The organism is Flavobacterium faecale (genome assembly GCF_003076455.1).
In the GTDB taxonomy this organism is placed as follows: domain Bacteria; phylum Bacteroidota; class Bacteroidia; order Flavobacteriales; family Flavobacteriaceae; genus Flavobacterium; species Flavobacterium faecale.
In genome coordinates, this window is record NZ_CP020918.1 from 2,813,015 (window position 1) to 2,928,357 (window position 115,343).

97 protein-coding genes and 1 other RNA gene (1 of these 98 cut by a window edge) are annotated in these 115,343 nt (G+C 34.4%); 59 read left to right on the top strand and 39 right to left on the bottom strand.

Features of this window, described 5'->3' with window-relative positions:
• Positions 1–93: 93 nt before the first annotated feature.
• From FFWV33_RS12020 to FFWV33_RS12155, 27 genes are all read left to right on the top strand, one after another.
• Positions 94–300 (top strand): helix-turn-helix domain-containing protein, encoded by a 207-nt coding sequence (locus tag FFWV33_RS12020; RefSeq protein ID WP_108741120.1) that lies wholly within the window; start codon positions 94–96, stop codon positions 298–300.
• A gap of 588 nt (positions 301–888) precedes the next feature.
• Complete coding sequence (locus FFWV33_RS12025; RefSeq protein WP_108741121.1) at positions 889–1,845, top strand: GDP-L-fucose synthase family protein; 957 nt, start codon at positions 889–891, stop codon at positions 1,843–1,845.
• Between the two features lie 470 nt (positions 1,846–2,315).
• On the top strand, positions 2,316–3,440 hold the full coding sequence (gene gmd / locus FFWV33_RS12030; RefSeq protein WP_108741122.1) for a GDP-mannose 4,6-dehydratase: 1,125 nt from the start codon (positions 2,316–2,318) through the stop codon (positions 3,438–3,440).
• A gap of 10 nt (positions 3,441–3,450) precedes the next feature.
• Positions 3,451–4,440, top strand: a complete 990-nt coding sequence (locus tag FFWV33_RS12035; protein ID WP_159086013.1) for an acyltransferase family protein — start codon at positions 3,451–3,453, stop codon at positions 4,438–4,440.
• Between the two features lie 26 nt (positions 4,441–4,466).
• A complete protein-coding gene (locus FFWV33_RS12040; protein ID WP_108741124.1) occupies positions 4,467–5,879 on the top strand; it encodes a UDP-glucose 6-dehydrogenase in 1,413 nt (470 codons plus the stop codon).
• Between the two features lie 48 nt (positions 5,880–5,927).
• Positions 5,928–7,220, top strand: a complete 1,293-nt coding sequence (locus FFWV33_RS12045; protein ID WP_108741125.1) for a lipopolysaccharide biosynthesis protein — start codon at positions 5,928–5,930, stop codon at positions 7,218–7,220.
• A gap of 135 nt (positions 7,221–7,355) precedes the next feature.
• Positions 7,356–8,150 (top strand): glycosyltransferase family 2 protein, encoded by a 795-nt coding sequence (locus tag FFWV33_RS12050; RefSeq protein ID WP_108741126.1) that lies wholly within the window; start codon positions 7,356–7,358, stop codon positions 8,148–8,150.
• A gap of 92 nt (positions 8,151–8,242) precedes the next feature.
• Complete coding sequence (locus tag FFWV33_RS12055; protein ID WP_108741127.1) at positions 8,243–9,292, top strand: acyltransferase family protein; 1,050 nt, start codon at positions 8,243–8,245, stop codon at positions 9,290–9,292.
• Positions 9,293–9,298: 6 nt separating this feature from the next.
• The gene (locus FFWV33_RS12060) at positions 9,299–10,222 is read left to right on the top strand and encodes a glycosyltransferase family protein (RefSeq protein ID WP_108741128.1); all 924 of its coding nucleotides are present in this window, start codon (positions 9,299–9,301) and stop codon (positions 10,220–10,222) included.
• A 9-nt stretch (positions 10,223–10,231) separates the two neighbouring features.
• Positions 10,232–11,230 (top strand): alpha-mannosyltransferase, encoded by a 999-nt coding sequence (locus tag FFWV33_RS12065; protein WP_108741129.1) that lies wholly within the window; start codon positions 10,232–10,234, stop codon positions 11,228–11,230.
• A gap of 15 nt (positions 11,231–11,245) precedes the next feature.
• Entirely contained in the window at positions 11,246–12,217 is a 972-nt protein-coding gene (locus tag FFWV33_RS12070) for a hypothetical protein (RefSeq protein ID WP_108741130.1), read from the top strand.
• Positions 12,218–12,238: 21 nt separating this feature from the next.
• Positions 12,239–13,321, top strand: coding sequence for a glycosyltransferase family protein (locus FFWV33_RS12075; RefSeq protein WP_108741131.1), 1,083 nt, complete (start codon positions 12,239–12,241; stop codon positions 13,319–13,321).
• A complete protein-coding gene (locus FFWV33_RS12080) occupies positions 13,318–14,574 on the top strand; it encodes a glycosyltransferase family 4 protein (RefSeq protein WP_108741132.1) in 1,257 nt (418 codons plus the stop codon). Before FFWV33_RS12075 ends, FFWV33_RS12080 begins: the two co-directional genes overlap by 4 nt.
• Positions 14,575–14,579: 5 nt before the next feature.
• A complete protein-coding gene (locus tag FFWV33_RS12085) occupies positions 14,580–15,887 on the top strand; it encodes a hypothetical protein (protein WP_159086014.1) in 1,308 nt (435 codons plus the stop codon).
• 56 nt (positions 15,888–15,943) lie between these two features.
• Positions 15,944–17,101 (top strand): glycosyltransferase, encoded by a 1,158-nt coding sequence (locus tag FFWV33_RS12090; RefSeq protein WP_108741134.1) that lies wholly within the window; start codon positions 15,944–15,946, stop codon positions 17,099–17,101.
• Positions 17,102–17,170: 69 nt separating this feature from the next.
• Positions 17,171–18,250, top strand: a complete 1,080-nt coding sequence (locus FFWV33_RS12095) for a glycosyltransferase (RefSeq protein WP_108741135.1) — start codon at positions 17,171–17,173, stop codon at positions 18,248–18,250.
• A gap of 57 nt (positions 18,251–18,307) precedes the next feature.
• A complete protein-coding gene (locus tag FFWV33_RS12100; RefSeq protein WP_108741136.1) occupies positions 18,308–19,369 on the top strand; it encodes an acyltransferase family protein in 1,062 nt (353 codons plus the stop codon).
• Between the two features lie 63 nt (positions 19,370–19,432).
• Positions 19,433–20,539, top strand: a complete 1,107-nt coding sequence (locus tag FFWV33_RS12105) for a glycosyltransferase family 4 protein (protein WP_108741137.1) — start codon at positions 19,433–19,435, stop codon at positions 20,537–20,539.
• Complete coding sequence (locus FFWV33_RS12110) at positions 20,529–21,089, top strand: DapH/DapD/GlmU-related protein (RefSeq protein ID WP_108741138.1); 561 nt, start codon at positions 20,529–20,531, stop codon at positions 21,087–21,089. Before FFWV33_RS12105 ends, FFWV33_RS12110 begins: the two co-directional genes overlap by 11 nt.
• Positions 21,082–21,903 (top strand): glycosyltransferase family 2 protein, encoded by an 822-nt coding sequence (locus FFWV33_RS12115; protein ID WP_108741139.1) that lies wholly within the window; start codon positions 21,082–21,084, stop codon positions 21,901–21,903. Before FFWV33_RS12110 ends, FFWV33_RS12115 begins: the two co-directional genes overlap by 8 nt.
• Before the next feature lie 11 nt (positions 21,904–21,914).
• Positions 21,915–22,859 (top strand): UDP-glucuronic acid decarboxylase family protein, encoded by a 945-nt coding sequence (locus FFWV33_RS12120; protein ID WP_108741140.1) that lies wholly within the window; start codon positions 21,915–21,917, stop codon positions 22,857–22,859.
• Between the two features lie 225 nt (positions 22,860–23,084).
• Positions 23,085–23,831: a glycosyltransferase family 2 protein gene (locus tag FFWV33_RS12130; RefSeq protein ID WP_108741142.1), complete on the top strand. Its 747-nt coding sequence runs from the start codon at positions 23,085–23,087 to the stop codon at positions 23,829–23,831.
• Positions 23,832–23,910: 79 nt separating this feature from the next.
• Entirely contained in the window at positions 23,911–24,681 is a 771-nt protein-coding gene (locus FFWV33_RS12135; protein ID WP_108741143.1) for a polysaccharide biosynthesis/export family protein, read from the top strand.
• Positions 24,682–24,683: 2 nt separating this feature from the next.
• On the top strand, positions 24,684–26,990 hold the full coding sequence (locus FFWV33_RS12140; RefSeq protein ID WP_108741144.1) for an exopolysaccharide transport family protein: 2,307 nt from the start codon (positions 24,684–24,686) through the stop codon (positions 26,988–26,990).
• 35 nt (positions 26,991–27,025) lie between these two features.
• Positions 27,026–27,445 carry a VanZ family protein gene (locus FFWV33_RS12145; protein WP_108741145.1) on the top strand — a complete coding sequence of 140 codons (420 nt, stop codon included), beginning with the start codon at positions 27,026–27,028 and terminating at the stop codon, positions 27,443–27,445.
• A gap of 19 nt (positions 27,446–27,464) precedes the next feature.
• On the top strand, positions 27,465–28,838 hold the full coding sequence (locus FFWV33_RS12150; RefSeq protein WP_159086015.1) for an exopolysaccharide biosynthesis polyprenyl glycosylphosphotransferase: 1,374 nt from the start codon (positions 27,465–27,467) through the stop codon (positions 28,836–28,838).
• A gap of 19 nt (positions 28,839–28,857) precedes the next feature.
• Positions 28,858–29,061, top strand: a complete 204-nt coding sequence (locus tag FFWV33_RS12155) for a hypothetical protein (protein ID WP_108741147.1) — start codon at positions 28,858–28,860, stop codon at positions 29,059–29,061.
• Between the two features lie 1,394 nt (positions 29,062–30,455).
• On the opposite strand, the gene FFWV33_RS12160 is transcribed toward FFWV33_RS12155, so the two are convergent.
• From FFWV33_RS12160 to FFWV33_RS12170, 3 genes are all read right to left on the bottom strand, one after another.
• Positions 30,456–32,030 (bottom strand): M56 family metallopeptidase, encoded by a 1,575-nt coding sequence (locus FFWV33_RS12160; protein ID WP_108741148.1) that lies wholly within the window; start codon positions 32,028–32,030, stop codon positions 30,456–30,458.
• Positions 32,031–32,033: 3 nt separating this feature from the next.
• Positions 32,034–32,393 (bottom strand): BlaI/MecI/CopY family transcriptional regulator, encoded by a 360-nt coding sequence (locus FFWV33_RS12165; RefSeq protein ID WP_108741149.1) that lies wholly within the window; start codon positions 32,391–32,393, stop codon positions 32,034–32,036.
• A 453-nt stretch (positions 32,394–32,846) separates the two neighbouring features.
• Complete coding sequence (locus FFWV33_RS12170) at positions 32,847–34,067, bottom strand: MDR family MFS transporter (protein ID WP_108741150.1); 1,221 nt, start codon at positions 34,065–34,067, stop codon at positions 32,847–32,849.
• A 97-nt stretch (positions 34,068–34,164) separates the two neighbouring features.
• On the opposite strand from FFWV33_RS12170, the gene FFWV33_RS12175 reads away from it, so the two are divergent.
• The 5 genes from FFWV33_RS12175 (at position 34,165) to FFWV33_RS12195 (ending at position 37,811) form a co-directional block, all read left to right on the top strand.
• A complete protein-coding gene (locus tag FFWV33_RS12175) occupies positions 34,165–34,767 on the top strand; it encodes a DUF1684 domain-containing protein (RefSeq protein WP_108741151.1) in 603 nt (200 codons plus the stop codon).
• On the top strand, positions 34,767–35,417 hold the full coding sequence (locus FFWV33_RS12180) for a TatD family hydrolase (RefSeq protein WP_108741152.1): 651 nt from the start codon (positions 34,767–34,769) through the stop codon (positions 35,415–35,417). The genes FFWV33_RS12175 and FFWV33_RS12180 overlap by 1 nt, the downstream gene beginning before the upstream one ends.
• Before the next feature lie 65 nt (positions 35,418–35,482).
• On the top strand, positions 35,483–36,193 hold the full coding sequence (locus FFWV33_RS12185; protein WP_108741153.1) for a tRNA threonylcarbamoyladenosine dehydratase: 711 nt from the start codon (positions 35,483–35,485) through the stop codon (positions 36,191–36,193).
• A gap of 60 nt (positions 36,194–36,253) precedes the next feature.
• A complete protein-coding gene (locus tag FFWV33_RS12190; RefSeq protein ID WP_108741154.1) occupies positions 36,254–36,910 on the top strand; it encodes an HAD family hydrolase in 657 nt (218 codons plus the stop codon).
• 58 nt (positions 36,911–36,968) lie between these two features.
• Positions 36,969–37,811 (top strand): DUF2911 domain-containing protein, encoded by an 843-nt coding sequence (locus FFWV33_RS12195; protein WP_108741155.1) that lies wholly within the window; start codon positions 36,969–36,971, stop codon positions 37,809–37,811.
• Positions 37,812–38,089: 278 nt separating this feature from the next.
• Here FFWV33_RS12195 and FFWV33_RS12200 read toward each other — a convergent pair whose 3' ends face one another.
• From FFWV33_RS12200 to FFWV33_RS12215, 4 genes are all read right to left on the bottom strand, one after another.
• Positions 38,090–39,814: a sodium:solute symporter family protein gene (locus FFWV33_RS12200; RefSeq protein ID WP_108741156.1), complete on the bottom strand. Its 1,725-nt coding sequence runs from the start codon at positions 39,812–39,814 to the stop codon at positions 38,090–38,092.
• A gap of 114 nt (positions 39,815–39,928) precedes the next feature.
• Entirely contained in the window at positions 39,929–42,466 is a 2,538-nt protein-coding gene (locus FFWV33_RS12205; protein ID WP_108741157.1) for a PIG-L family deacetylase, read from the bottom strand.
• 138 nt (positions 42,467–42,604) lie between these two features.
• Positions 42,605–43,057: a hypothetical protein gene (locus FFWV33_RS12210; protein ID WP_108741158.1), complete on the bottom strand. Its 453-nt coding sequence runs from the start codon at positions 43,055–43,057 to the stop codon at positions 42,605–42,607.
• Between the two features lie 280 nt (positions 43,058–43,337).
• Positions 43,338–43,763: a DNA polymerase III subunit gamma/tau gene (locus tag FFWV33_RS12215; RefSeq protein WP_245891501.1), complete on the bottom strand. Its 426-nt coding sequence runs from the start codon at positions 43,761–43,763 to the stop codon at positions 43,338–43,340.
• A gap of 7 nt (positions 43,764–43,770) precedes the next feature.
• Between FFWV33_RS12215 and FFWV33_RS19315 the strand changes: the two genes are divergently transcribed.
• A complete protein-coding gene (locus tag FFWV33_RS19315; RefSeq protein WP_159086016.1) occupies positions 43,771–43,929 on the top strand; it encodes a hypothetical protein in 159 nt (52 codons plus the stop codon).
• A gap of 43 nt (positions 43,930–43,972) precedes the next feature.
• Here FFWV33_RS19315 and dnaX read toward each other — a convergent pair whose 3' ends face one another.
• Positions 43,973–45,058: a DNA polymerase III subunit gamma/tau gene (gene dnaX / locus FFWV33_RS12220; protein WP_108741159.1), complete on the bottom strand. Its 1,086-nt coding sequence runs from the start codon at positions 45,056–45,058 to the stop codon at positions 43,973–43,975.
• A gap of 1,363 nt (positions 45,059–46,421) precedes the next feature.
• Between dnaX and FFWV33_RS12225 the strand changes: the two genes are divergently transcribed.
• The 4 genes from FFWV33_RS12225 to FFWV33_RS12240 all read left to right on the top strand — a co-directional run bounded on the left by FFWV33_RS12225 (position 46,422) and on the right by FFWV33_RS12240 (position 54,599).
• On the top strand, positions 46,422–49,514 hold the full coding sequence (locus FFWV33_RS12225; protein ID WP_108741160.1) for a SusC/RagA family TonB-linked outer membrane protein: 3,093 nt from the start codon (positions 46,422–46,424) through the stop codon (positions 49,512–49,514).
• 26 nt (positions 49,515–49,540) lie between these two features.
• On the top strand, positions 49,541–51,328 hold the full coding sequence (locus tag FFWV33_RS12230; protein WP_108741161.1) for a RagB/SusD family nutrient uptake outer membrane protein: 1,788 nt from the start codon (positions 49,541–49,543) through the stop codon (positions 51,326–51,328).
• A gap of 50 nt (positions 51,329–51,378) precedes the next feature.
• Positions 51,379–52,995, top strand: coding sequence for a hypothetical protein (locus FFWV33_RS12235; protein ID WP_108741162.1), 1,617 nt, complete (start codon positions 51,379–51,381; stop codon positions 52,993–52,995).
• 155 nt (positions 52,996–53,150) lie between these two features.
• Positions 53,151–54,599, top strand: coding sequence for an IS1182 family transposase (locus tag FFWV33_RS12240; protein ID WP_108741163.1), 1,449 nt, complete (start codon positions 53,151–53,153; stop codon positions 54,597–54,599).
• A gap of 483 nt (positions 54,600–55,082) precedes the next feature.
• On the opposite strand, the gene FFWV33_RS12245 is transcribed toward FFWV33_RS12240, so the two are convergent.
• Positions 55,083–57,461, bottom strand: a complete 2,379-nt coding sequence (locus FFWV33_RS12245) for an ATP-binding protein (RefSeq protein ID WP_211316257.1) — start codon at positions 57,459–57,461, stop codon at positions 55,083–55,085.
• 815 nt (positions 57,462–58,276) lie between these two features.
• Here FFWV33_RS12245 and FFWV33_RS12250 point away from each other — a divergent pair.
• Positions 58,277–60,808 (top strand): glycoside hydrolase family 2 protein, encoded by a 2,532-nt coding sequence (locus FFWV33_RS12250; RefSeq protein WP_108741165.1) that lies wholly within the window; start codon positions 58,277–58,279, stop codon positions 60,806–60,808.
• Between the two features lie 114 nt (positions 60,809–60,922).
• Positions 60,923–61,588, top strand: coding sequence for a M15 family metallopeptidase (locus FFWV33_RS12255; RefSeq protein WP_170111549.1), 666 nt, complete (start codon positions 60,923–60,925; stop codon positions 61,586–61,588).
• 156 nt (positions 61,589–61,744) lie between these two features.
• On the opposite strand, the gene FFWV33_RS12260 is transcribed toward FFWV33_RS12255, so the two are convergent.
• From FFWV33_RS12260 to FFWV33_RS12310, 11 genes are all read right to left on the bottom strand, one after another.
• On the bottom strand, positions 61,745–62,482 hold the full coding sequence (locus FFWV33_RS12260) for an endonuclease/exonuclease/phosphatase family protein (RefSeq protein ID WP_342748648.1): 738 nt from the start codon (positions 62,480–62,482) through the stop codon (positions 61,745–61,747).
• Between the two features lie 117 nt (positions 62,483–62,599).
• Positions 62,600–62,896 (bottom strand): DUF6804 family protein, encoded by a 297-nt coding sequence (locus FFWV33_RS12265; RefSeq protein ID WP_108741168.1) that lies wholly within the window; start codon positions 62,894–62,896, stop codon positions 62,600–62,602.
• Between the two features lie 3 nt (positions 62,897–62,899).
• A complete protein-coding gene (locus FFWV33_RS12270) occupies positions 62,900–63,403 on the bottom strand; it encodes a hypothetical protein (RefSeq protein WP_108741169.1) in 504 nt (167 codons plus the stop codon).
• A 1-nt stretch (position 63,404) separates the two neighbouring features.
• Entirely contained in the window at positions 63,405–65,102 is a 1,698-nt protein-coding gene (locus tag FFWV33_RS12275; protein ID WP_108741170.1) for a hypothetical protein, read from the bottom strand.
• 13 nt (positions 65,103–65,115) lie between these two features.
• Positions 65,116–66,657 (bottom strand): DUF4407 domain-containing protein, encoded by a 1,542-nt coding sequence (locus FFWV33_RS12280; RefSeq protein ID WP_108741171.1) that lies wholly within the window; start codon positions 66,655–66,657, stop codon positions 65,116–65,118.
• The gene (locus FFWV33_RS12285) at positions 66,641–67,885 is read right to left on the bottom strand and encodes a DUF4407 domain-containing protein (protein ID WP_108741172.1); all 1,245 of its coding nucleotides are present in this window, start codon (positions 67,883–67,885) and stop codon (positions 66,641–66,643) included. The genes FFWV33_RS12280 and FFWV33_RS12285 overlap by 17 nt, the downstream gene beginning before the upstream one ends.
• Positions 67,882–68,406 carry a hypothetical protein gene (locus tag FFWV33_RS12290; protein WP_159086017.1) on the bottom strand — a complete coding sequence of 175 codons (525 nt, stop codon included), beginning with the start codon at positions 68,404–68,406 and terminating at the stop codon, positions 67,882–67,884. Before FFWV33_RS12290 ends, FFWV33_RS12285 begins: the two co-directional genes overlap by 4 nt.
• Positions 68,407–68,555: 149 nt before the next feature.
• Positions 68,556–68,921 (bottom strand): DUF6567 family protein, encoded by a 366-nt coding sequence (locus FFWV33_RS12295; protein ID WP_211316258.1) that lies wholly within the window; start codon positions 68,919–68,921, stop codon positions 68,556–68,558.
• Positions 68,922–69,486: 565 nt separating this feature from the next.
• Positions 69,487–70,155, bottom strand: coding sequence for a DNA-binding transcriptional response regulator (locus FFWV33_RS12300; protein WP_108741175.1), 669 nt, complete (start codon positions 70,153–70,155; stop codon positions 69,487–69,489).
• Between the two features lie 9 nt (positions 70,156–70,164).
• Positions 70,165–71,880 carry a tetratricopeptide repeat-containing sensor histidine kinase gene (locus FFWV33_RS12305; protein ID WP_108741176.1) on the bottom strand — a complete coding sequence of 572 codons (1,716 nt, stop codon included), beginning with the start codon at positions 71,878–71,880 and terminating at the stop codon, positions 70,165–70,167.
• 58 nt (positions 71,881–71,938) lie between these two features.
• Entirely contained in the window at positions 71,939–72,136 is a 198-nt protein-coding gene (locus FFWV33_RS12310) for a hypothetical protein (RefSeq protein WP_108741177.1), read from the bottom strand.
• 321 nt (positions 72,137–72,457) lie between these two features.
• Between FFWV33_RS12310 and FFWV33_RS12315 the strand changes: the two genes are divergently transcribed.
• Positions 72,458–73,297 (top strand): hypothetical protein, encoded by an 840-nt coding sequence (locus tag FFWV33_RS12315; RefSeq protein ID WP_108741178.1) that lies wholly within the window; start codon positions 72,458–72,460, stop codon positions 73,295–73,297.
• Positions 73,298–73,378: 81 nt separating this feature from the next.
• On the opposite strand, the gene FFWV33_RS12320 is transcribed toward FFWV33_RS12315, so the two are convergent.
• Genes FFWV33_RS12320 through tsaD form a run of 6 tightly spaced genes read right to left on the bottom strand, consistent with a single transcriptional unit; the run spans position 73,379 to position 78,687 of the window.
• Positions 73,379–73,945: a hypothetical protein gene (locus tag FFWV33_RS12320; RefSeq protein WP_108741179.1), complete on the bottom strand. Its 567-nt coding sequence runs from the start codon at positions 73,943–73,945 to the stop codon at positions 73,379–73,381.
• Between the two features lie 9 nt (positions 73,946–73,954).
• Positions 73,955–75,136, bottom strand: a complete 1,182-nt coding sequence (locus FFWV33_RS12325; RefSeq protein WP_108741180.1) for a THUMP-like domain-containing protein — start codon at positions 75,134–75,136, stop codon at positions 73,955–73,957.
• Between the two features lie 3 nt (positions 75,137–75,139).
• The gene (locus FFWV33_RS12330; RefSeq protein ID WP_108741181.1) at positions 75,140–76,231 is read right to left on the bottom strand and encodes an AI-2E family transporter; all 1,092 of its coding nucleotides are present in this window, start codon (positions 76,229–76,231) and stop codon (positions 75,140–75,142) included.
• 45 nt (positions 76,232–76,276) lie between these two features.
• The gene (locus tag FFWV33_RS12335; RefSeq protein WP_108741182.1) at positions 76,277–76,915 is read right to left on the bottom strand and encodes a DUF4159 domain-containing protein; all 639 of its coding nucleotides are present in this window, start codon (positions 76,913–76,915) and stop codon (positions 76,277–76,279) included.
• A 38-nt stretch (positions 76,916–76,953) separates the two neighbouring features.
• Positions 76,954–77,661 (bottom strand): 16S rRNA (uracil(1498)-N(3))-methyltransferase, encoded by a 708-nt coding sequence (locus FFWV33_RS12340; RefSeq protein ID WP_108741183.1) that lies wholly within the window; start codon positions 77,659–77,661, stop codon positions 76,954–76,956.
• Positions 77,662–77,664: 3 nt separating this feature from the next.
• The gene (gene tsaD / locus FFWV33_RS12345) at positions 77,665–78,687 is read right to left on the bottom strand and encodes a tRNA (adenosine(37)-N6)-threonylcarbamoyltransferase complex transferase subunit TsaD (RefSeq protein ID WP_108741184.1); all 1,023 of its coding nucleotides are present in this window, start codon (positions 78,685–78,687) and stop codon (positions 77,665–77,667) included.
• Positions 78,688–78,897: 210 nt separating this feature from the next.
• Between tsaD and FFWV33_RS12350 the strand changes: the two genes are divergently transcribed.
• From FFWV33_RS12350 to FFWV33_RS12370, 5 genes are all read left to right on the top strand, one after another.
• The gene (locus tag FFWV33_RS12350) at positions 78,898–83,328 is read left to right on the top strand and encodes a translocation/assembly module TamB domain-containing protein (RefSeq protein ID WP_108741185.1); all 4,431 of its coding nucleotides are present in this window, start codon (positions 78,898–78,900) and stop codon (positions 83,326–83,328) included.
• A 253-nt stretch (positions 83,329–83,581) separates the two neighbouring features.
• A complete protein-coding gene (gene pfkA, locus FFWV33_RS12355; protein WP_108741186.1) occupies positions 83,582–84,568 on the top strand; it encodes a 6-phosphofructokinase in 987 nt (328 codons plus the stop codon).
• 85 nt (positions 84,569–84,653) lie between these two features.
• Entirely contained in the window at positions 84,654–85,658 is a 1,005-nt protein-coding gene (gap, locus tag FFWV33_RS12360; RefSeq protein WP_108741187.1) for a type I glyceraldehyde-3-phosphate dehydrogenase, read from the top strand.
• A 117-nt stretch (positions 85,659–85,775) separates the two neighbouring features.
• Positions 85,776–86,630 (top strand): N-acetylglucosamine kinase, encoded by an 855-nt coding sequence (locus FFWV33_RS12365; RefSeq protein ID WP_108741188.1) that lies wholly within the window; start codon positions 85,776–85,778, stop codon positions 86,628–86,630.
• A 12-nt stretch (positions 86,631–86,642) separates the two neighbouring features.
• Entirely contained in the window at positions 86,643–87,023 is a 381-nt protein-coding gene (locus FFWV33_RS12370) for a methylglyoxal synthase (RefSeq protein ID WP_108742542.1), read from the top strand.
• Here FFWV33_RS12370 and FFWV33_RS12375 read toward each other — a convergent pair.
• Both FFWV33_RS12375 and FFWV33_RS12380 read right to left on the bottom strand, forming a co-directional pair.
• Positions 87,004–87,384: a Rid family detoxifying hydrolase gene (locus FFWV33_RS12375; protein WP_108741189.1), complete on the bottom strand. Its 381-nt coding sequence runs from the start codon at positions 87,382–87,384 to the stop codon at positions 87,004–87,006. The genes FFWV33_RS12370 and FFWV33_RS12375 overlap by 20 nt on opposite strands.
• 159 nt (positions 87,385–87,543) lie before the next feature.
• Complete coding sequence (locus tag FFWV33_RS12380; protein WP_245891505.1) at positions 87,544–90,225, bottom strand: putative LPS assembly protein LptD; 2,682 nt, start codon at positions 90,223–90,225, stop codon at positions 87,544–87,546.
• Between the two features lie 136 nt (positions 90,226–90,361).
• Between FFWV33_RS12380 and FFWV33_RS12385 the strand changes: the two genes are divergently transcribed.
• The 6 genes from FFWV33_RS12385 (at position 90,362) to FFWV33_RS12410 (ending at position 97,066) form a co-directional block, all read left to right on the top strand.
• The gene (locus FFWV33_RS12385) at positions 90,362–91,504 is read left to right on the top strand and encodes an N-acetylmuramoyl-L-alanine amidase family protein (protein WP_108741191.1); all 1,143 of its coding nucleotides are present in this window, start codon (positions 90,362–90,364) and stop codon (positions 91,502–91,504) included.
• Between the two features lie 50 nt (positions 91,505–91,554).
• Positions 91,555–92,514, top strand: coding sequence for an MlaD family protein (locus tag FFWV33_RS12390; RefSeq protein WP_108741192.1), 960 nt, complete (start codon positions 91,555–91,557; stop codon positions 92,512–92,514).
• Positions 92,515–92,711: 197 nt separating this feature from the next.
• Positions 92,712–94,019 carry a 4Fe-4S dicluster domain-containing protein gene (locus FFWV33_RS12395; RefSeq protein ID WP_108741193.1) on the top strand — a complete coding sequence of 436 codons (1,308 nt, stop codon included), beginning with the start codon at positions 92,712–92,714 and terminating at the stop codon, positions 94,017–94,019.
• A 124-nt stretch (positions 94,020–94,143) separates the two neighbouring features.
• The gene (locus FFWV33_RS12400; RefSeq protein WP_108741194.1) at positions 94,144–94,935 is read left to right on the top strand and encodes a (Fe-S)-binding protein; all 792 of its coding nucleotides are present in this window, start codon (positions 94,144–94,146) and stop codon (positions 94,933–94,935) included.
• Between the two features lie 165 nt (positions 94,936–95,100).
• Positions 95,101–95,583 carry an ABC transporter ATPase gene (locus tag FFWV33_RS19535; protein WP_245891506.1) on the top strand — a complete coding sequence of 161 codons (483 nt, stop codon included), beginning with the start codon at positions 95,101–95,103 and terminating at the stop codon, positions 95,581–95,583.
• 310 nt (positions 95,584–95,893) lie between these two features.
• Complete coding sequence (locus FFWV33_RS12410) at positions 95,894–97,066, top strand: T9SS type A sorting domain-containing protein (protein WP_159086018.1); 1,173 nt, start codon at positions 95,894–95,896, stop codon at positions 97,064–97,066.
• Between the two features lie 207 nt (positions 97,067–97,273).
• Here FFWV33_RS12410 and FFWV33_RS12415 read toward each other — a convergent pair whose 3' ends face one another.
• A complete protein-coding gene (locus FFWV33_RS12415) occupies positions 97,274–97,786 on the bottom strand; it encodes a lactoylglutathione lyase family protein (RefSeq protein WP_108741196.1) in 513 nt (170 codons plus the stop codon).
• Between the two features lie 121 nt (positions 97,787–97,907).
• Between FFWV33_RS12415 and FFWV33_RS12420 the strand changes: the two genes are divergently transcribed.
• Both FFWV33_RS12420 and FFWV33_RS12425 read left to right on the top strand, forming a co-directional pair.
• A complete protein-coding gene (locus FFWV33_RS12420; protein ID WP_108741197.1) occupies positions 97,908–98,225 on the top strand; it encodes a winged helix-turn-helix transcriptional regulator in 318 nt (105 codons plus the stop codon).
• Between the two features lie 353 nt (positions 98,226–98,578).
• Positions 98,579–99,988 (top strand): glycosyltransferase family 2 protein, encoded by a 1,410-nt coding sequence (locus tag FFWV33_RS12425; protein ID WP_108741198.1) that lies wholly within the window; start codon positions 98,579–98,581, stop codon positions 99,986–99,988.
• A 123-nt stretch (positions 99,989–100,111) separates the two neighbouring features.
• Here the strand turns inward: FFWV33_RS12425 and FFWV33_RS12430 are convergent, their stop codons facing one another.
• Positions 100,112–100,879: a patatin-like phospholipase family protein gene (locus tag FFWV33_RS12430; protein ID WP_108741199.1), complete on the bottom strand. Its 768-nt coding sequence runs from the start codon at positions 100,877–100,879 to the stop codon at positions 100,112–100,114.
• 254 nt (positions 100,880–101,133) lie between these two features.
• On the opposite strand from FFWV33_RS12430, the gene bshA reads away from it, so the two are divergent.
• A complete protein-coding gene (gene bshA, locus FFWV33_RS12435) occupies positions 101,134–102,309 on the top strand; it encodes an N-acetyl-alpha-D-glucosaminyl L-malate synthase BshA (protein ID WP_108741200.1) in 1,176 nt (391 codons plus the stop codon).
• Positions 102,310–102,319: 10 nt separating this feature from the next.
• Positions 102,320–102,748 (top strand): protease complex subunit PrcB family protein, encoded by a 429-nt coding sequence (locus FFWV33_RS12440; RefSeq protein ID WP_108741201.1) that lies wholly within the window; start codon positions 102,320–102,322, stop codon positions 102,746–102,748.
• Between the two features lie 51 nt (positions 102,749–102,799).
• Here the strand turns inward: FFWV33_RS12440 and FFWV33_RS12445 are convergent, their stop codons facing one another.
• On the bottom strand, positions 102,800–103,270 hold the full coding sequence (locus FFWV33_RS12445) for a hypothetical protein (RefSeq protein WP_108741202.1): 471 nt from the start codon (positions 103,268–103,270) through the stop codon (positions 102,800–102,802).
• Positions 103,271–103,536: 266 nt separating this feature from the next.
• Positions 103,537–104,361 carry a UDP-2,3-diacylglucosamine diphosphatase gene (locus FFWV33_RS12450; RefSeq protein WP_108741203.1) on the bottom strand — a complete coding sequence of 275 codons (825 nt, stop codon included), beginning with the start codon at positions 104,359–104,361 and terminating at the stop codon, positions 103,537–103,539.
• Between the two features lie 234 nt (positions 104,362–104,595).
• Here FFWV33_RS12450 and aroC point away from each other — a divergent pair, with 234 nt between their 5' ends.
• A complete protein-coding gene (gene aroC / locus FFWV33_RS12455; protein WP_108741204.1) occupies positions 104,596–105,657 on the top strand; it encodes a chorismate synthase in 1,062 nt (353 codons plus the stop codon).
• 238 nt (positions 105,658–105,895) lie between these two features.
• Complete coding sequence (locus FFWV33_RS12460) at positions 105,896–108,091, top strand: response regulator (RefSeq protein ID WP_108741205.1); 2,196 nt, start codon at positions 105,896–105,898, stop codon at positions 108,089–108,091.
• A gap of 91 nt (positions 108,092–108,182) precedes the next feature.
• On the opposite strand, the gene FFWV33_RS12465 is transcribed toward FFWV33_RS12460, so the two are convergent.
• Both FFWV33_RS12465 and FFWV33_RS12470 read right to left on the bottom strand, forming a co-directional pair.
• On the bottom strand, positions 108,183–109,442 hold the full coding sequence (locus tag FFWV33_RS12465; protein ID WP_108741206.1) for a DEAD/DEAH box helicase: 1,260 nt from the start codon (positions 109,440–109,442) through the stop codon (positions 108,183–108,185).
• Positions 109,443–109,553: 111 nt separating this feature from the next.
• Complete coding sequence (locus tag FFWV33_RS12470) at positions 109,554–110,582, bottom strand: formimidoylglutamase (RefSeq protein WP_108741207.1); 1,029 nt, start codon at positions 110,580–110,582, stop codon at positions 109,554–109,556.
• Between the two features lie 115 nt (positions 110,583–110,697).
• Here FFWV33_RS12470 and FFWV33_RS12475 point away from each other — a divergent pair, with 115 nt between their 5' ends.
• Positions 110,698–111,600 carry a hypothetical protein gene (locus tag FFWV33_RS12475; RefSeq protein WP_108741208.1) on the top strand — a complete coding sequence of 301 codons (903 nt, stop codon included), beginning with the start codon at positions 110,698–110,700 and terminating at the stop codon, positions 111,598–111,600.
• A 315-nt stretch (positions 111,601–111,915) separates the two neighbouring features.
• On the opposite strand, the gene FFWV33_RS12480 is transcribed toward FFWV33_RS12475, so the two are convergent.
• From FFWV33_RS12480 to FFWV33_RS12485, 3 genes are all read right to left on the bottom strand, one after another.
• Entirely contained in the window at positions 111,916–112,782 is an 867-nt protein-coding gene (locus tag FFWV33_RS12480) for an IS3 family transposase (RefSeq protein ID WP_245891508.1), read from the bottom strand.
• Positions 112,782–113,216 carry a transposase gene (locus tag FFWV33_RS19420; RefSeq protein ID WP_211316260.1) on the bottom strand — a complete coding sequence of 145 codons (435 nt, stop codon included), beginning with the start codon at positions 113,214–113,216 and terminating at the stop codon, positions 112,782–112,784. The genes FFWV33_RS12480 and FFWV33_RS19420 overlap by 1 nt, the downstream gene beginning before the upstream one ends.
• Before the next feature lie 106 nt (positions 113,217–113,322).
• Positions 113,323–114,372 carry a glutaminyl-peptide cyclotransferase gene (locus FFWV33_RS12485; protein WP_108741209.1) on the bottom strand — a complete coding sequence of 350 codons (1,050 nt, stop codon included), beginning with the start codon at positions 114,370–114,372 and terminating at the stop codon, positions 113,323–113,325.
• Positions 114,373–114,460: 88 nt separating this feature from the next.
• On the opposite strand from FFWV33_RS12485, the gene ffs reads away from it, so the two are divergent.
• An RNA gene (ffs, locus tag FFWV33_RS12490) (signal recognition particle sRNA small type) lies at positions 114,461–114,558 on the top strand.
• Between the two features lie 3 nt (positions 114,559–114,561).
• On the opposite strand, the gene FFWV33_RS12495 is transcribed toward ffs, so the two are convergent.
• Together FFWV33_RS12495 and FFWV33_RS12500 are read right to left on the bottom strand one after the other, a co-directional pair.
• Positions 114,562–114,741 (bottom strand): hypothetical protein, encoded by a 180-nt coding sequence (locus FFWV33_RS12495; RefSeq protein ID WP_108741210.1) that lies wholly within the window; start codon positions 114,739–114,741, stop codon positions 114,562–114,564.
• A gap of 98 nt (positions 114,742–114,839) precedes the next feature.
• Positions 114,840–115,343: the 3' portion of an REP-associated tyrosine transposase gene (locus FFWV33_RS12500; protein ID WP_108741211.1), read on the bottom strand. The gene runs 63 nt beyond the window's last position; the window shows 504 of its 567 coding nt (coding positions 64–567); its start codon lies off the right edge, out of view; its stop codon occupies positions 114,840–114,842.

A 115,343-nucleotide genomic window follows, 5' to 3' on the forward strand; every position in this document is an offset into this window, starting at 1 on the left:
TTTGATTGTCTTTGAACAGATAAATTTTTCTTAGTCATTTAGCTTGTATAAGTTTGACTGATTTTTATAGGTTTAATGAATAACATTTAAAATATGAGTACTGTTGGTATCTATTTAAAAATTAAAGAAAGCCGTGAAATGAAAAGGCATACCGTTGAATATGTGGCCATTCAAATGGAAATGACAGTACAGCTCTATCTAAAGGTCGAAACAGGCGATGTCGATTTAAAAATTTCCAAATTAGATAAATTAGCTAAAGTTTTAGGAATTAAAAAAAGCGAATTATTTGCTTTTAATTAATGCCATTGATATTATTAGGAATAAATTTATCTACATTTTATTTTTTAATGATTTATATGTAAATATAATTTGCAGAATTTTCTTTTTTGTTTTTGTTTACACATTTAGTAGGAAATAAAAACACAACGTTTTTAAATAAAATTCCTTTTTTAATTTATCGAAAATTAAAACCTTTACTACTATAGAATGCGGTATAAAAAGTCATGTATTACTATATTATCGTAGGGCATGTACTGATAAATAAATACTAATTTTAGGTGATTAAAGAAGTATTTTTATAGTTTATTGTCCTGAATAAGGAGTTTTTGCCACCAAAATTAAAGGTGAATCCATGTGGCACTAACTAATTTTGTGCACGTTATGGAAAATAAAGTCATTGAAGGTAACAACTACAATTTTTGTTGTTACAAAAAGGACTAAATGCATAGTATTCAGTACAAAGCATGGCTTTTACTGATTTTTTATTTACCCCTTAATTTGGTTATTCTGTAACTGACAAGGGGGAACCCGTATCACAAACGAACAAATAGCTTATAATTTTGGCTATAAAATGTTTCATTTTTTAATTAATTCAAGATTTTCTCTTAGATGACAAACAAAGCAGCCAAAATTTATATCGCAGGCCACAACGGAATGGTAGGAAGTGCCATTTGGCGCAATTTAGAAGCCAAAGGCTATTCCAATTTGGTGGGAGCATCTAGCAAAGAGGTAGATTTATGCAACCAACAAGCCGTAAACGACTTTATAGCAACCACAAAGCCAGAAATCATTATTGATGCGGCGGCCAAAGTGGGTGGGATTTTAGCTAATAATGATTTTCCATACCAGTTCTTGATGGAAAACATGCAAATTCAAAACAATTTGATTGATGCAGCACATCGAACGAATGTCTCCAAGTTTATTTTCTTGGGTAGTTCTTGCATCTATCCAAAATTGGCACCACAACCCTTAAAGGAAGACTACTTGTTAACCGACTCTTTGGAGCCAACAAACGAATGGTATGCTTTAGCCAAAATTTCAGGGGTAAAATTGTGCCAAGCGATCCGCAATCAATTTCAAAAAGACTTTGTGAGCTTGATGCCAACTAATTTATACGGTACACACGATAACTTCGATCTTAAAAGTTCACATGTGTTACCCGCTATGATCCGTAAGTTTCATGAGGCGAAACACAATCAAAATGCAGCAGTTGTGCTATGGGGTTCTGGAACGCCAATGCGCGAATTTTTGTTTGTAGACGACATGGCTGCCGCAGTAGTTTTCGCTTTAGAAAACAAATTACCCGATTACTTATATAATGTAGGAACAGGTGAAGATTTAACCATCAAAGACCTAGCCACCACCATCCAAAAAATAGTAGGTCACACAGGCGAAATCGTTTGGGACGACAGTAAACCAGACGGGACACCAAGAAAATTAATGGATGTATCTAAAATGCACGCCTTAGGCTGGAAACACCAAGTACAATTAGAAGAAGGAATACAAAAAACATACAATTGGTTTTTGGAAAATATAGACAATTTCAAACAAATCGATTACAAATAAAACAAATCGATGGAAGAGGATAGAAGTTAGAGGTTAGAAATAATAGGTTAGAGGGAATAGGGTAGAAGTTAGAGGGACAAAGTTAGAAGGAAAAGAATATAGAGAACAGCCAAATAACTGCAATCTAAATCCACCCTAACAAGAAAACTGTAAACCGCAACCGAAAACTGCGACATCCACATCGACAATCACTGAAAACTGCGACTGCGACCGAATACTGAGCCAGGAAACTGCGCCAGCCACATCGACAATAACTGAAAACTGAGACTGCGACCGAATACTGAGCAAGGTAACTGCGCCAGCCTCATCGACAATCACTGAAAACTGAAAACCGCGACTGCAAACTGACCTCAAAGACTGAAAACTGCGACTGCGACCGAATACTGAGCAAGAAAACTGCGACTGAATACTATCCTCAAAAAGCAACAAAACACTAAAAAAAAAACGCCATCGTGCAAAACAAATATCTTATGAATCCAACACAAAAAACAGCATTTATTACAGGAGTTACTGGTCAAGACGGAGCTTACTTAAGTGAATTTTTATTAAAAAAAGGCTATATCGTTCATGGTCTTAAGAGACGTTCGTCACTTTTTAATACGGACAGAATTGACCATTTGTACCAAGATCCACATGTAGAAAATAGAAACTTTATTCTGCACTATGGTGATATGACCGATAGTACCAACTTAACTCGTTTGATTCAAGAAATCCAACCAGACGAAATTTACAATTTGGCTGCGATGAGTCATGTGGCGGTTTCCTTCGAAACACCTGAATATACGGGTAATGCAGATGGATTGGGTACATTGCGTATCTTGGATGCGGTGCGTTTGTTGGGTTTAGAAAAGAAAACACGTATTTACCAAGCTTCTACATCTGAGTTGTACGGTAAAGTACAAGAAGTACCACAATCGGAAACGACTCCATTTTACCCACGTTCTCCGTATGCAGTTGCCAAAATGTATGCTTTCTGGATTACAGTAAACTACAGAGAAGCGTACGGAATGTATGCGTGTAACGGAATCTTATTCAACCACGAATCACCAATTAGAGGGGAAACTTTCGTGACTAGAAAAATCACTAGAGCAACTTCTAGAATTGCTCTGGGATTACAAGATAAATTTTATTTAGGAAACCTAGATGCCAAACGTGACTGGGGACATGCCAAAGATTATGTGCGTATGATGTGGATGATCCTACAAGCAGAAGAAGCGGAAGACTGGGTGATTGCTACAGGAACCACTACACCAGTGCGTGAGTTTGTACGCATGAGTTTTGCCGAAGTAGGAATCGAATTAGAATTCAAAGGAGAAGGAGTAGAAGAAAAAGGTTTTGTAAAAGCCTGTAACAATCCAGACTATCAATTGGAAATTGGAAAAGAAATCCTAGCAGTTGACCCAAAATACTTCAGACCTACCGAGGTTGATTTATTAATTGGTGACCCTACCAAAGCCAAAGAAAAATTGGGTTGGGAATGCCAATATGATTTAGCTGATTTGGTAAAAGACATGATGCAATCGGATGTTGCTTTGATGAAAAAAGACCAATATTTGAAAGAAGGAGGGTATCAAACGTTGAATTATTTTGAATAAGGTTAATGTCATGAATAAAAAAGCTATTAAAGGTGAAGGCTCTTTGGATATACTTTATGTCCTTAGAGCTATAGCTGTATTAATGGTATGTTTTTGTCATTTTGGAAAGGTTGCTTCAATTAATGGCAATAATTTTTCTAAGCTTTTTTCATATTTTGAGAAGTATGGAAAATATGGTGTCGAGATATTTTTTGTAATTTCTGGCTTCGTTATTCCATTAAGTCTATCTAGAGGCAAATATACCATTGAGAATTATCCAAAATTTTTATTGAAGAGGGTAGTAAGGTTACATCCGCCATACATCGCGGCGTTAATACTAACTTTAACAATAATGTTTATTTCCTATAAAGTTAGACATGTTGTATATCCTGAGAATGTTTTAAGTATATTTCAAAGCTTATTTTATTTACATGTTCCAAGTGATAATCCTGTTTTTTGGACGTTACTTATTGAAGCGCAATACTACCTCTTTATTGGTTTGTTTTTTACACTAATAACAAGAATGCCAAAATTTTCTATTTTAGTGTTTGTACCATTTTTTTTGTTATTTTCAATGACTTTAGTCGCTGATTATATTGAATTATTTAAGTTTATTGAGTATTTTTTAATGGGGACTGTAGGATACTGTTTGTATTCTAAAACAGGTGATAAATACATAAATAATCTAGTGTTAGTATTGATCTTGTCTTTCATTACATTTAAAGGGAATTATGTTGGACTATTTTTTTCCTTTTCAACATTGGTTATCATACTTTTCATTAATTTAAAAGTATCTAAAGCAATTAAATTTTTGGGAATTATCTCTTATTCGATATACCTTATACATTTTCCAATTGGGATGAAATTAATGAATTTCATGAAACCCAGAATTAACGATACATCGATGCCATTATTATTTTTATTGGCTTTGATAGTAAGTATTGCCTGCTCATGGGTATTTTATATATTATTTGAAGCTTACTCAGAAAAGTTGTCGAAAAAAATAAAATATACACAGTAGTTGTTAAAAATATAAAAGATTTAAAAATGAAAGTAAAAAATATATGTTGTTTGGGTGCTGGTTATGTAGGAGGTCCTACCATGTCGGTAATTGCCTTGAAATGTCCAGAGATAAAAGTAACGGTGGTCGATTTGAACGAGGCGCGAATTGCTGCTTGGAACGAAGAAGATTTAGACAAACTTCCGGTTTACGAACCAGGACTTGCGGAGGTAGTATCTGAGGCGAGAGGTCGCAATTTGTTTTTCTCAACTGAGGTTGATGCGGCTATTGATGCGGCAGATATGATTTTTATCGCAGTAAATACCCCAACCAAAACCTATGGAGAAGGAAAAGGGATGGCAGCCGATTTGAAATTTGTAGAGCTTTGTGCGAGACAGATTGCTAGAATCGCTAAAAACGATAAGATCATTGTTGAGAAATCAACCTTGCCCGTGCGTACGGCACAAACCTTACAAACCATTTTAGATAGTACTGGTAATGGGGTACATTTTGAAGTACTTTCCAATCCTGAGTTTTTAGCGGAAGGAACAGCCATTGAGGATTTGTTTAATGCAGACCGTGTACTGATCGGAGGTAAACAAACTGAAAAAGGTAAGGCTGCTATTCAGTCTTTAGTAGATGTGTATGCACATTGGTTATCGCCAAAACAAATTTTAACAACCAACGTTTGGTCGTCTGAATTGTCAAAATTAACAGCAAATGCTTTTTTAGCGCAGCGAATTTCTTCTATCAATGCTTTGTCCGCTTTGTGCGAAGCGACAGAGGCAGATGTAGATGAGGTAGCGAATGCTATAGGTACCGATAGCCGTATTGGACCGAAGTTCTTAAAATCATCAGTTGGTTTTGGAGGCTCTTGCTTTCAAAAAGACATTTTGAATTTAGTGTATCTGTGTCGTCATTTCAACTTACCGGAGGTAGCCAATTATTGGGAGCAAGTGATTATTTTAAACGATTACCAAAAGCGTCGTTTTGCTAAAAGCATCATTACTTCCTTATTTAATACTGTTAGCGACAAAAAGATCACCTTCTTGGGTTGGGCCTTTAAAAAAGACACCAATGATACACGTGAATCAGCAGCCATCTCTGTGGCAGATCATTTAATAGAAGATGGAGCTGAAATACATGTATACGACCCTAAGGTATCAGAAGCGAAGGTCAAGCAAGACATGCAATACATTTGGGAATTGAATGGGGTATCTGAAGCTAGAATTCAATCCAAATTAAAACAAATCGTAGTGTACACAAATCCAATGGAAGCGATGCATCAAGCACATGCAATTGCCGTGTTAACAGAGTGGGACGAATTTAAAACTTATGACTGGGCAACGATTTACACTAACATGTACAAACCTGCTTTTGTTTTTGATGGTCGTAATATTTTGGATGTTCCTACTTTAACCAAAATTGGATTTGAAGTAAAATCAATTGGCAAAGGATAAATTACCAATGTTGAATGGTACTAGTAAATATAAAAAAAGCAAAAACCTATGAATAATCCTTTTAATAGGTTAAAGAAACACAAACATTACGACAGAGGATTAAGTATATTAAAATTAGTTTCTTTAGTAGGTAGTACAGAAATACTATTGAAAGGTATTGGTTTTGTCACAGGTATTTTGGTTGTGCGTTTGTTACCAGTGCAAGAATATGCCTTTTACACTTTGGCAAATACCATGGCGGGGACGTTAATCGTATTGACTGATGGCGGTATCTCAAATGGTGTGATGTCCATTAGTGGCAAAGTTTGGAAAGATCCAGATAAGCTGGGCACGGTACTAGCTACTGGTTTAGATCTTCGCCGAAAATTTGCCGTGATAACTTTAATTATTGCTGTACCCATCATCATTTATCTTTTATTGCTAAATAAGGCTAGTTGGCTGACTGCAATTTTGATAGTTTTATCATTAATCCCTGCTTTTTATGCTGATTTATCAGATTCTTTGTTAGAAATTACTCCAAAGTTACACCAGGATATTAGCAGTCTTCAAAAAAATCAAATTACTGTTGGTATAGGACGCTTGGCCTTAACGCTTTTGACTATTTTTATTTTCCCATGGACCTTTATAATTTTACTGGCTTCTGGACTGCCGAGGATATATGGGAATCATAAGTTAACGAAAATAAATGCGAAATTTGTCAATACAGACCAAAAACCAGATCCAGTTGTTCGTAAAGAGATTCTAAAAGTAGTCGCTAGAATTTTACCTAATATTATCTTTTTTGCTTTTTCAGGGCAAATAGTTATTTGGATTTTATCCGTATTTGGAAATGCTAATGAATTAGCAAGTATAGGTGCCTTAGGTAGATTTTCAATTTTAATAGGGCTTTTTAGTAGCTTGTTAACAACACTTTTTGTACCTCGTTTTTCACGATTAGAAGATAATAAATCAAAAATTTTAAAAGCATTTTTAATTTTTCAAGTTATATTATTTCTATTTACCTCCTTTGTGATGTTAATTGTATTTCTTTTTCCGTCGCAAATGTTATGGATATTAGGTACAGCTTATAATGGTTTATCTTCAGAACTATTTTTAATTTTGTTAGCCAACTGCATCGGTTTGATCAGCGCTATGACGGGTAGCTTAATCGGAAGTCGAGGTCATTTTTTAAATCCAGTTTTAGTGATTGTTATGAATTTAGGGACTGTTACAGTAGCCTTTTTTATGTGGGATTTGTCAACACTCCAAGGTATCTTGTATTATAGTATTTTATATCAATGTATTTCTTTGACAGTCAATTACATTTTCAGTTTTTACAAATTGAGCCTAAAAGCAACCTAAATTTAATAAATCTATAAAATGAGCGAATTAATGCCATCAAAATATATGTCTTTCAGACAAAATTATTATAGTACTAAACTTTAATAAGTCACATTTACTTATATAAATGAGTGTACGTAAATAAAATTTCTTTTTATGAAACTTTCCATAATTACAATAAATTATAATGATGTTGCAGGCCTGAAAAGGACTGTTGATTCTGTAAAAAAACAAACTTGGATAGAATATGAACATATCATTATTGATGGGGGTTCGTCTGACGGTAGTGAAGAGTATTTACAAGAGCATGAACAGTATTTTTCATACTGGGTTAGTGAGCCTGATGGAGGAATTTACAACGCCATGAACAAAGGGGTACTACAGGCAAAAGGAGACTATCTATTAATGCTTAATACTGGAGATATTTTGCATAATGAACAGGTTTTACATCAAGTATTTCACAATACTAATAGATACGAAGATATTATTTATGGTGATGTAGACCGAGAGTCAAAAGGACTTGTTTTTACTGAAAGTATTTTTCCTGATAGCCTCAGTTTTGGTTTTTTAAGAAATGGTATGATTAGCCACCAAGCAGTGTTTTTCAAAAAATCACTTCATGATGAAGTAGGCTTATACGATGAAACAATCAAGTACGGTGCTGACTGGTATTTTATTACGTTGGCTGTTTGCAAGTATAATGCCTCTTATATTCATTTAAAAATGAAAATGGCTATTTGTAATGCCGATGGTTTGACCTCCAGCCCAAAAGAATTTGCTGCTATGGCAACAGAAAGAACAACTGTTCTTAGAAGAGAATTCCCCGGCTTTATTGACGACTATCTTTTATTTGATAAAATAGAAGATAGTAAGCTAGCAAATAAGTTAAAACGCGGTAGTTCAAAAGTTATTGATACGGCAAAGGGTGTGGTAAAAAAAATCTTAAAATAAAAAGCAGAATTTGTATTTAAGGAAAGTAGATTATAAAATTTTTACTCCTGTATTTTACTTTTTTATTATAAAATTAGCTTGATCCAAAGACTATGAAGAAATACTTTTATGCGACACCAACTTTTAGTGAATCAACTTGGGCAATTCTAGCTGTAACAAGATTTTTACTAGCATTTATTGTGATGTATAGTCATTTTTACGCTTATGTTTTTGGATTCAATGTAGGTACAAATCAATTTATTATAGATTTAGATGCCAAAGCAGCTGTGATGGCCTTTTTGCTTATTTCAGGGATTTCAATCGGTTATTCATATGATAAGAATAAAAAAGGATTTTTTAGACGTCGTTTAATTCGCATCTATCCTCTGTACTTTATTGCAGTTTTGTTTGGGGTCGTTTTACAATATTATTTAAATAGTCCGTTTGAACTTCCAAATACTACTATGGTTCCAGCAGGTTATTTAACAAGCATTGCTAATTTTTTACTTTTGCAAGGAATTATAGCTATAACCATACCGTTTAATGGTCCATTATGGTCTATTGGTGTTGAATTTCTATTATACTTGATGGTTCCTTTTTTAAGTCACCTACGATTACGATACTTAGTTGTTATTACCTTAATTTCTATGATTGCTATTATATTTTTTAATCACAGCTACTTATATGGTTATACAACTTTGTTGTGGGCATGGCCTTTTATTATTGGTTTAATTATAACTGTCAAGAAACAGCCATCTTACGCTTTTATTTTATTAGGTTTGAGTTTGTTAGTTGTTAATTTTCAAAATGAAGTATTTAGAGATAATTTATCTGTTGTTACAGCAAGCGTTAGTATAATAATTTGTTTACTTGCAATGTATGCAAAATTGAATTTTTCTACAAAAACTAAGAATATTTTTAATTATTTAGGAATGATTTCATACCCATTGTATGTCTTTCATTTACCTCTTTTTTTATTAATGTACAGTGTTGGTTTAAGGGAACAGTACCTTTTCATTAGTTTAGTTATTTTACTTTGTATTCCAATTAATTATATTTTTGATACTTATTTGACAAAAATATTTTGGAAGCCTATGATACTAAAAGTTGAAAATATTATTAAGAAAATAAGAGTAAGTTGTATAGAAACTATAGTTAAATAAAGGATAATGAAAAAAATACCAGGTCAAAGCAAAATTACTAAATCCACAGCTACGGCAATAGGTGCAAGAAATCGTGATAATTTTTTAAAGATTTTTACAGAGAATGCTTCTGCTATAGTTAAGTCTATCAATCAAAGTAAAACCATTGCAATGGAAGTGGCTAGCTTTTCTTCCTTTAATGATTTTCCTGAACAAGTTTTGTCTATTCTATCTTTTATTAAACATGTTGGGACACCAATAAAATGGACTGTTTATTCTGATGGATCTCACTCTGATGAACAAATAAAGCTACTAAAATTAAACTTCAATTTTGTAAATGTATGTAGTATTGATTTTAGTACAAAAGAAAGTTTAGAGGAATTATGTAGAGATGAACTTAAGCCTTATCATACCTATATATTGGATTATGCAAATAATCATGCATTTGGTAAAAGACTTTTTTATTATTTAAATCACTCATTGGAACATCCTACACTATTTATAGATTCCGATATATTGTTCTATGAAAAATCAAATATTTTTGAGATGCTAATTAATGAAAATCCGAAAGCTGATGGATGGTTTATGCCAGATGCTTTTTGGGGGTGTTTAGATAGCCGCTATAAAGCTGCACATTCTGAACAAATGTATCAAGTAAACGCTGGTTTTATGTTTGTATTAAAACCTTTTGAAAAATACAATAAGGCATTAGATTTTTATAAAATTTTAGAGTCTACTTACGAATATTTTAGCGAGCAAACAATTATAAATATTTTATTGAAAGATAATAATTTTATGCCTCTACCTTCTAATACTTTTATATTAGATTCAGCAGATCAATTTGACTTTTCTTATTTGTATAATCCAAGAGACATAGCAGTACGGCATTATACAGGTCCAGTGCGTCATAAAATGTGGCAGAAAGATTATAAATGGCATTTAAGCTTATAATAAGAAAGAATGAAAAAAGGAATAGTAATAGTTGCTAATTTAAAAAGCCAAGATTATGCTGAGAATCTCATATATTCTATCAGAGGAAGTGGGTGTAGCCTACCTATACGCTTAATTCATTTTGGAGGTAAAGCGGTTAATTCCAAATACATTCTTGATGAAGTAGAGTTTTTGACCATAGATGATTTTTCTACAGAAGCTAAAGCTTTTATAAATAATTTGAGAACGGTTTTGACCGACTGTCCCATGGGATTTTTATACCGTTTTTTAGCCTGGTTTTCTGATTGGGATGAATTTATTTATACGGACAATGATATTGTAGCGCTGATGGATTGGGAAAGGTTATTTGAATTTTCAGAAAATTATGACTTGGTCCATGCTGATGAAGAGTATACTACTCAAGGTATTTATAATTATATCCAACCGGATAAAGTAGAAACTATTTTTGGAAAAGATAGTTTATCGTCGGCTATTACTGCAGGTCATATGGTGGTCAAGAAAAGTTCTAAAATGATAGTAGACATGAATACTGCTGTAGCCTGGTTTAAGGAACAACCTGAAATACCTAGAAAACACGATCAATCATTGTTGCATATCGCCGCTCTACTAGGTAATTGGAGGATTTTAAATCTTTGTAAGTTCCCGCACAATTGGTTAAGCACTTGGTCTGGTGATTATAAAAACAGTTTAGATTTAATTCATGCCATCCAAGGGGGGTATGAACAAAAGACTGCCTCTTTTGCCAAATGGGAAGCTAAAATAGCGTCTGAAAATAATACTATTATCTACAAAGATTCAGTAGAGAAAAATATGAATATTCCTATCAGTCATTTACATTTTTCTGGTAGAGGACGGATTGGTGCAGAGGGGGTAGACGAATTAATGTTCTCTAGTCTGACGGATAAAAATAGGATGATGCGGCTTTTTAAAATTCAATTGGCTGATTTATTTTATGTAACGTACATGAAGGAACAAATTAAAAGAATTAAAAGATATTTACACCGCTAATAAAAGAAGTTATTTATGAATGCAGCAATTTGCACTCTCTTTGAAGGACAGTATCATTATGGTGTGGCAGCACTTTCAAATTCCTTATACAAACAAGGTTTTCGAGGAGATATTTTCGTTGGTTATCGGGGGGGATTACCCAATTGGGTGCTTAGTGGGAAGGTTGAGTCTATAGGAAAATGGTCAAAAGCTACTACACTAAATACGGCAGAAGGTCTGAAGCTTATTTTCTTGCCATTAGAGACGAATTATAGTTTAACGAACTATAAACCTAATTTCATGGAAGAGTTGTGGGAAGGACCTGCAAAAGAAGCAGATGCATTTTTCTATTTTGATCCTGATATAGTAATTGATGAACCTTGGAGTTGCTTTGAAGAGTGGATTAGTTGTGGGGTAGCACTTTGCGAAGATGTTAATTCTCCTTTACAAGAATATCATCCTCGCCGACAAGGTTGGAAAAAATATTTTAAAGGGTACGGAATCGATCTATTTTACAAAAATCAAATATATGTTAATGGCGGTTTTATAGGCGTACTTAAAAAGGATCGTAGCTTTTTAAAATTATGGATACAAGTGCAAAATTATATGGGAGATGCAATTGGAGGTCTTGAAAATTCAATTTTCTCAAATCAAACGTATAATTCTACGATTGCAAAAAGAGATGGTTTTCAAATCTTTGATAAATCTGATCAAGACGCTTTGAATATTGCTATTGAAGCTTTTGGTGATAATGTAAGTTATTTGGGGAAAGAAGGAATGGGCTTTGTTGCTGGAAAAGCAACTATGTTTCATGCTTTAGGGGCAAACAAGCCTTGGAATGTCAATTTTTTAAAAAAAGCATTCTTTGGTAGGTCTCCTCGACCAGTAGATGACTGCTATTGGAGAAACAGTAGCTCTCCTATTATGGTGCATCCAAAAAGTTCTATAATTCGAAAACAAGCGTCTAAGAAAATAAGTAAGTTTATCTGTCGATTTTACAAAATTTAATTAAATAGTCACTCATAATATATGAGAATAATTTTTATATGCGGCTCCGCAGAACCAGGTAAGGATGGTGTAGGTGATTATACACGTCGCCTATGTGGTAAACTTATAGTATTGAAACATGAAGTTCAGGTTATAGCAATATGTGATCATCATGCAATTTCCTTTAGTAGTGATGAGCAGTTGGTAGAAGGAACAATGGTTGTAGTAAATAGAATTCCCATTTCAAATACAAATCATCAACGTTTAATTTATTTACAAAATATAGTAAGTAATTATCAACCCGATTGGATTTCTTTACAATATGTCCCTTACAGTTACAATTCAAGAGGCTTACCTTTTTGGCTACCTTCTTTTTTAAAGAAATTAAAAGGTAATCACCAATGGCATATCATGTTTCATGAATTATGGATTGGTATTGATCAAGAATCTTCATTGAAAACTAAAATAATTGGTAGAATTCAACAATTATTAATCAAAAAGGTAGTTAGTCAAACTAATGCGCAGTTAATTACCACACAAAATCAGTTATACAAAAATCATTTGAAATTTTTAGGATACGAAGTAGAATTGCTACCTATATTCAGTAATATATCGAATTCTACAGTTGCTAAAGATAAATTAAATCGTATTCAATTTGTTTTATTTGGAACCATACATCATGGTGCAACTTTTGAAAGTTTTATCGAAGATGTAAAAAAATGGGCTAATCATGAGGGAAAATCTATCCACTTTGTTTTTATAGGTAAGAATGGCAGTGAGTTAGAAAATTATGAAACCTTACTTAAAAGCTCTAAAATTTCTTATGAAGTTTTAGGTATTAGATCTGAGGAATATATATCTCAAATTTTAATAGATAGCGATTATGGTTTATCTACAACTCCTTATTTTCAAACAGAGAAAAGTGGTGTATATGCAGCCTATAGTGAGCATCTGATTACTACTATAAGTTTAGGTAGACCCTGGACTCCTTCCAAAGGACAGTACGTTATACCTCAAGTTATAAAATATACCAAGGGACAATTAGAATTAATTCCCGTTGCTGTTACTTCTTATTCGTTGGAATTGGTTGCAGATAAATTTATAAATTATATAGAAAGTATATGAAAATATTAGTATCACATCCCACCTTGAATGCAAATTCTAAGAATTTTATCAATGGATTGATTGAGGGAAAAATACTGTTCAAGATAATGACTGCTATAGCAATATTTCCTTCTAGCCTATTATTCAAATTAGGTAATAATTCAAAACTTAAAGATTTAAAAAGAAGACGACTAGATAAAAGTTGGCAAGAATTTACTATGTCGAACTCCTTTTACGAGTTTGGCAGATTATTTTCATCCAAATTAAATCTTGATTTTTTAAATAAACATGAAAAAGGTATTTTTTGTGTTGACAAAGTCTATTGTCATCATGACAAATCGGTGGCTAAAAGCCTTGAGGAATTTAAAAATAATGGTTTGGAAGCAGTCTATTGCTATGAGGATGGTGCATTAGAGACATTTCGAGCAGCAAAAAAAGTAGGTTTGCGATGCATGTACGATTTACCAATTGGCTATTGGAAAAGTGCTCGCAGTTTAATGCAATATGAATACGATAAAAATCCTGACTGGTCACAAACATTAACTGGCTTTCAAGACTCCGAATTTAAATTAAATAAGAAAAATGAGGAACTTAAGTTAGCAGATGTGATATTTGTTGCAAGTAGCTTTACTAAAAAAACATTAGAAGAGTACAGTGGGACATTGGCTAAAATTAAGGTTATTCCCTATGGATTTCCGGAAGTTACAGTAAAAAAAATATATGAGCCATTAGAAAATCGCAAATTAAAGGTTTTATTTGTGGGAGGTTTGTCTCAAAGAAAAGGTTTGTCCTATTTGTTTGATGCTGTTTCACAATTGACAGATCAAGTTCTATTGACAGTAGTAGGCAATAAAGCAGTTGAAGAGTGTACTGCACTTAATGAAGCACTAGAAATTCACAATTGGATTCCTTCCCTATCTCATGATGAAGTATTAGTTTGTATGAGAGAGCATGATGTCTTTGTTTTTCCTTCTCTTTTTGAAGGTTTTGGTTTGGTCATTACAGAAGCAATGTCACAAGGTGTACCCGTTATCACGACGGATAGGACTGCTGGACCTGATATCATAACTCACGATAAAGATGGATGGATTGTTGATGCAGCTTCTGTTACTGCAATCAAAAATATTTTAGATAAAATTTTAAAAAATCCAGAACAGTTGGAGATAGTTGGATCTGCAGCTCAAAAAAAAGCAGCTACAAGACCATGGTCTGTTTATGGGGAAGAAATGGTAGCGGCAATCACAGCAATTGATTTTAATACCCTCACAAAATAATGGAAATGTCAGTTACATCAGAGCAGGAAACTTCTTTTAGGGAATTAAAAATAGCCATTTGGTTGTATTTTTTATTATGGATATTTGAAGGTGCTTTACGAAAATGGATTTTACCTAGTTTAGCGACGCCACTTTTGATTGTTCGCGATCCAATTGCTATATATATAATCATTCGGGCGCTCTACCTAGGAGTTAAATTTGTTAACGGTTATATTGTTCTTGCTTTGTTAAGTACAGTATTCAGCTTGGCAATAACACTTACTTTTGGGCATGCTAATCTTTTTGTAGCACTATATGGAGCACGCATTATGTTATTTCATTTTACCCTCATTTTTATTATTGGTGCAGTTTTTTCAAAAAAAGATGTTGTAGCATTGGGGCGTGCGCTTTTGATGATAAATTTGCTTATGACAGTAATTGTGTACTTTCAATTTTCGAGTCCTCAATCAGCATTTATAAATATAGGTCTAGGAGGTGAAGGTAGTGCTGGATTTGCAGGTGCACTTGGTTACAGTAGGCCACCGGGAACATTTTCCTTTACCTCTGGATTAACTGTATTTTATGCATTTGTATCTGTTTTTGTATTTTATTTCTGGTTATCAAAGGATAGGATCTCAAAACCACTATTGATTGCTAGTTCTATTTCATTAGTCATTGCATTACCTCTAACAATTAGTCGAGGTGCAGTAGTTGCAGTTGCTATTGTAGGCCTATTCGCTATAATAGCTTCTATTACTAGCGTTAGGATGGTGTTTAAGCTTGTTGTTGTAAGTGTAATCTTTAGTGTGTCTATTGTTTTATTACAAGAATATTCTAGTATTTTTAGTTTAGGAGCAAATGTATTTATGGAGAGAGTAGAATCTGCAAATCAGCAAAGTGCTGGAGGAGGATTGACCGATTCTATATTTTTACGAATGCTTAACGATTTTCTTGGTCCAATAGCAGATCTATTAAATCAACCCCTATTTGTGGGTAACTTAGGAATGGGTACAAATGCGGGAGCACAAATGTTATCAGGTAAAGTAAGTTTTCTAATATCTGAAAATGAGTTTGGTCGCTTGGGAGGTGAACAAGGTATTATTTTTGGAGGTTTATTGATAATAGTGCGTATTGTTTTAGGTGCGAATATAGCCATACAGTCATTTAGATTACCTAAAGAAAAAAAGTTATTACCATTTGCACTTTGTGGCACGGCCTGCGTTGCTTTAGTTCAAGGGCAATGGGCACAGCCAACTGTTTTGGGTTATGGTGTACTTGTTACAGGTTTGGTATTGGCCTGTCTTAAAGAAGATAGGGTTTCAGAGATTTATTAAATATTCGGCAGTATTTTAAGATTAGGTGTATGCCTTCTATAAATTATTAAATAACAATGACAATTGTAATTTTTACACATCCTTCTTTTCTTTCACATCAAAGCATGCCTAGGTATGCAAACATGCTTAAAACAGGTATGGAGGCTAGAGGACATCAAGTTGTATTTTGGAGTCCGTCTGCACGATTTTATAAATTGTCAAAAAGCAGTTCGATAAAAAAATGGATGAGTTATGTTGATCAATACCTTATTTTTCCTATTGAAGTAAGGCTAAAACTACGAAAAGAAGCTCCAAATACTTTATTTGTATTTGCAGATCAAGCGCTTGGTCCATGGATACCATTAGTTTCGAATAGAAAACACATTGTCCATTGCCATGATTTTTTAGCACTGAAATCTGCATTAGGACAAATTCCTGAAAACCCAACATCGTCAACCGGTAAATTATATCAAAGGTACATTCGAAAAGGATTTTCAAAAGGGAAAAATTTTATTTCCATCTCCCAGAAGACGGAACAAGATTTAAAACAATTTCATCTTGGTGCAATTGAGCTTTCGCGTGTGTGTTACAATGGTTTAAGTAGGACTTTTAACGTACTCGATCCGTTCGAATCTAGGGCGTCAATGAGTATTAAATTAAGTATAGATGCCTCACAAGGCTATATCATGCACATTGGAGGGAATCAATACTACAAAAACCGAAAAGGAGTTATTGCAATTTATGATCAGTGGAGAAATATAAGTAGCCATAAGTTGCCTTTATTTTTAATAGGTGAACTTCCGTCAGAAGAACTATTAACCAAGCAACAACAGTCATCGTATAAAGAAGATATCCATTTTATCTGTAATTTAGAAGATAACTATATTAATATTGCCTATTCTGGAGCAGCTTGCTTGTTGTTTCCTTCATTGGACGAAGGATTTGGTTGGCCTATTATTGAAGCAATGGCTTCAGGATCACCAGTTATTACAGTAAATAAAGCCCCAATGAATGAGGTAGGAGGTACCGCTGCAAGCTATATTGAACCAATGCCAACAAATACGGATCGTATGAAAGCTTGGACTACAGCCTCCGCTACAGTTGTTGAAGCGCTAATCAATCAAACGGATAAAAATCGTATAAGTAGGATTGAAAAAGGAATTCAACACATACAGCAGTTCACTATGGATTATGCGTTGGATCGCATAGAAGAAGTTTATAAAGAACTGCAATAGAAAATAAATAATAATGCTTGCATATCGGCAGCAGTACTATAATTAAGCTAATTAGATTTGAATTTAAATATGAAAGTTATCCATTTTATTGCAGGCATTGATACAACAGGTGGAGGTACTACTGAATACATGCGATTGTTATCGAATGCACTAAAAGCGGAGATCGAATTAGTTATTGCGACTGGGGTATCGCCGAACCCTATAAAAATAGACGGTATAAAAGTAACTTTCTTTAAATTTGGTTTAAAACACTTACCTTTTTTAAGAAAACAGTTTACTGCTTTTATCCAACAGGAAAAGCCAGATCTTGTGCATATTAATGGTATATGGAGTCCCGAAAATGCAATATTTCAGGCAGCCGCACAAAAGTTGGGTATTAAAGTGATTCTTTCACCACATGGTATGTTAGAACCTTGGATTATGAACAATAATCCTTGGAAAAAGAAACTTGCTATGGCTTTGTACCAAAGAAAAGCGATTCAAAATGCCGATTATTTGCATGCCACTGCCGCAATGGAGGAAAAAAGCATCAAATATTTGGGTTTTAGTAATACTTTGTTTATTATTCCAAATTTTGTAGATACATCAGAAATAAAAGATGTTAAGGTAGAGTATGGATCTAAGAAAATAATTTTTATGTCACGTATTCATCCTAAAAAAGGAATTGAATTATTACTCGAAGCTTGGAAAACAGTGGACACGTCAGAATGGAGTTTAGAAATTGCGGGAAATGGAGATCAATCTTATATAGACGATTTAAAAAAGTCTTCAAATGATTTGGATAATGTTTATTTTGTTGGGCCCAAGTATGGTGAAAAAAAATGGGATTTTATCAAGTCAGCTGACGTGATGGTATTGCCAACACATAGTGAAAATTTTGGTATTGTGGTCGCGGAGGCTTTGGCTGCAGGTGTACCTGTCCTGACAACAAAAGGTACACCTTGGCAGGATTTGGAGAGCTATAATTGTGGATGGTGGATTGATTTAAATATAAATAATATAAAGGAAAATTTAACCCTGATATTTAATATACCAGTGGTTACCTTACAAGAAATGGGTAAAAATGGCAGAGAACTGATAGATGAAAAATATTCACTGCAGACAGTTGGTGCAAATTTATTACATAAATATGAATGTATTTTAAAATAGATCATATGCTAAATAAAAAAAATATTTTAATTTAAATGTGCATTGTAATAATAAATTATGGACAGAAAGCGAATTAATTTTTTAGATGGTTTTAGAGGTATGGCAATAATTTTGGTAATGTTGTACCATTCTTACTCTAGGTGGCCTAATATAGTTCCATATGGTACGAGGTATAGTGATTTTCCAATTTTTAAATATGGTAATTTAGGTGTTGAATTATTTTTTTTAATATCTGGTTTTGTTATTTTAATGTCATTAGAGCGGAGTAAAAGTTTTTTGACATTTATTAGTAAACGTTGGCTAAGGTTATTCCCAGCAATGTTAATTGCTACAGTTTTGATATACTCAACTTCTTATTTTTTGTCTGAGAGACCTAACGGATTACCTGATATAAAATCTGCAATTCCTGGTTTAATTTTCATGGAACCTCATTGGATTAATTTTTTTACAGGGATCTATATACCAGAGTTAGAAGGTACCTTTTGGTCTTTATATGCAGAAGTAAAATTTTATCTCATTTTTGGTATTCTTTATTTTACAGTGGGAAAAATAAATGCAATTATAGGTTTAATTTTAATGTATTTTATTTGTTTAATAAGTTATCAATTGCATTTTGAAATTCTATATTCCTTTTGCTATAGTTTTTCATTCATTTATTTTGGATACTTTGCGGTAGGTGCGTTAGCATATATTTATTACTCTACAAAACAAAAATCTTTTTTATATTCAGCACTTTTGTTATCGATTATTGTAGCTGCAATTGAAATTTTAAAACACAAAAGTTTTGATTTTTATTTAATCACATTTGTCCTGTGTATTTTTGCTTTGTTTTTTTCCCCTATTTATTTCACAAATCTTAAATTAGTTACTTCCAATAAATTATTTCACTTTTTTGGTTTTGTGAGTTATCCTTTGTATTTGATTCATGAGAACGCTATGATTGCACTTATTATTAAGTTCAACAACATTACTTCACATATCCCCCATTTATTGTTACCATTATTACCTATAGTCATACTTGCATTTATTTCTTATTTAATAGCTAAATATGTAGAACCCTTTATAAGGAAATTGATTGAGAAAATATTATTTGTGAGTAAACTAGAAAATTCAAAGTAAAGCTGAATGACTTCTATTATTCAATCCTTAAGTCTTTACATAAAATTGTTTAAAAATTAATTTATGAAAATTACAATTGTTCAAGGAGCTTTTTTGCCGGTGCCTGCTATTTTAGGTGGTGCAGTTGAAAAGATTTATGATAAATTAGGACAGGAATTTGTGAAAATGGGCCATGAAGTAGTTCATATTAGTAGAAGACATGTGTCCTTAAAAAATGTTGAAATAACTAATGGTGTGCAGCACATACGTATAAAAGGTTTTTCTACTCCCAAAAGTTTGGCGATTTTAAAACTCTACGATTTATTCTATACTAGGAGAACTTTATCCCATATTGATAGTGATATTGTGATTTCAAATACTTTCTGGTTACCTATACTTTTTAGTAGTAAAGGCAAAGGTAAGTTATATGTGAGCGTAGAAAGAAGGCCACAATGGCAATTTAAATTTTATAAAAAAGCCACAAAATTTAGAGCCTGTTCGCTGATGATTTTGGAAATGCTAAAAGTTAAATTAGAAAAAGAAGACTTAAAAAAACTCTGCTACATACCAAACCCAGTTCCCTTCGATTTAAAAGATTTTAAAACTGATAAAGTCAATAAAATTTTGTTTGTAGGTCGTTTGGATCAAGAAAAAGGACTTCATATACTCATTGATGCATTCAATAGTATTCCTACATCTGTAGCGAAGGAGTGGGAACTTACAATTGTAGGGCCTTGGGAATTAGCCGAGGGTGGAGCAGGCGTTGAGTATTTTGAGAGTTTAAAAAAGCGCGGTGGCAATGTTAACTTTATTGGGCCAGTTTATGATCAGGATCAATTATCTAAATACTATTATGAATCAAAAATTTTCGTCTATCCAATACAAGATGGTACTGGAGATGCAGGACCAGTTGCCCCACGGGAAGCAATGTCATATGGTTGTGCTACCATATTGTCTAACCACCCTTGTTTTGATGAATATGCAGTAGGTGAAACCAATTGTTTGCGCTTTAATCAAAGTACTGATCACCAAATTGAGGACTTAAAAGAACAGATGATACGATTAATATCTAACCCTGAGCTCATTAATACAATTGGAGAAAGTGCTAAAAAAGTGTACGAAGATTTTTCAACAATAAAGATTGCACAAATGTTTATTACTGACTTTGAAAAAGAATTAAATGAAAAATAGTCCGACCGTTTACGACCAGAATTCTCCATATGATTCTCCTTGGACCGTTTCACATCGCATTAAAATGTTAGTTTGGGAATATGTATGGATGCTATTGTGTAGTTGGACGCCAAAACCCGTTAATGCGTGGCGTCTCTTTTGGCTCAAGTTATTTGGTTGTACCATCTACGGAAAACCCTTTGTACACCAAAGAGCTCGGATACAAATTCCATGGAATTTGATCCTACATGACCGCGCTTGCTTGGGTGATCGTACAAATGCCTACACGTTAGGCGTAATAGAAATTTTTGAAGGAGCAACAGTAGGGCAAGAGGTATACCTATGTACAGGCACACATGACTTTAATAGTCTTGCATTTAATTTAATTACAAGCAAAATTACTATTCATAAAAATGTATTTATAGGAGCACGCGCTTTCATTATGCCTGGAGTAACTATTGAAGAAAATGCAATCATTGGTGCTTGCAGTGTAGTTACTAAAAATGTTGAAAAAAATACTATTGTTGGAGGTAATCCAGCTAAATTTTTAAAATTAAGAACTATTGAATAAAATACCAATCACCGTCATCGTATCGGTAAAAAACGAAGAGCTAAATTTACCCTCTTGTTTGGATAAATTAGTTCGCTTTGATCAAATCATTGTGGTGGATTCAGGCAGCACTGATAAAACCAAAGAGATTGCTATAGCCAAAGGAGCAGAGGTCTTGCAATTTGAGTGGAATGGTAAGTTTCCTAAAAAGCGTAATTGGGCATTGCAAAACGCAACAATCAAATACGACTGGGTACTGTTTCTAGATGCAGATGAATTTGTAACCGATGCTTTTGTAGACGAAATTGCGATCAAAACTATAGATTCAAATTTTAATGGATACACCATTCAATTTGAGAATTTTTTCATGGGGAAACAATTGCGCTACGGCTACGGTTTTAAAAAATCAGCCTTGTTTAAAAGAAGTAAAGGTGCCTATGAAAAAATAGATGAAGATTTGTGGAGCCATTTGGATATGGAGGTACATGAACATCCAATCATAGAAGGGAATGTGGGTGTCATAGAGGCAAAAGTAGCACACAAGGATTTTAAAGACTTAGACCATTATATTGCCAAACATAATGCCTATTCGAGTTGGGAAGCACAACGATTTTTGCAATTGCAATCGGGCAGTAATGAACAATTATCTTTAAATCAAAAAATTAAGTATGGGCTATTAACCACAGGATTGTTACCTGCCGTTTACTTTTTGGGCGCTTACTTCTTAAAATTGGGATTCTTAGATGGCAAGGAAGGCTTTTATTTGGCGCGTTTTAAATCCCATTACTTTTTTCAAATTCAGACCAAAGTAGCATTATTAAAAAATAAAAAATAAAAAAATAAATCATGAAAAAAATATTAGTAACAGGAGGAGCAGGTTTTGTAGGATCACATTTGTGTAAACGATTGTTAAACGAAGGAAATGAAATTATTTGCTTGGACAATTATTTTACAGGAGCCAAATCAAATATTATTGAATTGTTGGATCATCCCTATTTTGAGATGGTACGTCATGACATCACAGAGCCTTTCTATGCCGAAGTAGACGAAATCTACAATTTAGCTTGTCCCGCTTCACCAGTACACTACCAATATAACCCAATAAAAACCATCAAGACTTCGGTGATGGGAGCGATTAATGTGTTGGGATTGGCAAAAAGAGTAAAAGCAAAAGTGCTACAAGCTAGTACAAGTGAGGTATACGGGGATCCGTTGGTACACCCACAGCCGGAAAGCTATTGGGGGCATGTCAACCCAATCGGAATCCGTTCGTGCTATGATGAAGGAAAACGTTGCGCAGAGACTTTGTTTATGGACTACCACAATCAAAATGATGTAGCCATCAAAATTATTAGAATTTTCAATACCTACGGTCCAAACATGAATCCTGCGGATGGTAGAGTAGTATCTAACTTTATCGTACAAGCTTTGGAAGGGAAAGACATTACTATTTTTGGTGATGGATTGCAAACTCGTTCGTTTCAATATGTAGATGACTTAGTAGAAGGAATGATTCGTATGATGGCATCAGAGCCTGCATTTTTAGGTCCAGTAAATTTGGGTAACCCAAATGAATTTACGATGTTGGAATTGGCGCAAGCAGTGATTAAATTGACGGGTTCAAAGTCAAAAATTATTCATATGGATTTGCCGCAAGACGATCCAAAACAAAGACAACCGGACATTACCTTAGCAAAAGCCAAGTTGGAAGGTTGGGAACCAAAAATTCAGTTGGAAGAAGGTTTGCAAACGACCATCAACTATTTTGATACTTTGTTGATGAAGAAATAATAATTTATTAGGTAGGAGTACTTTAGTGTAAAATTAAGTACTCTTGCTTAATTAATTGCTATTCCAATGGTAGCGTTTCCCTTTTCGAAATCGACAAAAAGAAGCCGTTCATCGAGAATTAGCGTTCTATATGGAAATAGTACGATTTTATAAAAAGTTTTCGTTTCTTTTGCGGAGAATTCATCATAAAGTAAGTTAAAAAAATAATCCAAATAGCAGGTATACATGCGAATAAGTGTCATTACAGTTTGTTACAATCGAAAAGCAACGATGGCGAAAGCCATTCAGAGTGTGCTTGACCAGGATTACGAAAACATTGAATACATTGTGATCGATGGTAATTCGACGGACGGCACTCAAGAAGTAATCCGTTCTTTTGGTAATCAGATTACGACCTATGTGTCCGAACCAGACAAAGGGATGTACGATGCCATCAATAAAGGAATTGCTTTGGCGACTGGTGATGCGATTGGATTAATGCATTCTGATGATGAATTTTATGACCACACTGCCATTAGTAAAATTGTAGCACAATTTGAAAAAGACAGTACTATTGAAGGGGTATATGGAGATGGAGTCTATGTTTCTAATGATGCCGAAGAACGTTTGATTCGGAATCGAATAGGTGGCGCCTTCAGTATCGACCGCATTAAATCGGGTTGGTTGCCTTTGCATCCAACAGTGTATTTGAAAAAAGCAGTGGTGGATCAATACGGTTTGTATAATTTGGATTTTAAAATTGCTTCGGATACGGAGTTTTTACTGCGTTATTTGTACAAATATAAAATCAAAATGAGTTATGTAAACCAATACATCGTGAAAATGCGAATGGGTGGTATGAGTACTGATGCGCAACGCGCTTTTGAAGTATTGAAAGAAGATTATAATATTTATAAATACCATGGATTATCAGCTTTACGTGTGGTAGCCCAAAAAAAATCCCTCGCATTAAAACAATATATCCTGCGATAATGTACTCTTGATAATAGAAACAGTATCTCATTCGAATAAAAGAACCTTAACCTAAATACAGAATTAATTTTATATTACCATGAAAAAACTCCCTATTTCGATCCTATTAGTATTGATATTGGTGCTACAGTCTTGTGGAACCAAAAAGAAAATGTTGTACGTACAAGATTTAGATGAATATGATAATACGGCTTTGGTGTATACCACGACAAAGATTCAGCCCAATGACATCTTAAAAGTAGACGTTAGTGATTTGAATCCCATTGTAGCTGCACCCTTTAATATTCAATCGACAGGTGGAGGTGGACAAATGTCTACAGAGATGTTGCAATTGACTGGCTATTTGGTAAACCCAAAAGGGCAGATTATGCTACCAATTTTGAATGAAATGGGAGTTGGAGGTTTAACACCCTCTGAAGCGGAAATGAAAATTAAACAAACCTTGATTAACGAAGGCTATTTAGTTAACCCAACGGTACAGGTTCGTGTTGTTAATAATAGATTCACTGTTTTGGGTGAAGTAAACAATCCAGGTGTTATCAATTTTACGGAACAATCAATTAGTTTATTAACTGCCATTGGTTTAGCAGGCGATTTGACTTATTCAGGAAAACGTAAAGATGTGCAATTGATTAGAGAGACCAATGGTGTACGATCGGTTTTTCATATTGACTTGACTACTGCCAATTGGATGTCTAATCCAGATTACCGAATCAGACAAAATGATGTGATTTTGGTAACACCAAATACGGCCCGAGTGAATAGTGGTCGCGTGATTAGAGACCCATTACAAGTGTTGGGTGTCTTGAGTACGGTTTTAGCTATTTTTCTAATCATTCGAAATAATTAATCATGGATTTTAAGAAAGAACTTTTAAGATATTTAAAATACTGGCCTTTATTTCTCATCTGTTTGTTGTTAAGCATTGGAGCGGCTTATTTTTATTTAGAGTCTGTTTCGCCATCGTATGAGACGGCTGCACTGATTAATATTGATAAGAAAAAGGAAAAAGACGCACAGATTGTGACAACGATCAATTTGCAAAAAGAAAAAGAAGACGGTCTTGAAGAAGAGAAAGCTTTAATCACCTCGAATAACTTCTTGGCGAAAATCGTAAGCGATCTAACGTTGAATATCAATTATTACGAAAAAGGATATTTGCAGAATAAAGTAGTTTTAGACAATCCGTTACTTGTAAAAGCTGTAGGGTCAAATGATTCCTTGCCGCAAAAGCAATATGATGTTCAGATTGTTGCAGAAGGTTTTAAAGTGAAAGATATTGCTACCGAGAAAAGTTTTCTATTACAGGGGCATAATACTACTCGTGTAGTAGCAGGATTACCTTTTACGATTGAACTAACGCCAAAGGCTAAAAGTCAACCTGATTTTTATTTTGACAAAGAGTATGTGGTTACAGTAGAACCTACCGAAACGGCGGTTAAAAATTTGAAAGGAACCTTAGGAATTGAATCTTTTGAAAGTCCGAGCAATAATTTGGCTTTGAGCTATAGAGGAACCAATCCAGAGCTTTCTACTAAAATTTTAAAAAAATTAATTTCAGATTTAGACAAGACCATAATTATAAACAAAGAAAAGAATTATACCAAAACATTAGCCTTCTTAAATGAGCGTATTGCGATCTTTGCTAGAGAAAAAGATTCTATTCAGCGTGTAAAAGAAAGTTATTTGCGTGATAATAATATCTATGTGTTAGAAGATTTTATCGCTACTAAAACGGTAGAAAAAAGCACTACTTCGGCAGCGGCTTCGTTAAACCAACGTGAAATTGCATTAACGCGTTCGGCATTGAGAGATGTGCAACGCGCTAGTGGGAACACAGCCTTGGGAACGGATTATAATTTGCAAGCACCAGCAATCAATAATCAATTGGTAAGTTACAATGCAAGTTTACTAGAAAGTGAAATTTTATTGCAAAGAGCACAAAAAAATAATCCAGCATATTTGGCTTTGGCCGCTAGATTGCGTGTACAAAAGCAAGCCATCATTAGTTCATTGAATGATTATTTGAGCTATTTAAGTCAAACCAATGCGGCGAATAATGTAGAAAAAAATACAGCAGCTGCGCAGGCAAGAAGTATCCCTACCAAAGACAAGGATTTGGGGAATATCAACAAAAACTTGGCTTTGAAAGAAGAGACTTATTTGTCTTTGTTGCAAAAGAAAGAAGAGACCTTATTAAACGGTGCTATACTTGAATCGAACTTAAGTGTTTTGGATTCACCACAAACCAATTATGGAGATACGTATCCAAAAAGGAAAGTATTCATATTGGGCGCTATTTTATTTGGATTTATACTAGCTTTTGGTATTACCTACGTACGCCTAATGATGGATTCTAAAATTCATTCAGAGGAAGATTTACCAAGAGAGATTTCAGAAGTACCCTTTTTAGGAACCATGCCAAAAATAAATGTATCTGAGAAATTGGATAATTCAGCTACTTCACGTTCTGTCATTGCAGAAGCAACCCGTACTTTATTTTCGAACATTACCTATTTGTTACCTGCAAAGGCGCAGAAAAGCGGAAATGTAGTCTTGTTTTGTTCTTCGGTACAAGGAGAAGGAAAATCGTTTAGTGCGTTTCACAATGCTATTACGATTAGTAACTTGAATAAAAAAGTACTTTTAATTGGTGCCGATTTAAGAAATCCTCAACTGCACGATTATTTTGGTGTGACCAAAGACGTTCCTGGATTGACTAACTTTTTGGCCAATAGAAACGAAGACTGGAAGCAAAATATTATCAAAGGAACGAATTTCTCAGAAAACTTAGATGTATTGTTGTCAGGTGAGATTCCACCTAACCCAACACAATTGTTGACCAATTCAACTTTTGAAATTTTGTTGGAAGAGGCGAAACAAAATTATGATTTCATTATTATTGATTCAGCTCCCGTACAATTGGTTTCAGATACTTTGAATTTCAGTTCATTGGCAGATGTAACAGTGTATATAGCACGTGCCGATTTTACCGAAAAGAAATCATTAGTACAGTTGAGCAACTTCATCAAAAAAGGGCAATTGAAAAACGTAGGTCTAGTGATCAACGGAATGAGAAGAAATATGGGGTATGGCTATGATTATGCCTATACCTACAAAGAAGAAAATGTGAAAAAGTCATGGTGGAAAAAATCATAACTTTTGAGTAAATGCTAATAAAATAGCAGATTAACATGTTGAAAAGAATAGTGCAGGTACTTTTGGTATTCGTTGTGGCAGCAGTTTTTTATTATTCGTGGTTGCCTGATCCCAATATGAGGTCTGAAAGTTACCTACCTGGTTGGCTTTCTCGCTGGAGTAATCGGAATTACAATTTTAGAACTGCGGTTCCTTTTATTGCGTTGGGGTTTTTACTGGAATTTTATTCCTATAAAAATTTAATCAGGGAGAACAAACAACAGCGCAGGATTGGTTTGCTAAAAAACATGATCGTTGCTGCACTAGTAGTACTAGTGGCCGAAGGAGGACAATTTTTATTAAAAAGTAGAAGTCCCGATCTAATGGATGTGTACTACGGCATATTGGGGAGTATAGTGGGAGCAATAGGGTTTCAAATATTTAAAATACTAAAAACGAAAGTAAGGAATGCGTAACAGACATAAATTTGCCTTTATGATAGGCTGCCTGATGGTAGACATGTTGGCTATGATTTTGGGTACTTTGATTTTCTTGCATTTTGTTACCAATATCGAAGCCAGTTGGGGTGGTATCGTCTTCAATAAATTGATTCCGATTACGGTTTTGAGTTGGTTGTTTTCTGTAACCTATTTCAGACTGTATCGCGTGGACAAGTTGTTTAACTTGGAAGAGTTTTATGGTGATAGCTGGCGTGCCTTTTTGACCCAAAGAATATTATGGCACAGTTACATTTTCTTTTTCCACGATGACATTTTGTACGTGGTGATGAGTAAGGCCAATTTGTACCAACTGTGTTTCTTATTAATCTATTTTCTTGGGTCTCGTATTGGTTTTACCATAGTGATCAACAAATTAAAACGTTGGGTAAAGAAAAGGTACACCGTTGCCATTTGGGGATTCAACAAAACAAGTATTGAGTTGGCTGCAGATTTGGAAACCAATGCGTACTTTATCCACTTTAAAGGGATTATCAATGAGGATTCTGATATAGAGTACAATAACAAAAAGATTTTTGGAAAAGCCTTGACTGAAGCCATAAACAAAGCTGCAGAGGATAAAATTGATGAATTGTACATTGTAACCAAAGCAGATTTTATCACCGATTTGAATTACTTTTTTGAGTTGGGAGATAAGCATTGCATGCGCTTGAAGTTTATTCCTGATTTCTCTGCGATGTCCAAAGCGCATTTTAGTGCTGGTAATTTTAATAATTTTCATGTTATTAAGCCCAGATATGAGCCGCTGCAAGATCCCAATAACCGATTGGTGAAGCGAATATTTGATTTGGCTTTTAGTTTGTTTGTTATTATTTTTATATTGTCATGGTTGTATCCAATCATTGCGATCATTATCAAAAAGCAAAGTAAAGGACCTGTATTGTTCAAGCAATTGCGAACAGGTAAGAAGAACGAACCTTTTTGGTGCTTGAAGTTTCGCAGTATGTATGTGGATTCTGGAGACGAAAGTCAACAAGCACGAAAAGGAGACGCACGTACGACTCCAATTGGTAAATTTATCAGAAGAACAAGCCTTGACGAAATGCCACAGTTTTTTAATGTGCTTATGGGTAGCATGAGTGTTGTAGGACCACGCCCGCACATGTTGAAACACACAACCGATTACAACGACCACATACACAATTTCATGGTACGTCATTTTGTAAAACCAGGAATCACAGGTTTGGCTCAGGTATCAGGTTTGCGTGGAGAAACAAAGAAAGTATCAGACATGAAACGAAGAGTTCGCACAGATATCGAGTATGTACAACGTTGGAGTTTGGTAACCGATCTTAAAATTGTCTTTTTGACGGTGATGGTTACACTCAAAGGAGATGAAAACGCATTTTAAATTATAAAATTCAGAAGTTATGAATATTACGTATTATTTAGTGGGTGTACTTACGGGAGCGTCTTTGTCTACATTTTTTGTGGGGAAAGAGTTGTACAAGTACTATATCAAATATAAAGTGCAACGTAAACAGTTGGATCGTCTAATCAAATTAAATGATAAAATTTTGAAAGCCAATGACGCTAAGAAAAACGCTGCCCTAGACATGAATGTTGAAGGATAGAAATTAGCAATAGGTTGGTCAGGTTCTTTTTTTAGAGCCTGATTCAAATTTACAATATAAAAAAAGCAGTACTAAACTTGGGTTTAGTACTGCTTTTTTGGTTTGTATAGCGTTAGGAATGAGTTGTGGTTTCTTTTGAATTTGCTGTTTTTTTATGGTTGATGATTGTCAGGTTGAGCGTAGTCGAAACCTCGTCCTATGGACAACTAAATAATCTCCACTTCGATCTATTTGACTAAATTTGAAATAGTAACTACAATTATTACGCACTTCTAGGGACGCTACCAGAAGTCTTCGACCCATCGACAAAAGCTCAGGGCAGCTAGATCAGACGGACATCGTGATTAGAATTATGATTATTTAAATTTGACATTATACTATTTTGGTTTTGGATGTAGCTGTATAATAATTGATGATTGTCTGGTTGAGCGCAGTCGAAACCTCGTCCTATGGACAACTAAATAATGTCAAATTCACTATATTTGACAAAGTTCAAAACAGTAAATTCAATCATGAATAGTAGAATTCTACAACTAAATCAGAAAAAAGTCTTCGACCCTTCGACAAAAGCTCAGGGCAGCTAGCTCTGACGGACATAGTGCTTACAATTATGATTATTTCAATTCTACAACTAAATCAGAAAAAAGTCTTCGACCCTTCGACAAAAGCTCAGGGCAGCACAGCTTAGACGGACATCGAGATTAGAATTATGGTTATTGCAATTCGACATTATACTATTTGGTTTTGGATTTACTGATGAGTAATAATTGGTGATTGTCAGGTTGAGCGTAGTCGAAACCTCGTCCTATGGACAACTAAATAATCTCCACTTCGATCTATTTGACTAAATTTGAAATAGTAACTACAATTATTACGCACTTCTAGGGACGCTACCAGAAGTCTTCGACCCATCGACAAAAGCTCAGGGCAGCTAGATCAGTCGGACATCGTAATTAGAATTATGATTTTTACAATTCGACATTATACTTTATTGGTTTTGCATTTACCAATGTACAATGAGTGGTTATTGTCTGGTTGAGCGCAGTCGAAACCTCGTTCTATGGACATCTAAATAATCTAGACTTCGCTCTATTTGACAAAGTTCAAAACAGTATTTACAATTATTACGGACTTCTAATCACACTACCAGAAGTCTTCGACCCTTCGCCAAAAGATTAGGGTAGCTAGCTCAGATGGACATCGTGATTAGAATTATGATTATGTCAGGTTGAGCGTAGTCGAAACCTCGTTCCATGGACAACTAAATAATCTCAACTTCGCTCTATTTGACAAAATTTCAAGCCGTAAACTCAATGATAAAATAGTATTATTGCTTTTGTCTTTTTCGGCAAAGAACCTTAGCATCCAAGAAGTACAACTAAGAATCCTAAACTTTATTTTACTGCAGCTTTGGTTGTAATTTTAATCGTATTCCCTTTTTCGGTATCCTTATCGACATTCATTTTGTCAATCGTGTTGGGGTCTAGTTTGTCTACGGCTGCTTTCGTTGTTTTTTTTCCATCAATATAGTACTGCACATCTAGCGGAATTCCGTCGGTTGCACTTTCTAAAATTTTGATCGTATGGGTACTGCTAGTCGTTTTACTTTCTTTACTATTCGGTACGGCAGATTTCACTGCTTTTACTGCTGGCTGAGGACGTTCAGTGGTCGTAGTTGTATTGCTCGTAGTCGTGCTTGAAGTTGTGATAGTTTGTGCGTTCGTTTTTGTTTTGCTCCCCATCGATATCGTGCTTTGCTCTTCATCAGAATCACCTCTTGGGTTCGTCACTTCTTCTCCTTCGGCATAAAAACCAATTTCGATAGTACCATCCTCCATTTTTTTAGACACGATACGTATAGGGTCAATCGGTCTAGTCCCCTTTTGTCCATTCGTACCCGAACTACCCATATGATCGTCAAAAGTTACCTTTATACCTATAATTTCGCCAGTTGCATTACGTTTCACATTCGAGATAAGTAATTCTACATCTTGTGTATCCTTAAAAAGGGTTGTGGTATTTTGAAGTTCTTGATCCGTAGCATCTTTTTTAATGGTATGGTCAATAGTATTTAAAGTGCCGCTAATAGGTAAACTATTGGGTGCTTGCGCTACCATTTTGATTTGGAAAACAAGTACGAAGGCAATAAGTGCTGGAACAACTAAGAAGTATTTCATAGCATTCCTTTTTTTAGATTGATTTTTGTTCAACATAACAATTCGTTTTTTAATTAATGATTGATAAAAGTGATTGGTGAGGGCAACGTAAGGCTGTTGCGTTGTTATTTTTAAAAGCGTGATTTGGTAGGCCCTTTTGTCGGTTATATTTTGGGTAGCTTCATGATCGGCTATGAATTCTAAGTTTTGCAAAATGGCTTTTTTGTACCACCAAACAAACGGATTGAACCAAAAAACCGTACAAAATACAGTAGAAAGCAATACGTCTAGCGTGTGGTTTTGATCGCTGTGCACTTTCTCGTGCGCTAGGATGTTGGACAATTCCGTTTCCGAATACAATTCAGAATTATACACGATGGTCTTGAAAAACGAAAAAGGTGCGGAATTATCTTTGGTGGCAATCAAAGTGAAATCACCGTCTTGCTGCCTTTCTTTTCCTTTTAGTAGGCTTCGTAAACTATAAAAGTCAAACAGCATTTTAGCGGTCAGAAATAAAGTTACAAGTCCGTACATAAGGAGCAATGCCTGTGGCCAATACGCTAACATACTTTTTTCGTCCGGTTCGACAATATGCGGCAAAGCAGTCCAATTCAGTTTGGGAAGTCCGGCTACGACTACCTTTATTTTCGTAAAAAATAGCAAAGGCAAAAGTGCTGCAGTGACAAGACCGGATAGCAAAAACCATCGATTATTGTCAAAGAAGGTTTCTTTTCGTAAAAGAAAATGATAGCTTAGAAAAAATAGCGCCAGCAATCCGCTAGATTTCATGAAGTATACTAAAACATTTTCCATAGGCTATTTTTTATTTTCGATCATTTCAAGAATCTCGCGTAATTCAGCTGCCGAAATTTTTTCTTCCTTAGCAAAAAACGACACCATATTCTTGTACGAGCTGTTAAAATAATTGTCAATTGCGGTGTGCATAAACTTTTTTCGATACTCCTCAATGCTCACGATAGGGTAGTACTGATGCGTTTTTCCAAAGGCGGTATATGCGACATATCCTTTCTCTTCTAAGTTGCGCACAATGGTGGACAAAGTGTTGTAATGTGGCGGATCTACAGTGATTTCTTCCATTACTTCTTTTACAAAAGCCTTTTTTAGCTTCCATAAAATGTGCATGATTTCCTCTTCCTTGTTCGTTAATTTTTGCATAGTAAAATGATTATTTGGGCGTTCCCCGCTCACTTTCGTTGCGTAGAGAGCGGGTCAGGCTATTCGGCTTTATCTTTTGGTCTCTTGCCAAAAAAAGGCAAGACACCAAAAGGATACCGCCTGCTATCCTTAACGCAAATCAAACGTACAACTATATTTTTAGTTATACAACTATTTATGTAGTTTTAAAACTAATTTTATAGTTATAGGTTTTAGAAAAGGAAAAAGACTTGTAATGAAGTAATTGGGTAGGGGAAACCAATCTTATACTTTACATAAAGGATGCTTCAGCAAAAATTGGTTATAGTTTCAACCTTAGAATGTTGTGCTCTAGCTATTGTATGTAGTGAAGCTTTCGGTTTACACATTGCGAACAGCACCAATTAATAAGGATATCAAAGGTATGATTAGTTCAATTTGAACTTTCGCTTTATAAATTAGAGATGAAAATAATTAAGCAGCTTGGCTTTCTACAACCAATAGCTTCTGAATCCAAAGGCAACAAAAAGCCGCAACCACACCAAAGCTTCCCATGATTAACCAATTGACTTGATAGCCAAAATCGGCTATGATACCCAATCCTGCTTTTGAACTCACAATATGGGCCAAACTAAAACTCATAGTGTATAAGGCCATGTACCTGCCTTCGTGCCCGCGTGGTGCTCTGCTCAACGCAAAGGCATTCGAAAACGGAAAAGCAAAGATTTCGCCGATCGAAATCAAAATCATGGCAAGCACTAGCATTCCGGCCCAAAAATCAATGAGTAACAGATAAAAGCTAGATCCCATCATCAAAGCACCCCAAAAGATGATTTTGATTTTCCCCTTTTGCTTTCGTTCAAAATAGCTGACAATGGGCATTTCTAAAGCAAAAATCAATAAACCATTTAAGGTCATAAGCAATCCTGTTTGGAACTCCGTCAACCCAAATTGGTCGCTGTGATACAACGGTAGCGCTGTAAACAATTGAAAAAAGATCATTGCAGTAACAAAACTGATAAACAGAAAGATCCAGAAAATTTTGTCTTTGAATACCGAGGCTACTTCTATGCTAGGGCTATCGGTATCATGCTGTATGGCTTTCTTTTTTTCTTTAACCAATAGGGCAAAGATTAAAATAGCCATCACAGACGAGCTTCCGTCAACCCAAAATAAGGCTTGGTAACCCATTCCCATAATGATTAATCCTCCCAATGCGGGTCCCGCGGCAAACCCTAAATTTACAGCCAATCGTACCAGCGTTAACGAACGGGTTCTGTTTTCAGGTTTGGCATAAGCGCCTAGAGAGACAAACATTGCTGGTCGAAACATATCGGCCAAAGTCATTATGGTAAACATTCCAAAACACAATCCCCAGAAACTAGTGATGTACTGCAGCACAAAAAAGAAAATTCCGGTAGTAAACAAGCTGAAAACCATCACTTTGTAAAACCCTATTTTATCGGATAATTTACCTCCAAGCCATGAACCCAACATGGATCCAAACCCAAAAGCAACCATAATCCATCCCACTTCGCCGTAGGTAAAATGAAGGTCTTCTTTTAAATATTTCGATAAAAAGGGTAGCACCATCGTTCCCGCTCTGTTGATAAAGGTGATGAGGGCCAAAATCCATATTTCTCTCGAAAATCCCTTGAAATTATTTAAATAACGTTTGAAAGCGGTTAAAAGCATGCTGGTTTTTGTATTTTTTACAAAGGTAGAAAACTTTGTCTAGCGGTCTCTTGGTCTCATGGTAACTTTTAGACTATTTTTGCATAAAAAATAGTATATGAAAAATACTGCTGCAGTATTGCTTTTTCTTTGGTCAGTAGTTGCTTTGGCACAAGAACAATTTGATGCCAAAAAAAGTGAGGCTTTTCAAAAAGAACTGAATGCTGAATATGCATCAGCTAAAACAAGTCCGTTGGAAGCGGCTGATTTGGCTACCTTCAAAACCTTAGATTTTTATCCTGTTACTAGTGACTTTTATGTCCATGCGAAATTCATTCGAACCAAAAAAGAAAAGGCGTTCAAAATGAAAACCTCTACTAGTCGTGCTCCTTTGTATGTGAAGTATGGCGAAGTTCATTTTACCATCAAAGGGAAAGAATGTGTTTTGAACCTGTATCGCGATATTGTCTTAACTCGAAAAGCAGCCTATAAAAATGATTTGTTCCTTCCGTTTTCTGATTTAACTTCGGGTAACGAGACCTATATTGGTGGTCGCTATATTGATCTAAAAATTCCAGCCGGCGACAGCATTGATATCGATTTTAATACCGCTTACAATCCGTATTGCGCTTACAACCATGCGTATTCGTGCCCAAGAGTGCCGCTAGAAAATGATTTGCAAGTGAAAATCGAAGCGGGAGTCAAAAAATTTCATGACTAATGTCGTTTTTCAACCTACATACACACCGCTACACGCAGGAAGCAGCTACGCTCGAATTAGTCAATCAATATCCTTGGGCATTTAATGAGGACTATGAGAAGTTTTCGATAGGGATTCATCCGTGGTATCTTGACGAAAGTAGGTTGCAACAGGATCTTGATTTTATGACAATAAAAATGAGTGATCCCAATTGCCTGGCCGTAGGAGAATGTGGCTTGGACAAACGAATCGAGATTCCGATGGAAGTACAGCAAGTTGTTTTTGAAAAACAATTGTTGCTTGCCCAAGAATACAACAAACCTGTAGTGCTACATTGTGTGGCCGCTTTTGATGAAGTGATGGCGACAAAAAAGCGTCTCAATATCACCGTACCAATGATTGTGCATGGTTATTCGAAAAATGAACAATTGGCCAAACAATTAATAAACAACGGATTTTATTTGTCTTTCGGGAAATATTTAGTTCGAAATCCAGGATTAGAAACCGTATTTCTTTCGGTTCCAGACGATCGCATTTTTTTGGAAACCGATACAATCGACGAAGACATAGCCGATGTGTATGCTTTAGCGGCAAAATATAAAAAGCAAACAATTGCTGAATTACAGCAAACTATTGAACATAATTTTCAGCAGGTTTTTAAAACGAGTTGAAATCAAAAATGAAACAAAGGTGGTGGTAGATTATCGATACCTTGAACTTTAAAAAGAAATATACAATGGCAGAGTGGACAGAAAGAGCCGAGCTTTTATTTACAACAGAAGGATTAGAAAAATTACAAAAGGCACACATTTTGGTCGTAGGACTAGGTGGAGTAGGCTCCTTTGCAGCCGAATTTTTGGCGCGTGCAGGAGTAGGCGCCATGACAATCGTGGATGGCGATGTGGTAGATATTACCAATATCAACAGACAATTACCAGCTTTGCATTCTACCGTAGGGCAACCCAAAATAGAGGTAATCGCTGCCCGCTTGTTGGATATCAATCCAGAATTGAAGTTGATCAAAATACAAGAGTTTCTTTCACCAGAACGTGCTTTTGAAATTATCTCAAAAGAGTACGATTATGTTTTGGACTGCATTGATAGTGTCACACCAAAACTAAACCTAATCATTGGTGCGAAGCGAAAAAGAGTTAAAATTATTTCGAGCATGGGTGCGGGTGGAAAAATGGAAGCATCAAAAGTTAAAGTAGCCGACATAAGCAGAACTGTGAATTGTTACTTTGCAAAAACGATTCGCAAGCGATTAAAAAAAGAAAAAATAGATAAGTTGAAAGTGGTCTTTTCCTCTGAGATTCAAAAACAATCGAGTTTGAAAATGACAGACGGAGCCAACTATAAAAGATCATTTTACGGAACTAACAGCTATATGCCAGGACTTTTTGGACTGTACGCTGCAGAAACTGTAATTAGACATCTGATTAAATAAACTACCAATTGGTTCGTTTAAGCTGCAACTTATTTTAATTTATAAATAGAAAAACAAAAAATGATACAAACAATAATTTTTGATATGGACGGCGTAATTGTTGACACGGAGCCCGTACACCGTTACGCTTATTTTCAACATTACAAAGAGTTGGGTATCGAAGTTTCCGAGGAAATATATACGACTTATACCGGACTTTCAACACGCAATACGTACCAGAAACTAAAAGAACTTTTTGGACTTCAAGGAGATGTTGAGGAGATGATTCTTCGAAAAAGAGCTTTATTTAATGATGCTTTTGATACCAAAGAAGATTTGTTTTTGCTAGAGGGAGTAGAAGCGCTAATCAAAGATTGTTATGCAAACGGCATGCAACTGATTTTGGCCTCGTCTGCGTCTAAGGTTACGATCGAAAGAGTGTTTAACCGTTTCAATTTGAACCAATATTTCACACATAAGGTGAGTGGCGAAGATTTTCCGGAGTCAAAACCCAATCCGGCTATTTTCTTGCATGCAGCAACACTATCTACTGCGCCAAAAGAAAATTGCATTGTGATCGAAGACAGTACCAATGGAGTGAAAGCTGCAAAAGCGGCAGGAATTTATTGTGTGGGGTATAAAAGTACCCATTCCAAAGATCAAGAATTGGCTCTAGCAGATTTAGTGATCAACCATTTTGAGGAACTGAATTATAAAGTTGTGAGCGAATTACAGTAATTATTCAATTCGCAACCAATCACTTTTACTATTTTTGCACAAACTAAAACAAGATAACATGAAAAATATTTTTATCGCTCTAGTCGCAGTACTTTCACAAACTACAATGACAGCACAGATTCAGACACCACAACAAAGCCCGAAAGCTGAAATTCACCAACAAGTTGGTCTTACAGAGGTAGATGTGGTGTATTCACGTCCGTCAGCACGTACAAGAACAGTGTACGGAAATTTAGTTCCTTTTGGGAAATTATGGAGAACAGGTGCCAATGAAAATACCCTAATCACCTTTAGTGACGATGTAGTTATTGATGGAAAAAAGTTACCAAAAGGGAAATATTCGTTGTACACAATTCCTAATATTCAAAGTTGGGATGTGATTTTCTATAAAACGACAGACAACTGGGGAACGCCAAAAACTTTTGAAGAGGCTAACGTAGCGCTAAAAACGACGGTAAAAGAAATCGCGATTCCAAACGCAGTAGAGACTTTTACAATCGGAATCAACAATATTGATACCAATGGAGCGGCGCTAGAAATGGCTTGGGAGCACTCTTTTGTATCTATGAAATTTGAGGTGCCAACGCAACAAAAAACAATGGAAAGCATCGAAAAAGTATTAGGTGGTGCTACTGGTGGTGATTATTTTGCCGCAGCACAATACTTCTTGCAATCTAATGGTGATGTGAACAAAGCAAATACTTACATTGAAAAAGCATTGGAATTGACACCAGAAAAACCTTTTTATTACTTGAGACTTAAATCGTTAATCTTGGCTAAAAAAGGAGATCGCAATGGTGCTCTTGAAGCAGCCAAAGCGTCGTTGATTGCTTCTGAAAAAGCAGGAAACCAAGATTATGTGAAGATGAACAAAGACAGTATTACTGAGTGGAGTAAATAAGCTTTTGCTATACATTAAAAAATCCCGTTTCAGATCTTGAAACGGGATTTTTTGTTTTTGGGCTATTCTATTGGTAATACAAAGGCTTCTATAGGGTGCAAATCCTTTTTACACTTACGTTGTCTTCATTGCGACTGTGGACTTTTCACTGCTATCCTCACACGCCTATCTGCACGCGAGAAACTATTTTTATACACTGATAATTAAGACTTCAATGCTTTTTCATGTATAGGCAAGCTATTTGCTTTCGATTCAAATCTCAGAAATACTTGTGCTTTTTATTTTACCAGCAAATCCCTCTTTTTGCGAAAAAGTAGTTGCAATAACATGGAGAGTACAACGGTGAGCATAGCGCCAATAAAGTTCAGCCACAAATACCCTAAGGTTTCTTTACCACTTGGATAAATGATATTGGTGAAATAATAAATCACAAATATGGCCAATTGACTGGTTACCGCACTGTAAAATATAGCTTTGGATTTGACAAACTTGAAATAAAATCCAACTAAGAATATTCCCAAAACCGTTCCGTAAAAAATGGATCCAATGATATTCACGAGCTGAATCAAATTTTCGAACAAGGTTCCAACGCAAGCAAAAAGGATGGCGATAACACCCCAAAGTAAGGTGAATAATTTGGTAGCGTTCAGATAATGCTTTTCTGTCTTTTCGCCTTTTACATTTCGCTTATAGATATCAATGGCTGTGGTTGAAGCCAAAGCATTCAATCCAGAGGCCGTGGAAGACATCGCTGCTGATATAATGACCGCAAGCAACAAACCGACAAGACCTTTGGGTAAATAGTGAAGGATAAAGTGAAAGAACACATAATCTTTATCATTGGTTTCACTATTGCTATCGGCTTTCAAAATAATATCCTTTGCTTTGTCTCGTAAATCTTTTTCTTTTTGTGACAGTGCAACCAGTTCTTTTCTCAAAATAGGATTGTCATAATCTTGATTAAGTTGGTCGATGTACAAAATATTGACAACTTTTTTATCTTCAGACAAAACTGCTAAATCTTGTTCTAGCTTGTGGTATTCATCCTTGTATTGCGACTTTTCGATCGTGATTTTATTATTCGGATTGAAATTTAAAGGCACTGGATTGAACTGGAAAAATACAAAAACCATCACACCTGTAAGCAAGATAAAAAACTGCATTGGCACTTTTAAAAAGCCATTCATGATCAATCCCATCTGACTTTCACGAACAGACTTACCGGATAGATAACGTCCTACTTGTGATTGGTCGGTACCAAAATACGCCAACGCCAAAAAGAAACCTCCTGTGATTCCGCTCCAAAAAGTATATTTTTCCTCAGGATCGGTAGAGAAACTCACAATATCCATTTTGGAATTCGCACCCGCAATGTGAAGCGCATTGCTGAAGGTCATTTCGTTAGGAAGATAATTTAGAATCAAAAAGAAGGTAATCATCATTCCCGACATGATCACAAACATTTGCTGTTTTTGGGTCACGTTTACCGCCTTTGTTCCTCCAGAAAAGGTATAAATTATAACCAAACAACCAATGATGATGTTCATATACGTCAAATTCCATCCCAATAATGCCGACAAAATAATAGCAGGCGCATAAATAGTAAGTCCAGTTCCAAGTCCACGTTGAAATAGAAATAATATCGCAGCAAGAGAACGAGTTTTTAGGTCAAAACGTTTCTCTAAATATTCATAAGCAGTAAAAACTTTGTACTTGTGATATATAGGAATAAAGGTGAGCGAAATGACAATCATGGCAATAGGCAATCCAAAATAAAACTGAATAAAACCCATTCCGTCATGGTAAGCTTGTCCTGGTGTGGACAAAAAAGTAATGGCACTAGCTTGCGTAGCCATCACTGATAATCCTACGGTATGCCAAGGCGTTTCGTTTCCGCCTAGAATAAAATCTTGTACATTTTTGCTTCCTCGGGTTTTTAAAGAGCCGTAAATTACAATAAAAAGTAGGGTAACTATAAGTATGATCCAATCAAATATCTCCATTTTTTAAGAATATAATTTCATTATTAAATAGAAGATAGTAATGTAGATCGCGTTTGCAATTAACACCCAAGTATATTTTTTCTCCCAACGTTTTGGTTTTTTCGATTCCATACTCTATTTTTTAAGCGTTGTTTTTAAGTTTGGTTCGGCAGTTTGATTTTGTAGCGAAATCAGGTTTGCCATCAATCGGTAAGCTCCCGCTACACCTTCGGGCAATTCTCTAAAAAAGCTTAAGCCCGTGTATACGTAATACCCTTTGCCATAAGGCGCAACGAGCAACGCACCATCTACCGCAGCTTCTCCCGTATCATGTGCAGACAAAATAGGGGTAAACTCAGGCGCATGACTACTCGGATAATACAATCCTTGTTCTTGTGTCCAGCCTTTAAAATCTTCTTTGGTAATCTTGTTAGGGTAATTCAATACGGGATGATTGGGTGCTAAGAACTTTACATCAGCATTCTCTTCAGTTACTCTATTGGTCGAAAGCGTTAATGGATAAGGTGCCAATTGAACGCCAGCCAATAAACTTGGTGTGTTGTACTGCACAATCATCGTTTTTCCGGATTTTACAAAGTCAAACAAAATGGCTTGTTTATTAACCAAAGGTTGAATGGTATTGTAGGCTCTGATACCTGTAATAATCACATCAAAAGGACGAATGCTTTCCGTTGTGATTTCGTCCGGATTTAAAAAGGATAAATCATAGCCCATTTGGATTAGGCTTGCGGGTACAGCATCACCTGCGCCCATGATGTAACCTATTTTTTGTGATCCGATATTGATGTCTAGTTTGATAAACTTAGACTCAGCTTCTTGTAGAATTTGTTGTTTTGCAATATGTGGGTATTCGATATTTATTTGTTCCGAATTGTATTTTTTGCCATTGATGGTCAAACTACTTTTCGCATACACTTCTGTCGCTTTTGCTGGAGGAGTTACCGAAAAAGTATAGGTTTTGTCTGTGCCTTTCTTTACTAGGTTAACGTCAAATTTGGCTGGAGTTACTTTCCATCCTTCTGGAAGTTCCAATTGCAGCTCTCCTTTCAAATGGTCTTTTCCTGCATTGACTACAACAGCAATTTCTTTGGCATTATTAGAATTAAAAAGAACAACTTTCTCAACAAAATTTGTCGAAGCTTCAGGAATAATATCCAAATACTCATACATTTCGCCTTTGGCAGGGTGGTTGTATTTGTACACAATAGGGCGCTCGATTTTTATTTCTAAACCATTTACTTTTAGAAAGAAAAAGACTTTGTTGGTTCGAATAATATCTGGTATTCCAATGTTTTCCTGATTTTTCACGGCATACATTCCCAACGTTCCAGGTTCTTTCAACCAATAGGGTTGTGTAGCCTCGGTGTTTGCCGGAATTGTCATCGCCACTTTAAACTTGCGATCTAGGTTATTGGTCAATGCTATATTTTGAGTAGTAGATTTTTGATCAGGGTAAGTGGTTACGCTTTCCAATTCTACTTTAGCCTCCGATCTGTTGATGGCTTCAAGCGTCAGTTGCAGCGTTTCTCCTGCTGTAGCAGTCGGTTGATTGCTTACTGCTTCAAGATACAACCCAGCACAATTTATGATGCAGTTTTTTATCTCTTCTGATTTTATGGTTTTCCAGTGCGTTTCGTCTAATAACTGGATCATCTCATAAGCTTTGACCAAATTAGGAATACTAAGGTCAGGTCGATTGTAATTGTAATTTTTGATTATTTTCGAAATCAAAACACCAACAGGTTTACCACCAGGAACACGGTTCCAACTCGTGTCTATTCCGTCAAATATATCGTTTTTGGAGTTGGATTTCAAACCGTTGATAGGTTCTAAATATTCGAGTTCGTCACCTCGGCTACCCGTGCTACCAAAACCTTGCGATTGGTGAGAACTTCTGCTCAAAGCAGCCATTTCAGCATTTGATTTCCCTAAATTAGTGTAAAAAACACCCGTTTGAAAAGCCACAAAATTAGATTTATCAGTTGCATCAAATTTCGCTTGACTGCCATAAAACCAGTAAGACGGATTGAAAAATTGTTTTTTTACCTGCCATGGTTTTACATAGGCCAGTTGTTCAGGATATATTTTTGGATTGTTGGTCAAATCAAAACTTTCAACACTTAATAGCGCAGAGGCAGAGTGGTGTCCGTGCGTATCTCCAGAGGTACGATGGTCAAAACGATTGATGATAATGTCGGGTTGGAATTTTCGAATCGCCCAAACTACATCAGCGAGTACGTTTTTTTTGTCCCAAATTTCTAAGGTTTCAACTGGTGTTTTCGAAAAACCAAAATCATTGGCACGAGAGAAAAACTGCTGTCCGCCATCGATTTTTCTAGCCTCTAATAATTCTTGTGTTCGAATGACTCCTAGCTGTTCGCGCAGTTCAGGACCAATTAAATTTTGTCCTCCATCACCTCTAGTTAGCGATAAATAGGCCGTTCTAGCCTTTTTTTCATTCGATAAATAAGATATTAATTTGGTATTTTCATCATCGGGATGTGCTGCAATATAGAGTACTGAGCCCAAGAAATTTAATTTCTGAATCTGATTATAGATTTCGCCACTAGTTGGTTTTTGTGGTTTTTGCGCGCTAATAAGTTGAGCAGAACAAAGAACGACAAAAAAGGATTTTGTAAAATATGGATGCATTTTTTTAATATTAATTTGCAATAGTTTCAAATGTACTAATTATAATTTTTTATGATGGTTTTTTGAAGTTTTCTTAACAAAAAAAAGAGCATCACTGATGCTCTTTTTCTCAACCAAACCAAGTATTTTTCTCAACTATTAATGTCTTTTGTTGTATTTTTTATCATACTTTTTATCGTGTTTTTTGTTGTAATCATGACGGTCATAATGGTCGTGATCATCATATCTATTATTCTCTACATACACAACACGTTGCGGTGCTCTGTGATTGCTATAATGTTCGTAAGGACGGTATCCACGGTAACCGCTTAAAGCTACAGTTTGACAGTTGTTGATGTTAACGTTTCGGTATTGCGTAGGTAGGTCTCTTGAACGCACCCAATTGTTTCCGTTTTGGTACACGTACATAGAAGCTCTTGTGTCATAATAAGCGTGCACATCGGGCACATAGTAAAAATCTACGGCTACATTTCTTTGCACTGGTGCCCAAACCGGACGGCTACCAATATTTACATTCAAGGATACTTGTGCTTCTGCTACACTTGATACTACTAAGAATAATCCAACGGCTACTAGTTTTAATGTTCTCATGATTTCTATACTTTAAATTGTTTTGTACTTTTTAATTTGTTGTTGTTGTTTAGTAATTTTCAACAACTGTGCCAAAGCAATTTTATGGGTAATGATTCTAATGAGATTGCAATACTGATTAGAGGTATAATGTATTGTTTAATAGTAGTTTGACGTTTGTAAAAATAAATTCAAAAAAACGCCTTTAATCTGTTTTTTAATAGAAATTATTCGAAAACAAATACTTTATTCCAGTCAAAAGAAATAGATATAATCGTTTTTAGAAAGAAAGATAGTGAGATTACAAATGTACTTCTAAGCCAAAAGTAGTGCGTAAGATTTCGATATTTGGATTAATTTCCAGTAGACGGTTGTAGCGATCGGTATCGTTCAGGCTACGTTTGTTTTCCATGGCTTCGTTAACAATTACATCGATGGTAATGTCGTGATTGTGTAAGTGGCCACGTAAATGTCCTAGTAATCCAATTTTTTCACTCTCAAAATCCAATTTAGACCCTTCATTTGGGAGTTCGATTGTAATTTGTGTGGTGCCTACAAGTTTGGGATCGTTAATCATTAATAAGGATTCCATGATTCGGTATCCTTTATTTCCGAGTTTTTTTGCGTAGTTGTTCCATTGAATTAGCATTTCGGTTTCTGTAAAAGGCTCTGTTGGCAATACCGTATGATTGACGGGTTTTACAAAGTTTTTACTGCTTTCTTCCAATGCTTTTTTGGCACGAATACTTGCTAACGAAAAAGCAGACACACTTGCCCCATCAAAATTTGGGGTTGCTACTTTTACTGAAGCTACTGGCGCTTCGGGTTGTGGGGTAGGAGCAGCTGTAACTTTTGGAGCTTCGGTTGCTTCTGTAGTTTTTACCGTCGTTTGATCGGCTATGGAGTAATCACGTTTCCTGAAATAAGTAGGCGGAATTATGAAAGACTCAACTTTTTTTTTTCTCCATCAAAAGTGATAGAGGCCAATTGCATCAAGCAAAGTTCCACGAGCAAACGCTGATTTTGACTCAGTTTGTATTTTAAATCACACTCATTGGCAATCGCTATACCTTTCAATAAAAAGTCTGCTTCACATTTTTGAGCCTGAACTCCATACAATTTTTGCGCTTGTTCACCAGCTTCAAGTAAACTTAAGGTAGCAGGTGTTTTGCTCACCAATAAATCTCTAAAATGACTAGCGAGACCGGATACAAAATGGTGTGAATCAAATCCTTTTGCCAAAATAGCATCAAAAGCCAATAGCAAATCTGGAATTTTATTTTCTATCAATAAATCGGTGATCGTGATATATGTTTCGTAATCAAGAACATTTAGATTTTCGGTAACAGCTTGTCTTGTTAAATTGGTACCACAATAGGAAACAACACGGTCAAATATTGACAAAGCATCACGCATAGCACCATCTGCTTTTTGGGCAATGATGTGTAAAGCATCGTCTTCAAAGGTGATTCCTTGGCTTGTAGCTACTTCAGCAAGGTGTTCTTTTGCGTCTTTAACTGTGATTCTTTTAAAATCAAAGATTTGACAACGAGAAAGAATCGTTGGTATGATTTTATGTTTTTCTGTAGTTGCTAGAATAAAAATGGCATGCTTTGGTGGCTCTTCCAATGTTTTCAAGAAAGCATTAAAAGCGGCAGAAGATAGCATGTGGACCTCATCAATGATATATACCTTGTATTTTCCTGTTTGTGGCGGGATACGTACTTGGTCAATTAGGTTCCTGATGTCATCAACAGAGTTGTTTGAGGCAGCATCTAATTCGAATACATTAAAAGAGAAATCTTCTTCTAAATCATCATATCCAGGTTGGTTTATTTTTCGAGCCAAAATACGGGCGCAAGTCGTTTTACCAACTCCTCTAGGTCCTGTAAACAACAGAGCTGAGGCCAAGTGATTGTTTTCAATGGCATTAAGTAGCGTATTGGTAATCGCTTTTTGTCCCACAACATCTTTAAATGTTTGAGGACGATATTTTCTAGCCGATACGATAAATTGTTCCATAGTTTTCTGTATTCGAAAGCAAATATAAGACTTGAATTTCCATTTACAAAATTTATATGGGCTCGCTTTTCAATTTGAAAAATATAAATGCCTAAACGGTATTTATCAGCAAGATTTGCAACTTAAGTTGAGTGTAGTTTTAAGTTTAATATAGGTAGAGAGAAATAACTTTGTTATAAAAAATCATTACCATGAAGGTTGCTGTTTCAATTTAAAATAGGTACAATAAATAATGTTCACGGTATAAAGTACCAGGTTCTTGAAAGGTATCAGATTCTCTTTCGAACCAGATATTATATTTTCTATTGTTTATATGATCATCATTGAAGTGTAAAAGTACAACTGGAGGTTTTGATCATGATAAAGGCAGTAGTAACGCATTCGCGAAAGCAATAAGAAAGAGTGGATAATTAGTCCAAGGAAGTTAATTTATGGCAGTGATAATATTATAAGTTAAAATTGGTTTAACTACCGCCCTTGTTAGGTTTTAAGGCAAATTAAACCATATGTTGCATTCAAAAAAACATTTGTTATTGTTGGATTAAGATAAAGTGACCATCTTTGGTTTATGGAAAATAGTTAGATAGAAGTGAGCAAATTGAAGAGGTATTAAAATTTAAAACGGTGATTTAAGAGATAAATGTTTTTTCTGAATAGAAATAAAGTCAATGATTATATGAAAACGGTAGTATAAATTGTGGATTTTTTCATCAAAAACAATTAGATTCAGTTCTGTTTGATTCAATATATAGTAGGACACTGCCTTTTTTATTCTTTATCATTTTTCGTAAAGGAAAATCTTTTAAGTCTCTGCTGTATAGAATAGAGCAAAAAAAGCAAGATAAATTAGGATTATATATAGGAGTAAATAATATCATAACCATTACATTTGCATGTAATGGTTTTTTTATTTTATTAAAAAATCACCTTTTTATAGGCTTCTAAATCTATTTTTGGAATACAGAATTTGATTGAAATCTACACTTCAGATAGCGATCTTTTAACTGATTTTAACAAAACCTACAACTTTTTCAACTGAACAAGCCAGTCTACTTTTGTTTCAGTTAGTATCACTTCAAAACGCTTGATTTGTTGCTGTCATTTTTTTAATAATCTAGTTTTTAGTAGGTAATACATTGATAGTCATAATTTAATTGTGTTTTTTTTACCAAATTCTCCTCTCGTAGCCTATTTTATTGAATTAATAAGAAAATAAAAACTAGACAAAAACTAGACACATAGCCTTTGTGACTAGAATACAACTCGATATAAGTGCTGTTTTGTCTTGAGAAGGAATTCGCTTACAGTATGTTCATGATTAATTTTTGATATTTGTATTAACTAATCATTAACTTATTATAAAATGAAATTCAATTTAAAAACTAATTGGAAACTCAAATCAAGATTGATGGCGATAATGCTGCTTTCTAGCTTTGGTGTACTCCAAGCACAAAAAATCCAAACGGTATCTGGAAAAGTTACTGGTGATGGAGGTCCTTTACCAGGTGTAAGTGTTATCATAAAAGATTCGAAAGGAAAAAGTGCGGTAACGGACTTTGATGGTAACTACCAAATTCAGGCTAAAGATACGGATGTCTTATCATTTAGTTATATCGGTTTTATGACTCAAAATGCAAAAGTAAACGGAAGAACTTCAATAAACGTTAACTTAAAAGAGTCCCTAAATGAATTAGACAATGTAGTCGTTGTTGGGTACGGTACACAAAGAAAAAAAGAAGTAACTGGGGCTGTTAGCCGTGTTAAAGAAGAAGACGTAGCAAAATCAGCAACTTCAGATTTGGGTTCTGCTTTACAAGGATTGATTGCAGGGGTAAATGTAACGTCAAGTTCTGGAGATCCTGGAGCAGAGGCGAACGTTCAAATTCGTGGATTATCATCTGTTTTGGGGAGTAATAGACCATTGTACGTTGTGGATGGTATACCTTATGATGCCAATCCAAACATTAGTATGAATGAGATTGAAACTATTGATGTTTTAAAAGATGCTGCTTCGGCTGCTATTTATGGAACTAGAGGTTCTGCTGGGGTAATATTAATTACTACTAAGCAACCAAAGGTTGGAATCATGAAAGTTAAACTGGATAGTTACTATGGTGTTCAAAGTAATTACAGACATATGCCTGTACCTACCGTAGAAGAAAAACTATACATGGAATTCATAAATAAAAATAATCAAAGTGGAACTGTATTTGGGAATTCTTGGACTACTATCGAGGCAAATCCTACGCAGTTAACTAATAATAGTAATTTTTATAATGTTATTGAAAATGATCTAGCGCCTATTCAAAGTCATAATCTTAGTATCTCAGGTGGTAAAGATGGATTGTCTTATACTATTAACGGTGGATATTTTGGACAACAAGGTTCGTTAATCAATTCAAACTACGAGCGTTATAATGTAAGAGCTAATACTCAGTTTAACAAGGGGAATTGGAAAATTACAACTGGATTATCTGCAAGAAATGAATACACACAATATTCGCCTTGGGGATTGATTTTGGATGCTGTAAAATATAATCCATATGGAAATCAAGTTACGGCAGATCAAACTCAAATTGACAATTCTAATGGAGATGCCAATGAGACGACACGTTTATCTTATATTGGAGCAAAGTTACAGACTAATGATAAAAGCTTCAGAGATTATTTTGACGGAAATATTAGTGCAGAATACAGCTTTAATAAAAATTTAAAATATACGGTTAGGGGAGCAGTTAGTTATGACAATTCTTCACGTTTTACAATAAACCCTTCTTTTATTGCTTATGATAATCAAGGAGTATTAATACCTACTCAACAATCTAAAATTAGAAATTTAAGTTCAAGAGCGACCAAACAAACGCTAGAGCATATTTTAAATTATAATAAGAAATTTGGAAATCATAATTTAGGTTTGACTGCTGTTTATTCTTCTGAGCAATATACGTATGGTGAATTCTACGCCGAAAAATTTGATATTGTTGATAATGATATTACGGTTTTAAATGGCGCCAACGGGCTAGCTAATGCTGGATCAGGTAACAACCAATGGACACAAAATAGAATGACTAAGTTTATTGGTACATTGGGTAGAGCGCAGTACAATTACAAAGGGAAATACCTATTGAGCGTGAGTGCACGTCGAGATGGATCATCAAAATTTAATCAACAGCACTTTCAATGGTTCCCATCGGCATCGATTGGTTGGAATGCTTCAGATGAAGAATGGTGGAAACCGATTAAAGGAATTGTTTCAAATTTCAAAGCGAGAGCGAGTAGAGGTAGTACAGGAAATTCTGGTGTAGCTGATTATTCTTATAGTGCAGGTATTGATTTGAATAATGATTATGTCTTGGGTACAGGGGCAGATCAAAATTACATTCAGGGAGGAATTCAAACTGCTTTTGCAAACAAAAATGTAAAGTGGGAAACTTCAGTTTCGACCAACTTAGGATTTGATTTTGGTTTTTTAAATAACAAACTAACCTTGACTTCTGATTTCTATGTAACGCAGAAGAAAGACATGTTGTTTCCTGTTTTATTACCTCCAACAGCTGGTGGTGGTTCTGGATCTGATGTGGTTTTGAATGTTGGTGACATGAAAAACACTGGTATTGAATTGGCGATGAATTACAGAACTGGAAAAAAATTCAAACATGACTTAGGAGTTAACTTTACTAAAAACAGCAATACCGTTACCAAAATGAGTGGTACCAACAAATTGTTGTATTTTGATGGAAGTACAATATCAGGTCAAGATAATGACCAAGATAAAGTATCGGCTTTGGCAGAAGGTTATGTTGCAGGTGCCTTTTTCTTGATGAAAACAGATGGTGTGGTTCAAAGCTCAGAGGAGTTAATTGAATATCAAAAACTTGATCCTACGGCTAAACTAGGAGATCTACGTTATGTAGATTCTGATGGTGATGGAAAAATCACTAACGACGACCGTAGATTTGCGGGTAGTGGTACTCCAGATTTTGAAATAGGTTTAAATTATTCAGCCAATTTTAAAAACTTCGATTTCTCAATGCAATGGTATGGTTCATTTGGAGCAGAGATCATCAATGGTGGAAAAGCATTAGGATATAAATCATCAAACAACAAAGATTTAATTTACCAATGGACAGCTCAAAACCCTACCTCTCAAGTTCCTGCAGATAGAGGTGCATTGCACAATAACTACAGAGGTTGGTCAGATTATTGGTTAGAAGATGGGACGTTTGTGAGACTTCGTAATGTTTCTTTGGGATACACTGTTCCTAATAATGTAGTAAACAAATTAAGTTTAACCAAATTACGCTTCTTTGTATCGGCTCAAAACCCGTTACGTATTACTAAGTATAAAGGATATGATCCTGAAGTAGGGAATAACGGTTTAAGTACTCGTGGTATTGATAAGGGAACCGTTCCTCAAAGTTCAAAAGTAACTGCTGGTTTGCAACTCGAATTTTAAATTAACCCAACTTAAAAAACTGAAAAATGAAAAAACATATATACAAAAAACTATTTGTAGCCGTAGCTTTAACGCTAAGCATAAGTGGTTGTCAGAAAGACTGGTTGGATGAAACCAACCCAAACATTATCTCTACCGATAATTTTTGGAAAAACACTAAAGATTTACAAACAGGATTAACAGCTGTTTACAAAGGATTTGCAAGTCCAAAAAATCATGCGCTTATTCAAGAATTAGCACGTACAGATTTGGCATGGGCTAATGGTTACCAAAGACCCGCTAATAGTAACCCGTACTATTTGCAAATTTTCACCAATGCAGAGCAACCAATCAATGATAAATGGGCGGCAAACTATACTACTATTTTTAGAGCCAATCAAGTTATTCTGGCAGCAGAGAGAATTATTCCAACGTTAACGGTTGCAACTGATATTGATTTTGCAAATAAGATTTTGGCGCAAGCACGATTCTTTAGAGGATTTCACTATTTCAATCTGTACCATTCATTTAATGGTGGAGTGCTTCCAATTTTTGATGACGTACCTGTAAGTGAAGCTGATTTTTACAGACCAATGCAAACTGCAGAAAATGTAAAGAAATTTTTTCTTGCTGATTTGGAATATGCAGTAAAAAATTTACCTGCTGCATGGACTGGAAAAGACAAAGGTAGAGCCTCTGCAGGAGCGGCAGAAGCGTTGATAGGACAAACCTATTTGTATGAGAATAATTTTACTGAAGCTGCTCCGTACTTTAAGCGCGTTATTGATAATTACGGTTACAAATTGATGCCAAACATTGGTAGTAACTTTACGACTATGGACGAGTTGAATGATGAGTCTATTCTTGAAATATCATATGCTACTGGTTATACAGACAACTACAACAATTATGACAGTAGAGATGTAGCGAGTTCAGCAGGTTTGCAATTACAATTTACAGGTGCTCCTGGAACCTATTTTGGTGCAGTTGTAGCCAACTGGTTGATCAAAGAATACAGAAATGATGTTATGGACACCAAAGATGAACGAAATTATGTAATTGATAAAACTACTGGAAACAAACGTTTAAGAAAATTTAGTTTAAGAACGTCTTGGTCTGTAGCAGTTGTTGATGATGTTGATATGCCTTATTATTTAAGAGCAGAAACGGGTCAAGCTGCAATCTTCAACGTGAATATGACTTGTTTTTGGAGAAAGCATACCAACTGGGATTTGACTAGAGGTGAAAATATATTGTCTCCTGGTAAAACTCGTTCAGGTATCAATGAAAGGCTGATTCGTTTGGGTGGAATTCAATTGCAATATGCTGAGTGTTTACTTGAAATGGGTGATGTTGACGGTGCATTAGTTCAAATTAATAAGATAAGAAAGCGTTCAGGATTGCAATTGTTAGGATTGATAAATTCAGGTGAGTTTCCTGCAAATGATCATGATAATGTGGTTTACACTAAAGAATCTTTGACTAAACATTTACGATACAAAGAATATCCATTAGAATTATCTGCTGAGGGTTATGGTTGTGAAAGAAATGTGGATTTAAGAAGATGGAACGTTAAACTAGATCGTTTCAAAGAATTGGCGGCAAGAAGATATTATTCTAAAGAGTTCGTTACCAAAGATGAGATGGGTGCAACTGTAACAAGATGGGGATCAATCGTTGTTGAAGTTCCTGCAGGAGATCCTTTGGCAAATTCTACTTGGAATGAGTTTCAAGAAGCGGCCAAAAATTACAATGCAGCGGCTCATGCTTATTTCCCATTACCAAATGGAGAGATAATAACCAATCCTAAATTGTATGAAATTGTTGGAAATTAATTCGAACATAATTACATCACTAATAACAACTTGATTAAAACATAAATAAGATGAAAAATAAATTATTAATAATCGGATTAGTATTGTCTGGTATCTTCGTAGGATGTCAGACTGAATACGAAGCGCCAAATTCGCTGAGTGATATTGGCTTTTATAATAGTGCAGGAACCGTAAAAACACTTAATGTTGCCTTAAATAAGTACATGAGCTTTACAGATTTGTCTCAAGGGGCAATTGATCATAAGTGGACTATTGAGCAGGGTGTTAATTTCCTCCAAGGTCCTATTAAGACTAAAGATACTATTTTTAAGGTAATCAAAAAAGGGGATACAATTACCAAAGATTTGACTGTGATTTTACAGTTTACAAAGCCTGGAATAAGCAAAGTACGTTTGTACAATGTATTTAAGGACTCAGTAACTTTTAGAGGAAACACGAATAACATTAATTATCTTAAAGGTTCAGTTAAAATTGCCCCAAATAGATGGGTAATTGATACCACTTTTATGGTAAAAGTATATGATACTCTTGCTCCAAAATTTGTGATTAAACAAAATGATGTAGCCTTAGATCTAAGTAGTAAAGATACTGTATATGTTGAAGCTGGAGACAAACTACATTTCTCTGATCTTACTACACAAGGCGAGCCTACAGCAAGAACTTGGTCAATACGTAAAGTTTTAGCTGCTGGAGTTGCTGCTTCACCATCAGATGTGGTTGGTTCAGCAGGAACAGCTGAGGCAGATATAATTTTTAAAAAGCTAGGTATCTTTAGAGCTTCATTAAGCGTTACACGTTCGGGCTTGAACATTCCAAGTGCTTTTAAAACGGTAATAATTAATCGTCCGATCAAAGTGGTGCCTTCAAGCAAACCATTTGTTTTATCAGGTACAATTAGAGAGCAACAAAATGAAACCATCCAAATTCCGTTTGCAGGTGAATTTGCTGCCTTTACTGATGTGAAATCGAAATTTACAGTAAAAGTAAACGGAATCACATTTTCGATCGCTTCTGTAACAATGAATGCATTGGACCAAACGATATTGGATTTGAAACTTACGGATAAAATTTACCGTCCAGATGTAATTACCATTTCGTATAACGGAACCGTTTTAAAATCTACAGATAACAGGGTATTGCAATCGTTTACAGATGTGCCAGTTGCTATGCACGATGTTAACTTACTAGGTACTGCAGCATTGGCTGGATTTGAAGACGGTGGTGGGGTTTGGAAAAAATATTTTTCAAGTGATGCACCTGGTTTGATAAATTCAGAAAAACCTTTTGCAGGTAATTTCAGCGCCAAACTTTCATTAGTAACAGGACAAAAGGAATCTTCGATTTCTACATTACCTGCTGGTGGTACAAATTTCCCTTCAATTGTTAATCAAACAGGAAAGGTATATGTAGTAACTTGGAAAATGTTTATTACTCCTGAATCGAATACCGTGGGTAAAGCAATGGGCTTATTTTATATTCCAGCTTATTCTCAAGTATTTGTGAATCTAGCAGATAAACCAAAAGGTGAATGGTTTACAGTGACAGGAGAGATCCCTGTAGGAACATTAACAGGTTTGTATTTACGTTTAATAGATGGTACTAAATTAACAAATGTGACTTTGTATATCGACGACTTGAAAATCGTAGAAAAAGAGGTTAGACCATAAACCAAGAAGATTATACAGAAAGCAAAAGAGCTCGATATCCAATAGAGGGCACTGAAAAAGTCTTTCTAATAAATTGACACATAAAAAGGAGTAGATATCTATGGATTTCTACTCCTTTTTTCTTATATTTAAATCTAATTATAAGTGTTTTTTAGATGTTAGTACAACAACAAACAATACAATTCAGCGATTATTCTTCGTTGTATGATTTAATAGTTCCAAAAGAAAATCTATTAAGAAAAATTAATGATTTGATTGATTTTTCATTCATTTACGATGAGTTGTTAAATAAGTACTGTCCCAATAATGGGCGAATGGCAGAAAGTCCCGTTCGTATGTTTAAGTATTTACTACTTAAAACAATCTATACTGTTTCCGATATTGATGTCGTGGAGCGTTCTCAATACGATATGTCCTTCAAATATTTTTTGGATATGAATCCAGAAGACGATGTTATCAATCCGAGTTCGTTAACAAAATTTAGAAAACTACGTCTAAAGGATACCGACCTATTAAATCTGTTGATAAACAAAACAGTCACCATTGCTATCGAAAAAGGTATTATTCGTTCGAAGTCTATCATCGTTGATGCCACACATACTTTATCAAGATCCAATCCATTTTTAGCCATCGATGTATTGAGAGAACGTTCCAAGCTACTGCGAAAAACAGTATACAGCTTTGAGCAGGAATTCAAAGAACATATGCCTGAAAAAAATACAGACAATGACTTAGAGAAGGAACTTGCTTATTGTAAAGAGTTGGAAAAACGCATTGAAAATGAGCCGTCAATAAGTTCGATTCCAGCTGTGAAAGAGAAATTAAATCTACTCAAAGAAACTGTAGAAGACACTCAAGAAAATTTTACCTTATCAAAAGATGCAGATGCTAAAACGGGTCATAAATCTGCTGATAGTTCTTTCTTTGGATATAAGACTCACTTAGCTATGACCGAGGAGCGCATCATTACAGCGGCTGTAGTCACATCAGGTGAAAAAGGGGATGGACCAGAATTACCTAGACTTTTAGCGATTAGTCAAAAAAACGGAATTGATGTTGATACTATTATTGGGGATGGAGCTTATACAGGAAAAGAAAATCTCAAACTCACAAGGGAGCAAAATATTAAAGTGGTAGCCAGACTAAATGTTACAATAGCACAAGGAGCTAGAAAAGACGAAGATAAATTTGACTATAATAAAGATGCCGATAGATTTGTTTGCACTGCTGGTCATATGGCCATACGAAAGGCTCGCCAAGGTAAAAAAAATGTTGGAACCAATCAAATACAAACCTACTATTTTGATGTGGAAAAATGTAAGACCTGCTCTTTAAAAGAGGGTTGTTATAAAGAAGGATCCAAGACAAAAACATATTCGGTGTCGATAAAATCGGACTTACACCAAGAACAAATCAGCTTTCAAGAAACTGACTATTACAAAGAAAAAGCAAAACATCGATATAAAATAGAAGCGAAAAATAGTGAGTTGAAAAATGTACATGGTTATGATAGAGCAATATCATATGGCATTACCAATATGCAAATGCAAGGTGCAATAGCTATTTTCGCAGTCAACTTAAAAAGAATACTCAAATTAATGTAGAAAAATGAAAGCTACTGCTGCATTACTCAAAATGACTCTAGCTAAACTCAAAATAGCCTTATTGAACCAACATTAAAAATCAAGATTAAAAAGGAAAACGCTTGCAACGGATTATATAACTCCTGTTACAAGCGTTTTTTTATTGTCTAAAAAACGATGATAATCAAAATATGCGATGTTTTTCAGTGCCCTCTATCCAATATCGAGCTCTTTTTTTTATACGCTGTAATCAAATATACACTAGATTTTTATAGCTGCACATTGTAATCTGAAGTAGTCATAATACAGGATTAAACCTGAAAAATACTGTTTTAAAAGGTTTAGGAAACAGTGTGGTTCCTGCTAACTTGATTACATCCTTTTACCTTACTTAAATGGGTACTACTGTAGTTTTTAAGCTTGTTTGTACCTTGGTAGAAGTAGAATATCTGGATTACATAAAGCACTTGTATACCTATTTCATGTAGACAGATGATCTTACTATTAATTCCCGAAATATTGAAAAATTAATTGATCCAATTCGTCTTTATTGATAGGTTTTGCTATACATTCATTACAGCCAGACTCAAGAATTTTTGCTTTGTCCCCAATTAACGCATAGGCTGTTTGGGCAATGATGGTAACGTCTTTGTTAAATACTCTAATGGCTTTTGTGGCCTCGTGACCGTTCATTTTTGGCATCTGAATGTCCATCAAAATGAGATCTATCTCAGGATTATTAGTTGCTTGTTCTACAGCTTCAAGACCATTTCGAGCCTTAAATATGACTAGACTGTATTGTTTTACTAATTTGGTTAATAAAAGTTCAGACATTTTATCATCTTCAACAATCAAAATAGTAATTTTATTTTTTAAAGTAGGAACGTTTTGCGAAGGAATTGGAACGTTTACAACTTGTGTAGGGCTATGTTTAATAGTAAAATAGAATGTGGTTCCTTTGTCAATTTCAGAAGTGAGCCAAATTTTACCTTCAAGCATTTTTATGTATGCTTTACTAATAGAGAGTCCAAGGCCAGCTCCTTGAACAGCCATTTTGTTTATAATATCGGCTTGCACAAAACGATCAAAAATGGCTTCTTGTCTGTTTTGTGGTATTCCTGTACCAGTATCTTTAACATAAAACTGAATCATGGCATCTTCAATAGTATAGCCAATTTCAATTGAGCCTACGCTGGTGTGTTTGATCGCATTGGTAACAATATTGCGCACTACAGCATAGAGCTTATTTTGATCTGTGATGATATAAGCATCATCATGAGGTAGCTGGTTTTTGTAGGTTACAACGATATCTTTGTTCTCCACTTCCGTACAAAGTTGCGAGTGGTAGTATTCAATAAGTTCGTTGATGTTTGTTTCTTCCAAAGTAAGCTCCATCGTTCCCGTTTCAATCTTAGAGATGTTGATAATATCATCGATGATATTCAACATTCTTAAACTACTTTTTTCGATAAAAGTGATGTACTTATTGTGTTTTTTTGTACTAATATTAGGGTCTTTCAATAAGTTAGAAAAACCAATTATACTATTCATTGGCGTTCGTATCTCATGGCTCATGTTAGCCAAAAAAGCTGATTTTAGTTGGTCTGATTCAATTGCTTTTTCTTTTGAGGCTTGCAATTCTATTTCCATCTTTTTTCGATCGCTAATGTCGATTTCAAGTCCGTCCCAACATTGAACAGAATCGATTATTCTTGGTTTCGAAATGTAGTACGACCAACGAAAGCTTCCGTCTGGATTAATCACTCTTGCTTCTGCAGAAAAGACGCCACTTGTTTTTGCGGCTTCTTTTTCTTTACGGGTAATTTCAGCAATGTCATCCGTATGTATTTTACCCATAATAAGGTTGGGGTCTGTTTTGGCTTGTTCAGGAGAACATCCATAAAGATCAGAAACTGTTTCGCTTAGGTACGTGAATTTTCGAGTATTATCATCTAGAATTGCTACTTGATAAATCATACCGTTGACCAAATTGTTTGAAATTAATTTGAGTTGGTCTTCACTCTTTTCTGCTACATCTTTTGCTTTTAGTAGTTCAGCTGTTCGCTTTGTAACCGTGTTCTTTAATAGCAATACAAATGCGACTGCAATTAGTAATATACACGAAATGATACCAATAATCCATTTGATATAGTTTGGTACAGAAGATGTGCGGTTTTCATTAAGCCACTTAAATAATGATTTATAATAGGCTGAATCAGAATCATTTTTAAGGGTAGATAGATTTTTATCGAAGATACTAACTAGATATTTTTTTTTATTTTTGTTTAAAGCAAAGTGCAGCGATGAAGGACTTAAAATTATACCCGTTGGTTTGATTTGGCTGCTGTAAAAAGGTGAAAATCGAAAGAAGCGGTCTGCAACGAGTACATCAATTTCGTTTGAGTTGATGGCTTCAGCTGTTTTTTTATAACTATCATACGAAAATAATTGATATCTAATTCCGAAATTTTTGGGAACAAAATCTCGCATTTGCTGCTCTTGGTTTGAACCTTTGAGAACACCCACGCGCAATCCTTGTAATTGATTTATATAGTGTAAATTCAGATTTTCACGTTCAAAAACTTCCAACCATGAGGTTAAAACGGGTAATTTGGTTAAGCTGAAAATCTTTGATCTTTCTTTGGTATATGCCATGTCGGGCAGTACATCAATTTCGCCTTTTAGTAAAGATTTATAAAGGTTATTCCAAGTATCATATTTGTAAATAAAATGAACCTTTTCTTTATCCTGAATATCATTAAGTACATCAACATAGACACCGTCAGGTTTCCCTTCTTTGTTTATAAAAATTTTTGGAGGGTTATCAAATACACCTATAACAACTTGAGTTGATGCATTGACCTGCGCAATAGCAGTGAACATAATTGCTATGCTAAAAAACGCTGATAGTAGTAGAAATCGAGTTGTTTTTTGATTAAGCATAAAAGTTTAAATACTTACTATTCATATTCTTAGTATAAAGTAACAGTTTTTTTTTTGTCAATCCATCCTTAATTTGATTATTATTTAATTATTAGTAAGTTGTACTGTTAATTTACTACTTAAAATCTAAGAAGTGCTGATAGTGTATGGCTAGTAATTTGAGTGAATTTCACTAGTAAAACTAGCTAATAAAGTAGGATGTATTTGTTTTTTATCCACAGCTAAGACCATAATTTTAATCATTAAGAAGAAGACAATTAGCTCTCAAGAGTCTAATAATTTTTGGATATACAATTTCGTCATGTTCATAAAGGCATGTGTAACACGCACTACACGTCTTGGACCATCCATCAATTCGGTAAATATGGTCGGTACAACTTGCCACGAAATTCCGAAACAATCTTCGCACAATCACATTTACTTTCTTTACCACCATCGGTAATAAGCGCATACTATTAGTGCTCGAATTCGTCTTGGTCTTTGCATTCGATAAAAAAGTTATAGGTATAAATTTACGCGTTTAATTATAGTTTAAATAGTATTTAGGCGAATGCCGGTTATCAGTGGTTTCTATATCAGGTCTTGTGTTTTATTCGAAAAGTAGAGCATTTCTTTCTATTAAAATATAAGAGAACTGTTGGATAGTACTATAGAAGTAGCATTTAATTTTTTAAATAGAATTTATATGTAAAACTTATATTCAAATATAAATATTTTTTGTAGATTTGAATTATAAATAACTAAAACCAGATTCTATGAAAAATTTCAAGAAGCTTTTTGCCTTTTTTTTGGCAGTTGGCTCTGTTACTCTTGCTGTAGCCCAGCCAAATACAACTCTCTCTTTGGAGAAAACAAATGAGCAGATTACCGATTTGAACGGAATGAGATGGAGGTTCAAGATGATGCTGCCTGGGGAAGGAGTAAAGAAGGGGCTATATAAATTACCAGCTGAGGATATTGAAACTCTCGTATGGAATAATGCCAGAGTGCCAGGAGATGTGTATACCGATTTATGGAAGGCAGGAATCATTGATGATCCCCACTTTGGTCGAAATAGTGTCAAAGCGCAATGGGTACAGCAGTATGAATGGTGGTATGCTTTACAATTTAGTGTAACCGAAGGGATAGAAAACCAATTGGTTGATATAGTTTTTGAAAGTGTAGATTATGGTTGCGAAGTTTGGTTAAACGGGCATTACTTAGGAAAACATGAAGGTGTTTTTTCTCGTTTTTCTTTCAATGTAAACGACTATTTGCGTATTCACAAATGGGATTTTCTAAAAGGTCGTAACATGCTTGTGGTAAAACTTGATACGCCACCGCAGGTAAATGCATTTGTAGCAGGTAAAAAAACGCCTTGGTTTGGTGACTACTGGCGAGATATTACACCTATCGGAATCGTTGGACCGGTCAATATGGTGCGTACGGGTAAGGTGCGTTTTACAGATGTATATGCACATACAAAATTGAATAAAAATGGTTCGGCCGACGTAAATATGGAACTTACAGTGGAGAATAAAACCAGCCAAACCAAAGAAATGACCTTTGAAGGATCTCTGAAAGGGAAAAACTTCAAGATGGACGAAATGCGTTTCGACTTTAAAAAAATGGTTGCTCCTGGTGTTCATAAATTGAGTCAGAACGTTCATATCAAAGACCCAAAATTATGGTGGCCTTGGGATCTAGGAGATCAAAATTTGTATCAATCCAAGATTTCGATCAAAGACGGCAGCATTAATCAAGATGTAAAAGAAACCACTTTTGGTATACGTGAAGTAACCTCAAAATGGAATCCAGGTTTCAAAAAGGATGTTGATGTGACTTTTCCACGTTCGACCTATATTAATGGAAAATTCCACTTTATCCGTTCTGCATGTTGGGGTGGACCACCAAATATTTTTGTAGGACGCACAATAAAGGAAGATTATAAAGAATTGATTCGTTTGGCCAAAGAAATGAATATGAACAACATTCGTATTTTTGGATGGCACCCTCCCGAAGTACCAGAATTCTACCAATATTGCGACGAGATGGGAATGACGGTTTGGCAAGATATAATTCCGTTGGGAACAGGAAACATTCCGTCTGATGAGAAAAATTTAGTAGAAATTTTTAACGAAGGAGTTAAGGTAGTAGTAGATAGAAGAAACCATCCATCGTTGATTATGATGGAAGGTGGAGAAGAAATGATGTTTAGAACTCGTGACCCCAAATTTGGACGTGAATTTTTGGAGCGTCTTGGTGACTCGTTACAAGCAAATGTAGATCTGCCTTTTGTACCAGATTCTCCAATGACCGATCCAGTTGGGCAAGCAGCTGGCTTTAAACCGAAAGAAGCAATTCATGCCTTGAGGTATTTTTATGATATGGGCGAATGGTTGCACGAAGATTGGTTGCAGACAAAAGCCAATGGTTTCCCAATCGTTCCAGAATTTGCCATTACTTCGGTACCATCTGTAGAGAGTTTGAAGAAATTTATTCCTGAGAACGAAATGTGGCCTCCAGGATTGAGTTGGGGGCATCACTGGGCCGATTTGACACGCCTGCGCATGCAAAACTGGGATGTTTTTGGTAGTGAAATGAAAGGCTCTCTTGAAGAATTTGTTAACGCAACCCAAGATGCACAAGGAATTATTTTCCAGAACGGAATCGAACATTTCCGTCGTGATAAGCCTAGCTTGAGCGGAATTGCATTGTGCCACTACATTACCTATGGACCAGACATGAAATGGGCTATCGTAGACAATTATCGAAAACCCAAAAACTCATATTACTTTGTTCAAAAAGCATATCAGCCACTGTTGGTTAATTTTGAATTTACCAAACGTCGTTGGTCAAACAACGAAGCTTTTAAAGGAAATATTTGGATTATCAATGATTTTTATAAATCATATAAAGATTGTAAAGTGAAATTTGAAGTAAAAGATGATTCGGGGAATATCGTACTAAACAAAAATTTTGCTGTGAATGCAATTGATGAAAATAGTGCTAAATCATTTTTTGCAATTGATGAAAAAGTGTTGAAAACTGTAAAATCTAAGTTTTATGTAAATTTAGAACTTACGGATAAAGGCGGAAACGTCATTTCAAAGAATGATTATTTCTTTTTGATTGGAGATCAGGCAGCCGCTTCAAAACGTTTTAAAGAATGGAAACAGGAGCGTTTGGATTTAGAAAATAAAAATGGAGGTTATGGTTCTTATTACCATTATTTCAAAGAATTGGACAGCGACAACACTATCCGTTATGAAAGTGGGACGCAAACTCCAAAGGCAAAAGGATTCTAAACATCTTTTCTAACAAATTAGAAAGAGGTTTCGCTGCAAAGTGAAACCTCTTTTTTGGTTTACGATAGTTAAGGTTGGACTATAATTTCTTATTTTTAGAGCAAAATAGACAGTATGCCTAGAATTTGCAGTTTTATAGTGGTGATGATTTCGCTATCCTTTTTTTTCTCTTGTCAAGCGACCTTGCCGCTCACGGTTAAGAGCCTCAATCCATTGCCACAGGAGACAGATACAACTTTTGTAAAGTTAAGAGACTATAGTTCCGACTTTGTGTACAATATGAAATATGCCACCGATGATAACTTTTTGAAAGCGCAAGTGTACGATTGTGCCGAATGCTATCTGCGATTAAAAACAGTAAAAGCGTTGGTTTTAGTCAACAAAGAATTCATGAAGAAAGGGTATCGCATTGAGTTATTTGACTGCTATCGACCACTAGATATTCAAAAAAAAATGTGGGCCATTGTGCCTAATCCCAATTATGTCGCTAATCCAGCCAAGGGTTCGATACACAATAGAGGTGGAGCAGTAGACATAACATTGGTAGATGCCAACGGGAAAGAGTTGGAGATGGGAACAAAATTCGACTTTTTTGGCCCCGAAGCCAGTCATAAATACCTGAAAGTATCTGATGAAGTCAAGAAAAATAGAGCCTTACTTAAATCGATAATGACCCGTAAATACTTCAATTCCTTTGATTCTGAATGGTGGCATTATAATTTAAAAGCTGCTTTGACCGACAAAGTTTCTAACGAAAAATGGGATTGCGATGGAGAGTAGTTTTCAAGTGCATCAACTATAATAAAGATGATTTGGGTGTGCCTTGCTGAATTCTGAAGTTTCAGGACGTTATACTCTTTTTTCACGTAGAATAAGCCCCAGAAAAGGAAATTCACTTCTATCCTCCACGTAACTTCTAAAATTATTGAAGCTTTATTAATTCACCACTATCTCAGCCCAAATAGGAATATGGTCCGAAATCGAATGCGCCTCCTGCAATGAAGAAAATTTTTGGTAGAACAAAAGGACACCAGCATTTTTCACCACAACTTTGTTCGAATTGTAAAAGATATTATCAAACTCAGATGCTAAGCATTCCTCCAGCACACAATCTCTCTTCAAAGAAGTCTTTTGATTCGTGAAAACAGGTAAATAACCCATTTTTCGCAACGGATTGAAAACCGTATGCGACTGCGGGCAATTAAAGTCTCCGGTAAAAATTAAATTCAGTGTCGGATATTGTGCTGGTAAAAACTTGAAATATTTGATTTCCGTTTCCGGTTGTTTGCTTTTGGTAATTGCGTGAAAATTAACCAAAGTAAAGCTTTTATGATCCGCTTCAAAAGTGCAATAAAACGGCTCACGATCAATCTCCAAATTGTATTTTTTTTCGAGCCAAGCAGTACCAATTTTTTTAATTTTGGCCGTTTTCCACAAAAAAGCATAGCGTTCCGTTTTGTAGGCGCTACTCGTTGTAGGCTCGCTCACAACATAATCCCAGCGGCTTCCCTTACGGTTGAGTACATCTGCAAGCCTTGCAACTGCCTGTGACCCGCCATAGCCCGCAACGACTTCCTGAAGCGCCACCACATCAAAATCTCGAAGGGTATTGGCCATAAATTCGATTTCGCTATCTGACTTGGACTTGCCTAAATTTTCGATGTTCCAAGACACTATTTTGGTTTGGGCGCAAACCCTACCAAACTGTACCCACACAAAAATAAAGAGGAATAGAAAATGTAGTTTAAAAGAAAAGAATCGATTTTTTGTAATATACATTTGTAGTGCTGCTTATTGTTTTTTCGAAGATAAGGCAATAGACCCTAATAAACCAAGTGCAATGATAACATCGACTATATTCCAAATCGTTCTCCCCAGTGCAAGTTTGAAAAACGGTTGAAAAAGTAACGCCAAAGCAATATAAATAATTACTTCATTCTTCTTTTCCTCACCCGATGCCAATATTGCCAAATACCCAAATCCTGCCATACCCAAAAACCGAACAAGTTGAAAATAACCGTAAGGCAAGGGTAGGAGGCAGGCTAGTAGGAGGATGGCGAGGGTGAGTTTTAGAGTGGATTTATTCATAAGTTAATGATAAAATGGAGTGTTGACAATAGGTGCAAACCATTGTAGAAAATGTTCAAAGAATGGAAGTATAGCAAAAGTAAAAAGCACAAATACTAATCCTTTAATTACGAAATAAGTAATATTATTATTATCCATTTCAATATGATTTTTTCTGTCACCTAAAAATAATTTGGTCACTGTATTGATTATATAGTAGACAAAGAAAGTAGCTAAAAAGGTAAAACCAATATTAATGGATATCTTTTGCATCACTTCAAAGAAAGTATTACTAATTGTTCTGGAATAAATAATAATTTCAATTGTATTTTCAATTTCCTGTAGTGCGATTTTTAAGAATAATGTAAAGGAAATAAAGAATGATGAAAACCATATAGTAAACGAAGTCGAAATTTTCTCTTCTACTTTTATATTAATCTTTTTTGATTGAAATTTTATTGCTAATAGCATTAACGGAAATGATACTATAGCAACTAATACGGTAAAAAAAATACTTTGTTGATCCATTTTATTTTGATTTTAAGGAGATTCTCCAATTATTTAAATTAGACATTTGGTTTGATATTATACCTGGCTTACAATTTGGCGCTGTTGTTTCCCATAATATATAATTTTGACTTCTGTAAACATATGATAGTCCATTGATTGGAAGATTTATTCCTAATATTGAATGACTGTAAAATTCACTACTCAGTATTGCAACATCGTAATCATAATGCGAGAATATGGTGTAAAGTAATATAGTTCTTGAATCGCAATCCCCCTTCAAATTCGCTAAGAATTCAACGGGAGTATTAATACCAAATTTTTGATAGCCGTCACAAATAGCATCCGGTTGCAGTAGATAATTGTGAGTAAATCTGTCATCGTATAAATTTGGATTACAATCGTTGTCTAAAATAATAGCATATGGGATATCTTGAACAAATGATACTATCATTTCTGCAAATTTTATTCTTGACAGTTGATTTTTTGAGTTAATACTATCAAATAAATGATAAAGTCCTTGTAGTTTATATTTGTCATTTTCTTTAATATTATAGATGATTTGATCGTAAGTACTTACGGAGTTTAGACGTAAATGTAAATCGTTTTTAAATTTTTTTGATTCATATATGTCCTTTTCTACAAGAGTGTAATATCCTTCATACTGATTATTCTCATAGTCCTTCCATATTCTATATCTTTTAATTAATTTTTCACTTAAATTTCTATTGTTTTCTATAACTTCAGTTTCATTAAATGCTAATGTGTCAGAATTTTGTTCATTCTGGCTATCAACTATTATTGGTTTGGGATTAAAATTTCTTGAACTATGGACCAATGAGCGTCCTAAGGAACCAATAAAAAGTAATAGCAATAGAATACCGATTACTCTGAAAAACCATTTCAAATAAGGAGCTAAAATATTAATTAAAAATATAGCTATACCAATTGGAAATATATACAGCATGCTTGGTAAAATTGCTATAATAAATAAAAACCCTAGTATTACGGCAATAAACCCTGGTATAACTGACCAACAACCAGATGTGTTACTAGATATTTTTGGTTTAGATTGATAGATCCATTCACCCCAAATCGTGGAAGGAGGTTGCTTACTGTAAAATTCAAATTTGATATAATTATCTTTCCTGATAAATTTTCCGGTTTTTATACCACTTGATTCAAATGTTTGGATATTATCATTCTGAATTGTTGTTGTATAATTTGATTCAACTATTGGTCCATTTATATGTATTACTTCTTCCCGCTCATAATCTAAGATATAACCTGTAATTCCAGATGTAAAAGAACCAAACACTTCTTCTCCTTCTGTTTGATGTAACTTTCGGATGGTTTTGAAATCATAAACTATGGGTTCTATAATATTTATTCCGAAACTAGTATTTTGTGTTATAAGCTGAACTAATAGTGTTGTGGGTAGTTTTTCAACTGGGAAAATATTGTTGCTTGGGACCGAAAATATTTTGTTTTTTTGAAAATCCTGAGGAAAAGTACAATTAACGGAAGCTTCATATATTTCAAAATCAAATTCATTATAAAACTCTCCTTCATTTATTTGATTCCCTCTGTACTTTCCAGTAAGAATGCCTCGTACATAGGTTTTTCTCTGAGTTTTTATCTCAGAGATTACTCTAATATACTCCTTACCATCCGCTCCAGTAAAAGAATCTTCAGATATGATGTTAATAATTTTATCCATAAGATGTTTTGTTTTACTTTAATGAATCGTTATCCGAATAAAGTAATTGTAATAAATCTGCCTCATTATTTTTGATGGATTTAGGATTTCCTTTTTTTGTTCTAAAAGGGGAATCAATCCAATACTCATATTTCAAAATCAACTCATTTTTAAACTCTTCCTGAATTTCTTCATGTAATTTATTAAATAGATCTGGATTATATTTTTGCAATCTTTTTAGAACAGGGTTAATACGATCTAAGGAACTTTTGTTAAGGTCAGCATTTTTTTTTGTTAGTATTTGAGACTGATTTTTTTTTGATACTTCGTACTCGTCTAATATTATACGGTATTCAATAATCATTTTTTTGAAATAATAATCAGAGGTTCTTAAATCTTCGATACTAATTTTTTTTATTTTATTTTCTAACCAATGAAAATTATTTGCACTCACAATTTCTGTGCGTAAGCGTTGCATATCAGGATTGTTTTTATAATCCTTATCAAAAAAGCTCTCAGATATATTCCTAACCCTAAATTTAAAATATATTGGTAAAATAAAAACTAAGCAGACTGCTAGTGTACTTAACCAAGACAAAAGGTTTTCATCTAAAAGTAATTGGATCGTTTTGATATAAAAATTACTTTTGTTAAGTAAATTGTTTAAAGCAATAGAATTTTCAGTTTTGGAATTTATGGTGTTGATTAAATTTTTTTTATATATATTAAAGGAGCTTGAAATTTTTAGGTTTGTAATTATTATTGCTTCTATATCTATTATGAATTGATTGTCACTTACTACCTCATCATTGTATAATTGATTCAGTTGATCAATTATTTCTTCTCGCTTTGCTTTATTTTTTTTATCTAAAAAAATAGACTCTTCCATTTTTTTTAAACTATCAAGTAGAGTACTTGATTCCTTTAGAAATTTCTTGTCATTGGAGACTTTAGTGTTGAGAAAAGAAATCTGATGTGATACATTTATCGAGTCTACTTCATTTAATTGATATTTTATTTTTTCATTAAATTCCTTGTAAAATATAATTTCATTTTCAATAGATGTTTTATTCGCAGTAGTAAACATTTTAATCTTTTCAATTATTTTATGTTTTTCAATACTACTTTGAACAGTTTTTGATAGTAAAACGACATTCAGTGGTTGAGCAATTATTATTGCTAAAAGACTCATTAGAGCTAACCTAAATAGCATTGAACTAGTGATAAAACGATGTTTTTCATTCTTTACTCCTGAATTCATAGTTCTACCATTTTTACTTTTAAAAGCAACGGGTAACAATTTTGGAGAAATGGTGTAAAGTAAAAGCAGATAAATATTAGTAATTATTGAGCCCCAAATTATACCCATAGGAATACTAACCCATTTTGTTCCTTGAAATAAGGAATAGGTGAAAAATGTGGCACTTAAGAAACAACAGAAGAAAATAAATAGGACAAAAAAACCAATTAAGGCAAAACGTAGTTGAATTGCATTACTACATTTTCGAATTATAAAATCATCTTCTCCCGAGCAAGTACATAAGAAAAGCCTTAACTGATTAACTGCTTTGTTCATGTGGATTTATTGAATTAATATAATCATCTAAATTATCATCTATTTTTTTCTGTTCCCTTTCCTTATATTTATTGATTGCATAAAGCGTCAACTCTCTTTGAATTTCTGTCACTTTTATTTTCTCAAAAATTATTTTTTCAGCTTCATGGTTAATAGTTAAATGACGTTCAACTCCTTGCTTATCTTTATAATAATCATATTTGACTTCTATTCCATACTCTGCTTTAATTAATTCGTCACGATTTTCAGCTAGATAATCATAGGTAGTTTTAGTTAACATTAATTTGAAGAAGATAGGAGTAAGTTCTATTGCCATGAATAATAATGTAATGAATAATGAAATCCAAAAACCTGCAACCTCATGCGCAATTTTAATACGTTCAAGAAGACCATCTAAACCATTAGCTATTTTTGTATTATCCGCTCTAGCTCTTTCTTTTTCATTTCTTAATTCGTCCTTCCTCTTATTTAGCTCTGCTAAATCCTTACCATTTTGATTATCAAAAGTTGCCAGTTGATTAGTTAAATCATCTAATTGAGACTTTAAAGCTTTTGACAATGGTCCGTTCCCGCCTACGATACCTACGGCTTTACCCATTAAATTATCAGTATAGGCTTGTTCAGCGATTTTAATTCTTTGATTCAAAGAATTTCTTTGTTCTGAAATTTTTCCAAAATCTGCGATTAGTAATTTTTCTCTATCTGCATATGTCTTGTCTACCTTAGATTGATATTCAGCTTGTTGTTCTAGTTGTTTCTCTCGAAGCTTTATATCAATTTCAGTTTTAAACATTCTGATTTCAACGGGTTTAGATATTGTCATAGCGATAATCATCCCCATTATAATTCTGGGTAGGGCACTTTTTAATTCGCCTATAGTTATAGCTTCAGTACCATCTCCCTTCCCTGTGCTTGTCACAATAAAACGATCAATATTGTAAATCATTAACCCCCAGATAATACCAAAAAGGATTGATATAAATACAGTTTGTAAATCTATCGGATTTTCTATAGCAGAACCTCTAGGTTCAAAAATTGTATAGAATGCATATCCACCTGCGATGCCTGCTAAAGCTCCTGTAGCAAATACAATTCCCCCCAAACACATGTATTTTATTTGATCAGAATAGGTTGCTCTTTCTAATAAATATCGGTCACCACCAGCGCATTTCCATAATAAGCGCATAATTTGTCCAGACTCCGGTAATTCATAATAATCTCTTTTCATATAAAATCGTTTTGGTTAAAAGAATTGCTTTTAAATATTATTGGATGGTTTCTAACTTTAATTTTTGGTAATAATATGCTTTGTTTTTTTTGCTTAATATTTAGTGATGGAATATTGATGTTTTCAATTTGCTGGAACTCCAATTGCGTAGCAAGGTTTTTGAATTTTGTTTTAAAATTCTGTGATTTGAAGTTTAATTGAGGTTCAATTTTAATTTGGTATTCTTTTTTCTGAAAGAATCCATAAACTATTAAATTAAATTCATGTTCAATATTTGTTAGATCAAATATTTTTATCTGCTTCTCTAATGTCTTATTATGATTAAAACCGTAATAAATAGCATTTTTAAATCTGTAGTTAATAATTAAATAGCCATTCTGAAATATTGGGTTTCTATCATACTCTAATTGAAGTAATTCAATTTTTTTATGCTTTCTAAACAATATTTTAAAAAATCGTCCAGCCACTACTTTTATAAAGTGTAATTTCTGAAAAAGTGTTGTTATCAAATTTGATTTCAAAATGTACAATTTTAATTAACGGATATGTTTATTCCTTATGATAAAAGTAAGTTTATTTGTGATAATTAAAAGATAAAATAATATTTAACTTTTCAATTTTATAAAAAAAAAATCTGTGTAGATTTTGACGTCCACACAGAATTTTAAAATTATTCTGTAAACTCAACAATATTTGCTGATGCAGTTACAGTAACCTGAGAATAGAAAGGAAAAAATCCATTGAAGTGTTTGTCATAAGTAACATTTACAATTGCTTTTGGTCCAGTTAAATTTGCATTTTTCATCATTTCACTTTTAGCTTTCTCCAATAATGCTCTGTTTGATGAACCTCCAATTCCGAAGATGTAAGTATTTGTAGAAACACCAGAAGCCGTTCCGATAACATTGAAATTTTTCTTAGATAGTTCTACATTAGTTTGATTACTATTTGAATTACCCATTACTGATGCACTTCCTCCACAACTTGTAATTGTTAAAACTAAACTCATTGACAGTAAACATAAAATTTTCTTCATGCGAAATATTTATTAATTTTTTTTACCTACTCTTTTGGATTTTCGGATACCTCCCCAATTTTTTTGTTATGGTTCAATCACTGCCCAAACCTACACCCATAAAACTTCATTACCTTACGGGAAACCACAATCGGGCAAAATAAATTTTATAAAAAACAAAAAAGCCTCCTTGCGAAAGCTTTTTTAAGCCAAATAAGCAGGCAGGTTGTATAAAATTTGAGGCAAAATTAGGGTCGCGTACTAGCGCATGGGTGGCGGAGGCGGAAAGTAGGAGCGCTCCGTAGCACCTTGGTTGGTGTCTGGACCTTCGCATTGCGTGAGGACGATGGTAAAAATGAGGAGCATGCTAAGAATTAGTGTGCGAGTCAATCGGATCATTTTACTTATGGTTTAAAATTGTTATTAGCGTAGTTTGCAAACAGCTCACTACTATTTTTTTTAGCAAAAGTAAAATGATATTTACGACTTTCCTTACGGTAAACCGTAGTTAGGCTATTATTTTTTAGATTTTTTTTAAACAAAAAAAAAGCCTCCAATCGGAAGCTTTATTAAAAATGATAAATGCTTAAATTACGCCAAGATCTTTGGCAATAGATACAAGGTGCGTCACATTTTTGGCTTTAAAATATATTTTCAGTTTGTTAATGTGTTTTTCGATAGAGCTTTTGCTGTTGGGAGTGATTCCTTCTTGTTTAAAAATCGCCTCCATAGCATCTTGAGTAATTCCGATTGATAATTTTTTCAGTAAAACAAGATCGTATTGATTGATTTCGCTTGTAGTTTTATCTTGTAGAATAGGCAGTAACTCGGCGGAGATGTTTTCACTTTCGTTTCTATATGCTTTTTGAACCGCTACTTTTAAATCTTGCATCGTCTGACGGCCTTTTAATACGTAACCATCGATACCAATGTCTTCAAAGAGTTCCTTGATTTTGTGCGCGCGATCTTCAATAGAGAAGGCGATAACCTTAATTTCAGGAAATAACGCTTTTACTGCATGTATCAATTCTTGACCAGAGTTCAAAATATTTACATGGTGATCCGACTTAAACGATAAGTCTGAAATCAATAATTGATAAGGAGCATCATCTTGTGCTGCCTTTTTAATTTTTAGTAGGGCGTCGTCACAGTATTTGGTGTACTGTACTTCAGCAACCTCCAATTCTTTTAAAATTTTGGCGGCTCCTACATCATTAAAATCAATATCATCTGCAATTAAAACTTTTGTAAACATAAAACGGTACTATTTTGGAATTATAATTTTTGCTTTAAATCCTTTATGGGTTTGTGTGTCAAAAGTAAGTAGTCCTTTAATACCATGAATACGGTTTTCCGCATTTTGGAGTCCATTTTTCAAAATTAATTTTTGAGAGCATCCTATTCCATTGTCAGAATAGGTGATAAGCAGGCGTTTTTCCTCAGAATTAAATCCGATGATGACAAAATTAGCTTTGCTATATTTTTGCATATTTACCATTAATTCTTGTAAAACTCTTTGAATTGCAATCTTTTTATGGTCATCTACAGCGCTCCAATCAATGCTATTTTCTGTTTTTAGGATTACTTCAACAGTATTTGACTTATAACTACTCAACATTTGCTTGAGGTTCAATTCGAAATGTTCACCCGTATCCACCACATTATTCTCTTTCGAAATATTTCGGGTACGTTTATAAATTTGGTCCAAATTATCGACTAGCGTTTCCATTTTTGTGGGATTTTGCAAGTCCTGATTTTGAGCAAAAGTCATGGCATAATACACATCATTTGCAAGTTCATCATGCAGTTGTTTTGAAATTCGGGTTTCGGTAATGTAACTAGCTTGCAACAGTTCTTTGGCGTTCTTATTCTTAAAATAATGAATCAAAAATGCAATGGCAAGGAGGAGGAAGAGAATACCAAAGCCAAAGAAGTACGATTTGTTTCGTTCCGTTTGTATCTCCAAAGCATTTGCAGTCTGTTTTTCTTTTAATTCTATATTTTCTAAATTGGCTTTTGTGGCATCGTATTTTATTTTTGCAAATTGATTTTTGGCATTGTTACGCACTTTTTTGATGCTGTCATCAAGTACTACAAATTCTTGCGCATACGTATTGGTGCTGTTCGTCGCAGTATTGCGCATCAGGAACGAGAGTGCTTGCAATTGCTCGTCGACACTATTGGTTTCCTTGGCATTGTGTAGTGCGAGTTGTGCGTACGAGAGCGATTTTTGGATGTTGATACTTTTGTAAAAATCGGCTAGATGGCTGTAACTTTCTATACAACCATACAAATTATGGGCTTGTTTACGTAAGACCAGTGCTTCTTCCATCAAAGGTAATCCAATTTTTGGAGCACCATTTTTGGCTTGTGCATAGCCAAGATTGTCCATTAAAATTACTTTTTTGTGCGGCAAACTATCCAATTCTGGCATTTTTAGAGCCGGCTCAAGTAGTGCAATAGCTTCTGGATAGCGTGCTTGCTCGATATAAACGGTGGCGATATTATTGATGGGTGTAAATTTCAATTTGGGAGTAGCAACGGTTTCCAAAATGTAATTGTAGTAGCCAATGGCATCTTCATAATTTTTCTGCTCTTTGGAGTTGATTCCGAGTAGATTTTGGATAGCGAGTTTGTACTCGGGCTTGGAAACAGCATACGGAATCGCCTCTATCAACGTTTCTTCAGAACCAGCATAATCGCCCACAATTTGCTGAATTTTAGCCATTTTAATTAGATTGTATGTCAAGTTGTTACTGTCTTTTTGAACTTTAAAAAGCAAGTTGGCAGCATTGTATTTTCGATACGCATTGTCGTATTTAGCGGCATCAAATAATGTATCGGCAGTCGAACTGAGGTCGTTCGCTGTTTTTTGATCAATTGTAATGTTGGAATCTTTTTCTTGTTTTTGGGTCTCTTTTTGGCAAGAAACAGCAAACAATATAAGGAAGAAATAAAATATAATCGGGGATCGTTGCATTTGGGTAAACTTTCCCCGAAAATAATAATAATTTTAGAAAATAAGTGGCATTATCTCATTATTCTCTACGCTTTATGTCAATGTCGTCATCTCCAGGACCTTGAATATAATAGGAACAAAGTTGGTTTTTTTGTGCTTTTTCAAGCAAAACATCGATGTCTTTTGGTGTTGGTAAATCGCTGTTGTTGCTGTACACATGTTGCGCATTTGTTACTCCTGTAAAAGCTAATAAGGCTACAATAATTGCATTTTTCATAAGGTTTGATATTAAAAATTAGACATGGATTGGCCTGTTCGAATCGTTGGATCGAAATTTTTGAAGGCCATTTTAAGGTTGCTTACCTGTGGTGGGAAGTTTGCTAAAGAGCCACAAAAGGACTTGGTTGAACTTCCCAGACATCCAAATCGGTTTTGTAGCAGTAGCTGTTTTTAGAACTTGTTTTGTACATTTGCTAGCGTCGCGTCACAGCAGTGCACCGTTTTCTGATGCAAAGGAAGGGCAGCTTTGGTGGTATAATCGACTGGAATTCCGATGATTCCTAGAATTCCTTCCTATTCCGTATAATTCCGTTTGCTTATGAACAACAATGATATCGAAGATTACAAAAGCGCAATCTTGGCCCAATACGACCTGGGAAAAAAGGGTCGGTGGAACCAATTTTTATGGGATCCATCAAGAGCTAAATTGAGAAATTTGTGTTTCGAATTGTTTAAAGAGCATTCGCATCCAGATGATCTGGCCAGTTTCAAAACTTTTTGTGGTTTTGACTTCAGCCTGGAACATGGTAATAAGTTGAAGGTCGTAACGGATAAATTTAGACCTCTAGAAACATTTTTCAAGAGAGAGACCAATTTAAGTGATCTTGCAGCTATAAATATGGCCGCAATTTTGGTTGGTTATGAAGTTCGCCCTTTTTCGAAATTTGTAAAAAAACACGAAGTAGCCATAGTGTTGAATGAACAGAAGAGCGCAAGCAGCGTATCATTCGAACCTGAAAAAAATTCAGTCGATCTGGATCTGGTGGTACGCAACGGCGGAAATAAATGGAATTACAAATCCATTATACCAATTGTGATAGTGAGTGTAGTTGTTTGTAGTGTTGCTTTTTTTTATTTCTCGAAAGACGCTTGTATGCAGTGGCAAGGCGATCATTATGAGCAGGTAGATTGCGAAGATAATTCGGCTTTTGGATTGGTAAGAGCCAGTTCAAAATCACCTTTGAACAAGAATATTTTTGGTTTAAAGAAAATTAAGGTATGCGATACAACCACATTTTTTAGGGATCACAAAGCAATTGTTTGGTATTGTAAGAAAGGGAAGGTGGTGGAGTTTTTTAATAATGGAGGGTTCCATCCAGAGAATGATAAACCGCTTAGACCCATCACTCAGTACATGATTGATAAATACGTAAAATAAAAAAAGCACCCACTAAAGCTTATAATTGCTTTTGGTGGGTGCTTGATAGGATTGTATTTTGTTTTTTTTCGAAAAAGAAAATTATTGAATGCACTGTAAATAATCCATGAAAAAGGTCTCCGGTTGATACACTTTTTGATTCATCTCCGAGGTGATTTCTTTTTTGACTACATAATCTTCAATGGTGGTCAAATATTTGATTCGCATTAAATTGATTGGGGAACTTTTTAATTCTTCCATGGTTCCTTTTACAAACAAGAAGGTACCAATGGTTACTCTATTGTCGAATCCGTTTGGATCTCTGATCAAGCTTCCACAGCTTTCTTTATCTTGATGCACCATCGTGATTACTTTTCCGTTTTGCAATTGTAGATACAGTTTTGAGTTTTTGTCAAAACAATTTGCAGACAAAAAGGCTTTACTTTTTTGAATCAAATTAACTGTAAGCGCTGGTAGACCATTATCTGTGACCAAGGAGAAAAATATATATTCTGACTTACCAGCAAATATTTTTTCAGACATTAAATACTCATTGGTAACTTTGTAAATCCCAAGTGAATCGTTAACATTGATGCTATAGTCACAGTCTTTTTGGGCAAATAAAGCAACTGTTGCAAATAAGAAGAAGCTTGTTAGAATTTTTTTCATGATTTATTTTTAGGCTATTTTGGTGCAAATTAAGACTATTTTTTCATTTTTTTCATTCGTAGTAAAAAAACAGTAAGTGTTGCCACCCTCTTTTATTTTCCATTTTTTTCGAATGTTTTCCACGGATTCTGGAAAATTTCGAGTGGTTATATTGGTTTTTATACCGCTAAACACGGCTTTCATTTCGTTTTTGGTGTATCCAATTACCTTAGTAACTTCAAAGGAGCGACCCGGAAAATCAATTACCGAATCAGAGGTGTACAAATGAGAATGTTTATGCAGTTTGTCAAGGTTGAATTGCAATGCCACCTCGTCAAATCCTCCCGATTTCATGATGGCGCTGTTGGGCTCGTAAACGTATCTTTTTGGTGTACCAAAATTTGGAAGGTTTTCATTTTCATTATAAACGAATTCAAATTTTTCAATCTTGTCTTTGACCAAATTGACTGTTTGAATCGAAATAGCACCTTGGTAGTCTTTGTGTATTTCCCATAACAACTCTTTTACTTCATTTTCTAAAGCTATAATGTGAATGGTTTTTACATTTTTCAATTCACTTAAACCAGAACTCAAGTCGAGTAATGGGGCTGTTTTTATTAGAATTTTATTCGAATAGCCAAAATAAAAATTCAAGTTTTCCGGGACATTTGGCAGGCAGTCTTCCAATAAAAACACTTTGCCTTTCGCATCATTTCTGCGTGAAGGATCGATGTACATCCAGTCCCATTGCGAGTTGCATTCGATCAATGTTTGCTTACTATCACCCAGATGACAACTGATGTTTGTTACTTTTAATTGCTGCAAATTATGCTCAACAATGGCAGATAGCTCCGGATTGATCTCGCAATGTGCTACTTGTTTTATTACTTTCGAAAAATAAAAATCATCTACTCCAAAACCACCCGTCAAGTCGATTAGACTATCTCCAGATACCAAAGTTGATTTGTATTGAGCTGTTTTTTCAGAAGAGGTTTGTTCGACCGAAATTTTGCTAGGATAGATAATGTTCTCAGTAGCAAACCAGAGCGGTAGTTTGTCTTTTGCTTTGGTTTTGGCTTCAATTTGTTTCAAAACAGCAAGCCATTCTATATCCAAGAAAGGATTTTTTTGCAAAGCCAATTTCGATAAAGAGACACCAATATTTTTAGTTATAAAATCTTGAACAGTTGGTGCTAAAATAGGGGATTCCAATTACTAAATATTTTCGGTTAAAACAGATACGATTTTGTTCGTAGGAAAGAATTCTTTCAAAACTACTTTTAGAATAGTAAAAAGCGGAATAGCCACAACCATCCCAAACACGCCAAAAGTAACACCACTAATTAAGATCACTAAAAAGATCTCTAAGGGATGTGAATTCACACTTTTGGAGAAAATGATGGGTTGAAAGATGTTATTGTCTATAACTTGAACAATCATAAAACCAATCATAATATAAATTGTCGTTGGCAAAACTTCGGTACTAAAGTCGGTACCTATGCCACCAATCAAAGTCAATATCGCTGCTAATATCATTCCGATTAATGGTCCAATGTATGGGATAATGTTTAACAAGGCGCACAAAAACGCTATAACAAAAGCATTTTCTGCGTGAAATATCAATAAAACGATGAAGTACAGAATAAAAACTACCGTAAGCTGAATCATCAATCCTACAAAATAGCGGGACAATAAAATATTAATTTTGTCGATAGAATTCAGAATTTTATCTTCAGTAGCATCAGGTAGAATCATTTTTGCTTTTTCTTTAAACAGCAATTGATCTTTCAAAAAGAAAAAGGTAATGAACAAGACAGATCCCAATCCCATTCCAAAACCGGCAATAAGGTTCAAGATGGAGTTTATAAAATCGGTAAAATAGTTGTAATTTATTTTTGAAGATAAATTTGATTCCTTTAAAATTTGTTCCAAGTTAATGTGGTTGACATTAAAGTAGTTTTCGATATTTTTTTCAATTACCAAAAATTGCTTTTGCAAGGAATCGGTATCCAACAAGGACAAATTCTCCGCTTGCGAAATGATTAAGGGCACAAACAAAAGTACAAAACCAACGAGTAGCGAAATAAGTACTACCAAAGTCGTCACAGTAGCCATGGTGTTATTGAACTTGAGTCTCTTTTTTAAGAATGAAACAAAAGGATTCGTTACCAAACATAAAATTAACGAAATAAGCAGGTAAATTATAACAGTCTGAATTTGATATAAAAAATACAGAAACAAGCCAATTGCCAAAAAATAAGCAATAGCGCGTAGTATTCCGTTGGCAATGATTTTGGACGTAATCATAAGAGGCGATTTATTAGTTCTATATAAGGAGTAAAGCCGTTGTTGTTAATTATTAAAAATATAAGAGATGATGTTGGCTCCCATTTTCAGTGCTTTCTCTCGCACTGCGATGGGGTCGTTATTCACTTCTGCATTTTCCCATCCGTCACCAAGATCACATTCGTAGGTGTATAAGAGTACCAAACGATTTTTGACAAAAATGCCAAAAGCCTGCGGACGCTTGCCATCATGCTCGTGAATTTTGGGCAAGCCGTTGGGGAACGAGTAGGGCTTTTGAAAAATAGGGTGTGTGGCCGGAAGTTCAACTAATGGGTTATTCGGAAATATTTTTTTGATTTCTTTTCGAATATATTGATCCAATCCATAATTATCATCAATGTGCAAAAAGCCACCTGAATTTAAATAATCTTGAAGATTTTTCACCTCAGAGTCATTAAAAACCACATTTCCGTGCCCCGTTAAATGCACAAACGGATAACTAAATAAATTGGGACTCCCAGGTTCAACCGTTGCAGGTTTTAGTTTGAAAGTAGTATTGATGTTGGTATTGCAAAACCGAATCAAATTGGGTAATGAGGTTGGATTTGCGTACCAATCACCGCCGCCACTGTATTTCAACAAAGCAACTTCTTGACTGTAACTAGTCAAAGAAAGGAATAGCAAACCAAAAATAATTTTTTTCATCAAATACCCGCAATTAAGTGAAAAGCAATATAGTTTTATTATTCGTTAAAAAAGGCAACACTATGACAAGCTACCATAGCAGCAGTCTCTGTGCGTAGGCGAGTGTTACCAAGCGATACTGCTTGAAAATCATTTTCTAAAGCCAATGCAATTTCTTTATCTGAAAAATCACCTTCTGGGCCAATAAGTACGGTTACATCTTCATTGGGTTTCAAAACCGATTTGAGTGTTTTTTTATCCGTTTCTTCACAGTGAGCGATTAACTGCAAACCGTTTCGTTTTTCCTGCGCAACAAATTCCTTAAAAGTAATTGCTGGATTCAGTTTCGGTAAATACAACTCATTCGATTGCTTCAATGCCGAAAGTATGATTTTTTCGTAACGCTCTATATTGACCACTTTTCGTTCTGATCGATCGCAAAGTATAGGCGTGATTTCATGAATTCCAATCTCTGTAGCTTTTTCCAAAAACCATTCAAATCGATCGTTCATTTTGGTCGGTGCCACTGCAAGGTGCAATTGGTATGGCGAAGGTGCTTTGTGGGTACAAGACACAATCTCAACCGTACATTTACTATCAGAAGCTAGGGTTATTTTGGTTTCGAATAAGAGTCCTTTACCATTTGTCACCTGTAATACATCGCCATCGCGTTTGCGAAGTACTTTAATGATATGGCGGCTTTCTTCTTTATCGAAAGAAAAGTTCTCGGTCGTTTGAGTAAGGTCACTATTGTAAAATAATTGCATAATTTAGAATTGAATTCGTGCTTTTGAAACTACAGTTGCAGTTTCAAATTTTTTGTTTAAAAACTTTTGATATCCTACGATGCCAATCATCGCTGCGTTATCGGTGGTGTATTCAAATTTTGGAATATAGGTTTTCCAGCCGTATTTTTGCTCGCCTTCTTTCAAGGTTTTTCGAATTCCGGAATTGGCAGATACACCGCCACCTATGGCAATGCGGTTGATTCCGGTTTCTTTGACAGCCAACTTTAATTTGTCCATCAAGATTTCGATAATAGTATATTGTATAGAGGCGCAAATATCGTTCATATTTTCAGAAACAAAATTTTCGTTCTCTAGTTTTTTCTTTTGTATAAAATAAAGAATAGCGGTCTTTAAACCTGAAAAGCTAAAATCCAATCCCGCCACTTTTGGCTTGGTGAATTTAAATGCCAACGGATTTCCTGTTTGTGCATTTTTATCCACCAATGGTCCACCAGGATAAGGCAAACCAAGAATTTTGGCTGATTTATCAAAGGCTTCACCCACGGCATCATCGGTTGTTTCACCAATAATAGTCATATCAAAAAATCCATCCACACGCACAATTTGCGTATGTCCACCACTGATGGTCAAGGCTAAAAATGGAAATTCGGGTTTTTCAAAGCCTTCTTCATCTATAAAATGAGCAAGAATATGAGCATGCATATGATTCACAGCGATCAACGGAATGTTCAAAGCAATAGCCATAGATTTCGCAAAAGAACTACCTACCAATAAAGAACCCATCAATCCAGGTCCTTGGGTGAAGGCAATTGCGCTTAATTGTTCCTTTTGAATGTTGGCTTTCTTTAAAGCAGCATCAATTACAGGAACAATATTCTGCTGGTGCGCACGTGAGGCAAGCTCGGGTACAACACCTCCATATTGCGTATGTATAAGCTGGTTGGCTACAACATTTGATAGTACTTTGTCGTTTTGCAACACAGCAGCGGCTGTATCGTCACATGAACTTTCGATGGCAAGAATAAAAACCTCGGAATTTTGCATAAAAAGGCACAAATTTTGAATTATATTTGACGAACCGAAATTTAAATTCTTTAATTTTACGGCGCAGCCAAAATTAAAGAATTTTTGTGAAAGGAGTGATGCTTTCCCCGTGCAATATCCATTTTTTAGAAAAAAATAAAAAACAAGAAAATTAAAAAGTTTATAAAAATATTTTCAGGCACTATCTTTGGATTAATTGTCCTTTTATTATTGCTTGCAATTGCACTTTCGACTTCATTTGTGCAGACCAAAATTGCCAAATATGTTACACAAACCTTAAACAAGGATTTTGGTGTCGATATTTCGATGTCAAAAGCCAAAATTAATGTGTTTGGTGGCGTAAAGCTGAATGATGTCCTAATACGAGATCATCATAAGGATACCTTAATATATAGTCAAATTCTAAACACCAACATATTAGACCTAAAAAAATTAACAGAAGGTGATTTAATGTTTGGCGGCATCCGTCTTGAAAACCTATTGTTTAATTTGAAAACCTATAAAGGAGAGAAAGAAACAAATATTGATGTTTTTATAAATAGATTTGATGATGGTAAACCTTCTAGTGGCAAGCATACACTATTCACCACCACAGATGCCGAGATTGTAAACAGCCATTTTATTTTGACAGACGAAAATCGAGTGGTTCCCAAAGATCTTGATTGGACCAAGTTAAATGCTAGGTTGAAAGACTTCAAGCTTTACGGTCCTGATGTGAACACAATTATCAAAAAAATGTCTTTCCACGATCACCGTGGTTTGTATGTGTCTGAACTAAACACGGTTTTTAGTTATACCAAAAAGCAAATTCAGCTTAAAAATCTGGATATACAGACCAAAGAGTCCATGATCAAAGCGGATATTACTTTGGACTATAAAATCACCGATTTTGCCGATTTCAATAATAAGGTAAAATTCACGGGGATTATTTATCCGTCAAAACTTTCTTCGACAGATATTCGACCTTTCTATTCCGATTTAGGTAAAAATTTAATCTTCAATTTGACTACTGGTATCAACGGTACCTTAAATAATTTGACATTAAATCACATTGGCTTATCCAATGCCGACGGAACAACTTTGATTGGAACCATAAATTTCAAAAACATTTGGGGTAATAAGCAACAGCGCTTTTTGATGGATGCTGATGTGACCAAATTGGCAAGTTCCTATGATCATTTAGTAAAATTGATTCCGTCTGTATTGGGAAAAAAATTGCCAGCAGAATTAAAACGAGTGGGTGATTTCTCTCTAAAAGGAGATATTCAATGGAGCGCAACGGATCTTGATGCCGATTTTTCGATGATTACAGATATTGGTCTTGTGCAAGCCGATCTTAGCCTTAATCAGATTGATATAATTGATGAAGCTTCCTATTATGGTAATGTCTTGACCAAAGATTTTAACGTAGGGATTCTACTTGGCGAAAAAAGTCTAGGAAAAGTAACAATGGATGTTGAAATCGACGGTATTGGATTTTCAGAGAAATATTTGGATACGGGTATCAAAGGGGTAGTTTCCAAGATTAATTATAACAATTACAATTACAGCAATGTTTCTTTAAACGGAAACTTCAGGCCTCCGTTTTACCGCGGAAAAGTAAATATTGACGACCCAAATCTTAATATGGACTTTGATGGTTCGGTTGATTTGAGTAAGAAACAAGATAAATATGATTTTCATGTTAATGTTCGAAAAGCCGATTTTCATAAATTAAAATTTGTAAACGAACTTACTTCCAATTTTAGAGGAGATGTCGTGGTGCAGGTGGATGGAAATTCGATTGAAAATTTACAAGGGAATATCTATATCACCAATACATCTTATCAAAACAGTAAGGATACGTATGCTTTTGATGATTTTTCGATCAATTCTATTTTTGATGCAGATAAAATTCGAACCATAACGTTGAACTCTCCAGATATTGTGCAAGGTGAGATTGTAGGGAAATTTAAGTTTAAAGAATTAGGGATTTTAGTTCGAAATTCATTGGGTAGTTTGTATACCAATTTTAAACCTGAGAAAGTAAACAAAGGACAGTTCTTGAAATTTGATTTTACGATTTATAATAAAATCATCGAAATTTTCTACCCCGATATTTCCATCGGTACCAATACGGTCATGAAAGGGAATATCAAATCGGATACGCAAGATTTTAAACTAAATTTCAAATCGCCACAAATTATTGCTGCATCCAATACCTTCGACAATATTAGGGTTTCGGTTGACAACAAAAATCCTTTGTACAATGCCTATGTAGAATTGGATAGCATAAAGACTAAGTTTTATAAGATTCGTGATTTTAGCTTGATCAATGTAACTATAAAAGATACCTTGTTTTTTAGATCTGAATTTAAAGGTGGGCCGAAAGGGGAAGATTATTTTAATTTGAACTTGTACCATACTATTAATAAGGACAACCTGAATGTTGTGGGTGTTAGTAAATCTGAGATGAAATTCAAAGATAACCTTTGGTACTTGAATGAGAAAGATGCGCCGAACAATCAAATATTATTCGATAAGTTACTGAAAAATTTTACCATTGATGACATCATAATGTCACATCAGGACCAAGAAATTGAGTTGAAAGGAAAGATTGGAGGTACAACAAACAAAGATCTTAAATTAACCTTCAAAGATGTCGACTTGTTTAAAGTCACACCTGAGGACAATAAATTTGTTTTTAACGGAAATCTGAATGGGTCCGTCAACTTTTTTCAGAATAATACAGTCTACAAACCCACCGCTTCTTTGGAGATTATAGGTTTGAATATTAATAAAACTGATTTGGGAGACCTACGTTTTGACATTGAAGGGGATCAAAATCTGGAGAAATTCACTATCGATTCGTTTTTAGATAATAAAAATTTAGAATCGCTCAAGGCACAAGGAAGTTTTACAATCATCGGTAAAGAGGCGGCATTGGACTTAGATCTAAAACTAGATAAGTTCAATTTAGCCCTTTTTAATCCTTTGGGAGGTGAGGTTTTATCTAATATTCGAGGATTTATAACAGGTAACTCACATGTTGGAGGAACGATTAATCAACCTAAAATTAGCGGACGCTTGTTTGTTGATGATGCTGGTATGACGGTGCCGTACCTAAATGTTGATTATGCCTTGGATAACGGATCTATTGTAGACCTGCGTGACGAGCAATTTTTATTTAGAAATAACGTGCTTACTGATTCCGAATTCAAAACAAAAGGAATGTTGCGCGGTAGTATTGAGCATAATAAATTCATGGACTGGAAGTTAAATCTCGATATTAGTTCCAATCGATTATTGGTGTTAAATACCAAGGATAGCGAAGATGCTGCTTATTATGGTACCGCTTTTATTGATGGAAATGCGTCGATTACAGGACCTACAAATGGTTTGTTTATAAAGGTAAATGCAAAATCGGAAAAAGGTTCGGCCTTGAAAATTCCGATTAATCAAGCTGAAAGTGTAGGCGAAAATAGTTTGCTACATTTTATTACAGCCAAAGAAAAAAGTAATATTAAAAAAGGAATTGTTGACAATTCTAGAAATTATAAAGGCTTAGAGTTAGAATTTGATTTGGATATCACACCTGATGCCGAAGTAGAAGTGATTTTGGATCGAAATTCGGGTCATGGGATGAAAGGGAAAGGTTTTGGATCGTTATTATTTAAAATTAATACACTTGGTAAATTCAATATGTGGGGAGATTTCCAGGCGTATGAAGGATCATACAACTTTAAATATGGTGGTCTAATTGATAAGAAATTTGATGTTAGAAAAGGAGGTTCGATTTCTTGGGAAGGGAATCCTATGCGTGCCCAATTGAATTTGGAAGCCGTGTACAAAACTATTGCTAATCCTGCAGTTTTGTTGGAGAATTCATCTTTTAACCGAAAAGTGCCTGTAAACGTAGTCATTGGTATCAAAGGAGATTTGAGTAGCCCTGAGCCAGATTTTAATATTGAGTTCCCTACGGTGACCAATGTTTTAAAATCGGAGATACAATATAAGTTATATGATAAAGATGTTCGCCAAACACAAGCACTATACTTACTTTCTTCAGGTGGATTCTTGAGTTCAGAAGGGGTAAGTCAATCCGATTTCTCTGGAAGTTTGTTTGAAACGGCTTCTAGTTTGTTGGGTGGAATTATAAAAAGTGATAATGATAAATTCAAAGTAGGTTTCTTGTACACAGCCGCAGACAAGCGCTTAGGAAAAGAAACCGACGGTAGAGTAGTAGCGACGATTTCGTCCAAGATAAACGAGCGTTTTACTATTAATGGTAAAGTAGGGGTTCCTTTTGGAGGAATTAATGAGTCGGCTGTTGTAGGCGATTTAGAGGTACAGTATCGTGTGAACGAAGATGGAACATTGAGTTTGCGAATTTTCAATAGAGAGAATGATGTGAATTATATCGGGCAAGGAATTGGATACACGCAAGGTGCGGGTCTTACGTACGAGGTCGATTTTGACACGTTTAAAGAATTAGTAGATAAAATATTTAATAACCAAAAGACGAAAAAGGCGATACAGTATATCGATCAATTTCAAGATTCTAATTTGGCTCCAGAGTACTTTAATTTTAACAAACCAAAGGAGCCGAAGTCTGTAAAAACAGACCCAAATAGAGAAGGACTTGTTCCCGAAGAAGAATAGTTTACCACCTTACCCTTGTTGAAGTAAAAAAAAAATAGTAATTTTTTTTCCGACAGGTTTTTAAGTTATTGTTATTATTTATTCGAAATTTTAAATTTTAGTTAATAAAATTGATTTTTAATTGAATTTTCGAAAACTTATTAACGAAAACGTTTGAATTTGTTGAGGGTGAGTAAATTAGCATTTGGGTTCTAAGGATAAGTGAGATATGTTTCTTAATTTTACGTCTTAAACTAAAAACAAACTGAAAATAATGACACAAAAGATTAAAAAGATAGGGGTATTGACTTCTGGGGGAGATTCTCCTGGGATGAATGCAGCTATTCGTTCAGTAGTTAGAACTTGTGCCTATCATAATATTGAATGCATTGGTATTTATAGAGGATATCAAGGTATGATTGAAGGAGATTTTGAAGAAATGGGACCTCGTTCCGTAAACAATATAATTAATAAAGGAGGAACAATTTTAAAATCGGCACGTTCAGCTGAATTTAGAACTCCTGAAGGAAGGAAGAAAGCATACGATAATTTAGTGAAAGCTAACATTGATGCTTTAGTAGTTATTGGTGGAGACGGTACTTTTACAGGAGGTTTGCTTTTTAACTCAGAATACAATTTTCCTGTAATGGGAATCCCTGGTACGATTGATAATGATATTTACGGTACAAGCCATACACTTGGATACGATACGGCCTTGAACACTGTAGTGGAAGTAATTGATAAAATTAGAGATACTGCTAGTTCACATAACCGATTGTTCTTTGTTGAAGTTATGGGAAGAGATGCAGGACATATCGCTTTAAATGCTGGTATTGGTGCTGGAGCAGAAGAAATTCTTATTCCAGAAGCAGACTTAGGATTGGATAGATTACTTGATTCATTGAAAAAAAGTAAAGCATCTGGTAAATCATCAAGTATCGTAGTAATTGCAGAAGGAGATAAAATTGGTAAAAATGTTTTCGAATTAAAAGACTACGTTGAAGCTAATTTACCTGAGTATGATGTACGAGTTTCTGTTTTAGGTCACATGCAACGTGGTGGTGCTCCTTCTTGTTTTGATAGAGTACTTGCAAGTCGTTTGGGTGTAAAAGCAGTAGAATCTTTGTTAGACGGTGTATCTAACTTTATGGTGGGTTTAAGTAATGATAAAGTAAACCTAACACCTTTAGCGCAAGCGATAAAAGGAAAATCAGAAATCGACAAAGAATTGTTGCGTGTATCTGATATTATCACAACATAATAAAATTGAATAGAAGCAATCAAAATTTAGTAATAAAAACTGATTGTGGTTTTAACTTAATAATAAATAATAAACAAAAGAAGAAATGTCAAAAGTAAAATTAGGAATAAACGGTTTTGGTAGAATTGGAAGAATTGTATTTAGAGAGTCTTTTAACAGAGACAATGTAGAAGTTGTAGCAATCAACGATTTATTAGATGTTGATCACTTAGCTTACTTATTAAAATACGATTCAGTTCACGGACGTTTCAATGGTACTGTTGAAGTAAAAGAAGGACAATTATTCGTAAATGGAAAAAATATCCGTATCACTGCTGAGAGAAATCCTGCAGATTTGAAATGGAATGAAGTTGATGTTGATGTAGTTGCAGAATGTACAGGTTTCTTTACAACTGTTGAAACTGCAAATGAGCACATCAAAGGTGGTGCTAAGAAAGTAATTATTTCTGCTCCTTCTGCTGATGCTCCAATGTTTGTAATGGGTGTAAACCATACTGAAGCTAAAGCTTCTGACTTGATCGTTTCTAACGCATCTTGTACTACAAACTGTTTAGCTCCATTGGCTAAAGTAATCAATGATAACTTCGGAATCGTTGAAGCTTTAATGACTACTGTTCATGCTACAACATCTACGCAAATGACTACTGATGGTCCTTCAAGAAAAGACTGGAGAGGTGGACGTGCTGCATCTTGTAACATTATCCCATCATCTACTGGAGCTGCAAAAGCAGTTGGAAAAGTAATTCCAGAATTGAATGGAAAATTAACTGGTATGGCTTTCCGTGTACCTACAACTGATGTATCTGCTGTAGATTTAACTGTAAAAGTAGCAAAAGAAACTTCTTATGAAGAAATCATGGCTACATTGAAAAAAGCTTCTGAAACTACAATGAAAGGTGTTTTAGGATTTACTGAAGATTTAGTTGTTTCTCAAGATTTCGTTGGAGATTCTAGAACTTCTATCATCGATGCAAACGCTGGAATTGGATTGAACTCTACTTTCTTCAAAATCATCTCTTGGTATGACAATGAATATGGTTACTCAAGTAAATTAATTGATCTTTCTGTACATATTACAGGATTGAAATAATCAATTAATAATTAAATAGAAAGAATCCCGTTATTAATTATTAACGGGATTTTTTTATATTTAGACCATAATTAACCTTTACTTTAGGGTATCAAATAACCATAAAAACCAAACAGAATGAGATTATTAGTAGATAGCGGTTCAACTAAAGCAGATTGGATTGCGATAGATGATAGTGGTAAAGTATTATTTACAACGCAAACTTTAGGTTTAAACCCAGAGGTTTTAACCAAAGAGGTAATTATAGAACGTATCAATGATCGTTTTGACCTACAACAAAGTAAAGACGAAGCGACGCATTTGTACTTTTATGGTGCGGGCTGTGGAACGGATAAAATGAAAGCAAACCTTACGGTTGTTTTTAAAGAATATTTTTCGAATGCTACTACGGTCGTGGTCGAAGAAGATACCTATGCGGCAGTATATGCAACTACGCCAAAAAACGAAAAAGCAATTGTTTGTATCCTTGGTACAGGTTCTAATTGTAGTTATTTTGACGGTGAAGTATTACATCAAAAAGTACAATCATTGGGATACATAATCATGGATGATTGTAGCGGAAACGTATTTGGAAAAGAATTAATTAGAAAATACTATTTCAATAAAATGCCTCAAGAACTAGCAGTTGAATTCGAAAAAGAATACAACCTTGAAGCTGATTATTTGAAAAACAAATTATACAAAGAGCCAAATCCTAATGCGTACATGGCAACATTTGCTAAGTTTTTGATTCAAAATAAGGATAATCCATTTTGCCAAAAGATCATCAAGAAAGGGATGAAATCGTTTGTAAAAAATTATGTGCAACAATTTGACAACTGCAAAGAAGTTCCGGTACATTTTGTGGGTTCTATTGCTTACTATTTGAGAGAAGAGTTGCAAGTTACCTTTGATAAATACGGTTTACAATTAGGAAATGTATTAAGACGACCAATCGATGGTTTGATTGCTTATCATACTGCTAATAAATAAATGGGAAAAGCGATGGAAATAGCAATTATAGCTCACGATGGTAAGAAAGTTGATATGGTTCAATTCTTGAATAAAAATATTGATATTTTAAATACCGAAAAAATTAAAATTATTGCCACAGGTACAACAGGTGGTAAAGCAGTAAATGCTGGTTTTAAAGTAAAAAAGATGTTATCTGGCCCAATGGGTGGTGATGCTCAAATTGCCGCTAGAGTAGCAGAAGGGAAGACTAAAATGGTCTTGTTTTTTAAAGATCCTTTGGCGAGTCATGCACATGAGGTAGACATAAATATGCTCCTACGTGTATGTGATGTACACAATGTGCCTATCGCTACAAACGAAGCCTCGGCACAGTTGTTACTTAATGCAATTGCTATAACATTGCAATCATAGAAATTTCTACATTTACATTCTTTGGCAAACATGCCACTTGAACCGTTTCACGAGCTGGAGCGGTTTTTTCGTTTAAATAAGATCCGTAAACGCCGTTAATTGCTGCAAAGTCATTCATATCCATGATAAAAATGGTTGCTTTAACTACGTGCTCAAAGGTCATACCAGCGGTTTCTAGTACTGCTTTCAGGTTTTCCATTACTTGTTTTGTCTCTGCAATGATTGATTCATTAACGAGCTCATTTGTAACGGGATTAATAGCTATTTGACCTGAAATATACAATGTGTCGTTTTTTAGGACTGCTTGATTGTACGGTCCAATTGGTGCTGGTGCAGCTTCGGTAAAAATAATTTTTTTCATCTGTATGTGTTTTAATATATTATAAGTGTACTTATGGGTACTTTTTTTTTTACAATCGAAACCGGTTTATTGATCTTACATTTATTAATTGAATTTCAATGATTATAAAGTAAAACTGCCGTTGTTTGTGTTTTTTAAAAAAGTCAAGCGTAAAAGCTTTTATCTTCTTACAGCACTGTTTTTATTCCACTTAACATCACTAAGAACACCAGATTTGATTCCGATAAAAAAGTTCCAATTGGCGTTAGTTCCAAAGGGTGTCCAGTTAAAACTCATTCTCCAACTTGCTAAGTCACGCTCAAAACGGAGTTGTGTATAGGTAACTCCTTTTTGTACAAAATCATAACCAGTAGACATTCCGACTTTCCATTTTGGTGTCAAATCGGTATTAGCAGAGATCATCACAGAGTTTCCTGTTATGGTTTTTTCTCTATTACTATTTCCATAGGTTAGGGCGTAAGCAAAAGTCATGTCCCAAGGTAAATTAGAGGTAAAAAATTCAGAAATTTTGTCGTCTCCTTCTTCCTCACTTCCATCAAATTGACTTGGTTGATTGTTACCAAAGCCGTTATTGGTTCCGAATAAATCATCCTCTCGACCTCCGTTTCGGGTGGTTTGGGAGTTCTTATCTTTCTTATCTTTTTCCTTACTCGAAATAGCGTAGTTTAAGGTCATATTTGCGCTTGTCATTCGAAAAAGACTTCCGCCGTTATTAACGTTAAAAGTATTTATTCTAGTCCCTGAATTGTCGATGGCATAAGGGTCAAGTGTAGTTGCAAAATTCATGTTCAGTTTGTCTTTGAACAATTGTGTACCACCGCTCACACGTACAGGTGCCCAAGCGAGCGTTGTTTTCCCATCTGCGTTTAGGTCATAACTCGTTGATACATTTAAGTTATTCAAAAGCATTATTTTTTTCGCCTCAACTTTCGTACTGTCACTGTCGGTTACTTTCGCTTCAAATGTATTGCTTATCGAGATACCAACATTACTAGCGTTGGTAAGACCAGGTGATCCGTAAATTCCATTCTCAAAACGTGTGTATTGAGCCATTTTTCCACTTGCATCTGAAGCATAGGTGTCGTAATATTTTTCAAAACTTGGCGTATAACTGTATGATAACGACGGACGCATTACGTGTCGAATAGATTTTATGCGTTTGTCGTCTCCGAAGTTAAACGTACCATATATTGTTGTTCCCAAACTTGATGAAAAAGAGTACGTTCTGAAGGCATCGAAACCATTTATAGTTTCTTCTACAACAGCGCTTTTATCGGTGTCATAAAATCTTTTAAGTGTTTGCAAATACCAAACTTCTTCATAGTTTGCAGTGGTCGTTGCACTAAAGTACTTGAATAATTTAAAGTTGGTACTAATCGGAATCGTATGCTGCGCTCCAATTTTAGCATCTCTAAACATTTGTGGTTTAAAAAATAACGAATCTGTAGTCGTTACACTATTTCTTCCGTTTAAGTTGTATTGAAAGTTGATGTTTTTAATAAACCCTTTTTTAACTTCATCTTTACCTGCAAATGGATAAATTCGATCAACACTTAACTGCAAGGTCGGCAAGGTCATGTCGATAACTTGTGTTTGTGTATTTTGAGAATGCGTTGCCGATAGTGACATTCGAACCTCAGGAACAGAATTAAATGTTTTCGAATACGATACAGACGAACTCAAAGTATTGTTTAATGTAGATCCCACATTGGCCTGATTGATTGATTGTGTAAAATATTTACTACTACCAAGGTTCACAGAGGCTGAAAAACTCGAATTTGGATTTGCTTTTGAATCTCTTGAATGCGACCACTGAATATTATATATTTTTTGTTTCGAATAATCAGGAAAACCTCTTTCACTTGAAATTAGGTTTTCATATCGAATGTTTACATTTCCGCGGTAATTGTATCTTTTGGCATAAGCCGATTCAAAACGCATTCCGTAACTACCATTGGTATAATAATCACCCATCACCGTCAAATCATACTGATCACTTAACGCAAAATAGTATCCACCGTTTTGCAATGAAAAACCACGGGTATTGGAGTCGTTGTAACTCGGTAGTAAAATACCAGAAACGCTAGTCTCTTTACTCATCGGAAAATAGGCAAAAGGCATTGCGATCGGTGTAGGGACGTTGGCGATTACCATATGAGTCAAACCTGTAATTACTTTTTTTCCGGGTATAAATTTCACTTTACTAGTTTGGAAATAGTATTCAGGATTGTCTACGTTTGTAGAGGTTGTGAAGCGTGCATTTTTTAGAAAATAAACAGAATCGTTTTCCTTCTTAGTAACTTGCGCTTTTACTTTAAATTCGCCTTGATCGGTTCTTGAGTTCCAAATTAAAGCCTTTTTTGTTTTAAAATTGAAGCGAATAGAATCGGGCTCAATAACATTTGATCCCTGTTTGAAATTAGGGTATTGCGTTAGTTTACCGGTTGAATCTTTGATTCGTCCCGCATATACTTCATTCTTTTCGTAATCAAGTATAATGATTCCAGCTTTTAACTCAATGTCTTTGTAGTATAATTCAGCTTTATCGTATAGTGTTATGTGCTTTTTCTTTTGGTCAATACGCGAATATTGATCTGCTTTATAGACCACTTTACCCTCAAGTATATTCTTGTTTGATTTTAAACTGTCTTTCTTTATAATAGTATCACCAACTTTCTTTAAGGTTTTAGTCTCGTTGATTGGACTAACTATTGGCTTATCTACTTGTTTTTGAGCGGGTATAGCGCTTGGCTTTTTCTTTAAGTCTTGTGAATATACACTGCTACATCCTAGACTTAGGAGAAACGATAGTAAAACGATATTAAATAAGTTTGTCTGCAAAGGTTTAAATACTATTTTTGTAAAAAATTATGGCTCGCTATTTGAAGTGGCAAACTTACATATTATTTTTTGCCAAAAATAATCAAATGCCCAATTTATAGCGATAGCTTTTTAATTAAATTAACTATATATAAGGATGTATACTTTCAAAAATATTAAAGTAATTTTTACTTTTCTGACAATTATAAGTTCACTAGCCACATTTAGTCAATCCGGAGTATTTAAGGTCACCTTAGATGCAGGACACGGAGCACACGATTTTGGTGCCGTGTACAGCGGTCATGTGGAGAAAAATATTGCACTAGCAATTGTGTTGAAAGTGGGTAAAATGCTTGAAACTTATCCCAAAATAGATGTCAATTATACTCGTAAGACAGATGTTTTTATTGATTTGGTCGAAAGAGCAAATATTGCCAATAGAGATAATGCCAGTATTTTTGTTTCTATTCACTGTAATGCCAATAAAAACACCTCTGCAGATGGAACGGAGACTTATGTAATGGGTATGAATAAAATTGCATCCAATCTAGAGGCTGCAAAAAAGGAGAACTCGGTTATTACGCTTGAGAAAGATTATAAACGAAAATACGAAGGATTTGATCCCAACTCACCTGAAACCATGATTGGTATGAAGTTGATGCAGGAAGAATACTTAGAAAATAGTATTTCCTTGGCTAGTAAAGTAGAAGATGAATTTGAAAAGTTAGGTAAGAAAATTAGAGGAGGAGGAGTAAAGCAAGCCCCTTTTATGGTATTGCATAAAGCCTATATGCCAAGGGTTTTGATTGAAACTGGTTTTATTTCTAATCCTACTGAGGGAGCTTTATTGGATTCTGAAAATGGACAGTTAGAAGTGGCACGTGCCATTACTAATGCTATAATGAGATATAAAAATGAATATTATGGATCTGCAAATGAGGTAGAGCCAGTAAGAGTGGCTCCAAAACCAGTGGTAAAGGATTCTACTCCTTCAAAAAGTACAGTTGACTCGGTTAAGGCGATTACTAATGCAACTTCCGCAACTGGGGATACCGTTTTCAAAATTCAAATTACTGCGATCAGTAAAAAATTATCATTGACACCTAAAAATTTTAAAGGATTAAATTCGTTGTCTGTGGACTACGATAATAATTTATACCGTTATATGTATGGTAAAACCAGTGACTATAACGAAGCCAAAAAGCTATTGGAAGAAGCAAAAGCTAAGGGGTATGAATTTGCTTTTATCACTGCATTTGTCGGAGGTAAAAAAGTGAGCGTTCAAGACGCTATCAAATAAAGATTGATTCTAAAGTTTTTATATTAAATTTACAATAAAATACATATATTTTGAAATTAACGAGAGAGATCAAAACGGCAATCCTAGTTATTGCTTCTATACTTTTATTCATTTGGGGTTATAGTTTCTTAAAAGGAAGAGACTTATTTACTAGTTATAAAACTTTTTATGTAGAGTACGATAATGTTGAAGGTCTTGCAGCATCGGCACCTGTAACATTGAATGGTTTGGTAATTGGAAAATTAAACGGAATCACGATTAGCGAAACTACTGGTAAATTAATGGTGGAGATGCGTGTGAAGACTGATTTTCCGATTTCAAAAGCTAGTAAAGCAATTATCTACGAACCTGGTTTTATTGGTGGTAAGCAAATTGCTATTGAACCAAATTTTGAAGACAAACAACTAGCTGAATCTGGAGATAAATTAAACGGAAATGTGCGTCCAGGTTTAACTCAAAAATTAGGTGAACAATTGGTACCATTACAAGCAAAGGTGGAGAAATTAATCACAAATGCAGATCAATTAATTACAGGAATCAACACGGTCCTAGATCAAAAAGCACAACAAGATTTAAAAAAGAGTTTGGCAGAGTTGAGTCAAACCATGGAACAATTTCATAAAGCGTCTACTAGTGTAAACGGTATGCTTGATGATAATAAAGGACAGATTAAAGGAATGGTGGCTAACTTCAATAAAGTTTCGGGTGATTTTTCTAAAATTTCAGACTCGATCAACAAAGCTAATGTAGGGAAAACAATTCGTACCTTAAATGCAACTTTAGGAAAAGTAAACGGGATAATGGCTGGTATTGAATCTGGAAAAGGAACGATGGGCAAGTTGATGAAAGATGATGCTCTGTATAATAACTTTACCAAAACCTCAAAAGAACTTGAACTCTTATTGCAAGATGTACGTCTATATCCTACACGTTACATAAACGTTTCCGTTTTTGGTAAAAAGAACAAACCATACAAAGGTCCTGAAAATGATACCATTTCTATAAAATAATAGCATATTGCTAAAAAAATAGGCGAAAAATTATATTTTACATTATTATTGTAAAATATATTTAACGATATTTACAATTCAAATTTTTAAAAAGTCAATTCAGACTGCACTAAGCGCAACTTTTTGAAGGTAGTTGTAGTGCTTTTTTTGGGCACTTTATGTGATCTGATTTTGATGAAAACAATAAACAATAGTATATGGATTATTTAGATAATTTGTTATTTGCCATTTTATTAATCGGTAGTTTTGGTTACTTTTTTTCGAACATTACAAAAATCAAACGAAATATCAACTTAGGTATTGATGTTGACCGTACCGACAACCCCAAAGCACGTTGGACAAATATGGCGATGATTGCCTTAGGTCAATCAAAGATGGTCAAGAGGCCCGTAGCTGGTATTTTGCACATTATTGTATATGTTGGTTTTGTAATCATTAATATTGAAATGCTCGAAATCATTATCGATGGTCTGTTCGGTACGCACAGAGTATTTTCGGTTATCGGTTCGTTGTATGGTGTTTTAATTGGTTCTTTTGAAATCCTTGCCTTTTTGGTTTTGGTTGCTGTAATCGTTTTTTGGATACGTAGAAACGGAATCAAACTAAAACGTTTTATCAATCCAGATCTAAATGGTTTTGCAAAAAATGATGCAAATTATATCTTGTATTTCGAAATGGTATTAATGACACTTTTCTTGGTCATGAATGCTACAGATAGTCATTTTCAAATGAGCAATTCTGGAAACGTAATTTCGCAATTTATTGCACCTTTATTTTCGGGCGTATCTCCAGAATCTTTGGAAATGATCGAAAGAACTGCGTGGTGGTTGCATATTTCGGGAATTTTAGTATTCTTGAATTACCTTTATTTCTCAAAGCACCTTCATATTCTATTGGCTTTTCCTAATACGTATTTTGCAGACTTAAATCCATTAGGACAGTTAAGTAATCTTGAAGCGGTTACTAAAGAAGTAAAACTAATGATGGATCCAAATGCAGATCCATTTGCAGCGCCTGCACCTGCAGAAGGTGAAGTGCCTGCTAAGTTTGGTGCTAGTGACGTGCAAGATCTTAATTGGGTACAATTGCTAAATGCGTATACTTGTACAGAATGTGGTCGTTGTACTTCGTCATGTCCAGCCAATCAAACAGGAAAGAAATTGTCTCCTCGTAAAATCATGATGGATACGAGAGATCGTTTGGAAGAAGTAGGTAAAAATATTGATGCCAACAAAGGAATCTTCATTCCAGATAACAAAACATTATTAAACGATTACATCACTCCAGAAGAGTTGTGGGCATGTACATCATGTAACGCTTGTGTGGAAGAATGTCCGGTAAATATAAGTCCGCTTTCTATCATTATGGATATGCGTCGCTACTTGGTGATGGAGCAAAGTGCCGCACCAATGCCATTGAACGCAATGATGACCAATGTAGAAAATAATGGAGCTCCTTGGCAGTACAACCAACAAGATCGTTTGAACTGGAAAAATGAAGAATAATTTCTAAGGATTCGTTTTTTATTCGAAAGAAAAATAAAAAGTAGGAAAGCACAAGAAGGAGTTGCTTTCTTTTAAAATAACAAAGTGAAACCGTAAGCGGTTAAACCATATAAAAATTATAAAGATGTCTGAAAATTTAATCGTTCCTACAATGGCAGAAATGCTAGCACAAGGAAAACAACCAGAGGTTTTATTTTGGGTAGGATGTGCCGGAAGTTTTGATGATAGAGCAAAAAAAATAACCAAAGCATTTGTACGTATTCTTAATCGTGCCAATGTACCTTTTGCGGTATTAGGTACCGAGGAAAGTTGTACTGGTGATCCAGCTAAAAGAGCAGGAAATGAGTTTTTGTTTCAAATGCAAGCCATGATGAATATCGAAGTGCTTAATGCGTATGAAGCTAAAAAAATTGTTACGGCTTGCCCTCACTGTTTCAATACATTGAAAAATGAATATCCAGAATTAGGTGGACAATATGAAGTGGTACATCATACAGAGTTTCTAAAATCATTATTGGATGATGGACGCTTGACAATCGAAGGTGGACAATTCAAAGGAAAAAGAATTACTTTTCATGATCCTTGTTACTTGGGTAGAGCCAACAAAATTTATGAAGCTCCAAGAGATTTAATTGCAAAATTAGACTCAGAGTTAGTGGAGATGAAACGTTCTCGTGCAAATGGATTGTGTTGTGGTGCTGGTGGAGCACAAATGTTTAAAGATGCAGAACCAGGTAATAAAGAGGTAAATGTTTTGCGTACTGAAGATGCACTAGAAACAACACCAGAAATTATTGCAACAGGATGCCCATTTTGTAACACCATGATGACTGACGGAATCAAGAACAAAGAAAAAGAAGGTGAAGTAAAAGTGATGGATATTGCAGAATTAATTGCAAACGCTCAGGACTTGTAAATTTGTTTTTTGAAATTTAAATTAAGTCTTCGATATTTTTTTCGAACAAAATAAAAAGTGAGAGTGCAAGATTATCCTTTAAGTGTAAATCTTAAATTTTTCATTAGAGAAATTAGAAGCTCGCAAATAAGTGATAAATTTGCAATCTAAAATATATATAAAACCATGTACGTACCTTTTGAAAATTTACCCGAAGAATCTAGAATATGGATTTACCAATCCAACAGAAAATTTTCGGATGTAGAAATGGCAGCTATCGAAACTGATTTGCAGGCTTTTTTAGAAAACTGGGCTGCTCATGGCACAAGCTTAGAATCCTCTTACCAATTGAGATACAATCGTTTTATAATTTTGGCAGTAAACCAAGATGTTCAAGCTGCAACAGGTTGTTCAATTGATTCATCAGTGGAATTTATCCAATCGTTGGAACAAAAATATAGTGTTGATTTGTTAGACAAAATGAACGTTACTTTCAAACAAGGAGAACATATTGCACACAAACCACTTATTGATTTTAAAAAAATGGTCAAAGACAAGTCGGTTACAGAGAATACAATTGTTTTTAATAACTTAATTAACAACGTACAAGAATTTAACGAGTCTTGGGAAGTTGAAGCTGCAGACAGTTGGCACAGTCGTTTCTTTTAATAGAAACTTGATTTATAAAACAAAAAAAGAGGCATTTTGCCTCTTTTTTTTGTTTTCATTTATTATGGAAAAAATTTAAATTCATTTCTGTAGTAAAGTGTAATATTCGTATTAAAATAGCTGTGTTTTTATTTGAGGTAAGGTTAAGGCTATGTAATACAACTTGTTACGTTTAAATATACCTACTATTGGGTATTTTAAAAGTTAGAAAAAAATTGTAATTTATAAATTTAATATGCTTAATTTCAGATAGTTATATTTGAAGATGCATTTATTGTTAATTATTAATTTATTTCTAATACTCACTATTATGAAGAAAATTTTATTTTTTACATCGATTTTCCTTGCGTTTAACTTGCAAGCACAAAACAAATTACTTTCGTCTATTGAACAATTCCAAAATGATGGCAATATGCAAAATTCTTATGGTAGTAATTATGAATATGATAGCAACAATAATTTGACCACCGAAACAAGTTATTTTTGGACAGGAAATAGTGGTTGGCAATATGCATCAAAAGAAACTTTTAGCTATAATGCCAACAATAAAGTTGTGTATGACACCTATCAAAGTTATAATTCATTTAATAGTGTCTTAGAGAATCAGTTTCAGGAGAATTACATTTACAACACCAATAATAATGTGGAAGAAATAATATCTAAAGATTGGAGTGGTTCTCAATGGGTAAACTCAAGTAGAACCACAATATCCTACACAGGTAATTTGTTGACAGAATATATTGGTTACGAGTGGAACGGCGCGCAATGGATCAATGAGGGCAAAGGAACTTTTACATATAATTCAAATGATAAAATTTCAGGGAATTTGGAGTATAAATGGGTAAATGGTAATTGGGTAGTTTCTAATAGAGACAGTTATACTTATGATTCAAACGGAAAGCAGACCTCTAGATTAAACGAGCAGTTCGAAGGAAATAGTTGGGTTGAAGATGATAAAAATGAATATACCTTAGATAATTTAGGTAATAGAATAAGCATGACCGAAAGTCATAATTACTTAGCAGATATAAATAGAACAAATTACAATTACGAGACTGCTACTCCTATGTCAAATTTTGCACATCCATTCAAAGATAAAACGGGTTTGGACTATATTTTTGAAGAAACGCCTCATATTAGTAAAGTATTGAGTTCAGATAATTTTACTTATAATACGACAACAAGTAGTTTTGAATTTAATAGAACAACGACTTATAATTATGATACGGTTATTGTTTTAAGTAAAGAAGATTTTATACTACCAAATCAGGTCGTAAAGGTTTTTCCTAATCCTACATCTGATTTTGTTCAAATTTCTGGTCTTACAAAAATTCAAAACTATGAAATATATAATGTTTTGGGAGCTCAATTAAAGAAAGGTACTGTCAATAATAATGAAGACATTGATTTACAAAATTTTAAAAATGGTCTCTATTTCTTGAAATTTAATAACGGAAATACGTTTAAGATCAAGAAAAATTAATCATAATTTTTCAAGTTTTAAAAAAACAATCTCCATTAAAAGAGTGCTTTAATGGAGATTGTTTTTTTATAAATACTTGTAAAGTTTCTTTTAGCCTAATTATTTTGAATGGTCCATTGTTACAATTAAGGATCGTAATCCATGCGCTTCAGTGCGTTTATGCACACATATGTATACGATCAGATCATAATTTCGTCCACATTCGAATTATGAATTATAAGCTCCCGAAGAATATGTTAATTCGTAGCTATGTGTATAAACTTCAAACACAATTCCAAATGGATCTTGTACATAACACATTCTGTAAGGTTTGTCATTAGGGTAGTATTCTCTAATTGGCATTCTCTGTTTTCCACCATGAGCCACTATTTTTTCCACCAAAGTTTCAATGTCTGGATCTTGAATACAGAAATGGAAAAGTCCTGTGTTGAACGGGCTAAATTCAGGTGCTTCTTTTTTTCCATTCGGAAATGAAAACAATTCAATTCCTATTCCATCTGAAGTGGATAAATGTGCAATTTCAAATTCTTCCCAATCATCACCAAATACATCGATGCACATTTGGCCAATGGCAGTTTCTTTTTCTTTATTTACTGTAGATGGTTCCATGATTACATACCATCCCATTACTTCAGAATAAAATTGTACTGCTTGTTTGATATCGGGGACTGTAAGTCCGATATGTGAAAATGATTTCGGATAAGTGTTATTTGTTTTCATATTTCTTCTTTTTGGATACAAAATTAGATTATATTAGCCTTATTGGCAATAACTTACCCAAAAGTGATATAGTTACCAAAAGGAGTAAAATACTGTTTATCAATAAGTAATAGTTTGAAATATGAGCGAAATAAAATATTGTCCACTTAATTATACCATGAATTTAATTGGAACAAAATGGAAACCACTTATATTATTTCATTTATTAGAGGGCGGACTTCGTTCTGGTATTTTGCAAAAAAAGATTGATGGGATATCAAACAAAATGTTCACGCAAACCGTACGAGAATTAGAAGTTGATAGCTTAGTCAAAAGGATTGTGTATCCTGTAGTACCGCCGAGAGTAGAATATGAATTGACAGAAAAAGGAAAATCATTGGAAGCTATTTTAAGAAGTTTAGATCAATGGGGTATTGAACAAAGCAAACAAAATTTGTAGAACTCATCAATACGTACAAAGTGGATGTGCTTATCAAAAACAATATTTGTTGAAACTATACTGAAACAGTTTGTGTATGGGTAATTTTTACCCAGGAGTAATTATAGATTTTCTGATCATCTTAGTCCTAAATGATAAGATTATAGCTAGTTATGTTTCGATAAGTTAATAAACCATATTTTAAGTAGGATCATTAATCATTCAAATTTTAGGAAATGTAAAAGTGGGTAATTTTTATACAGTTTATTAAGTATTGTATTTTATAATCACTTGTAATTGTGTTAGTTAAGGAATAGGCATATGTATTGCTATTTGTTTATCGAAAATAAGTATAAGATAAAAACTAGCGCTATATGAAAACACAAGATGTAAAATTTACAGATAATTCGATCCTTTCGAATGATGTACAAAACAATGTTAAGGTTCCACAAGATAATTCAAAAATAACGAGTCAAATAGTATTGCTTGCGACTATGTTATTGTTAATCAGTGGTGCAACTGTAGTTTATAATTTGCAACCTGAGTTTTATGATTTTAATGAAAGCCGTCTTAATTCACCTATTGGTTTTGCTTTTTTGGCGGTTACCTTAGCAATTGCTGCTTTCAAACTTTCTTTTTTAGTGTATAATATCTATTTGTATTTTACTTATAAACCTATTGCATCTGTTAGTGATGATGAATTGCCAACTATTACAGTTATAGTTCCAGCATACAATGAAGGTAATTTGGTTTATTCGACTTTGTTGAGCATTGCTAATAGTGATTATCCACAACATAAATTGGAGATTCTTGCTATTGATGACGGAAGTAAAGATGATACTTGGTTTTGGATGAAGAAGGCAAAAATGGAACTTGGAGACCGCGTTGTGGCCTTACAACAACCAAAAAATGCAGGAAAGAGACAAGCATTGTACCGTGGATTTAATTTAGGTACAGGTGCTGTATTTGTAACCATTGATAGTGATTCGATTATAGAAAAAAATACGTTACGTAATTTAGTTAGTCCGTTTGTTGTAGATAAAGAATGTGGTGCGGTTGCTGGTAATGTGAGAGTTTTAAATAACGAAAAAGCGATATTGCCAAAAATGCTAAATGTAAGTTTTGTGATGAGTTTTGAATTTGTGCGCTCAGCAGAGAGTCAATTAGGGAGTGTTTTATGCACACCTGGTGCACTTGCTGCCTACAAAAGAGAAGAAGTTTTTGCTTGTTTACCAAATTGGATTCATCAAGAATTCATGGGTAGACCTTCAGATATTGGCGAAGATCGCGCAATGACCAATATGATTTTGAAACAAGGTAAAAAAGTACTTTTTCAACGCAATGCCATTGTTCTTACTGATGTTCCAGAACAATACACAGGATTATACAAAATGTTCATCCGTTGGGGTAGAAGTAATGTTCGTGAAAATATAGCCATGGCAAAATTTGTCTTTAAAAATTTTAGAAACGGAAATAAAGCAGGTACGAGATTATTGTTTTTAAATCAGTTTTTAACTATTGTAATGACATATCCATTTATAATTTTTATGTTGTATTTTATAGTAGTTCATCCAATATTGTTTTTGAGTTCAACTTTGTTGGGAATATTGATTGTATCTAGCTTTCCAGTTTTGTTTTATGCTAAAAAATACAGTGCATCAGAGTCACTTTGGGCTTATGCTTATAGTGTTTTATATACATTTGGATTGTTCTGGATTTCACCCTACGCTATTGCAACTGCTGGTAAAAGTGGTTGGTTGACTAGAGAAATTGCTGTAAAATAAAATAAATTCAAGTAATAATAGAAAAGCCACTGTACTAGTGGCTTTTTCTGTTTTTTGTCATCTTGCATTGCATGTCTAACCTCAATTAGGATAGTTTAATTAAATGTGCAAGGTTATTATTAATTATTCAGCTATTAATTGTTTGATTTCCTTTTCGAGTGAAAGACCGTATTGGTAGCCGTAATCGAATATGGCGTCAATTTTTCGAAGACCAAACATGTGAAACTGACTCATATTAGGTGGTTCGATAAATAAATCACAGTGTTGAATTTTATCTTGTAAGGTATTTCTAAGAAGTAAATGTACAGTGCGATCAACGATTGTATTCAAATGCAATTCTTGAATGTCTTTTTGAACCGAATTTACCGAGATACCAATTATCTTTTCGCAATTGTTCAACAAAGGATCAATTGGAAAATTATCCAAAACTCCGCCGTCAATATAAGAGCGTCCTTGATAATGTACCGCTTCAAAGATCATTGGTATGCAGCTCGAAGCCATTATTGATTGTGACAGATCGCCTTCTGAAAAATAAGTTATTTCTCCTGCTAATATATCTGTCGCAGCTATGTAGAGCGGAATCTTCAAGTCAGAAAAAGAATTGCTAGGGAAGTAGTCATGATAGATTTTTTCAAAGCCTTTCATAGAAAATATGCCTTGTTTTTTTCGAATAGTACGAGAAACATTAAAAAAGTGTCCATTTTTTATGATAGAAACAATTTCGTCAATCGCATAACCATGTGCATAGAAGGCACCTGCAATGGCACCAGCACTTGTACCTGAAATTACTGATGGCTTAATTCCGAATTCTTCCAAAGCTTTTAAAACTCCCAAATGAGCAATTCCCCGAATGCCGCCACCTGATAGTACAATTCCTATTTTATATTTCATTTGTAATGCTGCTTATTTCAAGTGTAGTAAAAGAGGTTGTATCTTCTAAAAACGAAGTTATAAAAATATTTGTTTTATTGGTCGCAATTTAGAAATACTATTTCCAAACTAAACTATATTAGGTTAATTTATAACTGTAAAGTAGTAGCTTATTTAAAGGTTTTTCGTGCAGATTTCATCTTTTAGATTTAACTTAATTTTACCTTTTATTGTGTCATTTTTGCTTAATTTGCGGTCTATATTAAAATGAATAGATGAGAATTGCAATTGTTTGTTACCCAACCTTTGGGGGTAGTGGTGTTGTCGCTACAGAGTTAGGATTAGAGTTAGGTCGTATGGGGCATGAGGTACATTTTATAACCTACAGTCAACCCGTGCGTTTGGCTTTGTTAAACCCTAATGTACATTACCATGAAGTAAATGTTCCAGAATATCCTTTGTTTCATTATCAACCTTATGAGTTGGCATTGTCTAGCAAATTGGTAGATATGGTAAAATTGTACAATATTGAAATTTTACACGTGCACTATGCAATTCCACATGCCTATGCGGGTTATATGGCACGACAAATGTTGAAACAAGCCGGAATTCATATCCCTATGGTGACCACTTTGCACGGGACAGATATTACCTTGGTTGGTAACCATCCCTATTACAAACCAGCTGTTAGTTTTAGTATCAACAAATCAGATGTGGTAACGTCTGTTTCACAAAGTCTTAAAGAAGATACCTATAGATTATTGAATATCAAAAGAGACATTCATGTGATTCCGAATTTTATCGAATTAGACAAAAACACCCTTGATCCTCATATTCCTTGTCGTCGTTCTGTAATGGCAGAGAATGGTGAAAGGATTATAACGCACATCAGTAATTTTAGAAAAGTAAAACGAATTCCGGATATTATTCGAATATTCGATAAAATACAACAAAAAATCCCTGCCAAATTAATGATGGTAGGTGATGGTCCAGAGAAAGAAAAAGCAGAATTATTATGTCAAGAATTAGGTATTTTAGACAAGGTAATTTTCTTTGGAAACAGTAATGAGATTGATAAAATTCTAAGTTATTCAGATCTTTTTTTATTACCGTCGGAGACTGAAAGTTTTGGACTAGCAGCTCTAGAAGCAATGGCTTGGGGAGTGCCTGTAATTTCTAGTAATTCGGGTGGCTTGCCAGAAGTTAATTTCCCTGGTGTATCTGGATATTTGAGTGATGTGGGAGAAATTGATGAAATGGCCGAAAATGCACTTAAGATTTTAAGTGACGATGTAGTGCTATGTGAATTCAAGAAAAACGCATTAGAAGTGGCGAAGAAATTTGATATTAAACATATTTTACCGCTTTATGTAAACTTATATGAAGAGGTTTTGAAAAAATACGCAAAGAAGTATGTCAAAAAAGCAAAACTAAAATCGGGATCGAATTAAAAATCAATTGATGAAAAAATTAGGAAGTGTATTGCTGGCGGCTTTTGTAGTATCTTGTGGTACTACTGCGGTAACAACGGCAAAAAAACAACCACTTTATCAACTGCTTACCCAGCAACCTACGGGCGGCGCGAGTATTAAGTTTTATGAAATCCTTAGCGAAGCGAACGAAATCAAAATGCTGCAAAATGATCCTGTTCTTAGAAAAAAAATAAGTCCTAATGATCTACAAAATGCAAATTTTTTGATTTTAAACATGGGAGAAAAACCAACAGCTGGTTATGGAGTAGTGGTCGAAGAGGTAATGCAAACACAAGATTCTATTGTGGTCACTGTCAAAGAATCAGTGCCTGCTGAAGGTACAATGGTGACACAAAACATAACATACCCGTATGCAGTTTTGAAGATTAATTCAAAAAAGCCAATACGTATAAAATAGAAAATGCCGCTTCATTTGAAGCGGCATTTTTATATATTATAATCTCGTCAATTAGAATTGGTAACGCAATGAAAGTGCAACATCAGATCCGTAATTGTTTTTGTAGTAACCTGATCCACCAAACTCAGGACGGAAATCCAAAGAGATCAAAAGTGGAATAGGGAAATTATATTCAATTCCGATATCTCCTGCAGCATAAACAAATGAATTGCTATCATTTTTGTTGCTATAAGTTCCTGCACCAGCACCAACACCTGCATACCAGTTGAATCCTTGTTCAATATTCCAAACCCATTGGTATATTCCCGTTAGCTTGAAAGCATCTACATCATTACTATTTCTCCATCCTAAATCCAATTCTAATCTGTTGTCGCTAGACAATCCTCTTTGGTAAGACAATTCTCCACCAAAACCGTTGTTATCACCAAAACGAAGCCCTAACGCATTTTTAGAGATTTCTTGTGCTTGCGCGCTAAACGCCAATGCTACTAGCATGATAGCCGATAAAATAAGTTTTTTCATAATCTAATAATTTCTATTGCAATGTTATATGAACTGCATAACGGCGAAATTAGGTCTAAATTATTGAGAATAGTTAAAATTTGTTGCTTGAATATCTAAAATGTTTATTTGTAAGGTGTTATTACAGTGTTATTTATGACTATTCGTAATAGGTGTATAAATAATGATCGCGAATATTTGTCGATTTTATAGTTACATTGATGGCTTATTTACCGAATATCTTTGTCTGAGTATGGTAAATTATGCGGCAAATCATTCAAATGTTTTTATTTCGAAAATAAAATAGAAGCAATCAATTTTGTATTGAGTATTTCTTCATCTTCTGATGCTTGTTCTATTCCAGAATAATAAGATTCATCGTATCGTCTGAGTTTCCATTTTTTGCGGTTGTACTCAAGAGCAGTAAGATTTTCGACCCAGTCTCCAGAATTAAGGTATAGTGTACTACCGTTTTTATTAATTTTCTGTATCATTTTAGGCTCGTGAATGTGGCCACAGATGACATAATCATATTTGTTTTCAATAGCTAGTTCGGTTGCAGTTTCTTCAAAATCAGAAATATGTTTCACTGCTTTTTTTACACTTGCTTTTATTTTTTTCGAAAAAGAGTAAGGTTCTCTTCCTAATTTATTCAAACACCAGTTAACAAATCGGTTTGCTAAGATCAGGTAGTCGTAACCCAATCCACCTAATTTTGCGATCCATTTAGCGTGATTTACGGAGGCATCAAATACATCTCCGTGAAAAATCCATGCTTTTTTGCCATCCAGCTCCAATACAAGCTTATCTACAAGGGAAAGATTCCCCATTTTGAAATCACTAAATTTACGGAGCATTTCATCATGGTTTCCAGTGATATAGTGCACTTTTGTACCCTTTGAAGCCATGCTCACAATTTTTTGAATCACTTTGAGATGCGATTTCGGAAAATAGGATTTTCTAAACTGCCAAATATCAATAATATCACCGTTTAGTACCAAGGTATCCGGTTTAATCGAATTTAAATATTTGTACAATTCTTTGGCATGACTACCATAAGTACCTAAATGTGTATCTGAAATTACTACTAATTCAACTTTTCTTTTTTTCAATGTAATCTAATTTGAGTACCTGCAAAATAAAGGTTTTAGTAGCGTTTGTGATAAATGATAACGTTAACATACAGGTTATAATATTAATTCAAAGTGAAATTTGAGTAGCCAATATTAACTAGTGGTAACGCTTGTATGAATATTACACTTCTTTGGTCAAAAATGTATTTTTTTTTTGAATTAGATTGAAGGCAGAATCGGTATAAAATAGTATTTTTGTTAAAAAATATTATAATGGCAGGAAATAGCTACGGCACACTATTTAGATTAACAACATTCGGAGAATCACACGGAGAAGCCTTAGGCGGAATCATAGACGGATGTCCTTCAGGAATAACTTTAGATTTTGACGCGATTCAGTTAGAAATGTCTAGAAGAAAACCAGGGCAATCTGCAATTGTAACTCAAAGAAAAGAACCAGACGATGTTCAATTTTTATCGGGTATATTTGAAGGTAAAACAACAGGAACACCAATTGGATTTATAATTCCAAATACCAATCAAAAATCAGATGATTATTCGCATATAAAGGATAATTACAGACCTAGTCACGCTGATTATGTGTACGATCAAAAGTATGGTGCTAGAGATTATCGTGGTGGTGGTAGAAGTTCGGCTCGTGAAACAGCCAGTAGAGTTGTAGGTGGTGCAATTGCCAAACAAATGCTTTCGAACATCAAAATTAATGCCTACGTATCTTCTGTGGGGCCAATATATTTAGAAAAGCCGTATCAAGATTTGGATTTTTCGAAAATAGAAAGCAATCCGGTACGTTGTCCAGATGAAGCATTAGCGGCTGAAATGGAGGAATATATTAGAGAAATTAGAAAAGAAGGAGATACCGTTGGAGGTACAGTTACTTGTGTAATTCAAAACGTGCCTATTGGATTAGGAGAACCTGTTTTTGACAAATTACATGCCGAACTAGGGAAAGCAATGCTATCTATAAATGCTGTGAAAGGCTTTGAATTTGGTAGTGGTTTTTGTGGTTCGAAAATGAAAGGTAGTGAACACAACGATCTTTATAACCCAGATGGATCAACGAAGACTAATTTGTCAGGCGGAATTCAAGGTGGTATTAGTAACGGAATGGATATCTATTTTAGGGTAGCTTTCAAACCGGTTGCAACAATTATGAAAAAACAAGAGTCACTGGATAATAAAGGTAATATTACTGAAATGACCGGTAAAGGACGCCATGATCCATGTGTAGTACCGCGTGCAGTGCCTATTGTAGAAGCAATGGCTGCAATTGTACTAGCAGATTTTACCTTAATCAACAAAACGTACAAATAGTAGTTTATTGAAGGAAATAAGAATAAAAGTGAGTTGCTATGAATATAGTAGCTCACTTTTTTTTATTAGAAAATGTAAAGTTTTATATTTTTTTAGGTCAAATGACTAAAGAAGTTTTATTTGTAACATTATTTGAAATTACACTAATTGTAGTTTTTTTTTATTAACTTAAAATTCAGTAGCATAATCGTATTCTAGTACTAGTTTTTAGTGTATATTTGATTAATCCCCCAAATATATGTTAAAAATTTACCTCATTTTAATGCTGTTCAGTTCCTTTCTTGGCACTGATACAGATGCTGACAACCTAAATCAAACACCTCCCAGAAAAGAAGTCGTAGCCTTAACAAAGGATGCCGTTGCACTACTTAAGAATGCTGACTATGAACGTTCATTTTTAACGTCTAGATTAGCACTTCATTATTCTATTAATTTAAAAGACAACAATTTAATTGCAAAGTCATACAATTTAATAGGCCGTAATTATGGTGAAGTTGCAGAATTTGACAAAGCTATTTTTAATTATAAAAAAGGGCTACTATATGCTCATAAAGCTAAAAATGATACTATCGCATCTAGTATTTATAACAATCTAGGTAATATTTATTGTTTTGAGAAAAACGATGCTAAAAAAGGAATATCATATTTAGAAAAAACGTTGTTATTTGATCAAAAAAATAAAGATACCGCACAAATTGTGATCACCAAAATTAACATCACTTGGGCTTATTTTGATATTGGAGCATTTAAAGAAGGGGAATCTTATTTAAAATATATAAATGATAACACTGCCAAATTTGGTGATAAAAACAATGATATTATTGTAGATATGCTCAACGGTATGTATGCAGCTTCATTGAACAAAAATCAAGAAGCAGTACTGTATTTTGAAAAAGCCATTCAGAATGGCCTTGCTTCAGGTGATAAAGCAGACTTATCGTATGTTTATTTAGAATATTCGAAATACTTTAACAAACGTGCTGATTATAAAAATGCCTATAATTTTTTGGTAGCTTATGATAAATTAGAAGCAGAAATCGTTAACTCTGAAAATATAAAAAGAGCCAAACGAGTAGCTGTTGATGTAGAGTTAGACGAATACAAGCGAAGGGTAGATTCTATTACAGCTGTAAATACGTTGCAGCAACAAAGTTTGAAGAAAACCAAAGTTATTGTTATCCTATTCATCATTGTAATGGCAATTTTACTTTTGCAGTTTTATACTTTGTACAAAAACTTTTTGTTCAAGAAAAAAACCAATCAGGATTTGACGAAGAGTAATGAAGAATTAGTAATCGCAAAAAATGTCGCGGATGAATCGTCTAGATTAAAAACACAATTTGTATCCACCATAACTCATGAACTGCGCACGCCTTTGTATGGTGTAGTCGGAATTACAAACATGCTTTTGGAAGAGCACAAGGAGTTAGAGAATAGTCCACACCTTAATTCTCTTAAATTTTCGGCCCGTTACTTATTGTCGCTGATTAATGACGTGTTGCAAATTAATAAAATTGAAGAAAATAGGATTGTATTGGAGGATCTAACCTTTAATATTGGTGACGAAATCGGAATGATTATAAACTCATTGTCTTTTATTGCAAAGAATCATAACAACACGATCGAAGTATTTATTGATCCAAATATCCCAGAATTATTGATTGGTGACAAACTACGCTTTTCACAAATTCTCATCAATTTATTGAGCAATGCGCTGAAGTTTACAGATAACGGTACAGTCACCATCGTTGCTGATTTGATAAAAGTTGAAGAACATAAACAGTTAATAGGTTTTAAAATTATAGACACTGGTGTTGGAATAGCCAAAGAAGACCAGGTAAAAGTTTTTGAGAAGTTTACACAATTAGGTCGAAAAGAACTAGATTACCAAGGAACAGGTCTAGGTTTGGCTATTGTCAAAAAGCTATTAGAACTTTTTAATAGTACCATTGAGGTAGAAAGTGAAGAAGGGAAGGGCACTACCTTTAGTTTTGTCATAGGCTTTGAAGAAAATCTAGATAAAAGCTTGACGATTATAAAGGAAATTGAAGTTGATACAACTGATAGGCAACTGTTTTCTATTTTGGTAGTAGATGATAATAGTATTAATCGAATGATTACCAAGAAGATAATTGAAAAAGGTAATTATCAATGTGCAGTTGTTTCTTCGGGTGAAGAAGCTATTGAATTACTGATCACAGCAAAGTTTGATGTGATATTGATGGATATCAATATGCCTGGGATGGATGGATTTGAGGCAACAAAAATTATTAGAAATATGGGAATTATGGTTCCAATTATTGCCCTTACAGCATTTAGTAAAGAAGAAGTGGTGGAAGAATCGCTATCATCTGGAATGAATGATATTATTGTAAAACCTTTTGAGGCTGGTACATTATTTAAAATAATTAATCAATTATTGTACAAGCCATAATGACACTTTATTAGTTTACCAAATCAAAAAACACCTCTATCAAATGCGATAGAGGTGTTTTTTTATGTTTTAAGCTTGGTGTCAGAGAATCTTAATACCAACGCTTTTTATTCTGTTTTGATGCGGTTGATTTTCTTGATTTATGTCCTTCTTTTCCGCGATTAGAATTTTTAGGTTTTGTTGAGCCTCCTGGTGCAGTCTCTGGATTTCCAGAATGCCAAGGATAAGGGTGATCGCTAACTGTTTTAACATCAACCTTTATCAATTTCTGAATGTCTTTCCAATAACCATGCTCGTCTTTACTACAAAAAGAAATAGCAATTCCGCCATTTCCTGCACGACCTGTACGGCCAATACGGTGCACATAGGTTTCAGGAATATTAGGTAAATCAAAATTAATAACAACTGGTAATTGATCGATATCGATACCACGTGCAGCGATATCTGTGGCTACTAGTACACCAACTTCTTTGTTTTTAAAAGCCTCAAGTACTCTTTGTCTCGCATTTTGAGATTTATCACCATGGATAGCCTCTGCCGGAATGTTGTTTTTCCGTAATGCTTTTACAACATTATCTGCACCATGCTTGGTCCTTGAAAATACCAAAACGTCAGTTAGTTTTTCATCTCGAATTAATTGGTACAAAAGATTTCTCTTTTCACCTTTTTCTACAAAATACACGCGTTGTTCTACATTCTCTGCTGTCGAAGAAACGGGTGATACCGTTATAGTTTGAGGTTCTGTCAAAAACATTTCAGCCAATTCTCTAATGGCTATTGGCATTGTCGCAGAGAAAAATAAAGTTTGACGATTGTTGGGTGTTAGCTTCACAATTTTCTTAACATCATTTACAAAGCCCATGTCCAGCATTTGATCTGCTTCATCAAGTACTAAAGTATGCAGGTGATCAAGATCTATAAATCCTTGCTTGTGCAAATCGAGTAAACGTCCTGGAGTTGCAATCAATATATCGATACCGTTTTTCAAAGCATCTACTTGTGGATTTTGAGAAACTCCTCCAAAAATAGTTAACTGTGTAAGATTGGTATATTTGGCATAGGTATCAAAACTTTGACCAATTTGTACAGCCAATTCTCTAGTTGGTGTTACCACCAAGGCGCGAATTTGTTTGGCTTTTTTGCTTGAACCAACAATACGATGTAGTTGGTGTATAATAGGTATCGCAAATGCAGCTGTTTTTCCTGTTCCTGTTTGAGCGCAACCAATTACATCTTTACCTGCTAATACAAGCGGAATAGATTGTTCTTGAATTGGAGTAGGAGTGGTATAACCGAGTTCGTAAACGGCTTTTTGGATACTTTTTGAAAGTGATAAATCTTCGAATAACATATTTTTGTAATTAAAATATCCGGTGCAAAGTGCAGGGATAGCGTCGCAAAGATAGTGTTAATTATTTAATCCTTTGAATAGACGTGCTATCAGGCTTCAATCATTTAGCAATTACTGATTGGCTTTTATAAAATCAGTCACCAAATAACCAATCAAATGGCCAATTAAGTGATTGTTCTTTTCCTCTCCCAAATCAGGTGCGCCTTCACATATATGTAGGTATGCAGCATGCCTGTGTTTACCAAAAAAAGCAACAAACTGACGTAATTCTTCAATTGAGAAACCACTCAAAGTCATAGCACTACTCGGGATGTTAGGTATAGCGTCTAGGTCTATTTCGATACCATAATAATCAGTTTTTATAAATTCATGAGAGGCAACCATCTCTTGATAAAATTGTTTTTCGTTTCTGATTTTGATACTGTCGTAGGTGTTGTAACGAACTCTTTCTTCCGATTTTTTGATGATATCCAGTACACTTTTAGAGGTGTAGTTTTCATGTAAACCAAAGACAAAATATTTTTTAAGAAAGCCTTCTTCATAAGCATATGAAAATCCGTTTCCGCTGTGACGTCCTTCCAGAATCCTAAAATCAGAGTGAGCATCAAAATTAATGGCATTGACAGGTTTTCCTTTAGCTAAGGCAGCACCTTTTATATTTCCGTAGGAGTTATTATGCCCTCCACCGATAATTATAGGGGTTTTTCCTGCTTTTATTATATTAAAAATAATATGTGAAACTTCTTTGTCAATCTTTTCTACAAGCTTGCTAAGTTTTAATCGATCGTCCATCACTTTGAAGTCCAAATTTTTGGCTTCAGCCATTTCTTCACGCACATCTACTTCGCCTAAAACAATAATAGAACTTCCTTTTGAAAAGCGGTTGTGTTGAATGTTAGCAATACTTTTAATAGCTGATTTCCAGGCAGATTCAGCACCTGGGCGTCCGTAATTGGCTCGAATACCAACATCTTCTGGTATGCCAAAAAGTACATATTTGGCTTCAGAAGCTTGCAGAAAGGCAATAGGATCTGTATTTGCAGGTATGGTTAACATTTTCTCTCCAAACTTAATTTCACCACTTCTATGATTGGTGATTTTTCCAAGATCTTTGATTGTAAAAGGCAAAAGTTTGTCCATAGGAAAAAATATTTTTTTTCAAAAATACTATAATTGTATAAACTTACGTTATAACTTGAATATATATTCATTAATTTTGAAAAAACATAACAAATAAAAAACCAATATTGTAAAAATGGAAAATCAACAGAGTAATTCAAGTCTAAAAGCAGTAATAGCCGTTTTAGCTATTTTATTAGTAGGGAGTTTAGTCTATATTTTTAAAGTGTCTTCAGATGTTGAAAATGTTCAAACAGAGTTGAAAACTACTTTGACTGAGAAAGAAACAGTAATGAAAGATTTGCAAGATCTTAAATCAACTTATGATGCTGCTATTGCTGAAAACACTTCGATGTCTGAAGAGTTAATTAAAGAAAGAGATAAAGTAGTAAGCTTAATGTCTGATTTGAGTAAATCAAAGGGAGATGTTGCGTCAATGGCAAAGTACAAGACTCAATTTATAGCGTTGCAAGCCAACATGAAAAGCCTAATGGCAGAGAATGAAGGTTTGAAAAAACAAAACACAAAACTTACCGTGCAACGTGATAGTACTGCTGTAGTTTTGGTAGCTTCACAAAAAACAAATGAAACATTATTAAGTCAAAATGATGATTTAGCTAAAACAGTTGAAAAAGGAGCTAGATTATCGATTGTAAACTTAAAAACATCGGCTTACATTGTGAGAACTCCAGGTCTTTTAAGAAGTTCAGAAAAACAAATTGAAACTGACAAAGCAAGTAGAGCAGACAGGCTTAAAATTAGTTTTACTATTGCTGAAAATCAAATTGCAAAATCAGGTGATAAAACTTACTATGTACAAGTAATTGACAGTAAAAACAATGTTTTGGGTGATAAGAAAACACAAAATTTTGGTGATAAAACTTTATCTTATAGTTTTGCAACGACTATCAAATATGAAAATAAGTCAGTTGTAGTTTCTGAGAATTTAGCAGGAAAAAATTTCGCAAAAGGATCTTATTTCGTAAATGTATTTGATAAAGATGTTTTGGTTTCTAAATCAAGTTTTGATTTGAAATAGTCTTATTTACTTAAAATAATTCAAAATAATAAAGAGTAGTGATTCAGTTCACTACTCTTTTTTTTTAGTTTAATAGGGCAGTTGGATTGGTTTCTATCGCTTAGAATTATTTTTATGCAGTATAGGGTTGTATTAAGGAAGTTGACAGATTAGAAAGGTAAAAGGAACAACACTTTTTTGAAAGCTTAAAATAAGTTTTTAGTCTGTTTGTACTCTAACAAAATTATATTGACTTGTATGGGTAATAGATTGGGGTTGGTATGCCATGTCTAGTCCTAAATAAACGATACAGATTATTGGGATAAAAATAATTAATTAAACACTTGCAAGAACGTTTTTGCAAGTGTTTTTTGTTTTATATGTTCTCATTTTAATTTGATTCTGTACGTGCATTTGATTTGGTGTCAGCATATAATTAGAATAATGTGGTCGTAATTCGTTATATATATCAACTGATTCTTTTACGATTTTCTGCATAATTTTCAAATCTAGATTATATTTATCAATCATAAATTCCTGTTTTAGAATTCCATTTATTCTTTCAGCGACTGCATTTTCATATGGATCAGAGTTCTGTGTCATACTTGGCAATATGCCATTTTTACTTAAGATCTTTTGGTAAGCATTTGCACAATATTGCAATCCTCTATCTGAGTGATGAATCAAAGGTACTTCCTTGTTTTTTCTTTGCTGTATAGCCATCTTTAAGGCTATAACACTGCTTTGGGTGTTCATATTGTTAGCAATATAATAACCCACTATCTTTTTAGAATAAGCATCAGTAACGATACTTAGATAACACGGCTTATCTCTTTTTCCAATGTATGTAATATCAGAAACCCATACTTGATCGGGTCTATTTATTTCTAAATCTAGAATTTTATTTTGGTGTTTTCTAAAGCGATGATGTGAATTAGTAGTTATGTGATAACTGCGTTTTGGTTGGATTAATAAGTGATTGGCTCTCAGTATATCAAATAATTTATCTCTACCAATTTTCATTGGTTTAAGCTCATCAAATAACAGAAGATATGATTTCTTAGTACCTAATATAGGCATAGATTTTCTAATATCCATAACCAATGAAACTGCTTGAATTGCTTTAGTTTCTTTAATAACTTTCCTCTTAATTCTACGATAATAAACCTGTCTGTCTACCCCGAACAAATTACAGGCGAACATTATTGTTTGCTGCTCTTTTTGCTTAAAATGGTCGATTGTTCGGGTGAGGAGTTTTTTCGGATATCAATTTGGTATTCTTTCTCAGCAATATCAATCATCATATCAAAAATGATTGCTTTTTTATCTGCGACAAAGGCTTGTTGTTCCAAAAAGGACTTCTGCTTCTCCAGAAGTTTTACTTTGGCTTCAAGCTCCATTATCTTTTGTTCTGGTCCCTTTGACATAGTGAATGGTGTTTGGTTTTCCCAATCAAAGTTACCAAATTTTCGTAACCATTGCACAATAGTAGCCCGAGACTGAATCCCGTATTCTTTTTTAACTTGAGAAATAGTAGTAATTCCTCGTTCAATTTCTTGAACAATTTGTAATTTAAAAGACATTGAGTAATCTTTTTGGGTACGCTTCACATAGCGTGTTTCTTCATGTTTTTCCATAAGGATACTTTTTGTGTATCGCTATTTCAGGACGGGACACCAGATATATAAAAAAAACGGCTGTCACATGTGACAGCCGTTTTCTTTGGTAAGAGGTAAGCTATGATTATTCTGAGACGGTGATTTCAAACATTTTGTCCCAATTTTTTCCGGTAACAAATATTGTTTTGGTTTTAGGGTTATAAGCAATCCCGTTTAAAACGTCATCTACGGTTACATTTAGTAATTTACGCAAGCCAGATAGGTCCAAAATACCTTCAACAGCTCCATTTTTTGGATTCACCACTGCTATAGCATCCTTCATCCAAACATTTGTGTATATTTTACCATCAATCCATTCAAGCTCATTAATTGCCTTAATTTTTGCGTTTCCGGCATATACATTAATGTTATCAATCATTTTTTGGGTTGCAGGATCCATTTTCCATATCTTCTCCGTTTTATCTGTTTGGTAAATATAAGTTCCATCATTTGTCATTCCCCAACCTTCAATATCTTTCTCATAGCTGAAGGTTTTTTCTAGTTTCATGGTTTTGGCATTGTAGATAAAACCTGTTTTGTTTTGATAAGTTAATTGATAAATTTTATCATTTAAAATGGTGATTCCTTCACCGAAATATTTGGCTTCCAAATCGACTTGTTTGTAGATTTTACCAGTTTTGTAATCGAATTTCTTTAAAAACGATTTTCCTTCCAATCCTGTGCTTTCATACAAGGTATCTTTATAAAATTCCAAACCTTCGGTAAAAGCATTGGTATCGTGTGGGTAGGTATTTATAATTTTATACTTTAATAATTTCGGTGTCACATCAGACACTAATTCTACACGTGCTGTGGCTTCAGAATTTTCACCTCCAAAATAAACTAAAGCTTTTAGGTTTTGATAGCCTAGTTTTTGGTCTTTGAATTCAAAAGCTAGTTTGCTGCTTCCTTTGCTAGTTCCAACTTTTTGATCGTTGATGTAGTAGATAATACTATCAATTTCTTTTGCACTAGGGTTTAAAATTCCTAAATCAAGCTTGTCTTTTGGTAGGTATTGGGCTGAATATTGGTTAGAATCGAAAGTAAATATAGAATTTTCACCTTTTTTTTTGCCGCCACAACTAGTAATTGCTATTCCTAATAAAATGACAGATAGTAAGTTATGTTTTTTCATTGTTTTTTTAATTTGTTCGACTAATATACAATGTTATTTTTAGAGCACAAAGGGCTTGCAGAAATATAAAAAGATTGTATATTTGCACCGGCAAGTCCTACACGACCAGCTCCTGCAGACTCCCCCAGGATGGGAACATAGCAAGGGTACGTGGTTGAGCGGTGCGATGTAGGTCGCTTGCCATTTTTTTTAAAATTGAACAATTTTGTCTTCCCTAGGGAAGATTTTTTTATTTTTAGACGTTTCTATAATATAAGTAATGATGAGTAGAGTAGTTTTGATTACAGGAGGTTTCTCTGCAATCGCGATCGTCTCGCTCATACCTTCAAACAAAAATCTATAATCCAATATTGATAGAATCGCTTTCATTTTTTATAAAAATAAAGTTTAAAACCCAAAAAAGCACAACTCTCCCCGCTACCGCACGAATCCTTTCGTGTGGTTCATGTCGTTTAACCTAAGTATCTTTAAAATCCAAAATATTTAAATACAACTACATCATCAATCAAACCTTTCTTGCCAGCATAATCAATGGCACTACTGTAAACATAATCTTCGGGATTAAAGACAAAACCTGCCTCAACAGGATTATTGTGTATATATTCTATTTTTTGTTGTATTACGGCATTGCTCCACAGCTCAATTGGTTTATTGTCATGTCTCCAAAATTGATAATGTTTTACATTTGAACTTTTTTCTGCTTCTTTTTTAAAAAAATCAAGTAGAAATTCTCTACGACTCTCTTTTGAATTTTCTTGAATGCTTTTTACAATTGACCTGCTCGTAAATCGCTTTAAATCGCCAATTAATAATTCAGGATTTTGTCCATCTATACTCCGAAAGACCAAATGTACATGACTAGTCATTATACACCAAGCATAAATTTCTAAACCTTTGTTCTTTTGACAAAATTGCAAACTTTCTAAAAACAAATCTTTGTACTCATTTCTCATAAAAACATCTAACCAGCC

What these genes read in the sequence shown, in the direction of transcription:
- FFWV33_RS12255 (WP_170111549.1), top strand. Translation starts at nt 60,923, where the DNA reads ATGCCTAGAATTTGCAGTTTTATAGTGGTGATGATTTCGCTATCCTTT.
- FFWV33_RS12160 (WP_108741148.1), bottom strand. Translation starts at nt 32,030, where the DNA reads ATGGAAAATGTTTTAGTATACTTCATGAAATCTAGCGGATTGCTGGCG.
- FFWV33_RS12195 (WP_108741155.1), top strand. Translation starts at nt 36,969, where the DNA reads ATGAAAAATATTTTTATCGCTCTAGTCGCAGTACTTTCACAAACTACA.
- aroC (WP_108741204.1), top strand. Translation starts at nt 104,596, where the DNA reads ATGGCAGGAAATAGCTACGGCACACTATTTAGATTAACAACATTCGGA.
- FFWV33_RS12460 (WP_108741205.1), top strand. Translation starts at nt 105,896, where the DNA reads ATGTTAAAAATTTACCTCATTTTAATGCTGTTCAGTTCCTTTCTTGGC.
- FFWV33_RS12090 (WP_108741134.1), top strand. Translation starts at nt 15,944, where the DNA reads ATGACAATTGTAATTTTTACACATCCTTCTTTTCTTTCACATCAAAGC.
- pfkA (WP_108741186.1), top strand. Translation starts at nt 83,582, where the DNA reads ATGACACAAAAGATTAAAAAGATAGGGGTATTGACTTCTGGGGGAGAT.
- FFWV33_RS12140 (WP_108741144.1), top strand. Translation starts at nt 24,684, where the DNA reads ATGGATTTTAAGAAAGAACTTTTAAGATATTTAAAATACTGGCCTTTA.
- FFWV33_RS12045 (WP_108741125.1), top strand. Translation starts at nt 5,928, where the DNA reads ATGAATAATCCTTTTAATAGGTTAAAGAAACACAAACATTACGACAGA.
- FFWV33_RS12180 (WP_108741152.1), top strand. Translation starts at nt 34,767, where the DNA reads ATGTCGTTTTTCAACCTACATACACACCGCTACACGCAGGAAGCAGCT.
- tsaD (WP_108741184.1), bottom strand. Translation starts at nt 78,687, where the DNA reads ATGCAAAATTCCGAGGTTTTTATTCTTGCCATCGAAAGTTCATGTGAC.
- FFWV33_RS12230 (WP_108741161.1), top strand. Translation starts at nt 49,541, where the DNA reads ATGAAAAAACATATATACAAAAAACTATTTGTAGCCGTAGCTTTAACG.
- FFWV33_RS12135 (WP_108741143.1), top strand. Translation starts at nt 23,911, where the DNA reads ATGAAAAAACTCCCTATTTCGATCCTATTAGTATTGATATTGGTGCTA.
- FFWV33_RS12170 (WP_108741150.1), bottom strand. Translation starts at nt 34,067, where the DNA reads ATGCTTTTAACCGCTTTCAAACGTTATTTAAATAATTTCAAGGGATTT.
- FFWV33_RS12275 (WP_108741170.1), bottom strand. Translation starts at nt 65,102, where the DNA reads ATGGATAAAATTATTAACATCATATCTGAAGATTCTTTTACTGGAGCG.
- FFWV33_RS12165 (WP_108741149.1), bottom strand. Translation starts at nt 32,393, where the DNA reads ATGCAAAAATTAACGAACAAGGAAGAGGAAATCATGCACATTTTATGG.
- FFWV33_RS12040 (WP_108741124.1), top strand. Translation starts at nt 4,467, where the DNA reads ATGAAAGTAAAAAATATATGTTGTTTGGGTGCTGGTTATGTAGGAGGT.
- FFWV33_RS12060 (WP_108741128.1), top strand. Translation starts at nt 9,299, where the DNA reads ATGAAAAAAATACCAGGTCAAAGCAAAATTACTAAATCCACAGCTACG.
- FFWV33_RS12375 (WP_108741189.1), bottom strand. Translation starts at nt 87,384, where the DNA reads ATGAAAAAAATTATTTTTACCGAAGCTGCACCAGCACCAATTGGACCG.
- FFWV33_RS12175 (WP_108741151.1), top strand. Translation starts at nt 34,165, where the DNA reads ATGAAAAATACTGCTGCAGTATTGCTTTTTCTTTGGTCAGTAGTTGCT.
- FFWV33_RS12385 (WP_108741191.1), top strand. Translation starts at nt 90,362, where the DNA reads ATGTATACTTTCAAAAATATTAAAGTAATTTTTACTTTTCTGACAATT.
- FFWV33_RS12335 (WP_108741182.1), bottom strand. Translation starts at nt 76,915, where the DNA reads ATGAAAAAAATTATTTTTGGTTTGCTATTCCTTTCTTTGACTAGTTAC.
- FFWV33_RS12070 (WP_108741130.1), top strand. Translation starts at nt 11,246, where the DNA reads ATGAATGCAGCAATTTGCACTCTCTTTGAAGGACAGTATCATTATGGT.
- FFWV33_RS12395 (WP_108741193.1), top strand. Translation starts at nt 92,712, where the DNA reads ATGGATTATTTAGATAATTTGTTATTTGCCATTTTATTAATCGGTAGT.
- FFWV33_RS12075 (WP_108741131.1), top strand. Translation starts at nt 12,239, where the DNA reads ATGAGAATAATTTTTATATGCGGCTCCGCAGAACCAGGTAAGGATGGT.
- FFWV33_RS12285 (WP_108741172.1), bottom strand. Translation starts at nt 67,885, where the DNA reads ATGAAAAGAGATTATTATGAATTACCGGAGTCTGGACAAATTATGCGC.
- FFWV33_RS12095 (WP_108741135.1), top strand. Translation starts at nt 17,171, where the DNA reads ATGAAAGTTATCCATTTTATTGCAGGCATTGATACAACAGGTGGAGGT.
- FFWV33_RS12200 (WP_108741156.1), bottom strand. Translation starts at nt 39,814, where the DNA reads ATGGAGATATTTGATTGGATCATACTTATAGTTACCCTACTTTTTATT.
- FFWV33_RS12020 (WP_108741120.1), top strand. Translation starts at nt 94, where the DNA reads ATGAGTACTGTTGGTATCTATTTAAAAATTAAAGAAAGCCGTGAAATG.
- FFWV33_RS12475 (WP_108741208.1), top strand. Translation starts at nt 110,698, where the DNA reads ATGGAAAATCAACAGAGTAATTCAAGTCTAAAAGCAGTAATAGCCGTT.
- FFWV33_RS12210 (WP_108741158.1), bottom strand. Translation starts at nt 43,057, where the DNA reads ATGAGAACATTAAAACTAGTAGCCGTTGGATTATTCTTAGTAGTATCA.
- FFWV33_RS12265 (WP_108741168.1), bottom strand. Translation starts at nt 62,896, where the DNA reads ATGAATAAATCCACTCTAAAACTCACCCTCGCCATCCTCCTACTAGCC.
- FFWV33_RS12080 (WP_108741132.1), top strand. Translation starts at nt 13,318, where the DNA reads ATGAAAATATTAGTATCACATCCCACCTTGAATGCAAATTCTAAGAAT.
- FFWV33_RS12480 (WP_245891508.1), bottom strand. Translation starts at nt 112,782, where the DNA reads ATGTTCGCCTGTAATTTGTTCGGGGTAGACAGACAGGTTTATTATCGT.
- FFWV33_RS12035 (WP_159086013.1), top strand. Translation starts at nt 3,451, where the DNA reads ATGAATAAAAAAGCTATTAAAGGTGAAGGCTCTTTGGATATACTTTAT.
- FFWV33_RS12085 (WP_159086014.1), top strand. Translation starts at nt 14,580, where the DNA reads ATGTCAGTTACATCAGAGCAGGAAACTTCTTTTAGGGAATTAAAAATA.
- FFWV33_RS12415 (WP_108741196.1), bottom strand. Translation starts at nt 97,786, where the DNA reads ATGAAAACAAATAACACTTATCCGAAATCATTTTCACATATCGGACTT.
- FFWV33_RS12055 (WP_108741127.1), top strand. Translation starts at nt 8,243, where the DNA reads ATGAAGAAATACTTTTATGCGACACCAACTTTTAGTGAATCAACTTGG.
- bshA (WP_108741200.1), top strand. Translation starts at nt 101,134, where the DNA reads ATGAGAATTGCAATTGTTTGTTACCCAACCTTTGGGGGTAGTGGTGTT.
- FFWV33_RS12495 (WP_108741210.1), bottom strand. Translation starts at nt 114,741, where the DNA reads ATGAAAGCGATTCTATCAATATTGGATTATAGATTTTTGTTTGAAGGT.
- FFWV33_RS12110 (WP_108741138.1), top strand. Translation starts at nt 20,529, where the DNA reads ATGAAAAATAGTCCGACCGTTTACGACCAGAATTCTCCATATGATTCT.
- FFWV33_RS12300 (WP_108741175.1), bottom strand. Translation starts at nt 70,155, where the DNA reads ATGTTTACAAAAGTTTTAATTGCAGATGATATTGATTTTAATGATGTA.
- FFWV33_RS12305 (WP_108741176.1), bottom strand. Translation starts at nt 71,880, where the DNA reads ATGCAACGATCCCCGATTATATTTTATTTCTTCCTTATATTGTTTGCT.
- FFWV33_RS12065 (WP_108741129.1), top strand. Translation starts at nt 10,232, where the DNA reads ATGAAAAAAGGAATAGTAATAGTTGCTAATTTAAAAAGCCAAGATTAT.
- FFWV33_RS12225 (WP_108741160.1), top strand. Translation starts at nt 46,422, where the DNA reads ATGAAATTCAATTTAAAAACTAATTGGAAACTCAAATCAAGATTGATG.
- FFWV33_RS19535 (WP_245891506.1), top strand. Translation starts at nt 95,101, where the DNA reads ATGTACGTACCTTTTGAAAATTTACCCGAAGAATCTAGAATATGGATT.
- FFWV33_RS12315 (WP_108741178.1), top strand. Translation starts at nt 72,458, where the DNA reads ATGAACAACAATGATATCGAAGATTACAAAAGCGCAATCTTGGCCCAA.
- FFWV33_RS12430 (WP_108741199.1), bottom strand. Translation starts at nt 100,879, where the DNA reads ATGAAATATAAAATAGGAATTGTACTATCAGGTGGCGGCATTCGGGGA.
- FFWV33_RS12485 (WP_108741209.1), bottom strand. Translation starts at nt 114,372, where the DNA reads ATGAAAAAACATAACTTACTATCTGTCATTTTATTAGGAATAGCAATT.
- FFWV33_RS12155 (WP_108741147.1), top strand. Translation starts at nt 28,858, where the DNA reads ATGAATATTACGTATTATTTAGTGGGTGTACTTACGGGAGCGTCTTTG.
- gmd (WP_108741122.1), top strand. Translation starts at nt 2,316, where the DNA reads ATGAATCCAACACAAAAAACAGCATTTATTACAGGAGTTACTGGTCAA.
- FFWV33_RS12250 (WP_108741165.1), top strand. Translation starts at nt 58,277, where the DNA reads ATGAAAAATTTCAAGAAGCTTTTTGCCTTTTTTTTGGCAGTTGGCTCT.
- FFWV33_RS12100 (WP_108741136.1), top strand. Translation starts at nt 18,308, where the DNA reads ATGGACAGAAAGCGAATTAATTTTTTAGATGGTTTTAGAGGTATGGCA.
- FFWV33_RS12120 (WP_108741140.1), top strand. Translation starts at nt 21,915, where the DNA reads ATGAAAAAAATATTAGTAACAGGAGGAGCAGGTTTTGTAGGATCACAT.
- FFWV33_RS19420 (WP_211316260.1), bottom strand. Translation starts at nt 113,216, where the DNA reads ATGGAAAAACATGAAGAAACACGCTATGTGAAGCGTACCCAAAAAGAT.
- FFWV33_RS12445 (WP_108741202.1), bottom strand. Translation starts at nt 103,270, where the DNA reads ATGAAAAAACTTATTTTATCGGCTATCATGCTAGTAGCATTGGCGTTT.
- FFWV33_RS12205 (WP_108741157.1), bottom strand. Translation starts at nt 42,466, where the DNA reads ATGCATCCATATTTTACAAAATCCTTTTTTGTCGTTCTTTGTTCTGCT.
- FFWV33_RS12050 (WP_108741126.1), top strand. Translation starts at nt 7,356, where the DNA reads ATGAAACTTTCCATAATTACAATAAATTATAATGATGTTGCAGGCCTG.
- FFWV33_RS12340 (WP_108741183.1), bottom strand. Translation starts at nt 77,661, where the DNA reads ATGCAATTATTTTACAATAGTGACCTTACTCAAACGACCGAGAACTTT.
- FFWV33_RS12270 (WP_108741169.1), bottom strand. Translation starts at nt 63,403, where the DNA reads ATGGATCAACAAAGTATTTTTTTTACCGTATTAGTTGCTATAGTATCA.
- FFWV33_RS12410 (WP_159086018.1), top strand. Translation starts at nt 95,894, where the DNA reads ATGAAGAAAATTTTATTTTTTACATCGATTTTCCTTGCGTTTAACTTG.
- FFWV33_RS12295 (WP_211316258.1), bottom strand. Translation starts at nt 68,921, where the DNA reads ATGAAGAAAATTTTATGTTTACTGTCAATGAGTTTAGTTTTAACAATT.
- FFWV33_RS12425 (WP_108741198.1), top strand. Translation starts at nt 98,579, where the DNA reads ATGAAAACACAAGATGTAAAATTTACAGATAATTCGATCCTTTCGAAT.
- FFWV33_RS12145 (WP_108741145.1), top strand. Translation starts at nt 27,026, where the DNA reads ATGTTGAAAAGAATAGTGCAGGTACTTTTGGTATTCGTTGTGGCAGCA.
- FFWV33_RS12470 (WP_108741207.1), bottom strand. Translation starts at nt 110,582, where the DNA reads ATGGACAAACTTTTGCCTTTTACAATCAAAGATCTTGGAAAAATCACC.
- FFWV33_RS12235 (WP_108741162.1), top strand. Translation starts at nt 51,379, where the DNA reads ATGAAAAATAAATTATTAATAATCGGATTAGTATTGTCTGGTATCTTC.
- FFWV33_RS12105 (WP_108741137.1), top strand. Translation starts at nt 19,433, where the DNA reads ATGAAAATTACAATTGTTCAAGGAGCTTTTTTGCCGGTGCCTGCTATT.
- FFWV33_RS12185 (WP_108741153.1), top strand. Translation starts at nt 35,483, where the DNA reads ATGGCAGAGTGGACAGAAAGAGCCGAGCTTTTATTTACAACAGAAGGA.
- FFWV33_RS12245 (WP_211316257.1), bottom strand. Translation starts at nt 57,461, where the DNA reads ATGTTCACTGCTATTGCGCAGGTCAATGCATCAACTCAAGTTGTTATA.
- FFWV33_RS12320 (WP_108741179.1), bottom strand. Translation starts at nt 73,945, where the DNA reads ATGAAAAAAATTCTAACAAGCTTCTTCTTATTTGCAACAGTTGCTTTA.
- FFWV33_RS12440 (WP_108741201.1), top strand. Translation starts at nt 102,320, where the DNA reads ATGAAAAAATTAGGAAGTGTATTGCTGGCGGCTTTTGTAGTATCTTGT.
- FFWV33_RS12150 (WP_159086015.1), top strand. Translation starts at nt 27,465, where the DNA reads ATGATAGGCTGCCTGATGGTAGACATGTTGGCTATGATTTTGGGTACT.
- FFWV33_RS12310 (WP_108741177.1), bottom strand. Translation starts at nt 72,136, where the DNA reads ATGAAAAATGCAATTATTGTAGCCTTATTAGCTTTTACAGGAGTAACA.
- FFWV33_RS12365 (WP_108741188.1), top strand. Translation starts at nt 85,776, where the DNA reads ATGAGATTATTAGTAGATAGCGGTTCAACTAAAGCAGATTGGATTGCG.
- gap (WP_108741187.1), top strand. Translation starts at nt 84,654, where the DNA reads ATGTCAAAAGTAAAATTAGGAATAAACGGTTTTGGTAGAATTGGAAGA.
- FFWV33_RS12025 (WP_108741121.1), top strand. Translation starts at nt 889, where the DNA reads ATGACAAACAAAGCAGCCAAAATTTATATCGCAGGCCACAACGGAATG.
- FFWV33_RS12190 (WP_108741154.1), top strand. Translation starts at nt 36,254, where the DNA reads ATGATACAAACAATAATTTTTGATATGGACGGCGTAATTGTTGACACG.
- FFWV33_RS12330 (WP_108741181.1), bottom strand. Translation starts at nt 76,231, where the DNA reads ATGATTACGTCCAAAATCATTGCCAACGGAATACTACGCGCTATTGCT.
- dnaX (WP_108741159.1), bottom strand. Translation starts at nt 45,058, where the DNA reads ATGGAACAATTTATCGTATCGGCTAGAAAATATCGTCCTCAAACATTT.
- FFWV33_RS12465 (WP_108741206.1), bottom strand. Translation starts at nt 109,442, where the DNA reads ATGTTATTCGAAGATTTATCACTTTCAAAAAGTATCCAAAAAGCCGTT.
- FFWV33_RS12130 (WP_108741142.1), top strand. Translation starts at nt 23,085, where the DNA reads ATGCGAATAAGTGTCATTACAGTTTGTTACAATCGAAAAGCAACGATG.
- FFWV33_RS12280 (WP_108741171.1), bottom strand. Translation starts at nt 66,657, where the DNA reads ATGAACAAAGCAGTTAATCAGTTAAGGCTTTTCTTATGTACTTGCTCG.
- FFWV33_RS12370 (WP_108742542.1), top strand. Translation starts at nt 86,643, where the DNA reads ATGGAAATAGCAATTATAGCTCACGATGGTAAGAAAGTTGATATGGTT.
- FFWV33_RS12400 (WP_108741194.1), top strand. Translation starts at nt 94,144, where the DNA reads ATGTCTGAAAATTTAATCGTTCCTACAATGGCAGAAATGCTAGCACAA.
- FFWV33_RS12240 (WP_108741163.1), top strand. Translation starts at nt 53,151, where the DNA reads ATGTTAGTACAACAACAAACAATACAATTCAGCGATTATTCTTCGTTG.
- FFWV33_RS12420 (WP_108741197.1), top strand. Translation starts at nt 97,908, where the DNA reads ATGAGCGAAATAAAATATTGTCCACTTAATTATACCATGAATTTAATT.